This window comes from Pseudomonas sp. S12(2018), assembly GCF_024355235.1.
Lineage (GTDB): Bacteria > Pseudomonadota > Gammaproteobacteria > Pseudomonadales > Pseudomonadaceae > Aquipseudomonas > Aquipseudomonas palmensis.
This window is the reverse complement of record NZ_QLAD01000009.1, coordinates 112,239-225,383: the sequence shown is the minus strand read 5'-3', so window position 1 is coordinate 225,383 and position 113,145 is coordinate 112,239. Positions and strand designations below refer to the sequence as shown.

The 113,145-nt window shown below is 63.4% G+C and carries 111 protein-coding genes (2 of these 111 running past the window's edge); 41 read left to right on the top strand and 70 right to left on the bottom strand.

The window, feature by feature from the left end; all coding sequences use genetic code 11:
- The 6 genes from exbB to DN388_RS21475 all read left to right on the top strand — a co-directional run.
- Positions 1–615, top strand: partial view of a tonB-system energizer ExbB gene (gene exbB, locus DN388_RS21500; protein ID WP_043861564.1) — the 3' portion only. Its footprint begins 375 nt before the window's first position; the window shows 615 of its 990 coding nt (coding positions 376–990); its start codon lies off the left edge, out of view; it ends in the stop codon at positions 613–615.
- Between the two features lie 3 nt (positions 616–618).
- Entirely contained in the window at positions 619–1,044 is a 426-nt protein-coding gene (gene exbD / locus DN388_RS21495) for a TonB system transport protein ExbD (protein ID WP_043861563.1), read from the top strand.
- On the top strand, positions 1,041–1,784 hold the full coding sequence (locus DN388_RS21490) for an energy transducer TonB (RefSeq protein WP_043861562.1): 744 nt from the start codon (positions 1,041–1,043) through the stop codon (positions 1,782–1,784). Before exbD ends, DN388_RS21490 begins: the two co-directional genes overlap by 4 nt.
- A 94-nt stretch (positions 1,785–1,878) precedes the next feature.
- A complete protein-coding gene (locus DN388_RS21485) occupies positions 1,879–2,799 on the top strand; it encodes a hydrogen peroxide-inducible genes activator (protein WP_043861561.1) in 921 nt (306 codons plus the stop codon).
- A 9-nt stretch (positions 2,800–2,808) separates the two neighbouring features.
- Entirely contained in the window at positions 2,809–4,884 is a 2,076-nt protein-coding gene (recG, locus tag DN388_RS21480) for an ATP-dependent DNA helicase RecG (RefSeq protein ID WP_255002053.1), read from the top strand.
- A 77-nt stretch (positions 4,885–4,961) separates the two neighbouring features.
- A complete protein-coding gene (locus tag DN388_RS21475) occupies positions 4,962–6,362 on the top strand; it encodes an aminoacyl-tRNA deacylase and HDOD domain-containing protein (protein ID WP_255002051.1) in 1,401 nt (466 codons plus the stop codon).
- Between the two features lie 24 nt (positions 6,363–6,386).
- On the opposite strand, the gene DN388_RS21470 is transcribed toward DN388_RS21475, so the two are convergent.
- The 12 genes from DN388_RS21470 to DN388_RS21415 all read right to left on the bottom strand — a co-directional run bounded on the left by DN388_RS21470 (position 6,387) and on the right by DN388_RS21415 (position 13,339).
- Positions 6,387–6,764 carry a helicase gene (locus DN388_RS21470; RefSeq protein WP_043861558.1) on the bottom strand — a complete coding sequence of 126 codons (378 nt, stop codon included), beginning with the start codon at positions 6,762–6,764 and terminating at the stop codon, positions 6,387–6,389.
- 110 nt (positions 6,765–6,874) lie between these two features.
- The gene (locus DN388_RS21465) at positions 6,875–7,738 is read right to left on the bottom strand and encodes a hypothetical protein (RefSeq protein ID WP_196932051.1); all 864 of its coding nucleotides are present in this window, start codon (positions 7,736–7,738) and stop codon (positions 6,875–6,877) included.
- Entirely contained in the window at positions 7,735–8,436 is a 702-nt protein-coding gene (locus tag DN388_RS21460; protein WP_236066220.1) for a hypothetical protein, read from the bottom strand. Before DN388_RS21460 ends, DN388_RS21465 begins: the two co-directional genes overlap by 4 nt.
- On the bottom strand, positions 8,427–9,407 hold the full coding sequence (locus DN388_RS21455) for a sel1 repeat family protein (protein WP_255002049.1): 981 nt from the start codon (positions 9,405–9,407) through the stop codon (positions 8,427–8,429). Before DN388_RS21455 ends, DN388_RS21460 begins: the two co-directional genes overlap by 10 nt.
- Positions 9,404–9,955, bottom strand: coding sequence for a hypothetical protein (locus tag DN388_RS21450; RefSeq protein WP_052504257.1), 552 nt, complete (start codon positions 9,953–9,955; stop codon positions 9,404–9,406). Before DN388_RS21450 ends, DN388_RS21455 begins: the two co-directional genes overlap by 4 nt.
- Positions 9,952–10,308, bottom strand: coding sequence for a hypothetical protein (locus DN388_RS21445; protein ID WP_043861556.1), 357 nt, complete (start codon positions 10,306–10,308; stop codon positions 9,952–9,954). Before DN388_RS21445 ends, DN388_RS21450 begins: the two co-directional genes overlap by 4 nt.
- Positions 10,305–10,631 (bottom strand): hypothetical protein, encoded by a 327-nt coding sequence (locus DN388_RS21440; protein WP_088513975.1) that lies wholly within the window; start codon positions 10,629–10,631, stop codon positions 10,305–10,307. The genes DN388_RS21445 and DN388_RS21440 overlap by 4 nt, the downstream gene beginning before the upstream one ends.
- Positions 10,631–10,843 carry a hypothetical protein gene (locus tag DN388_RS21435; RefSeq protein WP_078481444.1) on the bottom strand — a complete coding sequence of 71 codons (213 nt, stop codon included), beginning with the start codon at positions 10,841–10,843 and terminating at the stop codon, positions 10,631–10,633. Before DN388_RS21435 ends, DN388_RS21440 begins: the two co-directional genes overlap by 1 nt.
- The gene (locus tag DN388_RS21430; RefSeq protein WP_078481443.1) at positions 10,833–11,258 is read right to left on the bottom strand and encodes a hypothetical protein; all 426 of its coding nucleotides are present in this window, start codon (positions 11,256–11,258) and stop codon (positions 10,833–10,835) included. Before DN388_RS21430 ends, DN388_RS21435 begins: the two co-directional genes overlap by 11 nt.
- A gap of 272 nt (positions 11,259–11,530) precedes the next feature.
- Positions 11,531–11,806, bottom strand: a complete 276-nt coding sequence (locus tag DN388_RS21425; protein WP_008366879.1) for an HU family DNA-binding protein — start codon at positions 11,804–11,806, stop codon at positions 11,531–11,533.
- Positions 11,807–11,992: 186 nt separating this feature from the next.
- Entirely contained in the window at positions 11,993–13,141 is a 1,149-nt protein-coding gene (locus tag DN388_RS21420) for an NAD(P)/FAD-dependent oxidoreductase (protein ID WP_054916465.1), read from the bottom strand.
- A 30-nt stretch (positions 13,142–13,171) separates the two neighbouring features.
- On the bottom strand, positions 13,172–13,339 hold the full coding sequence (locus DN388_RS21415) for a rubredoxin (RefSeq protein WP_007954349.1): 168 nt from the start codon (positions 13,337–13,339) through the stop codon (positions 13,172–13,174).
- A gap of 207 nt (positions 13,340–13,546) precedes the next feature.
- Here DN388_RS21415 and DN388_RS21410 point away from each other — a divergent pair, with 207 nt between their 5' ends.
- A complete protein-coding gene (locus DN388_RS21410; RefSeq protein ID WP_213085773.1) occupies positions 13,547–14,074 on the top strand; it encodes a chorismate lyase in 528 nt (175 codons plus the stop codon).
- A complete protein-coding gene (gene ubiA / locus DN388_RS21405; protein WP_054916464.1) occupies positions 14,074–14,964 on the top strand; it encodes a 4-hydroxybenzoate octaprenyltransferase in 891 nt (296 codons plus the stop codon). Before DN388_RS21410 ends, ubiA begins: the two co-directional genes overlap by 1 nt.
- Positions 14,965–14,995: 31 nt before the next feature.
- On the opposite strand, the gene DN388_RS21400 is transcribed toward ubiA, so the two are convergent.
- Positions 14,996–15,370, bottom strand: coding sequence for a hypothetical protein (locus DN388_RS21400; protein WP_213606578.1), 375 nt, complete (start codon positions 15,368–15,370; stop codon positions 14,996–14,998).
- Positions 15,371–15,517: 147 nt separating this feature from the next.
- Between DN388_RS21400 and phoB the strand changes: the two genes are divergently transcribed.
- The 3 genes from phoB (at position 15,518) to DN388_RS21385 (ending at position 19,079) form a co-directional block, all read left to right on the top strand.
- Entirely contained in the window at positions 15,518–16,207 is a 690-nt protein-coding gene (phoB, locus tag DN388_RS21395) for a phosphate regulon transcriptional regulator PhoB (protein ID WP_255002042.1), read from the top strand.
- A 142-nt stretch (positions 16,208–16,349) separates the two neighbouring features.
- The gene (phoR, locus tag DN388_RS21390; RefSeq protein WP_244988738.1) at positions 16,350–17,624 is read left to right on the top strand and encodes a phosphate regulon sensor histidine kinase PhoR; all 1,275 of its coding nucleotides are present in this window, start codon (positions 16,350–16,352) and stop codon (positions 17,622–17,624) included.
- Positions 17,625–17,738: 114 nt separating this feature from the next.
- On the top strand, positions 17,739–19,079 hold the full coding sequence (locus DN388_RS21385) for a hemolysin family protein (RefSeq protein ID WP_043861548.1): 1,341 nt from the start codon (positions 17,739–17,741) through the stop codon (positions 19,077–19,079).
- Positions 19,080–19,085: 6 nt separating this feature from the next.
- On the opposite strand, the gene DN388_RS21380 is transcribed toward DN388_RS21385, so the two are convergent.
- From DN388_RS21380 to DN388_RS21345, 8 genes are all read right to left on the bottom strand, one after another.
- The gene (locus DN388_RS21380; protein WP_054916463.1) at positions 19,086–19,982 is read right to left on the bottom strand and encodes a M23 family metallopeptidase; all 897 of its coding nucleotides are present in this window, start codon (positions 19,980–19,982) and stop codon (positions 19,086–19,088) included.
- Between the two features lie 185 nt (positions 19,983–20,167).
- Complete coding sequence (locus tag DN388_RS21375; protein WP_088513972.1) at positions 20,168–21,076, bottom strand: response regulator; 909 nt, start codon at positions 21,074–21,076, stop codon at positions 20,168–20,170.
- Between the two features lie 162 nt (positions 21,077–21,238).
- Positions 21,239–22,003, bottom strand: coding sequence for a phosphate signaling complex protein PhoU (gene phoU / locus DN388_RS21370; RefSeq protein WP_043861545.1), 765 nt, complete (start codon positions 22,001–22,003; stop codon positions 21,239–21,241).
- A 56-nt stretch (positions 22,004–22,059) separates the two neighbouring features.
- Positions 22,060–22,893, bottom strand: coding sequence for a phosphate ABC transporter ATP-binding protein PstB (pstB, locus tag DN388_RS21365; RefSeq protein ID WP_043861544.1), 834 nt, complete (start codon positions 22,891–22,893; stop codon positions 22,060–22,062).
- Between the two features lie 80 nt (positions 22,894–22,973).
- Complete coding sequence (gene pstA, locus DN388_RS21360; RefSeq protein WP_043861543.1) at positions 22,974–24,644, bottom strand: phosphate ABC transporter permease PstA; 1,671 nt, start codon at positions 24,642–24,644, stop codon at positions 22,974–22,976.
- A gap of 17 nt (positions 24,645–24,661) precedes the next feature.
- Positions 24,662–26,950, bottom strand: coding sequence for an ABC transporter permease subunit (locus tag DN388_RS21355; RefSeq protein WP_043861542.1), 2,289 nt, complete (start codon positions 26,948–26,950; stop codon positions 24,662–24,664).
- Positions 26,951–27,088: 138 nt separating this feature from the next.
- Positions 27,089–28,090 (bottom strand): phosphate ABC transporter substrate-binding protein PstS, encoded by a 1,002-nt coding sequence (locus DN388_RS21350; RefSeq protein WP_043861541.1) that lies wholly within the window; start codon positions 28,088–28,090, stop codon positions 27,089–27,091.
- A gap of 150 nt (positions 28,091–28,240) precedes the next feature.
- Positions 28,241–29,530 carry an MFS transporter gene (locus tag DN388_RS21345; RefSeq protein ID WP_043861540.1) on the bottom strand — a complete coding sequence of 430 codons (1,290 nt, stop codon included), beginning with the start codon at positions 29,528–29,530 and terminating at the stop codon, positions 28,241–28,243.
- Between the two features lie 360 nt (positions 29,531–29,890).
- On the opposite strand from DN388_RS21345, the gene DN388_RS21340 reads away from it, so the two are divergent.
- Positions 29,891–30,292 (top strand): acyl-CoA thioesterase, encoded by a 402-nt coding sequence (locus DN388_RS21340; protein WP_009402429.1) that lies wholly within the window; start codon positions 29,891–29,893, stop codon positions 30,290–30,292.
- Between the two features lie 72 nt (positions 30,293–30,364).
- Complete coding sequence (locus DN388_RS21335) at positions 30,365–31,261, top strand: D-hexose-6-phosphate mutarotase (RefSeq protein ID WP_100634852.1); 897 nt, start codon at positions 30,365–30,367, stop codon at positions 31,259–31,261.
- A gap of 104 nt (positions 31,262–31,365) precedes the next feature.
- On the opposite strand, the gene DN388_RS21330 is transcribed toward DN388_RS21335, so the two are convergent.
- From DN388_RS21330 to DN388_RS21310, 5 genes are all read right to left on the bottom strand, one after another.
- On the bottom strand, positions 31,366–31,899 hold the full coding sequence (locus DN388_RS21330) for a DUF3299 domain-containing protein (protein ID WP_043861581.1): 534 nt from the start codon (positions 31,897–31,899) through the stop codon (positions 31,366–31,368).
- 51 nt (positions 31,900–31,950) lie between these two features.
- Complete coding sequence (locus tag DN388_RS21325) at positions 31,951–32,196, bottom strand: GlsB/YeaQ/YmgE family stress response membrane protein (protein ID WP_043861538.1); 246 nt, start codon at positions 32,194–32,196, stop codon at positions 31,951–31,953.
- A gap of 92 nt (positions 32,197–32,288) precedes the next feature.
- Positions 32,289–33,371: a 5-(carboxyamino)imidazole ribonucleotide synthase gene (locus DN388_RS21320; RefSeq protein ID WP_043861537.1), complete on the bottom strand. Its 1,083-nt coding sequence runs from the start codon at positions 33,369–33,371 to the stop codon at positions 32,289–32,291.
- A 10-nt stretch (positions 33,372–33,381) separates the two neighbouring features.
- Positions 33,382–33,873 carry a 5-(carboxyamino)imidazole ribonucleotide mutase gene (gene purE / locus DN388_RS21315; protein WP_054916459.1) on the bottom strand — a complete coding sequence of 164 codons (492 nt, stop codon included), beginning with the start codon at positions 33,871–33,873 and terminating at the stop codon, positions 33,382–33,384.
- Between the two features lie 212 nt (positions 33,874–34,085).
- Positions 34,086–34,991, bottom strand: a complete 906-nt coding sequence (locus DN388_RS21310; RefSeq protein WP_043861535.1) for a LysR substrate-binding domain-containing protein — start codon at positions 34,989–34,991, stop codon at positions 34,086–34,088.
- A gap of 178 nt (positions 34,992–35,169) precedes the next feature.
- On the opposite strand from DN388_RS21310, the gene aspA reads away from it, so the two are divergent.
- Complete coding sequence (gene aspA, locus DN388_RS21305) at positions 35,170–36,594, top strand: aspartate ammonia-lyase (RefSeq protein WP_043861534.1); 1,425 nt, start codon at positions 35,170–35,172, stop codon at positions 36,592–36,594.
- A gap of 126 nt (positions 36,595–36,720) precedes the next feature.
- On the opposite strand, the gene DN388_RS21300 is transcribed toward aspA, so the two are convergent.
- Positions 36,721–37,149 carry a hypothetical protein gene (locus tag DN388_RS21300; protein WP_058541954.1) on the bottom strand — a complete coding sequence of 143 codons (429 nt, stop codon included), beginning with the start codon at positions 37,147–37,149 and terminating at the stop codon, positions 36,721–36,723.
- 151 nt (positions 37,150–37,300) lie between these two features.
- On the opposite strand from DN388_RS21300, the gene DN388_RS21295 reads away from it, so the two are divergent.
- The 3 genes from DN388_RS21295 to DN388_RS21285 all read left to right on the top strand — a co-directional run bounded on the left by DN388_RS21295 (position 37,301) and on the right by DN388_RS21285 (position 40,546).
- A complete protein-coding gene (locus tag DN388_RS21295; protein WP_123753560.1) occupies positions 37,301–38,287 on the top strand; it encodes an asparaginase in 987 nt (328 codons plus the stop codon).
- An 87-nt stretch (positions 38,288–38,374) separates the two neighbouring features.
- The gene (locus tag DN388_RS21290; RefSeq protein WP_123753559.1) at positions 38,375–39,367 is read left to right on the top strand and encodes an AraC family transcriptional regulator; all 993 of its coding nucleotides are present in this window, start codon (positions 38,375–38,377) and stop codon (positions 39,365–39,367) included.
- A 141-nt stretch (positions 39,368–39,508) separates the two neighbouring features.
- Positions 39,509–40,546 (top strand): histone deacetylase family protein, encoded by a 1,038-nt coding sequence (locus DN388_RS21285; protein ID WP_043861530.1) that lies wholly within the window; start codon positions 39,509–39,511, stop codon positions 40,544–40,546.
- Between the two features lie 2 nt (positions 40,547–40,548).
- Here the strand turns inward: DN388_RS21285 and DN388_RS21280 are convergent, their stop codons facing one another.
- Positions 40,549–42,078, bottom strand: a complete 1,530-nt coding sequence (locus DN388_RS21280; RefSeq protein WP_078481434.1) for a PLP-dependent aminotransferase family protein — start codon at positions 42,076–42,078, stop codon at positions 40,549–40,551.
- A 108-nt stretch (positions 42,079–42,186) separates the two neighbouring features.
- Between DN388_RS21280 and DN388_RS21275 the strand changes: the two genes are divergently transcribed.
- The gene (locus tag DN388_RS21275) at positions 42,187–42,633 is read left to right on the top strand and encodes a GNAT family N-acetyltransferase (RefSeq protein ID WP_043861529.1); all 447 of its coding nucleotides are present in this window, start codon (positions 42,187–42,189) and stop codon (positions 42,631–42,633) included.
- A 14-nt stretch (positions 42,634–42,647) separates the two neighbouring features.
- On the top strand, positions 42,648–43,322 hold the full coding sequence (locus tag DN388_RS21270; protein ID WP_054916454.1) for a GNAT family N-acetyltransferase: 675 nt from the start codon (positions 42,648–42,650) through the stop codon (positions 43,320–43,322).
- A 94-nt stretch (positions 43,323–43,416) separates the two neighbouring features.
- Here the strand turns inward: DN388_RS21270 and oadA are convergent, their stop codons facing one another.
- Together oadA and DN388_RS21260 are read right to left on the bottom strand one after the other, a co-directional pair.
- Positions 43,417–45,225, bottom strand: a complete 1,809-nt coding sequence (gene oadA, locus DN388_RS21265; protein WP_043861527.1) for a sodium-extruding oxaloacetate decarboxylase subunit alpha — start codon at positions 45,223–45,225, stop codon at positions 43,417–43,419.
- An 11-nt stretch (positions 45,226–45,236) separates the two neighbouring features.
- Positions 45,237–46,652 carry an acetyl-CoA carboxylase biotin carboxylase subunit gene (locus DN388_RS21260; protein ID WP_043861526.1) on the bottom strand — a complete coding sequence of 472 codons (1,416 nt, stop codon included), beginning with the start codon at positions 46,650–46,652 and terminating at the stop codon, positions 45,237–45,239.
- A 205-nt stretch (positions 46,653–46,857) separates the two neighbouring features.
- Here DN388_RS21260 and DN388_RS21255 point away from each other — a divergent pair, with 205 nt between their 5' ends.
- Complete coding sequence (locus DN388_RS21255) at positions 46,858–47,805, top strand: LysR family transcriptional regulator (protein WP_162484870.1); 948 nt, start codon at positions 46,858–46,860, stop codon at positions 47,803–47,805.
- Here DN388_RS21255 and DN388_RS21250 read toward each other — a convergent pair.
- Both DN388_RS21250 and hexR read right to left on the bottom strand, forming a co-directional pair.
- Positions 47,747–47,965: a PA3496 family putative envelope integrity protein gene (locus DN388_RS21250; protein WP_078481432.1), complete on the bottom strand. Its 219-nt coding sequence runs from the start codon at positions 47,963–47,965 to the stop codon at positions 47,747–47,749. The genes DN388_RS21255 and DN388_RS21250 overlap by 59 nt on opposite strands.
- 162 nt (positions 47,966–48,127) lie before the next feature.
- Positions 48,128–48,994 (bottom strand): transcriptional regulator HexR, encoded by an 867-nt coding sequence (hexR, locus tag DN388_RS21245; protein WP_043861524.1) that lies wholly within the window; start codon positions 48,992–48,994, stop codon positions 48,128–48,130.
- 104 nt (positions 48,995–49,098) lie between these two features.
- Between hexR and zwf the strand changes: the two genes are divergently transcribed.
- Together zwf and DN388_RS21235 are read left to right on the top strand one after the other, a co-directional pair.
- Positions 49,099–50,541 (top strand): glucose-6-phosphate dehydrogenase, encoded by a 1,443-nt coding sequence (gene zwf, locus DN388_RS21240; protein ID WP_043861580.1) that lies wholly within the window; start codon positions 49,099–49,101, stop codon positions 50,539–50,541.
- An 84-nt stretch (positions 50,542–50,625) separates the two neighbouring features.
- Positions 50,626–50,943, top strand: coding sequence for a hypothetical protein (locus DN388_RS21235; RefSeq protein WP_054916453.1), 318 nt, complete (start codon positions 50,626–50,628; stop codon positions 50,941–50,943).
- A gap of 61 nt (positions 50,944–51,004) precedes the next feature.
- Here the strand turns inward: DN388_RS21235 and DN388_RS21230 are convergent, their stop codons facing one another.
- Complete coding sequence (locus DN388_RS21230; RefSeq protein WP_255002036.1) at positions 51,005–53,875, bottom strand: EAL domain-containing protein; 2,871 nt, start codon at positions 53,873–53,875, stop codon at positions 51,005–51,007.
- 235 nt (positions 53,876–54,110) lie between these two features.
- Between DN388_RS21230 and uvrD the strand changes: the two genes are divergently transcribed.
- The 4 genes from uvrD to DN388_RS21210 all read left to right on the top strand — a co-directional run bounded on the left by uvrD (position 54,111) and on the right by DN388_RS21210 (position 58,827).
- On the top strand, positions 54,111–56,294 hold the full coding sequence (uvrD, locus tag DN388_RS21225; RefSeq protein WP_043861521.1) for a DNA helicase II: 2,184 nt from the start codon (positions 54,111–54,113) through the stop codon (positions 56,292–56,294).
- A gap of 192 nt (positions 56,295–56,486) precedes the next feature.
- Positions 56,487–57,338 carry a Tim44 domain-containing protein gene (locus tag DN388_RS21220; RefSeq protein WP_043861520.1) on the top strand — a complete coding sequence of 284 codons (852 nt, stop codon included), beginning with the start codon at positions 56,487–56,489 and terminating at the stop codon, positions 57,336–57,338.
- A gap of 111 nt (positions 57,339–57,449) precedes the next feature.
- Positions 57,450–57,857, top strand: coding sequence for an SMI1/KNR4 family protein (locus tag DN388_RS21215; RefSeq protein WP_014720555.1), 408 nt, complete (start codon positions 57,450–57,452; stop codon positions 57,855–57,857).
- Positions 57,858–58,014: 157 nt separating this feature from the next.
- Positions 58,015–58,827: a hypothetical protein gene (locus DN388_RS21210; RefSeq protein WP_058541958.1), complete on the top strand. Its 813-nt coding sequence runs from the start codon at positions 58,015–58,017 to the stop codon at positions 58,825–58,827.
- Here the strand turns inward: DN388_RS21210 and DN388_RS21205 are convergent.
- On the bottom strand, positions 58,824–60,584 hold the full coding sequence (locus tag DN388_RS21205; RefSeq protein WP_054916449.1) for a cation:proton antiporter: 1,761 nt from the start codon (positions 60,582–60,584) through the stop codon (positions 58,824–58,826). The genes DN388_RS21210 and DN388_RS21205 overlap by 4 nt on opposite strands.
- 323 nt (positions 60,585–60,907) lie before the next feature.
- On the opposite strand from DN388_RS21205, the gene DN388_RS21200 reads away from it, so the two are divergent.
- Positions 60,908–61,393 carry an acyl-CoA thioesterase gene (locus DN388_RS21200; protein ID WP_043861517.1) on the top strand — a complete coding sequence of 162 codons (486 nt, stop codon included), beginning with the start codon at positions 60,908–60,910 and terminating at the stop codon, positions 61,391–61,393.
- Here the strand turns inward: DN388_RS21200 and pdxY are convergent.
- A complete protein-coding gene (gene pdxY / locus DN388_RS21195; RefSeq protein ID WP_078481425.1) occupies positions 61,390–62,262 on the bottom strand; it encodes a pyridoxal kinase PdxY in 873 nt (290 codons plus the stop codon). The genes DN388_RS21200 and pdxY overlap by 4 nt on opposite strands.
- Positions 62,263–62,379: 117 nt before the next feature.
- Between pdxY and DN388_RS21190 the strand changes: the two genes are divergently transcribed.
- Positions 62,380–62,772 (top strand): DUF3301 domain-containing protein, encoded by a 393-nt coding sequence (locus tag DN388_RS21190; protein WP_253086841.1) that lies wholly within the window; start codon positions 62,380–62,382, stop codon positions 62,770–62,772.
- A gap of 54 nt (positions 62,773–62,826) precedes the next feature.
- Here DN388_RS21190 and DN388_RS21185 read toward each other — a convergent pair whose 3' ends face one another.
- From DN388_RS21185 to zigA, 3 genes are read right to left on the bottom strand one after another with little or no spacing between them, the layout of a single operon-like run.
- A complete protein-coding gene (locus tag DN388_RS21185; RefSeq protein WP_255002064.1) occupies positions 62,827–63,789 on the bottom strand; it encodes a GTP-binding protein in 963 nt (320 codons plus the stop codon).
- Positions 63,790–63,831: 42 nt separating this feature from the next.
- On the bottom strand, positions 63,832–64,431 hold the full coding sequence (locus DN388_RS21180) for a DUF1826 domain-containing protein (protein WP_043861514.1): 600 nt from the start codon (positions 64,429–64,431) through the stop codon (positions 63,832–63,834).
- A complete protein-coding gene (zigA, locus tag DN388_RS21175; protein WP_236176498.1) occupies positions 64,431–65,639 on the bottom strand; it encodes a zinc metallochaperone GTPase ZigA in 1,209 nt (402 codons plus the stop codon). The genes DN388_RS21180 and zigA overlap by 1 nt, the downstream gene beginning before the upstream one ends.
- A gap of 153 nt (positions 65,640–65,792) precedes the next feature.
- Here zigA and DN388_RS21170 point away from each other — a divergent pair, with 153 nt between their 5' ends.
- Together DN388_RS21170 and folE2 are read left to right on the top strand one after the other, a co-directional pair.
- Positions 65,793–66,110, top strand: a complete 318-nt coding sequence (locus tag DN388_RS21170; protein WP_290445893.1) for a glutamine synthetase — start codon at positions 65,793–65,795, stop codon at positions 66,108–66,110.
- Positions 66,111–66,185: 75 nt separating this feature from the next.
- Positions 66,186–67,085 (top strand): GTP cyclohydrolase FolE2, encoded by a 900-nt coding sequence (gene folE2, locus DN388_RS21165; RefSeq protein ID WP_255002025.1) that lies wholly within the window; start codon positions 66,186–66,188, stop codon positions 67,083–67,085.
- On the opposite strand, the gene DN388_RS21160 is transcribed toward folE2, so the two are convergent.
- Positions 67,086–67,613, bottom strand: coding sequence for a DUF3617 domain-containing protein (locus DN388_RS21160; RefSeq protein WP_043861510.1), 528 nt, complete (start codon positions 67,611–67,613; stop codon positions 67,086–67,088).
- Between the two features lie 128 nt (positions 67,614–67,741).
- Between DN388_RS21160 and cls the strand changes: the two genes are divergently transcribed.
- Positions 67,742–69,181: a cardiolipin synthase gene (gene cls / locus DN388_RS21155; protein ID WP_255002024.1), complete on the top strand. Its 1,440-nt coding sequence runs from the start codon at positions 67,742–67,744 to the stop codon at positions 69,179–69,181.
- A gap of 9 nt (positions 69,182–69,190) precedes the next feature.
- Here the strand turns inward: cls and cfaB are convergent, their stop codons facing one another.
- On the bottom strand, positions 69,191–70,375 hold the full coding sequence (gene cfaB, locus DN388_RS21150; protein ID WP_255002023.1) for a C17 cyclopropane fatty acid synthase CfaB: 1,185 nt from the start codon (positions 70,373–70,375) through the stop codon (positions 69,191–69,193).
- A gap of 188 nt (positions 70,376–70,563) precedes the next feature.
- Here cfaB and lpdA point away from each other — a divergent pair, with 188 nt between their 5' ends.
- The gene (gene lpdA / locus DN388_RS21145) at positions 70,564–71,964 is read left to right on the top strand and encodes a dihydrolipoyl dehydrogenase (RefSeq protein WP_255002022.1); all 1,401 of its coding nucleotides are present in this window, start codon (positions 70,564–70,566) and stop codon (positions 71,962–71,964) included.
- A 77-nt stretch (positions 71,965–72,041) separates the two neighbouring features.
- Here lpdA and hcnC read toward each other — a convergent pair whose 3' ends face one another.
- The 3 genes from hcnC to hcnA are packed head-to-tail and all read right to left on the bottom strand — an operon-like array spanning position 72,042 to position 74,997.
- Positions 72,042–73,286 carry a cyanide-forming glycine dehydrogenase subunit HcnC gene (hcnC, locus tag DN388_RS21140; RefSeq protein WP_043861506.1) on the bottom strand — a complete coding sequence of 415 codons (1,245 nt, stop codon included), beginning with the start codon at positions 73,284–73,286 and terminating at the stop codon, positions 72,042–72,044.
- Positions 73,283–74,686 carry a cyanide-forming glycine dehydrogenase subunit HcnB gene (hcnB, locus tag DN388_RS21135; RefSeq protein ID WP_255002021.1) on the bottom strand — a complete coding sequence of 468 codons (1,404 nt, stop codon included), beginning with the start codon at positions 74,684–74,686 and terminating at the stop codon, positions 73,283–73,285. Before hcnB ends, hcnC begins: the two co-directional genes overlap by 4 nt.
- On the bottom strand, positions 74,683–74,997 hold the full coding sequence (gene hcnA / locus DN388_RS21130; protein WP_255002020.1) for a cyanide-forming glycine dehydrogenase subunit HcnA: 315 nt from the start codon (positions 74,995–74,997) through the stop codon (positions 74,683–74,685). The genes hcnB and hcnA overlap by 4 nt, the downstream gene beginning before the upstream one ends.
- A 176-nt stretch (positions 74,998–75,173) precedes the next feature.
- On the opposite strand from hcnA, the gene DN388_RS21125 reads away from it, so the two are divergent.
- Complete coding sequence (locus DN388_RS21125; RefSeq protein ID WP_255002019.1) at positions 75,174–77,387, top strand: LTA synthase family protein; 2,214 nt, start codon at positions 75,174–75,176, stop codon at positions 77,385–77,387.
- Between the two features lie 140 nt (positions 77,388–77,527).
- Here DN388_RS21125 and DN388_RS21120 read toward each other — a convergent pair whose 3' ends face one another.
- From DN388_RS21120 to DN388_RS21105, 4 genes are read right to left on the bottom strand one after another with little or no spacing between them, the layout of a single operon-like run.
- Entirely contained in the window at positions 77,528–78,745 is a 1,218-nt protein-coding gene (locus DN388_RS21120; protein ID WP_100634880.1) for a pyridoxal phosphate-dependent aminotransferase, read from the bottom strand.
- Positions 78,742–79,371 (bottom strand): RraA family protein, encoded by a 630-nt coding sequence (locus tag DN388_RS21115; protein WP_255002017.1) that lies wholly within the window; start codon positions 79,369–79,371, stop codon positions 78,742–78,744. The genes DN388_RS21120 and DN388_RS21115 overlap by 4 nt, the downstream gene beginning before the upstream one ends.
- Positions 79,368–80,033, bottom strand: coding sequence for an RraA family protein (locus DN388_RS21110; RefSeq protein WP_100634884.1), 666 nt, complete (start codon positions 80,031–80,033; stop codon positions 79,368–79,370). The genes DN388_RS21115 and DN388_RS21110 overlap by 4 nt, the downstream gene beginning before the upstream one ends.
- Position 80,034: 1 nt before the next feature.
- On the bottom strand, positions 80,035–80,697 hold the full coding sequence (locus DN388_RS21105) for an RraA family protein (protein ID WP_058541967.1): 663 nt from the start codon (positions 80,695–80,697) through the stop codon (positions 80,035–80,037).
- Positions 80,698–80,805: 108 nt separating this feature from the next.
- Here DN388_RS21105 and DN388_RS21100 point away from each other — a divergent pair, with 108 nt between their 5' ends.
- Positions 80,806–81,708, top strand: coding sequence for a LysR substrate-binding domain-containing protein (locus DN388_RS21100; RefSeq protein ID WP_058541968.1), 903 nt, complete (start codon positions 80,806–80,808; stop codon positions 81,706–81,708).
- A gap of 97 nt (positions 81,709–81,805) precedes the next feature.
- Here the strand turns inward: DN388_RS21100 and glmS are convergent, their stop codons facing one another.
- The 21 genes from glmS to rpmH form a co-directional block, all read right to left on the bottom strand.
- Positions 81,806–83,641 (bottom strand): glutamine--fructose-6-phosphate transaminase (isomerizing), encoded by a 1,836-nt coding sequence (glmS, locus tag DN388_RS21095; RefSeq protein WP_043860659.1) that lies wholly within the window; start codon positions 83,639–83,641, stop codon positions 81,806–81,808.
- A gap of 11 nt (positions 83,642–83,652) precedes the next feature.
- Positions 83,653–84,420 (bottom strand): DeoR/GlpR family DNA-binding transcription regulator, encoded by a 768-nt coding sequence (locus tag DN388_RS21090; protein ID WP_043860660.1) that lies wholly within the window; start codon positions 84,418–84,420, stop codon positions 83,653–83,655.
- 191 nt (positions 84,421–84,611) lie between these two features.
- Positions 84,612–85,979: a bifunctional UDP-N-acetylglucosamine diphosphorylase/glucosamine-1-phosphate N-acetyltransferase GlmU gene (glmU, locus tag DN388_RS21085; protein ID WP_054916062.1), complete on the bottom strand. Its 1,368-nt coding sequence runs from the start codon at positions 85,977–85,979 to the stop codon at positions 84,612–84,614.
- Positions 85,980–86,106: 127 nt separating this feature from the next.
- Entirely contained in the window at positions 86,107–86,526 is a 420-nt protein-coding gene (locus DN388_RS21080) for a F0F1 ATP synthase subunit epsilon (protein WP_043860662.1), read from the bottom strand.
- A 44-nt stretch (positions 86,527–86,570) separates the two neighbouring features.
- Positions 86,571–87,947: a F0F1 ATP synthase subunit beta gene (atpD, locus tag DN388_RS21075; RefSeq protein WP_043860663.1), complete on the bottom strand. Its 1,377-nt coding sequence runs from the start codon at positions 87,945–87,947 to the stop codon at positions 86,571–86,573.
- A gap of 27 nt (positions 87,948–87,974) precedes the next feature.
- Positions 87,975–88,835: a F0F1 ATP synthase subunit gamma gene (gene atpG / locus DN388_RS21070; RefSeq protein ID WP_054916061.1), complete on the bottom strand. Its 861-nt coding sequence runs from the start codon at positions 88,833–88,835 to the stop codon at positions 87,975–87,977.
- A 50-nt stretch (positions 88,836–88,885) separates the two neighbouring features.
- Entirely contained in the window at positions 88,886–90,430 is a 1,545-nt protein-coding gene (atpA, locus tag DN388_RS21065) for a F0F1 ATP synthase subunit alpha (RefSeq protein ID WP_043860665.1), read from the bottom strand.
- 21 nt (positions 90,431–90,451) lie between these two features.
- Complete coding sequence (locus DN388_RS21060) at positions 90,452–90,988, bottom strand: F0F1 ATP synthase subunit delta (RefSeq protein WP_043860666.1); 537 nt, start codon at positions 90,986–90,988, stop codon at positions 90,452–90,454.
- 12 nt (positions 90,989–91,000) lie between these two features.
- Positions 91,001–91,471 carry a F0F1 ATP synthase subunit B gene (locus DN388_RS21055; RefSeq protein ID WP_043860667.1) on the bottom strand — a complete coding sequence of 157 codons (471 nt, stop codon included), beginning with the start codon at positions 91,469–91,471 and terminating at the stop codon, positions 91,001–91,003.
- Positions 91,472–91,528: 57 nt separating this feature from the next.
- Positions 91,529–91,786 (bottom strand): F0F1 ATP synthase subunit C, encoded by a 258-nt coding sequence (gene atpE, locus DN388_RS21050; RefSeq protein WP_003097235.1) that lies wholly within the window; start codon positions 91,784–91,786, stop codon positions 91,529–91,531.
- A 142-nt stretch (positions 91,787–91,928) separates the two neighbouring features.
- Positions 91,929–92,798: a F0F1 ATP synthase subunit A gene (gene atpB, locus DN388_RS21045; protein ID WP_043860668.1), complete on the bottom strand. Its 870-nt coding sequence runs from the start codon at positions 92,796–92,798 to the stop codon at positions 91,929–91,931.
- A gap of 16 nt (positions 92,799–92,814) precedes the next feature.
- The gene (locus DN388_RS21040) at positions 92,815–93,222 is read right to left on the bottom strand and encodes a F0F1 ATP synthase subunit I (protein ID WP_043860669.1); all 408 of its coding nucleotides are present in this window, start codon (positions 93,220–93,222) and stop codon (positions 92,815–92,817) included.
- Positions 93,223–93,371: 149 nt separating this feature from the next.
- Entirely contained in the window at positions 93,372–94,244 is an 873-nt protein-coding gene (locus DN388_RS21035; protein ID WP_043860670.1) for a ParB/RepB/Spo0J family partition protein, read from the bottom strand.
- A 9-nt stretch (positions 94,245–94,253) separates the two neighbouring features.
- The gene (locus DN388_RS21030) at positions 94,254–95,048 is read right to left on the bottom strand and encodes a ParA family protein (RefSeq protein WP_043860671.1); all 795 of its coding nucleotides are present in this window, start codon (positions 95,046–95,048) and stop codon (positions 94,254–94,256) included.
- Between the two features lie 18 nt (positions 95,049–95,066).
- Positions 95,067–95,717, bottom strand: a complete 651-nt coding sequence (gene rsmG / locus DN388_RS21025; RefSeq protein WP_058541972.1) for a 16S rRNA (guanine(527)-N(7))-methyltransferase RsmG — start codon at positions 95,715–95,717, stop codon at positions 95,067–95,069.
- Entirely contained in the window at positions 95,714–97,606 is a 1,893-nt protein-coding gene (gene mnmG, locus DN388_RS21020) for a tRNA uridine-5-carboxymethylaminomethyl(34) synthesis enzyme MnmG (protein WP_054916064.1), read from the bottom strand. Before mnmG ends, rsmG begins: the two co-directional genes overlap by 4 nt.
- Positions 97,607–98,120: 514 nt before the next feature.
- Entirely contained in the window at positions 98,121–99,491 is a 1,371-nt protein-coding gene (gene mnmE, locus DN388_RS21015) for a tRNA uridine-5-carboxymethylaminomethyl(34) synthesis GTPase MnmE (protein ID WP_043860673.1), read from the bottom strand.
- An 83-nt stretch (positions 99,492–99,574) separates the two neighbouring features.
- Positions 99,575–101,257, bottom strand: a complete 1,683-nt coding sequence (yidC, locus tag DN388_RS21010) for a membrane protein insertase YidC (protein WP_043860674.1) — start codon at positions 101,255–101,257, stop codon at positions 99,575–99,577.
- A gap of 2 nt (positions 101,258–101,259) precedes the next feature.
- Positions 101,260–101,508: a membrane protein insertion efficiency factor YidD gene (gene yidD, locus DN388_RS21005; RefSeq protein ID WP_255002015.1), complete on the bottom strand. Its 249-nt coding sequence runs from the start codon at positions 101,506–101,508 to the stop codon at positions 101,260–101,262.
- Positions 101,501–101,905 carry a ribonuclease P protein component gene (rnpA, locus tag DN388_RS21000; RefSeq protein WP_255002063.1) on the bottom strand — a complete coding sequence of 135 codons (405 nt, stop codon included), beginning with the start codon at positions 101,903–101,905 and terminating at the stop codon, positions 101,501–101,503. Before rnpA ends, yidD begins: the two co-directional genes overlap by 8 nt.
- A 13-nt stretch (positions 101,906–101,918) precedes the next feature.
- Positions 101,919–102,053: a 50S ribosomal protein L34 gene (gene rpmH / locus DN388_RS20995; protein ID WP_002551315.1), complete on the bottom strand. Its 135-nt coding sequence runs from the start codon at positions 102,051–102,053 to the stop codon at positions 101,919–101,921.
- 603 nt (positions 102,054–102,656) lie between these two features.
- Between rpmH and dnaA the strand changes: the two genes are divergently transcribed.
- From dnaA to gyrB, 4 genes are read left to right on the top strand one after another with little or no spacing between them, the layout of a single operon-like run.
- On the top strand, positions 102,657–104,174 hold the full coding sequence (gene dnaA / locus DN388_RS20990; protein ID WP_058541975.1) for a chromosomal replication initiator protein DnaA: 1,518 nt from the start codon (positions 102,657–102,659) through the stop codon (positions 104,172–104,174).
- A 42-nt stretch (positions 104,175–104,216) separates the two neighbouring features.
- On the top strand, positions 104,217–105,320 hold the full coding sequence (gene dnaN / locus DN388_RS20985) for a DNA polymerase III subunit beta (protein ID WP_043860677.1): 1,104 nt from the start codon (positions 104,217–104,219) through the stop codon (positions 105,318–105,320).
- 19 nt (positions 105,321–105,339) lie between these two features.
- Positions 105,340–106,443 carry a DNA replication/repair protein RecF gene (gene recF / locus DN388_RS20980; protein ID WP_043860678.1) on the top strand — a complete coding sequence of 368 codons (1,104 nt, stop codon included), beginning with the start codon at positions 105,340–105,342 and terminating at the stop codon, positions 106,441–106,443.
- A gap of 4 nt (positions 106,444–106,447) precedes the next feature.
- Positions 106,448–108,865 (top strand): DNA topoisomerase (ATP-hydrolyzing) subunit B, encoded by a 2,418-nt coding sequence (gene gyrB / locus DN388_RS20975; protein ID WP_054916057.1) that lies wholly within the window; start codon positions 106,448–106,450, stop codon positions 108,863–108,865.
- A gap of 93 nt (positions 108,866–108,958) precedes the next feature.
- Here the strand turns inward: gyrB and DN388_RS25430 are convergent, their stop codons facing one another.
- Positions 108,959–109,129 carry a GNAT family N-acetyltransferase gene (locus tag DN388_RS25430; protein WP_369682779.1) on the bottom strand — a complete coding sequence of 57 codons (171 nt, stop codon included), beginning with the start codon at positions 109,127–109,129 and terminating at the stop codon, positions 108,959–108,961.
- 70 nt (positions 109,130–109,199) lie between these two features.
- Entirely contained in the window at positions 109,200–110,507 is a 1,308-nt protein-coding gene (locus DN388_RS20970) for a sigma-54-dependent Fis family transcriptional regulator (protein ID WP_123753550.1), read from the bottom strand.
- 252 nt (positions 110,508–110,759) lie between these two features.
- Between DN388_RS20970 and DN388_RS20965 the strand changes: the two genes are divergently transcribed.
- The 3 genes in view from DN388_RS20965 to DN388_RS20955 are tightly spaced (at most 39 nt apart) and all read left to right on the top strand, a layout consistent with a single transcriptional unit that may run on beyond the window.
- Positions 110,760–111,644 (top strand): MBL fold metallo-hydrolase, encoded by an 885-nt coding sequence (locus tag DN388_RS20965; RefSeq protein WP_043862233.1) that lies wholly within the window; start codon positions 110,760–110,762, stop codon positions 111,642–111,644.
- A 39-nt stretch (positions 111,645–111,683) separates the two neighbouring features.
- Positions 111,684–112,961 (top strand): FAD/NAD(P)-binding oxidoreductase, encoded by a 1,278-nt coding sequence (locus tag DN388_RS20960; RefSeq protein ID WP_255002013.1) that lies wholly within the window; start codon positions 111,684–111,686, stop codon positions 112,959–112,961.
- On the top strand, positions 112,958–113,145 hold the 5' end (the start) of the coding sequence (locus tag DN388_RS20955; protein ID WP_043862235.1) for a sulfite exporter TauE/SafE family protein. 631 nt of this gene lie beyond the right edge of the window; 188 of the gene's 819 nt are visible here — the first part of the coding sequence; it begins with the start codon at positions 112,958–112,960; its stop codon lies off the right edge, out of view. Before DN388_RS20960 ends, DN388_RS20955 begins: the two co-directional genes overlap by 4 nt.

Sequence of the window (113,145 nt, the reverse complement as noted above, 5' to 3'; positions counted from 1 at the left end):
ATCACCTGGACCATCTGGATTGCCAAGGGCTTCGAACTGATGGGCGCCAAGCGCCGCCTGCGTTCTGAAATCGCCCTGCTGAAGAAGGCCACCAGCATCAAGGACGCCAGCGAAACCGCCGACAAGCCCGGCACCCTGGCACACCTGCTGGTGCACGATGCCCTCGAGGAAATGCACCTGTCGGCCAATGCCCGTGAAAAAGAAGGCATCAAGGAGCGCGTGAGCTTCCGCCTCGAGCGCCTGGTCGCGGCCAGCGGTCGCAACATGAGCAGCGGTACCGGCGTGCTTGCCACCATCGGCTCCACCGCTCCGTTCGTCGGTCTGTTCGGTACCGTGTGGGGCATCATGAACAGCTTCATCGGCATCGCCAAGACCCAGACCACCAACCTCGCGGTGGTTGCACCCGGTATCGCCGAGGCCCTGCTGGCCACCGCCCTGGGCCTGGTTGCCGCGATCCCCGCAGTGGTCATCTACAACGTCTTCGCCCGTTCCATCGCCGGTTACAAGGCACAGGTTTCCGACGCTTCGGCGCACGTGCTGCTGCTGGTCAGCCGCGACCTGGACCACCAGCCAGGCGAGCGTTCCGCTGCGCCACACATGGTGAAAGTGGGGTAAACCATGGGCCTGCATCTTAACGAGGGCGGCGACGATCTCGCCGAGAACCACGAAATCAACGTCACGCCGTTCATCGACGTGATGCTGGTACTGCTGATCATCTTCATGGTGGCGGCGCCCCTGGCCACGGTCGACATCAAGGTCGACCTGCCGGCCTCGACCGCCAAGCCCGTGCCCAGGCCGGAGAAGCCGGTGTTCCTCAGCGTCAAGGCCGACCAGAACCTGTACGTCGGCGACGATCAGGTGCAACGCGACCAGCTGGGCGCGGTACTGGACGCCAAGACCAAGGGCGACAAGGACACCACCATCTTCTTCCAGGCTGACAAGGGCGTCGATTACGGCGACCTGATGGAAGTCATGAACACCCTGCGCGCAGCCGGCTACTTGAAGGTCGGCCTGGTGGGACTTGAGACGGCAGCCAAGAAATGACCAATACGCGGCATAAACTGGCGCGCTACGGCGTCAGCCTGGCGATTGTGCTGGCCGTGCATGCCGTTGCCGTGGTGCTGATGCTCAACTGGTCGGTGCCCCAGGCAATCGAACTGCCGCCTGCGGCGATGATGATCGAGATGGCGCCGATGCCCGAGCCGGCCCCACCACCGCCGCCGAAGGTCGTGGCCCCGCCACAGCCGCCGACGCCGGTCGAGGAGCCACCACTGCCCAAGGTGGCAGAAGCGCCCAAACCGAAAATCGCGATACCCAAGCCACCGCCCAAGCCCAAGGCCAAGCCCCAGCCTCCGAAACCGGAGAAAAAACCGGAGCCGCCGCAGGACAAGCCGGTCGACCAGGAAACCGTGGATTCCCCGCCAAGCAACGCTCCGGCGCAGAAATCCGCAGCACCGGCGCCAAGCATCGCCGCCAACAGCAATGCCCTGCCTACCTGGCAGAGCGACCTGTTGCGTCACCTTGGCAAGTACAAGCGCTACCCGGAAGACGCGCGTCGGCGGGGGCTGCAGGGCATCAACCGGCTGCGCTTCGTGGTCGACGCCGAAGGCAAGATCCTATCGTACTCGCTGGCCGGTGGTTCAGGCAGCGCGGCACTGGACCGGGCAACCCTGGAAATGATCCGCAAGGCTCAACCCGTGCCCAAGCCGCCTCAGGAACTGCTCAACAACGGCAGTATCGAAGTGGTCGCGCCGTTCGTGTACTCGCTGGACAAGAAACGCTGAGTTGTTTGTTTCTGTCACACGCACGCAAGTCTGATAACGTGCGTCTATCGATTGCAGCCGCTATGCTGGGCTCGCAACTTCATGGACGCACGTTATGACCCTCACAGAATTGCGCTACATCGTCACCCTCGCTCAGGAACAGCACTTCGGCCACGCGGCCGAGCGTTGCCACGTCAGCCAGCCGACCCTGTCGGTGGGCGTGAAGAAGCTGGAGGACGAGCTGGGCGTGCTGATCTTCGAGCGCAGCAAGAGCGCGGTGCGCCTGACCCCGGTCGGCGAAGGCATCGTGGCCCAGGCGCAGAAGGTACTGGAGCAGGCCCAGGGCATCCGTGAACTGGCCCAGGCCGGCAAGAACCAGCTGACCGCGCCGCTCAAGGTCGGGGCCATCTATACCGTCGGCCCGTACCTGTTCCCGCACCTGATTCCGCAACTGCACCGGGTTGCCCCGCAGATGCCGTTGTACATCGAAGAAAACTTCACCCATATCCTGCGTGACAAGCTGCGCAACGGCGAGCTGGATGCGGTGATCATCGCCCTGCCGTTCAATGAAGCCGACGTGCTGACGCTGCCGCTGTACGACGAGCCGTTCTACGTGCTGATGCCCAGCGAGCATCCCTGGACGAAGAAAGAGACCATCGACGCCAGCCTGCTCAACGACAAGAGCCTGCTGTTGCTCGGCGAAGGCCACTGCTTCCGCGACCAGGTGCTGGAGGCCTGCCCGACCCTGACCAAGGGCAACGACGGCGCCAAGCACACCACGGTGGAGTCCAGCTCGCTGGAAACCATCCGCCACATGGTCGCCTCGGGGCTGGGCGTGTCGATCCTGCCGCTGTCGGCCGTGCACAGCCATCACTACGCGCCGGGCATCATCGAAGTCCGCCCATTGAGCCCGCCGGCACCGTTTCGCACCGTGGCGATCGCCTGGCGCGCGAGCTTCCCGCGGCCCAAGGCCATCGAGATTCTGGCCGACTCGATCCGCCTGTGTTCGGTGGCCAAGCCACCCGCCGCACCTTAGGGCCCGAGCATGACCGAGTTGTCGAAGGTGTCGGTCACGGCACTGAAGGGCGTTGGCGAAGCCTTGGCCGAGAAGCTGGCCAAGGTTGGCCTGGAGAACATCCAGGACGTGTTGTTCCACCTGCCCCTGCGCTATCAGGACCGCACCCGCGTGGTGCCGATCGGCGCCCTGCGCCCGGGCCAGGATGCAGTGATCGAAGGCGTGGTCAGTGGCACCGACGTGACCATGGGCAGGCGCCGCAGCCTGCTGGTGCGCCTGGGCGATGGCACAGGTTCGCTGAGCCTGCGCTTCTACCACTTCAGCAACGCCCAGAAAGAAGCGCTCAAGCGCGGCACCCACCTGCGCTGCTACGGTGAAGCGCGCCCCGGCGCCTCGGGCCTGGAGATCTACCACCCCGAGTACCGCGCCCTGACCGGCGACGAGCCGCCCCCGGTCGATACCACCCTGACCCCGATCTACCCGACCACCGAAGGCCTCACCCAGCAGCGCCTGCGCCAGCTGTGCCAGCAGAGCCTGGGCCTGCTCGGCCCGCGCAGCCTGCCCGACTGGCTGCCGCTGGAACTGGCACGCGACTACCAGCTGGCACCGTTGGCCGATGCTATCCGCTACCTGCACCACCCGCCGGCCGATGCCGATGTCGAAGAGCTTGCCGTGGGCCACCACTGGGCCCAGCACCGCCTGGCCTTCGAAGAGCTGCTGACCCACCAGCTGTCGCAGCAGCGCCTGCGCGAGAGCCTGCGCGCCCAGCGGGCCCCGGTGTTGCCCAGGGCGAGCAGGCTGGCGGCCCAATACCTGGCCAACCTGGGCTTCGCTCCAACCGGCGCACAGCAGCGCGTGGGCAACGAGATCGCCTACGATCTCAGCCAGCCCGAGCCGATGCTGCGCCTGGTGCAGGGCGATGTGGGTGCCGGCAAGACCGTGGTCGCCGCGCTCGCAGCCCTGCAGGCGCTGGAAGCCGGCTACCAGGTGGCGCTGATGGCCCCCACCGAGATTCTTGCCGAGCAGCACTTCGTCACCTTCAAGCGCTGGCTCGAACCGCTGGGCATCGAAGTCGCCTGGCTGGCCGGCAAGCTCAAGGGCAAGGCGCGCACCGCCGCGCTGGAGCAGATCGCCGCCGGCGCGCCAATGGTGGTGGGCACCCATGCGCTGTTCCAGGAAGAGGTGAAGTTTCACAACCTGGCGCTGGCGATCATCGACGAACAGCACCGCTTTGGCGTACAGCAGCGCCTGGCCCTGCGCCAGAAAGGCGTGGGCGGCCAGTTGTGCCCTCACCAGCTGATCATGACTGCCACGCCGATCCCGCGCACCCTGGCCATGAGCGCCTATGCCGACCTCGACACCTCGGTGCTCGACGAGCTCCCGCCGGGGCGTACCCCGGTCAACACTGTACTGGTGGCCGACAGCCGCCGCATCGAAGTGGTCGAGCGCGTGCGCGCCGCCTGTGCCGAAGGGCGCCAGGCCTATTGGGTATGCACCCTGATCGAAGAGTCCGAAGAGCTGACCTGCCAGGCCGCCGAAACCACCTTCGAAGAGCTCACCAGTGCCCTGGGCGAGTTGCGCGTGGGGCTTATCCACGGGCGCATGAAGCCGGCCGAGAAGGCTACGGTGATGGCCGAGTTCAAGCAGGGCAACCTGCAACTGCTGGTGGCCACCACCGTGATCGAGGTGGGCGTGGACGTACCCAACGCCAGCCTGATGATCATCGAGAACCCCGAACGCCTTGGTCTTGCCCAGCTGCACCAGTTGCGCGGGCGAGTCGGACGCGGCAGTGCGGCCAGCCATTGCGTACTGTTGTATCATCCGCCACTGTCGCAGATCGGGCGTGAACGCCTGGGGATCATGCGCGAAACCAATGACGGCTTTGTCATTGCGGAGAAAGACCTGCAACTGCGTGGCCCGGGCGAAATGCTCGGGACCCGCCAGACCGGCCTGTTGCAGTTCAAGGTCGCCGACCTGATGCGCGACGCCGACCTGCTGCCGGCGGTGCGCGATGCTGCACAGGCCCTGCTGGCACGCTGGCCGGACCACGTCAGCCCGTTGCTCGACCGCTGGTTACGCCACGGGCAGCAATATGGCCAGGTGTGACGTACCTCCCATGTCGACGCGGGCCGCCCCCATCGAGCCGGCTATACTGGCCGCTGAAAAAATACTGGATACAGACCATGACTGAAGTTGCCCTGGATACCGCAACCCCCCACACACCGTCTGTTATCCGGTTGCTGCTCGACAACCTCGGCATCGCCTACCGCGAGGTCATCGACCACCCGCAGCTGCCGCCCGAGGCCAAGGTCCAGGCCGTGCTGCTCGACGACGCGGTCGGTGCGCTGATGGTGCTGTTCCCGCAGAACCAGCTGCTGGACCTCAGCCACCTGACCGAGCTGACCGGCCGCAAGCTCACCGCCGTGCCGCTCGAGCGGCTCGAACTGATGCTCAAGAAGCACGGCCTGACGATCCTGCCCGCCATTCCGGCGCTGACCAGCTCACCGTGCCTGTACGAGGAGCGCCTGCTCAAGCAGCCGGCCCTGCTGATTCATTCCGGAACTCCCGGCCTGCTGCTGGAAATCCACAGCGAGCACTTCAGGAAGATGCTGGCCAAGGCCAGTGCCGGGCATTTCGGTGTACTGCTCAGCGAGATCCGCCCCAACCTCGACCGGCCGGCCGATGACAGCAAGGAGATCACCGAGGCGGTGCAGGCATTTACCGCACGACGCATCCAGCAGCGCCTGGAATCGACCATCGAGATCCCGCCGCTGGCCGAGACCGCACAGAAGATCATCAAGCTGCGGGTCGACCCCAACGCCACCATCGACGACATCACCGGTGTGGTCGAGACCGATCCGGCGCTGGCCGCGCAGGTGGTCAGCTGGGCCGCCTCGCCCTACTACGCCTCCCCCGGCAAGATCCGCTCGGTGGAAGACGCCATCGTGCGGGTGCTGGGCTTCGACCTGGTGATCAACCTGGCGCTGGGCCTGGCCCTGGGCAAGACCCTGAGCCTGCCCAAGGATCACCCGCAGCAGACCACCCCCTACTGGCAGCAATCGATCTACACCGCCGCCGTGATCGAGGGCCTGACCCGCGCCATGCCCCGCGCCGAGCGTCCGGAGTCGGGCCTGACCTACCTGGCCGGGCTGCTGCACAACTTCGGCTACCTGCTGCTGGCGCATGTGTTCCCGCCGCATTTCTCGCTGATCTGCCGCCACCTGGAGGTAAACCCGCACCTGTGCCACAGCTATGTCGAGCAGCACCTGCTGGGCATCAGCCGCGAGCAGATCGGTGCCTGGCTGATGCGCTTCTGGGACATGCCCGAAGAGCTGGCCACCGCCCTGCGCTTTCAGCACGACCCGAATTACGCGGGCGACCATGCCGCCTTCCCCAACCTGGTGTGCGTGGCGGTACGCCTGCTGCGCGCGCGCGGCATCGGCTCGGGGCCGGACGACCGCATCCCCGACGCGTTGCTGGAGCGCCTGAACATCAGCCGCGAGAAGGCCGAGGACGTGGTGCACAAGGTGCTTGAAGCCGAATCGCTGCTGCGTGAACTGGCGTCACAGTTCACCCCGCACTGACAACCTGAAGCCTGGGCGCTGCGCTCAGGCTTTCTTCTTGCGCGGCATCAGGTACTTCATCAGGCCCTGGAACCAGATCACCAGGGCCGGGTTGCCCTTGATCTGAATCGACTTGTCCTGAATCCCCTGCATGAACGCCAGCTGCTTGTTCTTGGCCTGCAGCGTGGCGAAGCCGTAGGCGGCATCCTTGAAGGCAATGGCGAACGCAGGCTCGGCATGGGTGCCACCCTTGCTGCGGATGCGCTGGTTGCTGACGATGAAGTGCCGGGCGACCTTGCCGTCGAGGGTCTGCAACTGGAACACCAGGTCCTTGTCCTTCAGTTGCTGCTGGAACGCCGGGTTGTTGCGGCTGGCCCGGGCCATCAGCAAACCCATGGCCCAGAGCAGAAAACGAAACTTCATATGCGCCCCTAGGCGAAAAGTGACTGAGGGGCGCAGTTTAGCTTTTTTGCGACCAAAGGCTACAGCCGACTTCGCTTTGTTGAAGGCGACTGTATGTCAGGGTGTGCGGCCTACCGGTTGGGGTCGGCAGCCGGTACCGCATCCAGGCGCAGTTGCACCCGTGACGGAATCTTCTGCGCCGCGCCGGCCTCCAGCATCTGCTGGCGATAGCGCGCGTAGTAAGGGCCGGCTTCGCGCGAGTTGCCGTAGCCCCAGAGAATATCGGCAATGTTCAGCTGCAGCGCCCGACGCCCCTGGGCAAAGGGCTCGATGGCGCGATAGATGCGCAGCATCAGGTTGGGGTTCCAGTCGTCGCCGATCAGGTAGCCCATGTCGTTGTAGCCGGGCACGTTGTCCTGGGGCGCATGGCAGGCCATGTAGGAATCCAGGCCCATGTACACCTCTTCGGCCAGTACGGCGTGACGCGCGGGTATCTCGCGGTTCTCGCTGCTGTGCAGCAGGCCTGCGACCTTGGCCGGCTTGATGGTTTCCAGCTTGGTAGCCCAGGGCAGCTTGTTCTCCGGCTGCCAGGCGCCGTTCTGCCAACGGCCCACGCAGTACTGGGCCAGCCGCGTGGCCATCACACAACCGGTGTCCATCGCCACCATGTCGCAGCGCAGCGTGGGGGGCGTGAACTGCCGCCCCGACTGGCGCAGGCGGTAGAGCATCACGAAGCGCCCGTCAGGCGACACTGCCGAAGCGTCGCCATCGATCGCATCCCGCGCAAACTCGTGCGGGTACAAGGTGAAGCTCTTGCCATTGGCGCCTTGCCACTGCACCGCATGCCAGCCGTTCTCCTCGGCGCTCCATTTGGAGAACGAAAGCTTCGCCCCGCCTGCGCCCTCGATGGTTTTTTCGGCAGGTACTGCGGCATGGGCAGTGCCTGCCAGTGACAGTGACAACGCCAAGGCAACGGCGTGAGGGGTACGCTTCATTTCGAACCCTTGAAGATGAGGTTGAGAAAGTGACGGTGCAGCTGCGCATTAGCGCCGATGGCCACCAGGGTCACACTGGCAGACAGCGTGCTGTAGAACAGCGCCCGCAGCGGATGCTCGGGCCACAGGTAGAAGCCGATGATCGCCACCATGAACACCGTGGCCTGTACCTTGCCCCACACTCGTGGCAGCAGGGCGATCAGCAGGTTCATGCCGACGAAGAACCAGAACACCATGTACATCGCTATGCCAACGGCTACCCCGCGCGACGTCAGCCCGCCGGCGTACTGCTTGTACCAGCTCACCAGCGTGCCGTTTAGCGCCACGTAGGCCACCACCGCAAACAGGTGCACCACTATCGGCAGCACCCAGCGCAGCAACTGGCGGTGGGTGACCGGGCTGTCGCCACGCCAGTGTTCGGGCAGTGGCGCCAGCCCGGGCGACGGAGGCTGGTTGTCGATGTGCGCCAGATACTCTGCCCAGCCACGCGGTGCGTTGTGGCGCAGCAGGTAGGCCTGCTGGCGGGCCTTGCCCAGGCGCAACCAGAACGGCCACCAGCAGTAATGCCAGTAGTGTTCGAAATCGCCCTGCAGGCTGCCCAGCCCCTGCGGGTCGAGCTCGGGAAAACTGACCCAGGGCGCGGGCGGGCTCAGCGCCGGGTCTTGCAGGCATTCGCGCCAGTTGTGGGCTACAGGCATGGCTGGTCCTTGTCGGCGCGGGCGCCGCGTTTGATCATCTCCTGGGCATTGAAGTCCGCCCAGTCTGCGCCGTGCGCCACCGCCTCGGTGTAGCAGGCCAGCGAGCGTGCCGGTTGGGCGGGCACGATTTCACCGCGCGCATACACGCTGCCCAGCTCGTTGAAGGCATTGCCCGAGCCCATCGCGGCGGACTGACGCAAGGCCTCGAGGGCCTTCTGCGGGTGTTTGCAGGTGTTGTCGTCGGGGCGGTACTGGCCCTCGTCGCAATAGAAGCTCGCCAGCATCAGTGCCCCTTCAGGGACAGTGGCCGACGACAGGCGCAGCAACTGCTCCAGGCGCTGGTTGCTCAGGCGCGGCGCCATGCCCGACAGGCTGATTGCCGCAGCGCTGTAGGCAGCGTAGGCAGAGCCTTGGTCCACGGCATCGAGGTAGCTGTTGAGCGCAGCGATGAACAGCTGCTTGTCGATGGGCTTGATTTCACCCTGGCCCAGTTGCTCGTAGGCATCGCCGCGCTGCAGCGCACGCACGCCGGGGGCGGCATCATCGGGGGTTTTCACGCTCTTGAGCGCGTCGCTCGGCGACCAGTCCTCGACCCGTGCCAGCGCCCAGCAGTCGGCCTGCTCGAAGATGAATGCCTGCAACACCTCGCCGCGCTGGTCGCGCAGGTAAACCCGGTCGGGCAGCGCGATTTCACGGATCAGCCCGTTGGCCGCCACCCGCTCCGACGACAGCTGCGAAAGATCAGGACGCAGGGCCGGCTCGAGCTTGCGTACCACCGGTTGCGGCCCCTCGGGCCCGGCCTGGAGGCGCTGCTCGACCAGGGTATGGGCGGTAAAGTCGGCCTGCAGCTGCGCATCCTCGGCAAACGCCTTGAAAAAAATCGCGAAGTCGCGGCTGGGGCAAACCGGCGCGGCCTGCGCCAGCGCACTTGCCAGCAGGCCGGCCAGCAGCATCGGGATACTCGACTTCATGGCTGATACACCGGGGGCGGGTTGATGTAGTACTCGGTTTGCGTGCAGGGGTAGTCGCTGACCCACACCAGCCACAGCCACAGGTCCCAGAAGTAGCGCACCAGGTGCTCGGGTTTGCGGCAGCGGGCCTGTTCTTCGGCCACGGTGTAGTCGGTATTGGCGATGAAGCTGTTGAGCCAGTGCGGCTCCCATTGCGGCATGGCGATGTCGAAATGGCGGTCGCGCTTGTTGAAATTGATCCAGTAGATGCCCACTTCGGCTTCATCCTCGAAGTCGCGCATGTCCAGCGACTGCAGGTCGTACAGCGGCGTGCGCCAGACCTCGCCCGGGCGCTCGCGATCGGTCACGCGCATGTAGCCCATGCCGCCGAAGGGTATCAGCCAACTGCGCGCCGGCACGTTCTGGAAACGGTAGCGCCCCGACTCGCTGACGAACGAGGTCTGGCCGGGTGCCTCGATCAGCGCGTGAATCTGATAGCCCACCCACGCCAACACGCCCAGCACCACCAGCCAGCGCCACAGTTGCTGCTTTACGGTCGGGCTGCTCATTTACGCCTCAGCCAGTGCGAGATCAGCACCGCCGACAGGCTGAGGCCGCCCGCCAGGCAACTGAAGAAGTACGCCCGCACCGGGTGCTCGGGCAACAGCCACCAGAGGATCAACACGATTTGCGCGGCCACCAGCCAGTACTTGAGCTTCCAGTTGGTCAACAGGGGCAGCACCACATTGAGCGGCACGAACACCCACATCACCAGGAACACAATGCTGCCGGAGGACACGCCACGGGCGGTAAAGCCGCCGTAGTGGCCCTTGTACCAGTCCACGGCAATATCGTTGAGCACCCCGTAGAGCACGATGGCCAGTGCATGCAGGGCGACATTGATCAGCAGTTGTCGCTTCATTTGGGCGGCGTTCCTTGCAGCGCATTGCACCAGCTGCGCACATCGTCACGGTCGAACGCCGGGCAGTGATTGTCCTTGGCGATATAGCGATAGGGGTGAGCGGGCTCATGGGTGAAGTGGTAGTAGTAACGGTCGTCCTCGCCGTACAGCCAATAGTTCGATGAGCCCTGGGACACCTGATACGGCTCGAAACTCAGCAGCGACGATTCGGCGGGGATGAAGTTGTCGCGGTCCATCAGCAGCATCAGCAGGTTGCCGAACAGCGGCGTGCCCACCCCCAGCGCCAGCACGGCCACCAATACCACCCCGATTACTGCCTTCATCACGGTACCTGGGTATTCATGCAGTAGGTGCCCACACCGTGCAGCAGCACCACCGACAACAGGCAGCCAAACGTCAGCAGCCTAACCCAGCGCGTGTTGCGCTGGCGCTCGCCGAGGTTCAGCAGCAAGGCGAACAGGCACAGGATGGCCAGGCTGCCGAACAGGTTGCTGTCGGCGAGACCTGCCAGGTAATTCTTCAGCTCAAGGTCCATTGCACAGGCGCCTTTGCGCCGCCAGCAGCAGCGCGGTCAGGGTGACGAAAAAATAGCCGGCGCCCAGCAGGTAGGGCACAAAGGCCACCCACATCAGCATCAGGCCCAACCCGGCGATACGGCCGGTGAGCAGGTAGACCAGGCCATACAGCACCCAGGGCAGTGCGTAGAAAGGGACGCACCACAACGGCGCCCACCACAGGTGCCGAGGCGCCAGGTGCAGGCGGCGGCTGGCCCACAGCGCGAACAGGGGGTAGCCAAGCAGGCCGAAGCCCAGCAGGTAGATTTGCAGGAACGGCTCGAAACCGGTCACGCGCAGGCCGTACTGGTAGACATCCAGGCACAGCAGCGAAACCAGGCATACCCAGGGTAACCAGACGTAGAAGCGATAGGGGGGCGCACAGCTCACAGGCATGAGCCGAACGATTCGATGAATGATGAGTTGCCCATGCCGCTCCCTCCCTGGAACACCGCCGCGCGGGTGTGGGCGGCGGCGTATGCTAGTCACAAGCACGGGGCACGGCAATAGCGCACTGCACGGTGGGTTCCTCGCCGGCAACGCCGGCTCCTGCAGACGGCGGTTATCTCCTGCAGGCGCCGGCATTGCCGGCGAAGAGCCGCCACACAAACAAGAACGGGCACCTTGTAGGGGTGCCCGCTCTTCAATGCAATCAGTAGCCCACGGCCTTACGGATTGACGCTGTCCTTGAGGAACTTGCCTGGCTTGAACGCCACGGTGTTGCTGGCCTTGATCTTCACCGGCTCGCCCGTCTGAGGGTTCTTGCCGGTGCGCGCGCCACGGTGGCGCTGCAGGAACGTGCCGAAGCCTACCAGGGTGACGCTGTCTTTCTTGTGCAGCGCGTTGGTGATTTCTTCCAGTACGGCATTGAGCACGCGGTTGGCCTGCTCCTTGGTAAGGTCGGCTTTCTCGGCAATGGCTGCGGCGAGTTCTGGTTTACGCATGGTGAAGCCCCTCTGACGGATTTTTTGTTGTTATGCCGTGCTGCCTTGCAGGCAGCGCCTAAGGCACCGCAGGCTCTAAACTGCGGCAGACGGGTGTGAGAATGGCACGCCGCCAGTGGCCGCGCCAGTCTCTGGGCGGCCATTGTTCAGGCAATGGCAGGGTATATCCGACAGAACGACAGCTATTTATGCCAGCAACGGCGGAAGTTGACGGTTCAGCGCCAGCTTTTCCATCACTGCCGTACCGGTCAATACATAGCCCAGCAGCTGGCCATCGGCATCCCGGCAGAGCACCTTGATGTCGCTGCCCTGCCCTTCGACCTGCCACTGGCCTTCGCGGGCGCGTGGCGGCGGCGAAACGACCAGCGGGCATACCGGGGTCTTCACCGTGATGGGCATAGGCCCGTAGCTGACCACCGTCGGATTGCCCGCCAGGGTCTGCGCCAGCGCGCGCGCGCAGGCCATCAGCGGCATCACGTACAGCAGGTTGATGCCGTCGACCTCGGCACAGTCGCCCAGGGCATGGATATTGGCGTGCGAGGTGCGCAGGTGGCGGTCGACCACCACCCCGCGATTGACCTGCAGGCCAGCGGCGGCAGCCAGGTCGATGCGGGGGCGCAGGCCGATGGCCGATACCACAAGGTCGCAGACGATCACACTGCCATCGGACAGATGCGCTTGCAGGGCATCGGCCGAACGTTCCAGGCGGGTCAGCACCGGGCCCAGGTGAAAGCGCACACCAAGCCCTTGCAGCCCAGCCTGCACCGCAGCCGCGGCGGCCGGGTGCAGCAGGGTCGGCATGACCTGCTCGCAGGGGGCGACGATGTCGATCTCGAAGCCACCCAGGTGCATGTCGTTGGCGAACTCGCAGCCGATCAGCCCGGCCCCCAGAATCAGTACCCGGCGCTTGCCGGCCGCCGCGGCGCGAAAGCGCGCGTAGTCTTCGAGGTCGTTGATCGGGAAGATCGCATCGGCTGCGTCGCCCTGCACCGGCACCTGGATGGTCTGCGCGCCCAGCGCCAGCACCAGGTCGCGGTACGGCACCTGCTCCTCGCCGATCCACAGGCGCTTGTGGCCCGGATCGATGCCGCTGATGCGCGTATGGGTACGCACCTGGGCCTTGAGCTGCTCGGCCATGGCCCCCGGCTCGGCCATGCTCAGGCCGTCGGCGTCCTTGTCCTTGGCAAAGCCGGTGGACAGCATCGGCTTGGAATACGAGCGACCATCATCGGCGCTGATCAGCAGCAACGGCGTCTCGCCGTCGAGCTTGCGAAATTCGCGGGCGAGGTTGTAGCCCGCCAGCCCCGTACCGACAATCACCACCGGATCGCTCATGCCTTCATCCCTTCCCTGTATAAAAAATGATCAGTTGATTTCGATCATCTCGAAATCCATCTTGCCCACACCGCAGTCCGGGCACAGCCAGTCTTCCGGCACGTCCTGCCACAAGGTGCCCGGCGCAATGCCGTCATCCGGCCACCCATCGGCCTCGTTGTAGATAAGCCCGCATACCACGCATTGCCACTTCTTCATGATCGCTCTCCCTCCAGTAATCCAGACGCACATCGGTTGTGATCATTACAGTCTTGGCGCTGCATGGATCGTCAGGGGGCTTTGTACTGAGGCTGGTGGCGCGATGCAAGCGCAACCGGCAAACATGCTAAGCTCGGCGCCTCACTGGCTTGTAACCGCATACCTACCGTGCCGTACGAAACCTCGCAAGTGCCCGCGCCACACTGGCTGCAGCAGCAAACGCCGCTGGCCGCAAGCGCCGACCCCCTTACCGCCGACTGGCTGTTCGACCAGGGCTCGTTGACCCGCCGCCTGACCCGATTATCCGCCGATCACTTCAGCGTGACCCCCCTGTACGAGGGCTGGCAGCCGCTGCGCGCCGACGAGTGCACCAGCCTCGGCCTGGCCCCGGGCAGCGAAGGCTGGGTGCGCGAGGTGTACCTGCGCGGGCATGGCCAGCCGTGGGTGTACGCACGCAGTGTGGCCGCGCGCAGCGCCCTGCAGCAGGGCGGCCTGGACATGGAAGCGCTGGGCAGCCGTTCGCTGGGCGAGTTGCTGTTCTGCAGCCCCGGGTTTACCCGCCAGGCCATCGAGGTGTGCCACTACCCTGCCGCCTGGTTGCCCCGCGAGCAGCGCCATGACGGCCTGTGGGCACGCCGTTCGCGGTTCGACCAGGGTGAACTGAGCATCCTGGTGGCCGAGATCTTCCTGCCTGCCCTGTGGCAGGCCACCGATACCCGCCTGGAGGACCGCTGATGTACCTGAGCCTGCTCAAGTCGCTCAATCGCCTGCACCCCCGGGCCTGGGACTTCATCCAGCTCAGCCGCATGGACAAGCCGATCGGCATCTACCTGCTGCTGTGGCCCACCCTCACGGCGGTATGGATCGCGGCCAAAGGCACGCCCACCGTGGCCAACGTGCTGATCTTCCTGTTCGGCGTGGTGCTGATGCGCGCCGCGGGCTGCGCGATCAACGATTTTGCCGACCGCAAGGTCGACGGTCACGTCAAGCGCACCGCCGAACGCCCGCTGGCGGCCGGACGCATCAGCGGGCGCGAGGCGCTGGTCCTGTTCGCGACCCTGGTGGGGCTGAGTTTCGTGCTGGTGCTGTGCACCAATGCGCAGACGGTATGGCTGTCGTTCGGCGCCGTGGCGCTGGCAGCCTGCTACCCGTTCATGAAGCGCTACACCTATTACCCGCAGGTGGTGCTGGGCGCAGCCTATTCCTGGGGCATCCCCATGGCCTTCACCGCCGCCACCGGCGAGCTGCCGGCCATCGCCTGGCTGCTGTACATCGCCAACCTGCTGTGGACCGTGGGCTACGACACCTACTACGCGATGGTCGACCGCGACGACGACCTGAAGATCGGGGTCAAGTCCACTGCGATCCTGTTCGGCGAAGCCGATCGCGCCATCATCCTGACCTTGCAGCTGCTGTCGCTGGGCTGCCTGCTGATGGCCGGCAACCGCTTCGAGCTGGGTGGCTGGTTCCACCTGGGGCTGGTAGGCGCGGCGCTGTGCTTCGCCTGGGAATACTGGTCGACCCGCAGCCTGGATCGCGACGCCTGCTTCAAGGCCTTCCTGCACAACCACTGGGCCGGGCTGCTGGTGTTCATCGGCGTGGTACTGGACTACGCCCTGCGCTAGCCGCCCCGGGGGCGGCCGCGCAAGGCCGGCCTCATGGCTTGGCGGCGTGCCAGACGTCCTTCATGCCGTCGCCGGTCATGTCACCGCCCTTCTTGTCCTTGACGAAGGTGTACAGCGGCTTGCCATCGTAGGCCCACTGCATCGAGCCGTCTTCGCGCTTGATCTGCGTCCACTTGCCCTCGGCGGCTTCGCCCGCCATGGCCTTGAGGGGCGGCCAGTTCTTGGCGCAGTCGTCATTGCACATGGATTTGCCACCTGCATCCTTGTCGAAGGTGTACAGCGTCATGCCGGCAGAATCGACCAGCACGCCGTTCTTCTCCATCCCCGGCGCGGCCGCTGCCACCCCCGGCAGGGCCAGTGCTGCAACAGCAAAGAGAGCCATCCAGTTCAGCGTATGTCGTGTCATTGGATTCACCGTTTTTGGTGATGGGTGGGAGCTAAAGCCTAGCTCAGCCAAGGAATGTTGCCGCCAGGCCACACGACCTGTCACACGACTGCAATAATTCCGTTATCTAATGCGGGCCAAGACACCTTAATGGGAAGAGGTTTGAGCATGGTTGGCAGGAACATTCTGATCGTTGACGACGAGGCGCCGATTCGCGAGATGATCGTCGTTGCATTGGAAATGGCCGGCTACGACTGCCTGGAGGCGGAAAACTCGCAGCAGGCCCATGCCATCATCGTCGACCGCAAGCCCGACCTGATCCTGCTCGACTGGATGCTGCCGGGCACTTCGGGCATCGAACTGGCGCGGCGCCTCAAGCGCGACGAGCTGACCGGCGACATCCCGATCATCATGCTCACCGCCAAGGGTGAGGAAGACAACAAGATCCAGGGCCTGGAAGTCGGCGCCGACGACTACATCACCAAGCCGTTCTCCCCGCGCGAACTGGTGGCCCGCCTCAAGGCCGTGCTGCGCCGTGCCGGCCCCAGTGATGGCGAGGCCCCGATCGAGGTCGGCGGCCTGCTGCTCGACCCGATCAGCCACCGCGTGACCATCGACGGCAAGCCTGCCGAGATGGGCCCTACCGAATACCGCCTGCTGCAGTTCTTCATGACCCACCAGGAGCGCGCCTACACCCGTGGCCAGCTGCTCGACCAGGTATGGGGCGGCAATGTGTACGTGGAGGAGCGCACCGTCGACGTGCATATCCGCCGTCTGCGCAAGGCGCTGGGTGAAGCCTACGAAAATCTGGTACAAACCGTGCGCGGCACGGGATACCGGTTCTCAACCAAGAGTTGAGAACACGGCAAGCTACAAGCCTCAAGTAAGAGCAAAAGCAAACGCAGATCCGCTTCAATCTTGCAGCTTGCCGCTTGCAGCTTGCAGCGGGTCCTAAGGACCCACCGTGAACCAAAACTGGCATGGCACCCTGATTCGCCACATGCTGCTGCTGACCACCGTCTGCCTGCTGGCAGGGCTGATCAGCGGCCATTACGGCTGGAGCCTGGCCCTGGGCCTTGGCGTGTATCTGGGCTGGACCCTCAAGCAGCTGCTGCGTCTGCACGACTGGCTGCGCCAGCACAAACCCGACGAGGCCCCGCCCGACGGCTATGGCCTGTGGGGCGAGGTGTTCGACAGCATCTACCACCTGCAACGCCGCGACCAACGCGTGCGCGGGCGCCTGCAGGCAGTGATCGACCGCGTGCAGGAGTCCACCGCCGCCCTCAAGGACGCGGTGATCATGCTCGACAGCGACGGCAACCTGGAGTGGTGGAACCGCGCCGCCGAGACCCTGCTGGGGCTCAAGACCCCACAGGACAGCGGCCAGCCGGTCACCAACCTGGTGCGCCACCCGCGCTTCAAGGAGTACTTCGAACAGGAGAACTACCTCGAACCGCTGGAAATCCCCTCGCCCATCAGCGACCGCCTGCGCATCCAGCTGCACATCACCCGCTACGGCAACAACGAACACCTGATGCTGGTGCGCGACGTGACCCGCATCCACCAGCTCGAACAGATGCGCAAGGACTTCGTCGCCAACGTCTCCCACGAGCTGCGCACGCCACTGACGGTGATTGCCGGGTACCTGGAGACCCTGCTCGACAACGTCGAGGAGGTGAACCCGCGCTGGGTGCGGGCCCTGACCCAGATGCAGCAGCAGGGCGTGCGCATGCAGACACTGCTCAACGACCTGTTGCTGCTGGCCAAGCTGGAGGCCACCGACTACCCCTCCGACAACCAGCCGGTGGCCATAGACACCCTGCTGCAGTCGATCAAGGGCGATGCCCAGGCCCTGTCCGGCCAGCGCAACCAGCGCATCACCCTGGACGCCGAGCCGGGCGTGCGCCTCAAGGGCAGCGAGGCGGAACTGCGCAGCGCGTTCTCCAACCTGGTGTTCAATGCCGTCAAGTACACCCAGGATGAGGGCCAGATCCGCATCCGCTGGTGGGCCGACGCCCAGGGCGCGCACCTGAGCGTGCAGGACTCGGGCATCGGCATCGACCCCAAGCACCTGCCACGCCTGACCGAGCGCTTCTACCGCGTCGACTCCAGCCGCAACTCCACCACCGGCGGCACCGGCCTTGGCCTGGCGATCGTCAAGCACGTACTGCTGCGCCACCGCGGCCGGCTGGAGATCAGCAGCGTACCGGGCCACGGCAGTACCTTTACCTGCCATTTCGCCCCCGTTCAGGTGGCAACCCGCACCGTTTCCTGAGCGACCGCCCTTTAAATTTGCGCAGTCAGCCGCTACATTGGCTGACTCGCGCCAGTACCTGCTGGCATTGCCACACTCCCTTATTTCAGAAGACGGACCCCGTAAAACTCCATCATGGACCCTTCCCCTGGTATCACCCTCGCTTCACTGTTCGCCGATTTCGGCATGATTCTTTTTGCTCTGCTGCTGGTTCTGCTCAACGGATTCTTCGTTGCGGCCGAGTTCGCCATGGTCAAGCTGCGCTCGACCCGGGTCGAGGCGATTGCCGGCAAGAACGGCTGGCGCGGGCATATCCTGCGTACCGTACACAGCCAGCTGGACGCCTACCTGTCGGCCTGCCAGCTGGGCATCACACTGGCCTCGCTGGGCCTGGGCTGGGTCGGCGAGCCGGCCTTCGCGCACCTGCTCGAGCCGCTGCTGGCGGCGGTGGGCGTGCAATCGCCCGAAGTCATCAAGGGCGTATCGTTCTTCAGCGCCTTCTTCGTGATCTCCTACCTGCACATCGTGGTCGGCGAGCTGGCGCCCAAGTCCTGGGCCATTCGCAAGCCCGAACTGCTGTCGCTGTGGACGGCGGTACCGCTGTACCTGTTCTACTGGATGATGTACCCGGCCATCTACCTGCTCAACGCCAGTGCCAACGCCATCCTGCGCATCGCCGGCCAGGGCGAGCCCGGCCCGCACCACGAGCACCATTACAGCCGCGAGGAGCTCAAGCTGATCCTGCACTCCAGCCGGGGCCAGGACCCCAGCGACCAGGGCATGCGCGTACTGGCCTCGGCGGTGGAGATGGGCGAACTGGAGGTGGTCGACTGGGCCAATTCCCGTGAAGACATGGTCAGCCTCGACGCCCATGCGCCGCTCAAGGAGATCCTCGCGATGTTCCGCCGGCACAAGTTCAGCCGCTACCCGGTGCTCGACGCCGAAAGCGGCGAATTCGTCGGCCTGCTGCACATCAAGGACCTGCTGCTGGAACTGGCCGCGCTGGACCACCTGCCCGAGTCGTTCAACCTGGCCGAGCTGACCCGCCCGCTGGAACGCGTATCGCGCCACATGCCGCTGTCGCAGCTGCTGGAGCAGTTCCGCAAGGGCGGCGCGCACTTTGCCCTGGTCGAAGAGGCCGATGGCAAGGTGATCGGCTACCTGACCATGGAAGACGTGCTCGAAGTGCTGGTGGGCGACATCCAGGACGAACACCGCAAGACCGAGCGCGGTATCCTCGCCTACCAGCCCGGCAAGCTGCTGGTTCGCGGCGACACCCCGCTGTTCAAGGTCGAGCGCCTGCTGGGCGTGGACCTGGACCATATCGAGGCCGAAACCCTTGCTGGCCTGGTCTACGAGACGCTCAAGCGCGTACCGGAAGAAGAAGAGGTGCTGGAGGTCGACGGCCTGCGCATCATCATCAAGAAGATGAAAGGGCCCAAGATCGTGCTGGCCAAGGTGCTCAAGCTCGATTGACGCGCCTTACGGGTTGCCGGCGGTAAAGCTCGGCAGCCCGCCGATGGGCTGGTTGAACTGGTACGGGATCGACTCCAGCGCCAGCCCCACGTTGCGCTGCACCACGAAATGCAGGTGCGGCCCGCTGCTGTTGCCGGTGTTGCCGGACCTTGCCAGCGGCGTGCCATAGGCCACCCGCTGGCCTTCGCTGACCACCACCGACCCGCGCATCAGGTGCAGGTACACGCCCATGGTGCCGTCGGCATGCAGAATCCGCACGAAATTGCCTGCCGGGTTGGTACCGCGCCCGCTCTGGGTGTTTTCCGTCTTTATCACCACCCCTGCCCGCGCCGCGATGATCGGCGTGCCTTCGGGCATGGCGATGTCCATGGCATAGCGGCCCTTGGGGCCGAAGTGGCTGTAGGTGCCATTGGGGCCCTGGGAGAGGCGGAACGGGCCGCCGCGCCAGGGGAACGGGTAGCGATAGGCCTGGGTGCGCTGGGCGGGGTTGCCCAACGTGTAGTTGAACTGCTCGCGGTAGCTGACCGGGGTACCGGGCTTGCGCGCACCGAGGGCAGTGAGCAGCAGCGTGGAACGGGCCGGTACCACCCGCCGGACGATGCGCGGCGCCAGGTTCTGCACGTTGCCCAGGCGCTCCAGGCGCAGTTCCACTTCGACCGGGGCGTGCAGCTCGTTGCGGGCACTGAAACGCACGCCGTCGGCGTACTTGCTGACCTGCAACTGCACCTGCTGGCCCAGCTGCTCGACCATGCGATCACGGAACACCAGTGCGCGAGCGCCGGGGCTGGGGCGATCGGAATAGGACACCACGCCGTCGGCGTCGGTGTTCTTGTAGATGGTCATGGCCCAGCTCGGGCCGGCAGCCAGCAACAGGGCGCAGAACAGCAGCAGGTGTGGCGGCATCGGTAGTGGCCATCTGACAGGTTAGCTGTGAGCAAGCCTAGCAGGGGAATATGGAGGGCGTGTTGCGGGGAGTGATGCGGGGTATGGCAGGCGATCAGTGGTGTGTCCTTCGCCGGCAAGGCCGGCTCCTACGGCTGTAGGAGCCGGCCTTGCCGGCGAAGAGGCTGCGAGCAGCAAAGGGCCTGTCAGGCCCCCGGCACGAAGTGCTTGAGCGCCGTACCGCGGGCAATCAGCCGCGACAGGTAGTCGAGCTTCTGCGCATCCTGATCGACAAAGCGGAAGGTCAGCTGCAGCCAGTCGCTGTCCGGCTTGGATTCCACCGCCACCACCGCATGCAGGTACCCGTTGAGCCGCGCGATCTCGGCATTGTCGCCCTGCTCCAGGTCCAGCACCGCGCCTTCCAGGATCTGCGGAAGCACTTCGCCACGGCGTACCACCAGCAAGGCTTCCTTCAGGCTCAGGGCCTTGATCACGCAGGCCTGGTTGCCGCTGGACAGGCGCAGCTGGCCCTGTCCGCGGCCCGCCGGCGCCGCCGCCTTGGCCGCGCCCGGTTGCGGCGCATTGATCAGTGGCTTGGCCGCCGCCACCGGGGCCGCAGCTGGGGCGGCCGGGCGCACGGTCTCGGCCTTGCCGCCGGTCAGGGCCGACAGCGAGTCATTGGCAAACGCGGAGGTGGCGCGGGTGGGCGCACTGGCCATCAGGGTATCGAGCTTGCCCAGCTTGGTCAGCGCCTTCTTCACCTTGGTCAGCAACTGCTCGTTGGTGAACGGCTTGCCGACAAAGTCCGACACACCGGCCTGGATCGCCTGCACCACGTTTTCCTTGTCGCCACGGCTGGTCACCATGATGAACGGCATGGCCTTGAGCGCTTCGTGCTGGCGGCACCAGGTCAGCAGCTCCAGGCCCGACATCTCGGGCATCTCCCAGTCGCACAGCACCAGGTCGAAACGCTCGCGCTCCAGCAGCACCTGGGCCTTGCGACCGTTGACCGCGTCCTCGATGACCATGCCGGGGAAGTAATTGCGCAGACACTTTTTCACCAGGTCACGGATAAACGGCGCGTCATCCACGACCAGAACACTGACTTTACTCATCGCCACTCCTTCAAGACCCGGCTAGCATAACGTTGACTGATGGCCATTTGCCAAGACTTCGCTCATGCCGGGGCTCCGTCAAATCATTCGCGGGTGCGTGCTGTTGCGCTGCCGCAAACGAAAACGCCCGGCCAAGGCCGGGCGTTCATTCTCGGGGCAGTCCTATTTATCGTCAGGTTTGCCCGGAACATTAGCTTTTTCGCCGTTGCCGTTGCCCTCGACTTCTTCCTTCATTCGCTTCAGGCCCAGGTGACGCACGTCGGTACCGCGCACCAGGTAGATCACCAGCTCGGCGATGTTGCGCGCGTGGTCGCCGATGCGCTCCAGCGAACGCAGCGCCCAGATCACGCTCAGTACCCGCGAGATCGAGCGCGGGTCTTCCATCATGTAGGTCACCAGCTCGCGCAGGGCGGTCTTGTACTCGCGGTCGATGGTCTTGTCGTACTGCGCCACCGACAGCGCCAGCTCGGCATCGAAGCGGGCAAAGGCGTCGAGCGCGTCGCGCACCATGTTGCGTACCTGGTCGCCGATGTGACGCACCTCCACGTAGCCGCGCGGCGACTCGCCTTCTTCGCACAACTGGATGGCGCGGCGGGCGATCTTGGTCGATTCGTCGCCGATGCGCTCCAGGTCGATCACCGACTTGGAGATGCTGATGATCAGGCGCAGGTCCGACGCCGCCGGCTGGCGCCGGGCCAGGATGCGCACGCACTCCTCGTCGATGTTGCGCTCCATCTGGTTGATCTGCTCATCGACTTCGCGCACCTGCTGGGCCAGGCCCGAATCGGCCTCGATCAGCGCGGTGACGGCGTCGTTGACCTGTTTCTCGACCAGGCCGCCCATTGCCAGAAGATGGCTGCGAACCTCTTCAAGTTCGGCGTTGAACTGCTGGGAGATGTGATGGGTAAGGCTGTCTTTGTCGATCATGAGAAATCCTTGGCGCGTCCGGTAAGTGCTGTCAGGCGGCGTTCAATCGTTGAATCCTAGCCATACCGACCGGTGATGTAGTCTTCGGTCTGCTTCTTCGCCGGGTTGGTGAACAGGGTGTCGGTGTCACCGTATTCCACCAGCTTGCCCATGTACATGAACGCGGTGTAGTCCGAAACCCGCGCGGCCTGCTGCATGTTGTGGGTCACGATGACGATGGTGTACTTGGACTTGAGTTCGTAGATCAGCTCTTCGACCTTGAGCGTGGAAATCGGGTCCAGCGCCGAGCACGGTTCGTCGAGCAGCAGCACCTCAGGCTCCACCGCGATGGTACGGGCGATCACCAGGCGCTGCTGCTGGCCGCCGGACAGGCCCAGGGCCGAGTCGTGCAGGCGGTCCTTGACCTCCTCCCACAGGGCGGCGCCCTTGAGTGCCCACTCCACGGCTTCATCCAGTACACGCTTCTTGTTGATGCCCTGGATGCGCAGGCCGTACACCACGTTTTCGTAGATGGTCTTGGGGAACGGGTTGGGCTTCTGGAACACCATGCCCACGCGGCGGCGCAGCTCGGCCACGTCCTCGCCCTTGCGGTAGATGTTGTTGCCGTCGAGGTTGATCGCGCCTTCCACCCGGCAGCCGTCGACCAGGTCGTTCATGCGGTTGAAGGTGCGCAGCAGGGTCGACTTGCCGCAGCCCGAGGGGCCGATGAAGGCGGTCACGCGCTGCTTGGGAATGTTCAGGCTGACATCGAACAGCGCCTGCTTCTCGCCGTAGAACAGGCTCAGGCCCGGCACTTCGATGGCCACGGTCTCGTCGGCCAGCTGCAGGCTCTGCTTGGTGCGACCCAGGGCGGACATGTCGATGCCGTGGGTGTGGGATTCATGCTGCATGGTAAGACTCCATACGCTATCAATTTCGTTTCATCGTACCGCCCGGCACAACACACGGGCGGCGCTTGCAATAAGGGGTATCAGCTGTCCAGCGCCTTGTACTTCTCGCGCAGGTGGTTGCGTATCCATACCGCCGAGAGGTTGAGCGTGGCGATCACCATCACCAGCAGCAGCGCCGTGGCGTACACCAACGGCCGCGCGGCCTCGACGTTGGGGCTCTGGAAGCCGACGTCGTAGATGTGGAAGCCCAGGTGCATGATCTTCTGGTCCAGGTGCAGGTACGGGTAGTTGCCGTCCACCGGCAGCGACGGCGCCAGTTTCACCACACCCACCAGCATCAGCGGCGCCACCTCGCCCGCGGCACGGGCCACGGCCAGGATCATGCCGGTCATCATCGCCGGGCTGGCCATCGGCAGCACGATCTTCCACAGCGTCTCGGCCTTGGTCGCACCCAGGGCCAGCGAGCCCTCGCGCACGGTCCGCGGGATCCGCGCCAGGCCTTCTTCGGTGGCCACGATCACCACCGGCACCGCCAGCAGCGCCAGGGTCAGCGAGGCCCACAGCAGGCCCGGGGTACCCAGGGTCGGCGCCGGCAGTGCTTCGGGGAAGAACAGGTGGTCGAGCGAGCCGCCCAGCACGTACACGAAGAAGCCCAGGCCGAACACGCCGTAGACGATCGCCGGCACGCCGGCCAGGTTGTTCACCGCGATGCGGATCAGCCGGGTCACCGGGCCCTGGCGGGCATATTCACGCAGGTACACCGCCGCCAGCACGCCGAACGGGGTGACGATCACGGCCATGATCAGGGTCATCATCACAGTGCCGAAGATCGCCGGGAAGATCCCGCCCTCGGTGTTGGCTTCACGCGGGTCGTCGCTGAGGAACTCCCACACCTTGGCGAAGTAGGTGCCCAGCTTGGTGAAGTTGTTCATGGCGTTGGGCTGGTAGGCGTGCACCACCTTGTCGAGGTTGATCTCGACTTCGCGGCCATTGCCGTCACGGGCCACCAGGCTGTCGCGGCTGAAGTCCTGGTGCAGCTTGCCCAGGCGGTCCTCGATGGCCTTGTAGCGGTTGTTCAGCTCGGCGCGCTCGGCATCCATGTCGGCCTGCGCTACAGGGGTCAGCTTGCCTTGCAGTTCCAGCTTGCGGGCTTGCAGGCGCAGGCGCTCAAGGCCATGGTTGATCGCACCGATGTCCTTCTTCTCGAGCTTCTGCAGCTCGCCGGCCAGGCCGGCAGCACGCTTGAGGCGTGCCTGCAGCTCGTTCCAGGCGGCCTGCCCTTCGGCAACCACCTTGCCGTTTTCCTTGACGCTGACCAGGTAGCCGTAGAAGTTGCCCCACTCGCGGCGCTCCAGGGCGATCAGGTCGACCGGCTTCTGCTGGTCCACCAGCCAGTCGCCGACCACCCAGGTGAAGTCACTGCCGTTGAGGTCGCGGTTGCCGACCTTGATCAACTCGCGGGTCATGAACTCCGGGCCGTTGTCGGGTACCGGCAGGCCGGCCCCCTTGAGGCGTGCCAGCGGCACCTCTTCCTTCTGCACCACTTCGCCGATGACGATGTGGTTGGCCTGGCCCGGCACGTTGTAGCTGGCCTGGATCAGGTCGGCCGGCCAGAAGTGCGCCAGGCCGCGCACGGCGATCACGGAGAGCAGACCGATGGTCATGATCACCGCGATGGACACCGCGCCACCGCTTATCCAGACGCCAGGGGCGCCGCTCTTGAACCAGCTCTTGAGGGAATCCTTTTTCACGGATCTCTACCTTTCTATCAAAGCGACGAGTATTTCTTGCGCAGACGCTGGCGAATCAGCTCGGCCAAGGTGTTCATCACGAAGGTGAACATCAGCAGCACCAGCGCGGCGAGGAACAGCACGCGGTAGTGGCTGCCACCGACTTCCGATTCGGGCATCTCCACCGCGACGTTGGCCGCCAGGGTGCGCATACCTTCGAACAGGTTCATTTCCATGACCGGGGTGTTGCCCGTGGCCATCAGCACGATCATGGTTTCACCCACCGCGCGGCCCATGCCGATCATCAGCGCCGAGAAGATGCCCGGGCTGGCGGTCAGGATGACCACGCGGGTCAGGGTCTGCCACGGCGTGGCGCCGAGTGCCAGCGAGCCCAGGGTCAGGCTGCGCGGCACGCTGAACACGGCGTCCTCGGCAATCGAGTAGATGTTCGGGATGACCGCAAAGCCCATGGCGATACCGACCACCAGGGCGTTGCGCTGGTCGTAGGTGATGCCCAGGTCATTGGTGATCCACAGGCGCATGTCGCCGCCGAAGAACCAGGTTTCGAGGAACGGGCTCAGGGTCAGCGCACCCCAGCCGGTGAACAGGATCACCGGGATCAGGATCGCCGCTTCCCAGCCATCCGGCACACGCAGGCGGATCGACTCCGGCAGGCGGCTCCAGATGAAGCCAGCCAGCAGGATGCCGAACGGCATCACCACGAACAGGCTGAACACACCGGGCAGATGCCCTTCCAGGTACGGCGCCAGGAACAGCCCGGCGAAGAAGCCGAGGATCACCGTGGGCATCGCCTCCATCAGCTCGATCACCGGCTTGACCTTGCGGCGCATGCCCGGGGCCATGAAGTAGGCGGTGTAGATCGCTGCGGCAATCGCCAGCGGTGCGGCCAGGATCATCGCGTAGAACGCGGCCTTGAGCGTACCGAAGGTCAGTGGCGACAGGCTCAGCTTGGGCTCGAAGTCGGTGTTCGACGCGGTGGACTGCCAGACGTACTTGGGCTCGTCGTAGTTCTCGTACCAGACCTTGCTCCACAGCGCGCTCCAGGACACTTCCGGGTGCGGGTTGCGCAGGCTGGCCGGGATCAGCTTGCCGCCCTCTTCGACGAACAGGCGGTTGGCCCGTGGCGACAGTGCCAGCACGCCGGCGCCTTCGGCCATCGGCTCCACCAGCAGGGTGCGGTGCGCGGTGCTGTGGAACACGCCGAGCTTGCCGCTGGCATCCAGTGCCACGAAGCCCTTGCGGCGCTCTTCGGCATCGATCTGCACGATCGGCGCCTTGCCCATCTGGAAGGTACGGATCTGCTTGAAGCGCTGTTCGCCGTCCGGGTCGCGGGCCATGAACCACTGGGCCAGGCCACCCTTGGAGTCACCGATGATCAGCGAGATGCCGCCCACCAGCTGGGCGCTGGCGGTGACTTCGGCATCGGCGTCGTCGAGCAGCTTGTAACGACCGTTGAGGCTCTTGTCGCGCAGGCTGAACACATCGGCCTGGGCCCGCCCGTTGATCACGTACAACCACTGCTGGCGCGGGTCGATGAAGATCGCCTTGACCGCCTCGGTCATCTGCGGCAGTTCGATGTGGTTCTGCTCGCTGGTGACTTCGCCGGTCATCATGTTTTCTTCGCGGCTCAGTTGCAGTACCTGCAACTGCGCACCGCTGGAGCCGGCCACCACCAGGGTGTCGCCATTGACGTTCAGGCTCACGTGCTCCAGCGCACGGCCCGAATCGCCGAGGGCGAACGGTTGCTGGCCATAGGGGTAGTCGATGGCCGGGGTGATGGTCTTGTGGTTGTCCGGGTAGGTGATCTTGTAGCTGTGGCTGAACACCAGTGCCTGGCCGTTGGACAGGCCCAGCACCACCAGCGGGTTGCCCGGCTGGTCGGCGCCGATCGAGGTCACCTGGGTGCCGGCCGGTACCGGCAGGTCGACACGCTTGAGCTCGGCACCGGTCTTGGTGTCGAAGAACAGCGCCTGCCCCTTGTCCGAGACGCGCATGCCGACCAGGTTCTGCTCTTCGAGCGCGATCATCAGCGGCTTGCCGGCGTCCTGGGTCAGCCAGGCCGGGGTCATGGCCTTCTTGGTGGTCAGTTCGGCGCCTTGAAACAGCGGCACCACCACGTAGGCCAGGTAGAAGAAGATCAAGGTGATCGCCGCCAGCACGGCGAGCCCGCCCACCAGTACATACCAGCGGGTCAGGCGGTCCTTGAATGCACGCAGGCGACGCTTGCGTTGCAGCTCGGGCGTATTGAAATCAATCCGCACGGGGGGAGAATTTTGGGTCATGGTGGAGTTGGCCAGATCATTCATGCGCTCACCCTAGCGGTCCCGTATGACAAAAACATGACAATGCAGTGACGCAAAAAAGCCCGCCGCTCAGGCATGCCTGGCAGCGGACTCGCAATTTGCAGCGCGGCCCGCACAAATGCAGGGCGCGCCCGTTCACACTCAGTTTGCAGCGACGCCTTTGGCGGCGTGGTTCAGGCCCAGGTCGGCCAGCGCTTTCTCGGCCACTTTGGCGGGCAGCGGGATGTAACCGTCTTTCACCACGACCTGTTGACCGGCCTGCGACAGCACCAGCTTGACGAACTCGGCTTCCAGCGGGGCCAGAGGCTTGTTCGGGGCCTTGTTGACGTAGACGTAGAGGAAACGCGACAGCGGGTAGGTACCGTTCAGGGCGTTGGCTTCGTTGTCTTCGACGAACGCGCCGCCTTCCTTCTTGGCCAGGGCCACGGTTTTCACGCTGGCGGTCTTGTAGCCGATGCCCGAGTAACCGATACCGTTCAGCGAGCTGCTGATCGACTGCACGACGGACGCCGAGCCAGGTTGTTCGTTGACGTTAGGCTTGAAGTCGCCTTTGCACAGGGCTTCTTCCTTGAAGTAGCCGTAGGTGCCGGATACCGAGTTGCGACCGAACAGCTGGACCGGCTTGTTGGCCAGGTCGCCGGTCACGCCCAGGTCGCCCCAGGTTTTCACGTCGGCCTTGGCACCGCACAGGCGGGTGGAGGAGAAGATGGCGTCGACCTGAGCCATGGTCAGGCCCTTGATCGGGTTGTCCTTGTGCACGAACACGGCCAGGGCGTCGACGGCGACCGGGATGGCGGTCGGCTTGTAGCCGTACTTCTGTTCGAACGCCTGCAGCTCGACGTCTTTCATCTTGCGGCTCATCGGGCCCAGGTTGGCGGTGCCTTCGGTCAGCGCGGGTGGCGCGGTGGAGGAGCCGGCGGCCTGGATCTGGATGTTTACGTTCGGGTATTCCTTCTTGTAGGCCTCGGCCCACAGGGTCATCAGGTTGGCCAGGGTATCGGAACCGACGCTGGAGAGGTTGCCCGATACGCCGGTGGTTTTGACGTAGGTCGGAATAGCAGGATCAACAGCGGCAACTGCGTTGGCAGTCGCAACGCCAGCGGCGGCAAAGGTCAGGGCCGCCATCAAACGCTTCAGTTTCATGCCTTACTCCTAGCAGGAATTGGGGGTAGATGGATCGGGCCCAAGTATCTGCAGGCCGTATGACTACTCTATGAACTGAATGTGACAATTAGATGAAAGGCCATCACCTCGTTCGAGGGATGGCCTTTATAGCGGACGCGGGGCGGGGTTTCAGCGCTTGGTGAGCAGCAGGTAGATGCCTACCAGCAGGCCCAGGGTGCAGATGCCGGCGACATAGTAGGCCGGGCCGAGCGGGCTGAACTTCATCAGCGAGGTGACCATGATCGGGGTCAGGCCACCGAAGATCGCGTAGGCCAGGTTGTAGGAAAACGACAGGCCGCTGAAACGCACCACCGGCGGGAAGGCGCGCACCATCACGTAAGGCACCGCACCGACGATGCCCACGCACAGCCCGGTAACGGCGTACATCGGGTACAGCCACTCAGGGTGCGCCGCCAGGTTGTGGTAGAAGCTCCAGGAGCTGGCCAGCAGCGCCAGGCTGCCGACGATGAACACGCGCCCGGCGCCGAAGCGGTCGGCCAGGCGCCCGGCCACGATGCAGCCGATGCTCAGCAGCACGATGGCCAGGCTGTTGGCCTTGAGGGCCTCGGTGGCGCTGATGCCGTAGAGAGTCTGCAGCACGGTCGGGGTCATCAGGATGACCACGATGATGCCGGCCGACAGCAGCCAGGTCAGCAGCATCGACAGTACGATGGCGCCACGGTGGTCACGCAGCACCGCGCGCAGCGGCACTTCCTCGGCCAATGCCTTGCGCTGCTGCATCTCGGCGAACACCGGGGTTTCGTGCAGCCAGCGGCGCAGGTACACCGAAAACAGGCCGAACACGCCGCCGAGCAGGAACGGGATCCGCCAGGCGTAGTCGCTCAGTTGCTCGGGGGTGTACACGGTGTTGATCAGGGTCGCGACCAGCGAGCCGAGCAGGATGCCCGAGGTGAGGCCCGCCGTCAGGGTGCCGCAGGCGTAGCCGATGTTGCGCGCCGGCACGTGTTCGGACACGAACACCCAGGCACCCGGCACTTCACCGCCAATGGCGGCACCCTGGATCACGCGCATCAGCAGCAACAGGATCGGTGCCCACATGCCGATCTGTGCGTAGGTGGGCAGCAGGCCCATGATCAGGGTCGGCACGGCCATCATGAAGATGCTCAGGGTGAACATCTTCTTGCGCCCCAGCAGGTCGCCGAAGTGGGCCATCACGATGCCGCCCAGCGGGCGCGCCAGGTAGCCGGCAGCGAAGATGCCGAAGGTCTGCATCAGGCGCAGCCACTCGGGCATGTCGACCGGGAAGAACAGCTTGCCCACCACCGCGGCGAAGAACACGAAGATGATGAAGTCGTAGAACTCCAGCGCCCCGCCCAGGGCGGAGAGCGACAGGGTCTTGTAGTCACTGCGGGTGAGCGGCCGCGAGGGCTGCTCTATGGAGGGGGGCACGGAGGTCATCGAAGCGTCTCTTATTGGCAAATCAGGCCGCGGCAGCGCTGGCCCCGGCCTGTCAGGAGGTCGAACGATAGCAAATTGTTCGAAAAAGCACATGGATCGACATAATCGGGGCAGATAATCATGACCGCATGGTCGTCGCCCCACGCGCGGCTCTATATACTGGCCGCTCGTATCAAACGGTTACGCCTTGTGTGGGATGTTGTGCGAAAACGCCGCTAGGTATGCTTAGTCGGTTTCGCAGAGTTTCCCTTCGCCGCACGGCAGAGCGAAGCAGCGTAGTATGTTCGTGCTGAATCGTTTTTCGCGGCGTCCGCACCAGCGCAAACCAACGAAGCGTTACGGGTCAGAGGCACCCCCGGCATGATTGAACTCGAACAAGAAGATCCTATTCCGCAAGGCGACCTGGCCTTGCAGATCACCGCATTGCCCCGTGAAACCAACGGTTTCGGCGATATCTTCGGCGGCTGGCTGGTCGCCCAGATGGACCTGGCCGGCACGGCCATGGCCAGCCGAGTCGCAGGCGGGCGCGTCGCCACCGTGGCGATCGACCGCATGGCCTTTCTGGTGCCGGTGGCGGTGGGCGCGCAATTGTCCTTCTATACCCAGACCCTGGAAATCGGCCGCAGCTCGATCCAGATGATGGTCGAGGTGTGGAGCGACGACCCGCTGAGCAGTGAATGGCGCAAGGTCACCGAGGCGGTGTTCGTGTTCGTCGCCATCGACGGCAGCGGCCGCACCCGCTCGGTGCCGCCTCGTCGCTGAGCCTGGGGCGCGCTAAACTCGAGGGTCTGCGCGAGGTCCAAGACCTCGTAGGCCACCCTTCGAGAGCAACGCATGTCCACATCCAAGGTAGAAGTCGAACAGCATGGCGAGCTTGCCTGCTGGCGTATCACCACGCCTCGCGCCGAGCTGCTGATTGCCCAGCAGGGCGCACAGGTGCTCAGTTACCAGCGCGTGGGCGAGCCGCCGCTGCTGTGGCTCAGCGATCAGGCGATCTTCAGGCAGGGCAAATCGGTGCGCGCCGGTGCCCCGGTGTGCTGGCCCTGGTTCGGCAACCTGCAACGCAACCCAGCGGCCGTACAGGCCATGTTCCACGGCGCCGAGGCCCCGGCCCACGGGCTGGTGCGCGGGCGTGACTGGCAGTTGCTGGGTATCGACAGCAGTGCGGATTCGGTACGCGTGGACTTCACGCTGCCCCAAGCGTTGGGGGAGCTTCCCGGCTGGCCGCACACGGTGGAACTGAAACTGAGCATCGTGCTCGGCGAAGAACTGGCGCTGACCCTCGACAGCCACAACCTGGGCAGTGGCAGCGTCACCCTCAGCCAGGCGCTGCACAGCTACTTTGCAGTCAGCGACGTGCGTGGCGCGCGAGTTGAAGGCGTGGACGGGCTGGCCTACATCGAGACGCTGGCAGACTGGGAGCAACGCACCCAGCAGGGCGACCTGGGGTTTGCCGGGGAAACCGACCGCATCTACCTGCAGACACCTGAGCGTCTGAGCATCGTCGACCCGGGCTGGAACCGGCGTATCACCCTGCGTACCCAGGGTTCGCGTTCGGCGGTGATCTGGAACCCATGGGTGGACCGCGCCGCGCAGCTCACGGACATGGCCGATGACGGCTGGCAGCGGATGCTGTGCATCGAGACGGCGAACGTGTGGGATGACGTGGTGGAACTTGCGCCCGGGGCGACCCATTCGCTGAGTGTCAGTATCGGCAGCGAACCGCTCTAGACCGCTATCGCGGGTCAAGCCCGCTCCCACCGGGCATTGCACTGATCATGAGGGCAGCACTGTACCTGTGGGAGCGGGCTTGACCCGCGATGCAGACGACGCGGTTACAGGTCGGAGTCCTCCACAACCCTCACCTTCCCCGCATCCAGCGCATACGCCGCATCGGCCAGGTCATTGCTGACCTTCTCCACCTTCAGCGTGCCGCTGACCCACAGCGGCGTGTAGATATCGTCCAGCTTCAGGCCATGGGGATAACGCACCAGCACCAGCTGGTTGGGCGGCGGTGGCGGTACATGGATGCAGGCGCCCGGATAGGGCACGAGGAAGAACAGCGTGCTGTTGCCCTTGGCGTCGGTCTCCAACGGCACCGGGTACCCGCCCAGACGGATCTGCCTGCCGTTCATAGCAGCCACCGTCTTGCTCGAATACATCACCGCCGGCAGGCCCTTGCTCTGCTTCAGGCCACCCTTCTCGGTAAAGGTACCCATCGCCTCGGGGGAGTTGTGGTCGATCTCGGGCATCTGCTCCAGCGCCTTCTGGTCCGACTTGGGCATCAGCTCCAGCCAGTCGGTCTCGGGCAGCTCGGCGCGGGCCAGGCCACTACACAGCAACAGGGTAAGCAGTACGACTCGGCGCATGAAAAAAAGCTCGGCAACTGACGGAAAGTTGCCGAGCATTCTAGCGCCCTGTCAGCGCTTTTTGATCATGCCGTAGATCACCAGCAGGATGATTGCACCCACCAGTGCACCGAGGAAGCCAGCACCCTCGCCCGCATGGTAGATCCCCAGCGCCTGGCCACCGTAGGTCGCCGCCAGAGAGCCGGCGATACCCAGCAGAATGGTCATGATCCAGCCCATGCTGTCGTCGCCCGGCTTCAGAAAACGTGCCAGCAAGCCGACGATCAGGCCGATGAAGATGGTTCCGATGATACCCATGGCATTCCCTCTGAATTGAGTGCACGAGCCAAAGCCTAGTCAGCGCTTTGGCATCCTGCCATCAGAGGGATGCGCGGCGGGAATGGTTCCGCTCAGCCTGCGATGAGCGCTTCGACCTGCTGGATCTTCTGCTCCAGCGTGGCCATGTCGGCGCAGCGCAGGGTGGCGTGACCGACCTTGCGCCCGGCCTTGAAGGCCTTGCCATAGTGATGCAGGTGACAGTCGTCGATAGCCACGACCGCGGCCACCGCCGGCACTTCGCCGATGAAGTTGAGCATGGCGCTTTCGCCGACCTTGGCGGTCGAGCCCAGCGGCAGGCCGGCCACGGCGCGCAGGTGGTTCTCGAACTGGCTGCACTCGGCGCCTTCGATGGTCCAGTGCCCGGAGTTGTGCACACGCGGCGCGATCTCGTTGGCCTTCAGGCCACCGTCGACCTCGAAGAACTCGAACGCCAGCACGCCGACATAGTCGAGCTGCTCGAGCACGCGGCTCGCGTAGTCTTCGGCCAGGCTCTGCAGCAGGTGGTCTTCGCTGGCCACCGACAGGCGCAGGATGCCGCTGTCGTGGGTGTTGTGCACCAGCGGGTAGAAGCGCGTCTCGCCATCGCGGCCGCGAACGGCAATCAGCGACACCTCGCCGGTGAACGGCACGAAGCCCTCCAGCAGGCAGGGCACGCTACCAAGTTCGGCGAACGTGTCGACAACATCGGCTTCGGTGCGGAGCACCTTCTGGCCCTTGCCGTCATAACCCAGGGTGCGGGTCTTGAGCACGGCCGGCAGGCCGATGCTGGCGACGGCGGCCTCCAGGTCGGCTTGCGACTGGATGTCGGCGAAGGCCGGGGTCGGGATGCCCAGGTCACGGAACATGCTCTTCTCGAACAGCCGGTCGCGGGCGATGCGCAGCGCTTCGGCGCTCGGATACACCGGCACGAACTGCGACAGGAAGGCCACCGTCTCAGCTGGCACGCTTTCGAATTCGAAGGTCACCAGGTCGACTTCGTCGGCCAGCTGGCGCAGGTGATCCTGGTCGCCATAGTCGGCACGCAGGTGCTCGCCCAGGGCGGCCGCACAGGCGTCAGGGGCCGGGTCGAGGAAAGCGAAGTTCATGCCCAGCGGGGTACCCGCCAGGGCCAGCATGCGGCCCAGTTGGCCGCCACCGATTACACCGATTTTCATGCGTGTGACCTCAGGCCTGGCGCGGGTCTGGATTGTCCAGAACGTTGTCTGTCTGCTCAGCGCGGAACTGTTTCAGAACGGTATGGAACTGCGGGTGCTTGGCGCCCAGGATGCTCGCCGAGAGCAGCGCGGCGTTGATCGCGCCGGCCTTGCCGATGGCCAGGGTGGCAACCGGGATGCCGGCCGGCATCTGCACGATCGACAGCAGCGAGTCGACGCCCGAGAGCATGGCCGACTGCACCGGCACACCCAGCACCGGCAGGTGGGTCTTGGCGGCGCACATGCCTGGCAGGTGGGCAGCGCCACCGGCACCGGCGATGATCACCTCGATGCCACGGCCTTCGGCCTCTTCGGCGTACTGGAACAGCAGGTCCGGCGTGCGGTGGGCGGAAACCACCTTCACTTCGTAGGGAATGCCGAGTTTTTCCAGCATATCGGCGGTGTGGCTAAGGGTGGACCAATCGGACTTGGAGCCCATGATCACGCCAACCAGTGCACTCATCGTCGAGCCTCTTCTCTTGGGCGCCTTCAGGCGCGTCAAAAAACAACAAGCCACGCAGGGACGACCGGCGTGGCTTGTTATGCGAATTAGGGCCGGGTGTACCGACCGAAGGCCGCGCAGTATATCGTAAAGCCGTGTGTTTGATGCACCCCGGCGACCAACTGTAAGCCTTATTTTTCGGGCTTTTTCAGGGCTTCGGGCTGACTCTGGAGTCAAGCCGTCGCCGGCCCGCCTTCGAGCTTGCGCCACAGCAGGCGCACGTTGGCCTTGCGCACCAGCGCGCAGCGGTACAGGCGGATCTCCAGCGGCACGTGCCATTGCGCACCGCCACAGATCACCAGCTCGCCACGTTCAAGCTCGGCGCGGGCCGACAGGCGCGGCACCCAGGCAATACCCAGGCCTTCCAGGGCCATGCTCTTGAGGCTGTCGGCCATGGCGGTTTCGTAGATGGTGGTAAAGCGCAGGTTGCGCTGGCGCAGCAGCAGATTCACCGAACGCCCCAGAAACGCTCCGGCGCTGTAGGCCAGCAAGGGCACGCTGGCGTCGTTTTCCAGGTCGAACAGCGGCTTGCCGTCGGCATCCGCTGCACACACCGGCAGCATCTCGGTGTGCCCCAGGTGCAGCGAGGGGAAGATCTCGGCGTCCATCTGCAGGGCCGCATCCGGGTCGTAGAACGCCAGCATCAGGTCGCAGCCACCTTCGCGCAGGGCGTGCACCGCATCGCCGACGTTGGTCGCCACCAGCCGCGTGGCGATGTTCAGACCGTCGTTGCGCAACTGCGCGATCCAGCGCGGAAAGAAGCCCAGCGCCAGCGAGTGCGCCGCCGCCACCTGGATCACCTCGCCCTGCCCGCCTTCCAGGTGATGCAAGTGGCGCAGCACCTCGCCCAGCTGGTCGACCACCGTGCGCGCCGTCACCAGGAACAGTTGGCCGGCAGCGGTCAACTCGATCGGCGTGCGCGAGCGGTTGACCAGGGTCAGCCCCAACGCAGCCTCCAGGCTGCGAATGCGCCGGCTGAACGCCGGCTGGGTCACGAAGCGACGCTCCGCCGCCTGGGAAAAGCTGCGGGTGGCGGCCAGGGCGCTGAAATCTTCCAGCCATTTGCTTTCGAGGTTCATCGGGCTCTCCAGGCATGCACCAAAATGGTACACGCTCGAATGTCAATTGGCGTCACATGGAACGTTATGCCGTTTGTGCATAGGTTAGCGTGCAACAGCATTGGCCGCAAAATCCGTGCAGGCCTAGGATTGGCGCCATTCCGGCATGTGCCGGGCCTAACTCGAGATGATCTCTATCATGTCCGCTGCTGCATCGTTCCGTGTCGAAAAAGACCTGCTTGGCACCCTCGAAGTCCCTGCTGATGCCTACTACGGTATCCAGACCCTGCGTGCTGCCAACAACTTCCACCTCTCTGGCGTGCCGCTGTCGCACTACCCGAAAATGGTTGTCGGCCTGGCCATGGTCAAACAGGCAGCTGCCGACGCCAACCGCGAGCTGGGTCACCTGAGCGATGCCAAGCACGCCGCCATCAGCGAGGCCTGTGCCCGCCTGATCCGCGGTGACTTCCACGAGCAGTTCGTGGTCGACATGATTCAAGGCGGTGCCGGTACCTCCACCAACATGAACGCCAACGAAGTGATCGCCAACATCGCGCTGGAAGCGATGGGTCACCAGAAGGGCGAGTACCAGTACCTGCACCCGAACAACGACGTGAACATGGCGCAGTCGACCAACGACGCCTACCCGACCGCCATCCGTCTGGGCCTGCTGCTGGGTCACGATGCGCTGCTGGCCAGCCTCGACAGCCTGATCCAGGCCTTCGCTGCCAAGGGTGAAGAGTTCAGCCACGTACTGAAGATGGGCCGTACCCAGCTGCAGGACGCCGTGCCGATGACCCTGGGCCAGGAATTCCGTGCCTTCGCCACCACCCTGACCGAAGACCTCAACCGCCTGCGCACCCTGGCGCCGGAAGTGCTGACCGAAGTCAACCTGGGCGGTACCGCGATCGGTACCGGCATCAACGCCGACCCGGGCTACCAGGCCCTGGCCGTACAGCGTCTGGCGCTGATCAGCGGCCAGCCGCTGGTACCGGCTGCCGACCTGATCGAAGCCACCTCCGACATGGGCGCCTTCGTGCTGTTCTCCGGCATGCTCAAGCGCACTGCAGTCAAGCTGTCGAAGATCTGCAACGACCTGCGCCTGCTGTCCAGCGGCCCGCGCACCGGCATCAACGAGATCAACCTGCCGGCGCGTCAGCCAGGCAGCTCGATCATGCCCGGCAAGGTCAACCCGGTTATCCCGGAAGCGGTCAACCAGGTGGCCTTCGCCATCATCGGCAACGACATCGCGCTGACCATCGCGGCCGAAGGCGGCCAGCTGCAGCTGAACGTGATGGAGCCGCTGATCGCCTACAAGATCTTCGACTCGATCCGTCTGCTGCAACGCGCCATGGACATGCTGCGCGAGCACTGCATCGTCGGCATCACCGCCAACGAACAGCGCTGCCGTGAACTGGTCGAACACTCGATCGGCCTGGTCACCGCCCTGAACCCGTACATCGGCTACGAAAACGCCACCCGTATTGCCCGTATCGCGCTGGAAAGCGGCCGCGGCGTACTGGAACTGGTGCGTGAGGAAGGCCTGCTGGACGAAGCGATGCTCAACGACATCCTGCGTCCGGAAAACATGATTGCACCGCGTCTGGTTCCGCTCAAAGCGTAACCGACGCCGTACTACCGCTCACCAGGTTGAGGGACTAGACACCTCTCACCTTTTGAGGGCCCAGGGACTTTGTCTCCGGGCCCTTTTTTTTGCCTGCGGTGCGACCTTCGCCAGCAATGCCGGCGCCTAAAGGGAACGGGTAGTGTCGGCTGCTTCTGCCGACGAGGGCAGCAGCAGCACATTCAGGAAGGTCGAATCGCTGACGATCTCCTTCATGAACCACCACACGAACGCCAGGCAGAGCGCCACCATGAAGGCGGTCAGATCGCCCGTGTAATGGCGCACCGTGAGCACCCCGATAAAGCACAGCACCACGCCCAGCCCGCTGATCAGGTCTGCCCAGTTGGAACGGCTGAGGTGGCGCTTCATGGCCCGGTGATCCGCCTCGGGCAACACCAGTGCCTGCGCACACTTTGCACAGGTGAGCGGCTGCCCGCCCATGAGCGTTTCCAGCTCGCCCTCGCTCGGCAACCAGACGTGGCCGCATGCCGGGCAATTGAGGTCCACCGCGGCGCACAGGCGCTCTTGCGCGGATTTGTACTTGTTCGTCGACACGTCCTTGGCACCTTCGTCCTGAAGCAGGCGCGATGGTAACCGCTGGCCGTCACGCTGCCCATCGCGAACTCGGGCGGCCCGGCCGCTGACAGCGCGCCGGGGGATGGCGTAAGGTGGTCGGCTTTCCTTCAGTCGAGCACGGAGACAGGCCATGACCCCGGCCCCTGCCCACAACATCATGGTGCTGTACACCGGTGGCACCATCGGCATGCAGGCCAGCGCCGGCGGCCTGGCCCCGGCGTCGGGCTTCGAGCAGCGCATGCGTGAGCAACTGGCCGGGCAACCGGGCCTGGCAGCCTGGCAGTTCCGCGAACTGCTGCCGCTGATCGACAGCGCCAACATGACGCCCTGCTACTGGCAGCGCCTGCGCTCCGCGATCATCGAGGCGGTGGATGGCCAGGGCTGCGATGGGGTGCTGGTGCTGCATGGCACCGACACCCTGGCCTACAGCGCCGCCGCCTTGAGCTTCCAGTTGCTCGGGCTGACGGTGCCGGTGCTGTTCACCGGCTCGATGCTGCCGGCCGGTACGCCGGACAGCGATGCGTGGGAGAACCTCACGGGGGCGCTGCAGGTGCTGAGCCAGGGTACGTCGCCGGGTGTTCAGCTGTATTTCCACGGTCAGCTGCTGGCACCAAACCGCACCGCCAAGGTGCGCAGCTTCGGCCGGAACCCGTTCGCGACCTTGCAGCGCTCGGACGGTGCGGCGCAGGCGCCTGTACCGGCAGCACTGGCTTATCGCGCGCCGCTGCATGTGGCCAAGGTTGCAGTGTTGCCGCTGGTGCCAGGCCTCGACGCCGCGCTGTTACAGGCCACACTCGACAGCGGGGTCCAGGGGCTGGTGCTGGAATGCTACGGCAGCGGCACCGGGCCGTGTGATGACGATGCGTTCGTGGCCGTGCTGGAACAGGCCCGCGCGCGTGACATCGTGGTGGTGGCGATCACCCAGTGCCATGAAGGCGGGGTCGAACTGGAGGTGTACGCAGCCGGCAGCCGCCTGCGCGAGGCCGGTGTGCTGTCGGGTGGCGGAATGACCCGGGAGGCGGCGTTCGGCAAATTGCAGGCATTGCTCGGTAGCCAGTTGCCGGTTGACGAGGTGCGACGGCTGGTTGGGCTGGACCTGGCTGGCGAATTACGTTGAGCCCTTCGCTGGCTTGCCAGCGAACAGGCCCTGAAGGGCATACAAATTGCTCACTCAACCCCAAGCCCCCTCAGCCGGATGCCGAGCATGCTCCACTCCCACCTCACCACCCTGAACGCGGTTTCCCTGATGCTGCAGGCCTTCAAGGACGAAGACCGTGCCGCCCAGCGGCTGCTCGAAGGCACCGGCATCACCACGGCCGACCTGGGCCGCGCCGACTGGCGCATCACCACGCACCAGGAACTGCGGGTGTGCGCCAACGCCGTGGCCATGCGCCGGGAAGTCGGGCTGGAACTGGGCCAGCGCATGCACGTTTCATCCTACGGCATGCTCGGTTACGCCCTGCTTTCCGGTGCCACCCTGGGTGACGCCCTGCACCTGGCCCTGCAGTACCCCGCGCTGCTGGGAACACTTTTCCAGCTGCGCCTGATCGAGGACGGCGAGCGGGTCTGGTTCAGCGCCAGCGACTACGGCCAGGCCCCGGAGCTTGCGGCGTTCAATGCCGAGTTCTGCCTGACGTCGCTCAAGGTCATCTGCAACGACCTGCTCGGCCAGCCGCTGCCCTTGCTGCGCGCGCGTTTCGCTCACCCTGCCCCGGATTACCAGGCGCTCTACAGCGCGCCTTTCGACTGCCCGCTGCAGTTCGGCGCCAGCGACAATGCCTTTGCCTTCGAACGCCACTGGCTGGCCCGGGCCCTGCCCCTGGCCGACCCGATCACCCACCGTGCGATGAGCGAACGCTGCCGCCGGCAGAACCTGGAATTCACCGGGCGCCAGGCCTGGCTCGGGCGCATTCGCCAGCTGCTGCAGCAGCAGTTGGAGGCACCACCAGGCCTCGAGGGCCTGGCGCGGCAGATGAGCTGTTCATCACGCACCCTGCGTCGCCACCTGCACGAGCTGGGCAGCAGTTATCAACAGCTGCTCGATGAGCTGCGCTTCGAACGGGCCAAGCAGTTGCTGGCCGAGGACGAGCTGCCGATCTACCGCATCGCCGAGGTGCTGGGCTTCAGCGAGCCGGCCAGCTTCCGACACGCCTTCCTGCGTTGGAGCGGCGTGGCACCGAGCCATTTTCGCGCCTGAAACACGCGCATGCACCGCGAGGGGGCGAAATGCGGACAACCGTGTTGGCCATATCGATCCCCTTTTGGCCGTTTGCGCCGTTCTGCCCGTGGGCGTACCTCTCGACAATGGGGCCACGCCAGTAAACCCGGAGAACAAAAAATGCTGACGATCTATTCCGATGACCATCGCCTGCACCACGGCCGCTGCGAGCTGATCGACGGGCAGTTGATGCCCTGCTTCGAAATGCCCTCGCGTGCCGACCATGTGCTCGAGCGGGTCAAGGCCCAGGGCCTGGGGCCCGTCGAAGGCCCTACCGATTTTGGCCGCGCACCGCTGCTGCGCGTGCACAGCGCCGACTACCTGGATTTCTTTCAGGGCGCCTGGCAGCGCTGGAGCGCACTGGGCCATGACGGCGACCTGCTGCCGTTCACCTGGCCGGCGCGCAGCCTGCGCCAGGTCAAACCCAGCGGCCTGCATGGCGAGCTGGGCTATTACAGCTTCGACGCCGGTGCACCGATCACCGCCGGCACCTGGCAGGCCGCCTACAGCTCGGCGCAGGTTGCCCTGACCGCACAGGCGGCGGTGCAGGCCGGTGCCCACAGCGCCTTCGCCCTGTGCCGGCCACCGGGGCATCATGCCGCCAGCGACGTGATGGGGGGCTACTGCTATCTGAACAACGCCGCGATCGCCGCCCAGGCCTTCATCGACCACGGTCGCCAGCGCGTGGCGATCCTGGATGTGGACTACCACCACGGCAACGGTACCCAGCAGATCTTCTACGCGCGCAACGACGTGCTGTTCGCCTCGATCCATGGCGACCCGCAGGCCGAATTCCCGTTCTTCCTCGGCTATGCCGACGAGCACGGCGAAGGCGACGGGCTGGGCTGCAACTTCAACTATCCGCTGCCGGCAGGCAGCGACTGGGCCACCTGGCGCGGCGCGCTGGACGAAGCCTGCGAACGCATCGGCGCGTATGACCCCGAAGTGCTGGTGATCTCGCTGGGCGTGGACACCTTCAAGGACGACCCGATCTCGCAATTCAAGCTCGACAGCCCGGACTACCTGGCCATGGGCGAGCGCATCGCACAGCTGGGCAAGCCGACCCTGTTCATCATGGAAGGTGGCTATGCCGTGGCCGAAATCGGCGTCAACGCGGTCAACGTGCTCGAGGGTTTCGAGCGCGCCCGTCAAGGCTAGGCTCAGTCGACCCAGGCACGTGCAAGGCGTGCCAGGGCCTGGGCAATCGCGGCCTCGTTCACGGCCGCGAACCCCAGCACCAGTCCGGCACGCTTATCCACAGGCAGCGGCGTGTCGGGCAACCAGTAATCACTCAGCGCATTGAGTTCGACACCCACCGCTGCGGCACGGGCGATCAGTTCCCGTTCGCGCGCCTGGCTGTCCACGTCGATCTTCAGGTGCAGGCCCGCCGCCACCTCCGGCAAGGCTCCCAGCCCCGCCACAGCCTTCGGCCAGCCGGCCAGAAGCGCATTGCGCCGGCTCAACGCCGCGCGGCGCATGCGCCGGATATGACGCTGGAAGTGCCCTTTAGCCATGAACTGCGCCATCACCGCCTGTGTGCCGACCTCGGAATGGCGCACCGCCAACGCCCGAAAGCGCGAGAATGCCTCCACCAGCCGGGCCGGCAGCACAAGGTAGCCCAGACGCAGCGCCGGAAAGGCCACCTTGCCGAAGGTGCCGACATACAGCACCCGTCCGCTGCGGTCTAGGGCTGCCAGCGGGGCCAGCGGCGCGCCGCTGTAGCGGTACTCGCCGTCGTAGTCGTCCTCGATGATCCAGCTGTCGTTGCGCTCGGCCCAGGCCAGCAGTTCCAGGCGCCGCGCCAGGCTCAGGGTGACGCCGGTGGGGTACTGATGCGCGGGGGTAACGTAGCTCAGGCGACAGTTGGGCAACTGGGCCAGGGCAGCGCACTGCAACCCGTCGTGATCCACCCCCACGCCATGCACCTTCGCGCCCGCCATGGCGAAGGCTTTACCCGCCGCACGATAGCCGGGGTTTTCCACAGCCACACCGTCACCGGGCGCCAGCAGCAGCTGTGCACAAAGGCTGATTGCCTGCTGCGCACCACTGGTGATCACAATTTGTTCAGCCACGCAGGACAACCCACGGGAGCGACGCAGGTAGGTGGCAATCAGCTCGCGCAGCAGCGGTTCTCCGGCCGGGTCGCCGTAACCGAGTGACGCCGGGTCGGGATTTCGCCAGAAACCCGCCTGCAGCTTGGCCCACACCTCGAAGGGGAACAGGTCGAAGGCCGGTATGCCAACCTGAAAAGCCCGCGGCGCACGAGGCTCATGCACGGATAAATGATTGTTTTCCAGGCGCTCCAGCACGTCCGTGTGGATAACTTTACTGGATAAATCCTCAGTGCAATCACCCGTTTTTGTGGATAACCCTGTGGAAAAACCCAGGGATAACCCTGTGGACAGTTTTGTGGATAGTTTTGGCAGCTGACTGACGTAGGTACCATCGCCCACCCGGCTTTCGATATAGCCTTCGGCATACAGCTGGTCGTAGGCACGAACTACGCTGTTACGTGAGACGGCCAGCGCTGCGGCCATGTCGCGGGTGGCGGGAAGACGCGTGCCGCTACCCAGGCGCCCGTCCAGCACGCGCTGGCGCAGCGCCTGGTACAACTGGCGACTGAGCCCCTGACGACGGTCCAGCACGATGCCGGTGGGGTCGAAGGGCAAGGCAACGCTACGTTCGCTCATGAAATTGGACCTACCAAATAAGCCGGAAATGGCTCTTACCATAAGCCAATAGCCTGCCTAGGATGGGGCCATTCGCCAACCCCCTGTATTGCACACAAGGATCCTTCGATGTCTACCGTGACCCTGCGCCCCGTGACCGCCGATGACCACGCCGCCTGGCTGCCGCTGTGGCAGGCCTACCAGCGTTTCTATGAGACCCGCATCGATGAGGCGGTCAGTGCCGTGACCTGGCAGCGCATGCTCGACACCAGCGAGCCGACCAACGCTGCGCTGGCCTGGGTCGATGGCAAGGCGGTGGGCATGGTGCACTGGATCTACCACCGCTCCAACTGGACGGTGGAAAACGCCTGCTACCTGCAGGATCTGTATGTCGACGCCAACCAGCGCGGCAAGGGCGTGGGCCGCCAGCTGATCGAGCTGGTGTACGACACGGCGCGCCAGGCCGGCTGCACCAAGGTGCACTGGCTGACCCATGAAACCAACGCCACCGGTATTTCGCTGTATGAACAGGTGGCCGAACGGCCGGGTTTCATCCAGTTCCGCAAAGCCCTGTAATCGGAGAAGCCACCATGAGCACACCGTTGAACTGGCGGCCGGCCAAGGCCCCGCAGCCTGTCCCGCTGGTCGGGCGCTTCATCCGCCTGGAAAAACTCGACCCGCGCCGCGACCGCGAGCACCTGTGGGCGGTGTTCCAGGGCCCCGAGGCCGACCAGACACTGTGGAAGTACCTGGCCTACGGACCATTCACCGAGCGCGAAGACTTCGACCACTGGCTAGACAGCAACGCCGCCAGCAGCGACCCGCTGTTCTACAGCGTGATCGACCTGGCCAGCGGGCAGACCCAGGGTATCCTCAGCCTGATGTCGATCGTGCCCGAGCAGGGCCGTATCGAGATCGGCCACATTGCCTTCGGCGCGGCCATGCAGCGCACGCCCAAGGGCACCGAGGCCATCTACCTGCTGGGCAAGCAGGCCTTCGCCCTGGGCAACCGGCGCCTGGAATGGAAGTGCAACAACGACAATGCCCGCTCCAAGCGCGCGGCCGAGCGTTTCGGGTTCACCTTCGAAGGGGTGTTTCGCAAGCACATGGTGACCAAGGACCACAACCGCGACACGGCCTGGTACTCCATCACCGATGACGAATGGCCGGCCATTGCCGCTGGTTTCGAACGCTGGCTGAGCGAGGACAACCAGCGCCCAGAGGGTCAGCTCAAGACGCTGGAAGCGTGCCGTACGGGTGCGTGAGGCGGGTACCCGAAGCGGGCGTATCCAACAGAAGATAAAAAAAGGGGAGCAATTCGCTCCCCAGAGGTTAACCGCTTGCAGATGAAGGCCTGAATCAGCCTTCGATCTCGATCAGGATCTCGCCCGGGTTGACCCGGTCGCCCTTGGCCACGTGTATGGCTGCAACCTTGCCGGCGATGGCCGATTGCACCTCGGTTTCCATCTTCATCGCTTCGGTGATCAGCACCGCCTGGCCGGCCTTGACCGTGTCGCCCTGCTTGACCAGCACATCGACGATGTTGCCCGGCATGGTGGTGCTCACATGGCCCGGCTCGCTGGCCTGCTTGCGCTTGCTGCTGCCACCGCCGACGAATTCGTTGAGCGGCTCGAACACCACCTCTTCCGGCATGCCGTCGATGGACAGGTAGAAGTGGCGCTTGCCTTCGGCCTTGACGCCCACACCGGTGATATCCACGCGGTAGGTCTCGCCGTGCACGTCGATCACGAACTCGGTTGGTACGCCTTCGCCACCGGCCGAGGCCACCGCGCCGGCTTCCGGAATCGGCAGCAGCACTTCAGGGGTCAGGCTGCCGGCTTCACGCTCTTCAAGGAACTTGCGCCCGATGTCCGGGAACATGGCGAAGGTCAGCACGTCTTCTTCGGACTTGGCCAGGCTGCCGATGTCGGCACGCAGCTTGGTCATCTCGGGCTTGAGCAGGTCGGCGGGGCGCACGTCGATGACGTCTTCGCTGCCGATGGCCTGGCGACGCAGCTTCTCGTCGACTACCCCCGGTGCCTTGCCGTAGCCGCCCTGCAGGTACAGCTTCACCTCGTTGGTGATGGTCTTGTAGCGCTCGCCGGCCAGCACGTTGAAGAACGCCTGGGTACCGACGATCTGCGAGGTGGGCGTGACCAGCGGCGGGAAGCCGAGGTCTTCACGCACCCGCGGGATCTCGGCCAGCACTTCGTTCATGCGGTTGAGCGCACCCTGCTCCTTGAGCTGGTTGGCCAGGTTGGAAATCATCCCGCCCGGTACCTGGTTGACCTGCACGCGGGTATCCACGGCGGTGAACTCGCTTTCGAACTGGTGGTACTTCTTGCGCACGGCATAGAAGTACAGGCCGATCTCCTGCAGCAGTTGCAGGTCCAGGCCGGTATCGAACTCGCTGCCCTTGAGCGCTGCAACCATCGATTCGGTGCCCGGGTGGCTGGTGCCCCAGGCGAAGCTGGAGATGGCGGTGTCGATATGGTCGGCACCGTTCTCGATGGCCTTGAGCTGGCACATCGCGGCCAGGCCGGCCGTGTCGTGGCTGTGGATGAACACCGGCAGCGACTGCTCGGCCTTGAGTGCCTTGACCAGCTCGCCGGTGGCGTAGGGGGTCAGCAGGCCGGCCATGTCCTTGATCGCGATGGAGTCGCAGCCCATGGCTTCCATCTGCTTGGCCTGGGCCACGAACGCCTCGATGGTGTGCACCGGGCTGGTGGTGTAGGCGATGGTGCCCTGGGCATGCTTGCCGGCCGCCTTCACGGCCTCGATGGCCACGCGCAGGTTGCGCACGTCGTTCATGGCATCGAAGATGCGGAACACATCGATGCCGTTGACTGCTGCCTTGGCCACGAAGGCCTTGACCACGTCATCGCTGTAGTGCCGGTAGCCAAGCAGGTTCTGGCCGCGCAGCAGCATCTGCAGACGGGTGTTGGGCAGTGCTGCGCGCAGCTTGCGCAGGCGCTCCCACGGGTCTTCCTTGAGGAAGCGCACGCAGGCGTCGAAGGTCGCGCCGCCCCACACTTCCAGCGACCAGTAGCCCACCTTGTCGAGCTTGTCGCAGATCGGCAGCATGTCGTCGGTGCGCATGCGGGTGGCCAGCAGCGATTGGTGGGCGTCGCGCAGGATCGTGTCGGTTACGAAAATTTTCTTGGACATTGTAGGGTTCCTCACAGGCCTGCGTGGGCGGCGATGGCGGCGGCGATGGCCAGGGCCAGCTCTTCGGGTTTGCGCTTGATCGAGTAGTTGGTCAGTTCGGGGTGGCTTTCAACGAAGCTGGTGTTGAACTGGCCGCTACGGAATTCCGGGTTGCGCAGGATTTCCTGGTAGTACGCGGCGGTGGTCTTGACCCCCTGCAGGCGCATGTCGTCCAGGGCCCGCAGGCCGCGGTCCATGGCTTCTTCCCAGGTCAGCGCCCAGACCACCAGCTTCAGGCACATCGAGTCGTAGAACGGCGGGATGGTGTAGCCGGTGTAGATCGCCGTGTCGGTGCGTACGCCCGGGCCGCCGGGGGCGTAGTAGCGGGTGATCTTGCCGAAGCTGGGCAGAAAGTTGTTTTTCGGGTCTTCTGCATTGATCCGGAACTGCAGCGCGAAGCCGCGGTGCTGGATGTCTTCCTGCTTGACCGACAGCGGCAGGCCCGAGGCGATGCGGATCTGTTCGCGAACGATGTCGATACCGGTGATTTCCTCGGTGATGGTGTGCTCCACCTGCACCCGGGTGTTCATTTCCATGAAGTACACCTCGCCATCGGCAAGCAGGAACTCCACGGTACCGGCATTCTCGTAGCCCACGGCCTTGGCCGCGCGCACCGACAGGTCGCCGATGTAGGCGCGCTGTTCGGGGGTCAGCTGCGGGCTGGGGGCGATCTCGATGAGCTTCTGGTTGCGGCGCTGGATAGAGCAGTCGCGCTCGAACAGGTGCACCACGTTGCCGAAGCTGTCACCCAGGATCTGCGCCTCGATGTGCTTGGGGTTGACGATGCATTTTTCCAGGAACACCTCGGCCGAACCGAATGCCTTGGTGGCTTCGGAAATCACCCGCGGAAAGGCCTGCTCGAGTTCTTCGCGGCTGTTGCAGCGACGAATGCCGCGCCCGCCGCCGCCGGAAGTGGCCTTGAGCATTACCGGGTAACCGATGCGGTCGCCCTCTTCCAGGGCTTCGTGGATGTCGGCCACGTTGCCTTCGGTGCCCGGGGTGACCGGTACGCCGGCCTTGATCATGCTGCGCCGCGCCTCGGTCTTGTCGCCCATGCGGCGAATGACTTCGGCGGCCGGGCCGATGAACTTGATCCCGCGTTCGGCGCAGATGTCCGCCAGCTCCGCGTTCTCCGACAGAAAACCATAGCCCGGGTGCAACGCATCGCAGCCGGTTTCCACTGCCAGGTTCACCAGCTTGCGCGGGTTGAGATAACCGGCCAGGGGTTCGGCACCGATGCTATGGGCCTCGTCCGCACGCTTTACGTGCAGGGCGTGACGGTCGGCGTCGGAATAGATCGCCACCGAGCGAATGCCCATCTCGGCGCAGGCACGCACGATGCGTACTGCGATTTCACCCCGGTTGGCGATCAGGATTTTTTTTATCACTGGAGTCTTCCCAAAGCCGTTGGTAACAAACGAACCGGCAGTACCGGTCGGCGCGTGACCAGACGTCGCTGGCCAGTCGTATAATCACCCTAGCGCCGAACGTGAATAAACAAAAATCAATATTTGTTAGGGTCAGCATTAGCAATTGCTTATAGTGCCGTAACAGGGTTTTGCCGAGGCGACGGGAAATATGCGTAAGTCATTGATGCGTATGACATTGCGTCAATTGCAGATCTTCAATGAAGTGTGTGATTTGCGTTCGTACAGCCGGGCCGCCGAGGAGATGTCGCTGACGCAACCCGCCGTTAGTCTACAGATCCGCCAGCTCGAGGAACTGGTGGGCCAGCCGCTGTTCGAGTACGTCGGCAAGAAGCTCTACCTCACCGAGGCCGCCGAGGCGCTGCAGCGCGCCAGCCGGGACATCTTCGGACGCCTGGAGAGCCTCGACATGCAGCTGTCGGACATGCAGGGCTCGCTGCAGGGCCAGCTCAAGCTGGCGGTGGAATCGAGCGCCAAGTACTTCGTGCCGCACCTGTTCGCCGCCTTCAAGCGCCTGCACCCGGAGGTCAACCTGACCCTCACCGTGGTCAACCGCGCCCAGGCCATCCGGCGCCTGTCGGACAACCGCGACGACCTGATCATCATGTCGATGGTGCCGCAGGACATGGGCCTGGAGTTTTTGCCCTTCCTGAACAACCCGATCGTGGCCGTGGCCCCGCCCGATCACCCGCTGTGCACGCTCGACAGCCTGCGCCTGCAGGACCTGGAGCCGCATACGCTGCTGGTGCGCGAACAGGGTTCGGGCACGCGCAAGGCGTGCGAGGAGTACTTCAAGGAAAAGCGCGTGCACTTCACCCAGACCCTGGAAGTGGCATCGGCCGACGCCCAGCGCGAATGCGTGATCGCAGGCCTTGGCATCGCCCTTTTGACCCGGCATGCACTGAACATGGAACTGGCCACCGGGGTGCTGCGCGAGCTGCCGGTAGAGGAGCTGCCGCTGTATCGCAGCTGGTGCGTGGTGCAGGCCAAGGCCAAGCGGCAGTCGCCGGTGGCCCTGGCCTTTGTTGCGTTCATCCGCAGCGAACGTGCGCAGATCAGCGCGCTTGTTGAGCGTTTCTCGGGGACGTTGCCGCTGACACCTGCCATACGCTGACAGCGTGCAGTTCGGGGTAGTCGGCGATGTCCTGCAGCAATTGGCGCTGCTCGGAATAGCTTTCGATCGCGCGGCGAAACTCCATGCGGCGCTGATCCTTTTCCTGCTGCTTGCGGGACTTGGCGGTAGGTTGGTGCGAGCCATCGAATTCACGAGCCATTGCGTGTCTCCCTGGTCGATTGCGGGGAGTTTCAGCGTGCCCGGGCGGGGTTACGGTTTGGCGGCGGGAGGGTTACAAAAGCATGAACAATCAGGCGTGGTATGCGGTGCTGCCCTTCGCTGGCAAGCCAGCGAAGGTGTCAGCTCGGGCGGTGCAAGACGATCAGTCGTCCATCGCCTTGATCGACTTGGGCGACAGGCGCAGGCTGCGCAAGCTGCGCTTGACGCTCTTGAGGTGGTTGACCAGGCTCGGCCCGCGCGCCATGGCAACGCCCATGGCCAGCACGTCGATCACCACCAGGTGGGCGATACGTGAGGTCAGCGGGGTGTAGATTTCGGTGTCTTCATGCACGTCGATGGCCAGGTTGACCGTGGACAGTTCGGCCAGCGGGGTCTGGCTCGGGCACAGGGTGATCAGCGTCGCACCGCTTTCACGCACCAGGTTGGCAGTGATCAGCAGGTCCTTGGAACGCCCTGACTGGGAAATGCAGATCGCTACGTCACCCGGCTTGAGGGTGACCGCCGACATCGCCTGCATGTGCGGGTCGGAATACGCCGCTGCCGTCAGCAACAGGCGGAAGAACTTGTGCTGGGCATCGGCAGCCACCGCACCCGATGCACCAAACCCGTAGAACTCCACGCGCTGCGCCTGGGCCATGGCCGTCACGGCGCGCTGCAATGCCTGGGCATCGAGGTGCTCGCGCACTTCCATCAGGGTGTGCAGGGTGGTGTCGAAGATCTTCAGGCTGTAGTCGGCTACCGAATCGTCTTCATGAATCGCGAACTGACCGAAGCTCGCACCCGCCGCCAGGCTTTGCGCCAGCTTGAGCTTGAGGTCCTGGAAACCGGTGCAACCGATCGCCCGGCAGAAACGCACGATGGTCGGCTCGCTGATCCCGACGCTGTGCGCCAGATCAGCCATGGAGCTATGCATGACAGCCGCTGGATCGAGCAATACGTGATCGGCAACCTTCAGTTCCGATTTGCGTAGCAGATGGCGCGACTGGGCGATGTGTTGCAACAGATTCAAGGGCAGGACTCGGTTATGATCGGCTGACCGGGTTGTAGCTTTCTTGTAGTTATACTACATGACCGGCGACCCGCCCAGCTAAACGATCTTGGAGAGTGGTGGCATTGACTATCCCGTGCGACATTCTGGTGTTCGGCGGCACCGGCGATCTGGCCCTGAACAAACTGCTTCCAGCGCTCTACCACCTGTTTCGCGAAGGCCGTCTGCACAACGCCGTGCGGATCATCGCCCTGGCCCGCCGGCCCTTGCCACGGATTGAATTTCTCAAGCTGGTCGAACGCCGCTGCCGCGCCCAGATCGCGCCCCAGGACTTCAGCGACGAGGTGTGGCACCGCTTTTCCACGCGCCTGGACTACTTCTCCATGGACGCCATGCAGAGCGCCGATTTCGGCCGCCTCGCCCGCTTTCTGGGCGAGCCCGGCGGGCTGACGCGGGTCTACTACCTAGCCACCGCACCCAACCTGTTCGTGCCCATCGCCACCCACCTGCAGGTGGCCGGGCTGGTCGACAGCGAAGCGCGTATCGTGCTGGAAAAACCCATCGGCCACTCGCTGGAGTCCGCCACCACGATCAACAGCGCCATCGGCGCGGTATTCGCCGAATCCCAGGTGTTTCGCATCGACCACTACCTGGGCAAGGAGACGGTGCAGAACCTCATGGCATTGCGCTTCGCCAACGCGCTGCTGGAACCGGTGTGGCGCACCAACCAGGTGGACCACGTGCAGATCAGCGTGTGCGAAACCCTCGGCGTGGAAAACCGCGGCGGCTACTACGACCGTGCCGGCGCCACCCGCGACATGCTGCAGAACCACCTGCTGCAACTGCTCTGCCTGGTAGCCATGGAGCCACCTGCGCAGTTCGAGGCCGAGGCGGTGCGCGATGAAAAGGTCAAGATCCTCAAGGCCCTCAAACCCATCACCGGGCAGGACGTGCAGGACAAGACCGTGCGCGGCCAGTACAGCGCCGGCAAGATCGGCGGGCAGGAGGTTCCGGCCTACTACTTCGAGAAGGACGTGGACAACGACAGCGACACCGAAACCTTTGTCGCCGTCGAAGCCCACATCAACAACTGGCGCTGGGCCGGCGTACCCTTCTACCTGCGTACCGGCAAGCGCATGGCCAAGCGCTCCTCGCAGATCGTCATACAGTTCAAGCCGGTGCCCCATCGCCTGTTCGACGGCGACCAGGCCAACCAGTTGCTGATCCAGCTGCAGCCCGACGAGCGCATCAGCCTGCAGATGATGACCAAGGCACCGGGCAAGGGCATGCGCCTGGAGCCGGTGGAACTGAACCTGAACCTGGCCCAGGTGTTCGGCCAGGCACGACGCTGGGACGCCTACGAACGCCTGCTGCTGGATGTTCTGGACGGCGACTCGACCCTGTTCATGCGCCGCGACGAAGTGGAGGCCGCATGGGCCTGGATCGACCCGATCCTGACTGGCTGGCAGGAGCACTTCCAGGCCCCGCGCCCTTACCCGGCCGGCTCCAATGGCCCGGACCAGGCCCACAGCCTGCTGGCTCACCAGGGACGCGCCTGGCACGGTTGAAAGCTTTCCGGCTGCCGGGTGCAGCCGCGCTGTTCGATAGTGGGCACGCAACATCCCACCCACCATCGAATGGAGTACAAAGGAATGTCCCTGAAAGCAAAAGGCTGGATCGCGCAGAACGACAAGATGCCGGGCAACGCCAGGTTTCGAGTGTATGGCACCGTGGAAGTCGCCACCTCGGCCATCGTGCCGGTGCTGGTGAAACGCGCCATCCAGGACAAATCGCACGCCCTGGCGCTGGAACTGAAGCTGGAGAACGTGGACGCCCTGGCTGCCCAGGTGATCACCGAACGTGCGGTCTGTTTCGAAATGGACGGCGACCACAGCAACATCCCGAAAGTGGATATTTTCCACGACGGCAAACTGCTGGTGAGCCTGGAGGAGATCCTGGTCACTCACTGACCGGCAGGCTGCGACTTGTTACAACGCCAGGGCCCCGTTGATCGGGGCCCTGGCCGTGGGGCTACCAGCGCCGATCCTCACGCAGCAAGGCGGCCAGGCTGTCGGCCTCCACCGGCCGGCTGATCAGGTAGCCCTGCACCTCATCGCAGCCCTGCTCGCGCAGAAACGCCAGCTGCTCATGGGTTTCCACCCCTTCGGCCACCACCTGCAGGCCCAGGCTGTGGGCCATGACAATGATCGCACGGGTGATTGCGGCGTCCTCGCTGCCTTCGTGCAGGCCACGGATGAAGGTCTGGTCGATCTTCACGTAATTCACCGGAAAACGCTTGAGGTAGCTGAGCGACGAATAGCCGGTGCCGAAATCGTCGATGGCCAGCTTGACCCCCAGTTCATGCAGCTGATGAAAGGTCGCGATGATGTGCTCCACGCTGTCGAGCAACTGGCTTTCGGTCAGCTCCAGCTCCAGCAGGTGCGGTGCCAGGCCGCTGTCTTCCAGCACCTGACGCACCAGGCTGACCAGCTTGCCCTGGCGCAACTGATACACCGACAGGTTCACCGACACGCGAATCGGCGCCAGCCCCTGCCGTTGCCATTCACAGGCCTGCCAGCACGCCTGGCGCAACACGAACTCGCCCATCGGCGCGATCAGCCCGGTCTCTTCGGCCAGGCCGATGAAGTCGCCCGGTGGCACCATGCCCACCTGCGGGTGATGCCAGCGCACCAGGGCCTCGGCAGCCTGCAGGCGGCCGCTGGTCAGGCACAGTTTGGGCTGGTAATAGACCTCCAGCTGGCGCTCTTCGATGGCCTTGCGCAGCTGGTTCTCCAGTTGCAGGCGCTCCAGGGTGCTGGCCTGCAGGCTCTCGGTGTAGAACTGGAACCCGTCGCCGCCGAGGTGCTTGGCGTGCTGCATGGCCATGTTGGCCTGGCTCACCAGGGTGCTGACATCCAGGCTGGCATCGGGCAGCAGACTGACCCCCACTGAAGCGCTGATCACCAGCTCGTGCCCGTCGACACGCAGCGGCACGCGCAGCTTGTCCAGCAGGCGCGTCGCCACCCGCACCAGGCTGGACAGGTGTGAATAGCCGTCGAACAGCACCACGAACTCGTCACCGGACAGACGCGCCACGGTATCGGCCTCGGGCACTGCGTTGCCGATGCGCTGGGCCATGGTCTTGAGCAGCCGGTCGGCCAGTTCGTGGCCCAGGCTGTCGTTGAGCAGCTTGAAGCGGTCCAGGTCGATGTGCAGCAGCGCCAGGCTGCGACCGCTGCCACGCAGGCGCTGGCCGGCTTCATGCAGACGCAGTCGGAACAACGCGCGGTTGGCCAGGCCGGTCAGTTCGTCGTAGTGCGCCAGGTACCGCAGGCGCTCTTCGGACTCGCGGCGTGCCGACAGGTCGGTGAAGAAACCCACGATGGTGCCGACCTGGCCACGCGCATCCGTCACGCCGGTCAGTTGCAGCCACTGCGGGTAGAGTTCCCCGCTCTTGCGCGCCTCAACCAGCTCGCCTTCCCAGCGCCCCTGCTGCGCCAGGGCCTGGTCGATGGCACCGTAGTGCCGGCGCGCGTCGCGGCTGCATGGCAGCTCCAGCGCATTGCGCCCCAGCAGTTCTTCGCGCACGTAGCCGGTCATGTGGCAGAACGCCTGGTTGGCGGCCAGTACGGCATAGTCCGGCCCCATGATCGCGATGCCTTCGCTGGCCGCCTCGAATACGGTTGCGGCCAGGCGTTGCTGTTCCTGCTGGGCCTTGCGCGCGCTCACGTCGCGCCGGGTGCCGAGCATGCGCACCACCCGCCCGGCGGCATCGCGCTCCACCGCGCGGCCGCGGTCCTCGATCCAGCACCAGTGGCCCTGGGCGTGGCGGAAGCGGTACTCGATACGGTAATCGTCGGTGCGCCCCTTGAGGTGGTCGACCAGGGCGCGCTTGAGCGCCGGCACGTCATCCGGGTGCAGGCGCGGCTTGAGGTGCGCCTGCACCGCCCGCACCTGCTCCGGGTTCAGGCCGAACAGCTCGTGCAATTGGGTGTGATGCACCTCGTCGGTTTCCAGATTCCAGTCCCACAGCCCCAGCTCACTGGCTTCCAGCGCCAGGGCCAGGCGCTGCTCGCTCTTGCTCAGGGCCTGGTTGGCGCGGTCCAGCTCCTGGCTGCGCTGCGCCACCCTCGATTCCAGCCCGGCCTGGGCCTGACGCAGTTGCTCCTCGATCAGCCGACGCTGCTCGACCTCGGTCGCCAGGGCCTTGTTGAGCCGCTCGCTGCGCGCCTGCGCGGCCTGCAGGTGCTCGATCAGCGCCTGGTTCTGAAAGCGGCGCAACAGGCCCCCCTCGATCAGCCGATTGACCTGCCAGGCCACCACCATCAACGCGCCGAGCAGGATCAGCCCCAGCCAACCCCAGCCCTGCTGCTGCTCGTCACCGCGCCAGAACAGGAACGCGATCGGCGGCAGCAGGCACGGCAAGGTGAAACTCAGGAACGCCGGCAGGCTGACCGCGTAGGCCACACTCGCCGACAGGGTCGCGGCCCCCAGCAAGCCGAAGACCCAGGCCTGTTGCACGAAGTTATCCACAGGCACCAGGGCAATCGCCGCGCTGGCCAGGGTCAGGCCGCTGAAGGCCGAACCGAGCAGGAACATGCGCCACCAGGTCGGTTGCACCTGTCGATCGGGCATCGCCGCGTCGAAGGCCGCCACCTGAATGACCCGCAGCGCTACCAGCGCCATCAACCAGACGATCCACACACTGACCAGCAGGTAGCGCTGCGGGCTCCACAGCAGCCAGGCACACACCAGGCCGTTGAGCAGCATGAACAGGGTGGGCAGCAACGAGCCCTGGTACAACAGACGGGTACGCTCGACGGCCAGTTGCGTGGCGAACTGTTTGCGAATACCGCGGCGCGCTTCCAGCGGCACGCTGACGGAGGCAGATGCGAAGGTCATAGGCAATGTTCTTGTAATGGTGAGCCTCGAACGAGCACGGAGCATACACAAGCAGGCGCCTGGGCCAAACTGCTCTGGGTCATAAATTGTGCGTGGCAATTATGGAACCTGGTTTCAGTGCCGAGCCCTCAAGCACGCGGGCCAAGGGGCGCGCCCGATGAGCGGGCGGCGCCTTGGGCGATCTTTTTCCACCATGGGTTTGCCCCCGGCTCGCTTGCGCCCCTAAAATGGCGGGATGCGCGATGACCTCTCCCTCCTGTTGAACTCCCTCAACGACGCCCAACGCCAGGCCGTAGCGGCCCCGCTTGGTCGCCAGTTGGTTCTGGCCGGTGCCGGCTCCGGTAAGACCCGAGTGCTGGTGCACCGTATCGCCTGGTTGATCCAGGTCGAGCAGGCCTCACCCCATTCGGTGCTGTCGGTGACCTTCACCAACAAGGCCGCCGCCGAGATGCGCCAGCGCATCGAGCAGTTGATGGGCATCAACCCGGCCGGCATGTGGGTGGGTACCTTCCACGGCCTGGCGCACCGCCTGTTGCGTGCCCACTGGCAGGAAGCGGGGCTGAACCAGAACTTCCAGATCCTCGACAGCGACGACCAGCAACGCCTGGTCAAGCGGGTGATCCGCGAGCTGGGCCTGGACGAACAGCGCTGGCCGGTACGCCAGGCGCAGTGGTTCATCAACGGGCAGAAGGACGAAGGGCTGCGCCCGCAGCACATCCAGGCCAGCGGCGACCTGTTCCTGGGCACCATGCGCAGCATCTACGAGGCCTACGAGGCAGCCTGCCAGCGCGCCGGCGTGATCGACTTCTCCGAACTGCTGCTGCGCGCGCTGGACCTGTGGCGCGACAACCCGGGCCTGCTGCAGCACTACCAGCGGCGCTTCCGCCACCTGCTGGTGGACGAGTTCCAGGACACCAACGCCGTGCAGTACGCCTGGTTGCGCCTGCTGGCCCAGGGCGGTGACAGCCTGATGGTGGTGGGCGACGACGACCAGTCCATCTATGGCTGGCGCGGCGCCAAGATCGAGAACATCCACCAGTACAGTGCCGACTTCCCCGACACCCAGATGATCCGCCTGGAGCAGAACTACCGCTCCACCGCCGGCATCCTCAAGGCGGCCAACGCCCTAATCGCCAACAACAGTGATCGCCTGGGCAAGGAGCTGTGGACCGACGGCGGCGACGGCGAACCGCTGAGCCTGTACGCCGCCTTCAACGAACACGACGAAGCGCGCTATGTGGTCGAGACCATCGAGAGCGCGCTCAAGACCGGCATGGCGCGCAGCGACATCGCCATCCTGTACCGCTCCAACGCCCAGTCGCGGGTGCTCGAGGAAGCCCTGCTGCGCGAGCGCATCCCGTACCGCATCTATGGTGGTCAGCGCTTCTTCGAACGCGCCGAGATCAAGAACGCCATGGCCTATCTGCGCCTGCTTGAAGGGCGTGGCAATGACGCGGCGCTAGAGCGGGTGATCAACGTGCCGCCGCGCGGCATCGGCGAGAAGACCGTGGAGGCGATTCGCGAACACGCCCGTCACGCCCAGGTATCGATGTGGGAGTCGATGAGCCTGCTGATCGCCAACAAGGGCCTCAAGGGCCGTGCCGCCAGCGCCCTGGCCGCGTTCATCGAGCTGATCGAGAACCTCTCGGCCAAGGTCATGGACATGCCGTTGCACCTGATGACCCAGACCGTGATCGAGCAGTCCGGGCTGATCGTCTATCACCAGGAAGAAAAGGGTGAAAAGGGCCAGGCACGGGTAGAAAACCTTGAAGAACTGGTCAGCGCCGCGCGCAACTTCGAAAGCGCCGAGGAAGACGCCGAGCTGTCGCCGCTGGCTGCGTTCCTGGGCCACGCCTCCCTCGAGGCCGGCGATGCCCAGGCCGAGGAACACGAAGACAGCATCCAGCTGATGACCCTGCACAGCGCCAAGGGCCTGGAGTTCCCCCACGTGTTCCTGGTGGGCATGGAAGAGGGCCTGTTCCCGCACAAGATGAGCCTGGAAGAGCCCGGCCGCCTGGAAGAGGAACGCCGCCTGGCCTATGTGGGCATTACCCGCGCCATGCAGCAGCTGGTGATGACCTACGCCGAAACCCGGCGCCTGTACGGCAGCGAAACCTACAACAAGGTGTCGCGATTCGTGCGTGAGATCCCTGCGGGGCTGGTGCAGGAAGTGCGCTTGTCCAACAGCGTCAGCCGGCCGTTCGGCTCGGGTCAGAAACAGAATTCGAGCAGCCTGTTCGGTGCGGCGAACATCCCCGAAACCGCGTTCAACCTCGGCCAGCGCGTGCAGCACGCGGTGTTTGGCGAGGGCGTGATCCTCAATTTCGAGGGCGCCGGTGCCCAGGCGCGGGTGCAGGTGAACTTCGCCGAAGGCAGCAAGTGGCTGATGCTTGGCTACGCCAAGCTGGAGCCGCTGTAACACCCTCCGCCGGCAAGGCCGTCCCCTGTGGGAGCCGGCCTTGCCGGCGAAGAGGTCGGCCAGTTCCTACACGCACTTGATAAACATCCCACAGCGCCAAGCAAAAGATAGAAACATTATGGCGCTAGTCATGTGTCCTACAACCTGTGCACCATGGCGCGCGTGCACTCCACAAAACGGGAATACCCTTCTATGCAACGTTTTCTTAGCATCGCCTTGGCGCTGTGCATCGGCCTTACGCTGAGCCTCGACGCCAACGCCAAGCGCTTCGGCGGCGGCAAGAGCTCGGGCGCCGCGCCGACCCACCAGACGCGCCAGGCCGCTCCGGCCACGCCGGCCGCCACGCCCAATGCGGCAGGCCGTCCACCGGCAGCCGCCAGCGGTGCTTCGCGCTGGCTCGGCCCTCTGGCCGGCCTCGCCGCCGGTGGCCTGCTGGCCTCCATGTTCATGGGCGACGGCTTCCAGGGCATGCAGATCTTCGACATCCTGATCATGGCGGTCATCGCCTTCCTGATCTTCCGTTTCATTGCCGCCCGTCGCCGCAAGCAACAGCCGCAGATGGCCGCTGCCGGTCACGCGCCGTTCCAGCGTGAAGTTCACGAGCAACCGGCTCAGCCGTCGATCTTCGGTGGTTCCGCTGCACCTGCCGCGGCCCGCCCGGTGATCAACGCACCAGCCTGGTTCAATGAAGAGAGCTTCCTGGCCGCTGCACGCAACCACTTCCAGACCCTGCAGCAGCACTGGGACGCCAACGAGATCGACAAGATCGCCGAGTTCGTTACCCCGCAGATGCTGCAGTTCCTGAAAAAGGAACGTGCCGAGCTGGGTGAAGGCTTCCAGTCCACCTACATCGACGACCTGAACGTGCAGCTGGAAGGCGTGGATGACCGTGCCGACCGCACCATCGCCACCCTGACCTTCAGCGGTGTGTCGAAAACCTCGCGTTTCGACCAGGGCGAAGTGTTCAGCGAAAGCTGGAACATGGAACGTGCCCAGGGCGAAAACCAGCCTTGGCTGGTCGCAGGGATCCGCCAGAACGGCTGATCTTGAGGCATTGCACAAAAAACCCCGGGCTTGCCCGGGGTTTTGCTTTTAGCGTAGCGTCCTACTAGGGTATAACGCGCAGCGTGTCGTCAAGGTAAGAGGATTGAACCCGTGGAAGAAATCATCGAGCAACTGCGTGAAGCCAACGAACCGGTACCCGTACCGCTTGAGTTGCCCGACGAAGACCTGCTGGTCGAGATTGAAGAACAGCTGTTCATCGATATCCCGTTCGTCTTCAGGGAGTTCCTGCTGACCGTCAGCGATGTGGTGTACGGCAGCCTGGAGCCGGTGACCGTTACCGACCCGCAATCGCATACCTACCTGCCTGACGTGGCGGCCAATGCCTGGGATGCCGGCGTGGACCGTTCGCTGATTCCGATCTGCCAGGATGGTGACGATTACTACTGCGTCGAGGAAGACGGCACCGTGGTGCTGTGGTCGGCCGAAGAAGAGCTGGTGACCGAAGAAACCTGGGAATCGGTATGGCACTGGGCGCGCGACGTGTGGCTGGAAAGCTGATCCGTCAGTTTGTCGGACAAAAATGATGGCTCTGAGCTATCAATCTTCGTAGAATCGCCGCGCCTTCCTGTGCGCGGCGGTGTTGCTACCGCTCCATCCCCTCGGACATACGACCCGCGCGCACAGGAATGCACCTTCACATGCCGGGGCCCTGTCGATGTACTCCAGACTGTTCACACTGCTCGCCCTGCTGCTGGCGAGCGGCTGCCAGGCGCCGCTGACACAGTTGCAGACCCTCAGCCAGGCCCATGGCCATCGTGTCGAGATCCAGCCTACCCAGCCCTTCCCGCTGGCGCTGAGCGTTCCGCTCAAGGCGCCAGGCGCCCTGCGCCTGCGTGTCTATCTGGAAGGTGACGGGCGCGCCTGGGCCACCTCCAGCCAACCCAGCCTGGACCCCAGCCCGCGCAACCTGTTGCTGGCGCGACTGGCCCTGGAAGACCCACAGCCCAGCCTGTACCTGGCGCGCCCTTGCCAGTTCGTCAGTGCGCCTGGCTGCCGCGCAGCGATGTGGACCGACCAGCGCTTTGGCAAGGCAGTGCTCGATAGCCTGGACCAAGCCTTGAGCGGCATCAAGCAGCGCTATGGCAACCAGGAGTTCGAGCTGATCGGCTATTCCGGCGGGGGTGCGCTGGCCTTGCTGCTGGCCGCCCGGCGAAGCGACGTTACCCAGGTACAGACCCTGGCCGGCAACCTCAGCCCGCGGTACTGGGCACAGACCCTGCAACTGACGCCACTGGCGGGCTCACTGGAGCCGCTGGACTATCGCCAGCGCCTGCGCGACCTGCCGCAGCGCCATCTTCTCGGGCTGCAGGACCGCAGCGTGCCGGCCTCGCTGTTCGAGCACTACCGCGTGGAACTAGGCAGTGCCCGCTGCATGCAGCAGGTTGCGCTGCCCGGTGTGAGCCACGCCGAAGGCTGGACACAGGCCTGGGCCCAATGGCGGGACCAGCCGCTGCGCTGCAAACCCTAGGGGTGATGTTCCTTCTGATTGTCGAGGGTTTCGAGCAGTGCGATCTGCATGCGCGTGTGCACCCGGATGAACCAGCGCCACAGCAACGCCACCACACCGGCCGCCACCACCGCGATCAGCAACAGCAGCTCGCTGGTGGGCAGGATGCTCGCCGACAGCGCCGACAGAAGCAGAAAGATCACCAGCAGCGACAGCAGCGGGATCACCTCGGCGATCACCCGGCGCACGCGCTGGGTATGGCGCCCGGCCATTTCCGGCTTGACCCCCATTTCGGCCAGCAGCATCGACAGCGCCTTGAGCTTGCGATACGCGGCAATCAGGAACGGCAATGACAGCAGCAACGCCGCGCCCCAGATCAGCGCTTTCTGCTGGGCCAGGTCGGGCAACCATTCGCTCAGGTACTCGCCGATGCGTGCCGCGAAGTAACCTCCACTGAAGAAGATCGCCACCACCAGCGCCAGGTTGACCCCCACCTGCAGCAGGATGCGCCGGATCATCGCCGCCACCATCGCGCCCTCGCCTTGCGGCTGGATGCTGCGCAGCCATTCGCCGTACAGCGACAGCACCCGCGACAGGCGCTTGGGCACCACACTGGCAAGCTTGAGCGACAGCGGGTCGGCGGCGCGAATCAGGTAGGGCGTGAGCAAGGTGGTAATGGCCGACACCGCCACCGCCACCGGGTAAAGGAAATCGCTGGTGACCTGCAGGGTCATGCCCAGCGCAGCGATGATGAAGGAGAATTCGCCGATCTGCGAAAGCCCCATGCCCACCCGCAACGAGGTGCGACCGTCGTTGCCGGCGATGAAGGCGCCCATGCCGCACGAGAGCATCTTGCCCAGGACCACCGCTACAGTGATGACCACGATCGGCCAGATGTACTCGATGAGCACGCTCAGGTCGATCATCAGGCCGATGGCGACGAAGAAGATGGCACTGAACAGGTCGCGAACCGGCTCGATCAACTGCTCGATCTTCAGCAACTGGCGCGATTCGGCCATGATCGCCCCGATCAGGAACGCGCCCAGCACCATGCTGTACTCGAGCTTGACCACCAGCAGGCAGAAGCCGAAGCACAGGCCCAACACGGTAATCAGCAGCATCTCGTTGCTTTCGAACCTGGCCACGTAGGCCAGTACCCGCGGTACCAGCAGTATGCCGATGACCAGCGCCACGATCATGAACAGCGAGAGCTTGCCGACGGTGGAGAACACCTCGCCGGAACTGACCGCGCCGCTGACCGCAATGCCCGACAGCAGGGCAATGATGCCGATACCGAGGATGTCCTCGACGATCAGCACACCGAAGATCAGCTGGGCGAAGCGCTCGTTCTTCATCTTCAGGTCGTTGAGCGCCTTGACGATGATGGTGGTGGAAGAAATTGCCAGGATTGCGCCCAGGAACAGCGAGTCCATGGTGTTCCAGCCGAACCAGCGGCCGATCTCGAAGCCGATCCAGATCATCAGCACGATTTCGAGGAAGGCCGCAATGAACGCCGTGGCCCCCACCTTGAACAGCTTGCGCAGGCTGAACTCCAGCCCCAGGCAGAACATCAGGAAGATCACCCCGAGTTCGGCCAGCGTCTTGATCGTGTCTTCGTCGTGGATGAGGCCGAATGGCGGGGTGTGCGGGCCGATGATGAAGCCGGCGACGATATAGCCGAGTACCACCGGCTGCTTGAAACGGTGAAACAGGATGGTGACCACACCGGCAACCAGCATGATCACCGCCAGATCCTGAATAAAGCTGATGGCATGCACGGCGTGGAGCTCCTTACTTCGAACCGAAGAACAAGCCCGCCGCTCGATGACATGCCTGTCGTGGAGCGGCGGGGGAATTAGTCTGTCAAATGACGCCAGGCACCACATTGCATGGGCTTGGTCAGGTTAACACCGGCGCCTGCAACGAAAAGGCGGTGTAATATCAAGAAACAGATAGACCGGTAACACGCCAAAGATGGCACGAACGGCGTGACGGCAACGGCGCTGTCAGCGTCCCGTTTTCATGGGATTCGAAATTGGGGAAAAGAAGCGTGATGACCACTCGCCACCCCGCCTCAGCGCAACCTTACCGTGAGCACACTATGGAACCTGGAAACGCCCAGCTGTCGATGACCGTCCTGATGACCCCGGACATGGCCAACTTTTCTGGCAACGTACACGGCGGCACCCTGCTCAAGTACCTCGATGAAGTCGCCTATGCCTGCGCCAGCCGCTACGCGGGCCGTTATGTGGTGACGTTGTCGGTGGATCAGGTGGTCTTTCGCGAGCCGGTACACGTGGGCGAACTGGTGACCTTCCTGGCGTCGGTGAACTACACCGGCAACACCTCGATGGAGGTCGGGATCAAGGTCGTCACCGAAAATATCCGCGAGCGTTCGGTGCGCCACAGCAACAGCTGCTTCTTCACCATGGTCGCGGTGGACGACGATCGCAAGCCGGTCGCCGTGCCGCCACGCCAGCCAGAGACCAGCGAGGAAAAGCGCCGCTTCGTGCAAGGCAAGCAGCGCCGCCTGATTCGCCAGGAACTCGAAAAGCGCTACCAGGAACTCAAGGGCGACGCCTTCTAGAGCGACAGTCGCCGCGCCTCGAAGCGCACCCGCGGGTGCATGATGCGGTCCTGAGCACGCACCAGCTCCAGCTCGTAGCTGGTGCAAGCCTGGGTTTCCAGCAGCACCTCGTGCACGGCCGCGGCAGTGAATTCGAAAGCCGCCACCCAGCTGTCACCCAGCAGCACCCGCGCCAGGAACAGGCCGGAGGTCAGGTCGCCGACCCCCACCGGCTGCCGCGCAAACGCCAGCAGCGGTCGCTGCAGGTGCCAACTGCCTTCGGCAGTCACCAGCAGCATCTCGAAGTCTTCGGCCTTGCGTCCCGGGTATGCCAGGTGCTTGACCAGCACAGCCTTGGGCCCGCGGGCGAGCAGGCTGCGCGCCATGGCCACGCAGTCCTCCAGCGACTCGGCCCGACGCCCGCAGAAGCTGTCGAGCTCCAACTGATTGGGGCACAGCACATCCGCCACCGCCACCGCTTCATCGAGCAGGAAGTCACTGACCTCGGCGGGTACGATGCAGCCTTTTTCCGGATGCCCCATGACAGGGTCGCACAGGTACAGGGCGTTCGGGTTGACCGCCTTGATCCGCGCCACCCCAGTAAGAATCGCACGGCCCTGGGCGGCGCTGCCGAGGTAGCCGGAAAGCACCGCATCACAGTTGCCCAGCTCGCCGATCGTCGCAATCCCGTCCACCAGCGCCGGAATTTGCTCTGGCGCAAGCACTTCGCCGGTCCACTGGCCATACTGAGTATGGTTGGAGAACTGAACGGTGTTCAGCGGCCAGACATTGACCCCCACCCGTTGCATCGGAAACACCGCGGCGCTGTTGCCGGCGTGGCCGAATACCACGTGTGACTGGATGGCGAGCAGATGCGGTGTACGTTTCATGCAGGGCTTCCAAACGATCGAATGAAAAACAAGGCGCGCAGTATGGCGCCAAATGCCACCTGTACGACAGACCGGGGTGGCAGTTAAGCTGAGCCTATCTGGTTGGAGCGAACGTAGATGTTAACCCTCGAAAACCTTCTGGTGCTGATGCTGCTGGCCACCGCAGGCACCTGGCTGTGGCATAACCACGGCCTGCGCGAAAAGGCACTGGAACGGGTCAAGCAGCATTGCGCCAAGCTCGACCTGGAACTGCTGGATGGCAACGTGGCGCTCAAGCGCATCGGTTTTGTGCGCGATGCCAACGGGCGCAAGCGCCTGGCCCGTGTGTACAACTTCGAATTCACAGTGACAGGCGAACATCGTCACCCCGGTACGGTGACGCAGTTTGGCGCGCATACGATGCAGATCGAACTGGCACCCTACCCGTTCGAGATCAAGCCGCCGGTGCAGGGCGGCAACGTGATCGAGATGAACCAGTGGCGCCAGGAGCACAATCGCTGGCGCCAGTGACGTTCCCTCCGTCTACCGGGGCCAGCCTTGCCTGCAAAAAGGCCGGCCCTGTCTTCAGGGAATCCGGCATTCCTGCATCCCCTGCTCCAAGGCCGCCACTGCCTGCGGCTGTGCAAAAATCAGCTCGATACGCGAGTCGCGCCGCCACTCGCTGGCCTGCCAGTGCAGCGCCTGCCCCTCCAGCGCATTGGCCGACTGCCAACCCTCCGGGCTGTGGATAACCAGTTTGGCCCTGCGCCACCCAAGGCCTGCAAGCCATTGCTGCAAACGCTGCGGGTGCAACTGCTGGCTCGGGTGCCAGCGCCAGCCAATGCTCCAGCCCTGCTCCAGCTGTTGATAAAGACAGATCGGCGTCAGCGGGTTTATCCACAGCGCCGCCGGCAACGGCTTGGCCTCCGGCAACTTGAAGTTATCCACCGGCAACGGATGCACACCAACGCCCGGCAGGCTGTTCAGCGCAATCTGCCCATGGTCCGTCCAAAGCTGGGGTACATCAGGCAAGCCCTGGCTTATCCACAGGCGCGTGGCGGCCGCCAAGCCTTCAGATTTGTTGAGCACCAGCAGCCCCGCACCGTGCAGTGCCTGCGCCTGCGGCTGGGGTAATACCTGGCCTGCCGCCAATGCCTGGGCGTCCAGTACCAGCACCGACGGCTGAACCGCCAGCACGCCTTGCCAGGGAGTCTCGCCCAGCTGTTCCAGCAACTGGGCAGGATGACCCAGCCCCGAAGGCTCGATGAACAGTCGATGAGAGCGCGCCTTGCGCAACAAGCGCCCCAGGCCCACTTGGAACGGTGCGCCATTCACGCAGCACAGGCATCCGCCCGCCACTTCGCCCATCGCCACGCCATCATCGTCGGTGGCGAGCAAGGCGGCATCCAGGCCGATCTGGCCGAACTCGTTGATCAGCACCGCCCACCGCTCGTGGGCCGGGCGCTGGGCCAGCAGGTGCCGAATCAGGCTGGTCTTGCCGGCGCCCAGGGGGCCGCCGATCAGGTGGGTGGGTATGTTCTGCAGCATGCGCATCGATTCGTCAGGAAGGATACGCACTATGCTGCGCGCTCAGGCCATCCAGTCAAGCGTCAGCATAAGGCGGCGCTGCCCCGCAGGTACCGCCGGCGAACGGTGCACCAGCCCCTGCCCCTCATTGCCCAGCCACCTCTCGCCCTTGAGCACGGCCACATCACCGGTCGACAACTGCTCCACCTGCACCGCATCGGGCGCCGTCAGCCATTCACTGCCGGGGCCCGCATAGGTACAGATCAGCCGCGCCGGCACGTGGTCGACGTGAAAACGCGGGCACATTGCGCCCTCCAGTGCGCGCAGGCGCAGGCCCACCCGACGCGCGTCGAGCAAGCAGGCGTAGGCGCCCACCAGCCAGCGCACATCGCAGATGAACCCCTCATACCCCTGCAGATCGGCATACGCTGCCGCCAACCCGCGCAGGGCGGGTGCGTCGTCATCTGGCTGCAACTCCAGGGTCAGGGACTCGGCCAGCGGCTGCCCAAGGGACAACAGCACCTGGGCAAAATCGGCCACATGCACCGGCAACTGGCGCTGCCACACGGCCAGATTGACGCCATCCTGCAGCACCTCGGTCAGCACCTGGGGCGATTCGCCGACTGTTTGCCGGGCGCTGCCACGGCGTTTCAGGGCCAGCATCAGGCCGCCTCTTCGTCGTGCCAGTCGCCAAACGGGTCGGGCAGGCGTTGCCAGCCCTCGGCGCCCAATGCCATTTCTTCATCGTTCAGCAGGCAGGCGCCCAGCTCGGCATCCAGTTGCGCAAAGTCGAGGTGCTGCCCGATGAACACCAGCTCCTGTCGGCAATCGCCGCATTCGGCCGTCCAGTGCTTGAGGATCGCCGCCGTGTCCTGCGGGTCCTGGGGCCATTGCCCGCGTGGTACGAAACGCCACCAGCGGCCGGCAAAGCCGTGGCGCACCATGCCGCCCGCCTGGGACCAGCTGCCGGCTTCCTGGTGCTTGCTGGCCAGCCAGAAAAAGCCCTTGGAACGCAACAGGCGGCCGTTGCTCCAGGGCCTGTGGATAAAGTCGAAAAAACGCTGTGGGTGCAAGGGGCGGCGGGCCTGCCAGGTAGTGGCGGCAATGCCGTACTCCTGGGTTTCCGGCACATGCGTACCGCGCAGTTCCTGCAGCCAGCCCGGCGCCTGGGCAGCACGCTCGAAGTCGAACAGGCCGGTATCGAGAATCTGCGCCAATGGCACCTGCCCCATCACCATCGGCACGATCTGGGCGTGGGCATTGAGCGAGCGCAGAATGGCGCAGAGTTCTTCGCGCTCATCGCTGCCGATCAGGTCGATCTTGCTCAACAGGATCACATCGGCGAACTCGACCTGCTCGATCAGCAGGTCGCTGATGGAACGTTCATCGCCCTCGCCCAGGGTCTCGCCGCGCGAAGCCAGGCTGTCGGCGGCCTGGTAGTCACCCAGGAAATTCAGCCCGTCGACCACCGTGACCATGGTGTCCAGCCGCGCCTGGTCGGCCAGGCTGCGGCCTTGTTCATCACGGAAGGTAAAGGTTTCGGCTACCGGTAGCGGCTCGGATATGCCGGTGGACTCGATCAACAGGTAATCGAAACGCCCCTCGCGGGCAAGCCGCGCGACCTCTTCGAGCAGATCTTCGCGCAGGGTGCAGCAGATGCAGCCATTGCTCATCTCGACCAGTTTTTCTTCTGCACGATTGAGGCTGACGTTGCGCTGCACTTCGCTGGCGTCGATATTGATTTCACTCATGTCGTTGACGATCACCGCCACCCGCAGGTTGTCGCGGTTACGCAGCACATGGTTGAGCAGGGTGCTCTTGCCGGCACCTAGAAAGCCGGACAGCACAGTAACGGGGAGACGGTCGGTCATGGCGCAAATACCTCATCAGGGCGTCGGGGCATTCGAAGGATGCCTTTTTCAATGTTATATTATAACAATGCAATTTAGCCAATCGGAGATTGGATGAAAACCTTCGTACTGCTTTCGCTCCTGCTAATTCCTGTCGCGACGGTTCACGCCGCGATGCCGCGCAGTGAGCCTGCCCAATGCACGCGCAGCGCCAACCTGCTGGCCTGCCAAGATCGCGACGGCAATGTGTACAGCGTGCACAGCCAGGGCAACACCCAGTACGTGCGCGGCGTTGAGGTGTTGGGGCAGCGACGCTGGGTGCAAACCAACAGCCTCTATGGGCCGCTGACCTTCTACACGGGCCTGGCCAGCGACGGCGAAGCCTGGGTCGGCTATAGCCGCCGGGTGGGTTGGACCACGCAGAACCGGGTGTCCAGCTCCAGCGGCCAACGCTTCAGCCTGCGTTGCAATCGCCTTGGGGGCTGCGAGTGAGGACTCGGAAAAAGCTATGATGAATGAATCGTTATAATGTAACGTATCGGTTTTTAATTCAGCGATGGTTTCAGCATGAACGCCCTGACCCTTCCCGATATCGCCGCTCAGGCCAGCCAGCAATCCATGCCTCTGGAATGGGTTGGCATGTGCGGCATCGCACTGCCGATCACACTCGACGGCGTGCAGGTACGCGCCAGCGCCGATGCCGGCGTCAGCCTGGATGATGGAGCCTCGCGGGGCATTCACATGTCGCGCCTGTACCTCGCGTTGGAGGCATTCGAGCACGCGGCGTTTTCAGTAGGGTTGGTGCGCCAGGTCCTGGAACGGTTTATCGACAGCCATCAGGGCCTCTCTACCACCGCTTACCTGCGTCTAGGCTTTGAATTGTTGCTCAAGCGGCCTGCGCTGGTCAGCCCGCTGGCAGGCTGGAAGGCTTACCCGGTGAGTGTGGACGCACGTTTGGAAAACGGAGTGTTCCACGTGGAACTAAACGCACAAGTCGAGTATTCCTCGACCTGCCCATGCTCCGCCGCGCTCGCCCGCCAATTGATTCAGCAGCAGTTCGTCGATGATTTCGCCAACCGCAGTATCCTCGATCATGCTGCCATCCTTCATTGGCTCGGCACCGCCCAAGGCATCGTCGCAACACCACACAGCCAACGCAGCACGGCCCATCTGCACCTGCGCCTGGCCCCAGGCGAGGAGCAAATGCCCTTTCGACAGCTGATAGGCCTGGCCGAGGCAGCTCTCGGCACTGCTGTGCAGACAGCCGTGAAACGAGCCGACGAACAGGCGTTTGCGCTGGCCAACGGGCAGAACCTGATGTTCTGCGAAGACGCCGCGAGGCGCCTGCATCTGGCCCTGCAACCGCTGCCGTGGATCGACGGCTTCAAGCTGCGTGTGGAACATGCCGAAAGCCTGCATGCCCACGACGCTGTCGCGCAAAGCCAATGGCAGTGGCACCTGCGCTGATCAGGTGCGCGGCTTGACCGTGCCGCAATCGTTGCCCAGCCACACCGCACGGGTGTTCATGCTGCCCTTTTGCTCAACACCGGACGCATTGAACGTGCCGCTGACCTTGGTCAGAAATTCCCGATCGCTGAGAAACTGCGCTTCACCGTTGCCTTGAGCCTTGGGGCAACTGAAGGTGAACTTCCACACATTGCCGTTGCGCTCGGTGATCTTCTGCGTGCACCCCGACTGCGGGTCCTGCAGCGGAATGTCGTTGGTCTGAACCTGCTCCTGGGTCAGGCACGAACGCACCCCTTTGCCCCCGACGCTGATGCCTTGCTTGGCCAGGCCACCCTCGATCATCGCGCGCTGCTCGGGCGGCAGGTTCTTCAACTGGCCGAGCATGAATTCCATGTCGGGCAGTGGCTTGCCATCGACCTGCATGTTGCTGCTGGTCAACTCCCACAGGCCCGGTTGCAACATCTGCGCATGCACCAACGGGCTCGCCAGGCCCAGTACCAGTGCCAGCATCGGCAGACGACTTTTCATGTAGTGACTCCTTCAGAATCCGGCCCCAAGCCGGAACACAGGTTAGACGCGTTTTCGTGCTTTCAGTTGCAAGTGCAGGCGCGAACGTGCTCTGTTAGCGGGTAGTGCCTTCGGATAGCAGAATGTGTATGGATTACCACAGCCCTTACTTCTTCGGTTACCTCATCGGTTTGATTCACCTGCTGGGCGTGATTGCCGCCCTGCATGCCGTGTTCACCGTGCGCACCGCCCAAGGTGCAATTGCCTGGGCCATGTCGCTGCTGTTTATCCCCTACTTCACGCTGATTCCGTACCTGGTGTTCGGCAGTCGCACCTTCGACGCCTACATCCAGGCCCGCCGCCAGGCCAACCGCGAAATGCACGTGGCCATGGCCGACCTCAACTGGCGCCCCTGGGTGGAAGAGGCGCTGACCGCGCGCAACTCCGAATCCTATGCGGCGCTGCGGGCCATGCCCAAGCTTGGGCGCATGCCGTGCCTGGCCAACAACCAGGTCAGCCTGCTGATCGACGGGCAGGCCACCTTCGACGCGATCTTCAAGGCGATAGAAGCGGCCCACGACACGGTACTGATCCAGTTCTTCATCATCCACGACGACGGCATCGGCCGTGAGCTCAAGGCGCTGCTGCTGAGAAAGGCCGCTGAAGGGGTGAAGATCTACGTGCTGTTCGACAGCGTTGGCAGTCACGCCCTGCCCTCCGCCTATATACAGAGCTTGCGCGAAGGCGGCGTGAACATCCGCGCCTTCGCCACCCGCCGCGGTTGGTTCAACCGCTTCCAGGTCAACTTCCGCAACCATCGCAAGATCGTGGTGGTAGACGGCATGCTGGGGTTCATGGGGGGCCATAACGTGGGCGACGAATACCTGGGCGGCAACCTCAGGCTATCGCCCTGGCGCGACACCCATGTGCAGGTCAGCGGCCCGGTGCTGGCCTGCCTGCAGGAATCCTTTGCCGAAGACTGGTACTGGGCGGCGCGCCAGTTGCCGCCACTGATCCTGCCCGACACCTACCCCGACAACGGCGTACTTTGCCAGGTACTGGCCAGCGGGCCGGCCGATCCGCAGGAGACCTGTTCGCTGTTTTTTGTCGACGCCATCCACGCGGCGCGCGAGCGGCTCTGGATCACCAGCCCGTACTTCATTCCCGACGAGGCCGTGTCGGCCGCGCTGCGCCTGGCGGTGTTGCGTGGCGTCGACGTGCGTATCCTGATTCCCTCGCGCCCTGACCACCGTATCGTGTACGCCGCCTCCAGCCTGTTCGCCTTCGAGGCGGTGCAGGCCGGGGTGCGCATGTTCCGCTACGGGCCGGGGTTTCTGCACCAGAAGGTGGTGCTGGTCGACAACGAAGTCAGCGCCATCGGCAGTGCCAACCTGGACAACCGCTCGTTCCGCCTGAACTTCGAAATCATGCTGCTGACCGTAGACCTTGCCTTTGCCGCGCAGGTCGAAGCCATGCTCCAGCACGACTTCGACCAAGCGCGGGAAATCACCCCCGAGGACAGCCAGCAGACGCGCCGCCTGCAACAACTGGGGATGCGCATCGCCCGACTGATCTCGCCGATCCTCTGAGCGCGACTGTCAGCGGTACAGGTCCTCGCGGGTCAACGGCAGGTCGTGGCCACCATCGGCGAACGGCTTGACTGCCAGAATCTGGTGCAGGTTGATCCAGCCCTTGGCAAAGGCATAGGAGCAACCGGCCAGGTACAGCCGCCAGATGCGCAGGGCCTTTTCCGGCACCAGGTTCGCGGCCTTGTCCAGCTGGCTTTCCAGGCGATCGCTCCACTGCGCCAGCGTCCGTGCGTAATGCAGGCGCAGGCTCTCGACGTCGACCACTTCCAGCCCCGCTTCGCTGATACGCGCACTGATCATCGACAGGTGCGGCAGCTCGCCATGGGGGAATACATAGCGCTCGATGAAATTGCCCGCGCCGCGCCCCACCGGGCGCCCGTCCACATGCTTGGCGGTGATGCCGTGGTTCATCACCAGGCCGCCTTCGCGCACCGCGCCGAACAAGCGCTGGCAGTACAATGCCAGGTTGGCATGCCCCACGTGTTCGAACATGCCGACACTCACCACCTTGTCGAAACGACCGTCCTGCGGCAGATCGCGGTAGTCGAGAATCTGCAGTTCCACCTGATCTTCAAGCCCTTCTGCCTTGACCCGTTCACGCCCCAATTTGAGCTGCTCCTTGCTCAGGGTGATGCCGAACACCTTGGCGCCGAACTCGCGTGCGGCATAACGTGACAACCCGCCCCAGCCACAGCCCACGTCCAGCAGGTAGTCGCCCTGCTTGAGCCGCAGCTTGCGGCACAGGTGCTCGAACTTGTTCTGCTGGGCCTGCTCAAGGGTATCGCCGGGGGTCTTGAAGTAGGCGCAGGAATACGCCATGTCGCGGTCCAGCCACAGCTGGTAGAAATCGTTGGACAGGTCGTAATGGTAGGAAATGGCCGCCGCGTCGGTGGCCTTGTCATGCTCGCTGCGCACCGGCTGGTCTTCTTCCTCGTCCGTGAGCAACGCCTGACTGAGCTCGTCGCACACGCGGATGACTTCGCCGATGGTGCCCTCCAGTTCCAGCTTGCCCTCGACGAACGCCGCGCCCAGCTCATCCAGGCTGGGGTGGGTCAACTGGCCGATCAGCTGGGGATCCTTGACCACGATGGTGACCTGCGGCTGGGGGCCGAGATCGAATTCGTGACCATCCCAAAGCTTGAGTCGCAAGGGCAACCGCAGGCTTTGCAGAACAGGTGGAAGTTGCGCAAGCATGAAATGAGCCTCCCGTAATCTTCGGACGTCTGCACAAAAGGGTAGCCCATCCTCAAGAACAGGGAGGCATGCCGGACTATCGTCGTAGACCGGCCGATGCAAAAAGGTAGTGGCATAAATTGTATACAACCTCCAGATCGGCCCCTAACCTTGGCTGCATTGTCGATTCTTCATCCGGGAGTACAACAATGAAAACCTATGATGTCGTGATCATCGGCGGCGGCCCTGGCGGCTACAACGCTGCCATTCGCGCAGGCCAGCTGGGCCTGAGCGTGGCCTGTGTCGAAGGTCGCCCGACCCTCGGTGGCACCTGCCTGAACGTTGGCTGCATGCCGTCCAAGGCCCTGCTGCATGCCTCCGAACTCTACGAAGCGGCTGCCGGCAGCGAGTTCGCCAACCTCGGTATCGAGGTCAAGCCAAGCCTGAACCTGGCGCAGATGATGAAACAGAAGGACGAGAGCGTCGCGGGCCTGACCAAGGGCATCGAGTTCCTGTTTCGCAAGAACAAGGTCGACTGGATCAAGGGCTGGGGCCAGCTCGATGGCGTGGGCAAGGTCAAGGTCACCGATGACCAGGGCGCCGTGACCGAACTGCAGGCCAAGGACATCGTCATCGCCACCGGGTCCGAGCCGACTCCGCTGCCCGGCGTGACCATCGACAACCAGCGCATCATCGACTCCACCGGCGCCCTCGCCCTGCCCCAGGTGCCCAAACACCTGGTGGTGATCGGCGCGGGCGTGATCGGGCTGGAGCTGGGCTCGGTGTGGCGCCGCCTCGGTAGCCAGGTCACCGTGGTGGAATACCTCGATCGCATCTGCCCCGGCACCGACGAAGAAACCGCCAAGACCCTGCAGCGCGCATTGGCCAAGCAAGGCATGAGCTTCAAGCTGGGCAGCAAGGTGACCCAGGCCACGCCGTCGGCCAACGGTGTCAGCCTGACCCTCGAACCGGCCGCCGGCGGCACCGCCGAAACCCTGCAGGCCGACTACGTGCTGGTCGCCATCGGCCGTCGCCCCTACACCCAGGGCCTGGGCCTGGAAACGGTAGGCCTGCAGACCGACAAGCGCGGCATGCTCGAGAACCAGGGCCATCGCACCAGCGTGCCGGGCGTGTGGGTGATCGGCGACGTCACCAGCGGCCCGATGCTCGCCCACAAGGCCGAAGACGAAGCCATCGCCTGCATCGAGCGCATCCACGGCAAGGCCCACGAAGTGAACTACGGGCTGATCCCGGGGGTGATCTACACCCGCCCCGAACTGGCCAGCGTGGGCAAGACCGAAGAGCAGCTCAAGGCCGAAGGCCGCGCCTACAAGGTCGGCAAGTTCCCGTTCATGGCCAACAGCCGGGCCAAGATCAACCACGAGACCGAAGGCTTCGCCAAGGTGCTGGCCGATGCCGAAACCGACGAGGTACTCGGCGTGCACCTGGTTGGCCCGTGCGTCAGCGAAATGATCGGTGAGTACTGCGTGGCCATGGAGTTCTCGGCCTCGGCCGAAGACATCGCCCTCACCTGCCACCCGCACCCGACTCGCTCCGAGGCCTTGCGCCAGGCGGCGATGAACGTCGAAGGCATGGCCATGCAGATCTGACCCCGGTCAGCCTGCACGCTTGATCCGTGCGCCTGAACCGACGGCGACCATCACCGCAGGTTCAGGCACGCACCGGGTCAGGCCTGGGCGGCTTTGGGCTGAGTACCGAAGCGGTCCGCGAGGAACGGCGTCAGGTCCAGCGGCAGTGCCTCCTCATGCAGCACCTTGTCGATCAGCACGCCAGTGATCGCCGAGGTCAGGATGCCGGTGCGAAAGTGCCCACAGGCATTGAGATAGCCACTCACGCTCTGCACCGGGCCGAGAATCGGCAGCTCGTCCGGCGAACCGGGACGCAGGCCTGCCCAGCTGCGTTTGAGGTTGATCTGCGCCAGCTCCGGAATGCAGCGCACCGCGCCCTGCACCAGACCATTGATTTCCGGATAGGTGGTGGTGACGTCGAAGCCCTTGTCTTCGGTGGTGCTGCCGATCAGGATCTCACCGTTGTCCTTCTGCGCCATGTAGCAATCGGCGGTGGTCAGGCAGCCCTGCAGCAGCTTGGGCATGCGCTCGGTGAGCAGGATCTGGCCCTTTACCGGCTTGACCGGAATGCTCAGGCCGGTGGCCATCTCGCTCAGTTCTGCCGCCCAGGCGCCGCCGGCGTTGATCAGGGTCTGGCAGTGAAACTCGCCTTCCACGTCGGTCTTGACCCCCACCACCCGGTCGCCTTGGTGCAGCACGCCGGTGACGTTGGTGTTGAGGAACAGGTCGACGCCGTTCTGCCGCGCACCTTCGGTGTAGGCATCGGCCAGACGGAACGGGCTGACCTGGTGATCGCACAGGAACTCCAGCGCGCCGTGGGCATGGTGGCTGACGGCAGGCTCGGCCTTGCGCAGGGCATCGCGGTCGAGCCAGCGAACCTCGTGGGCCAGGTGCGGGATCTGCGCGACGATATGCTCGGCGTACAGGCGGTCCTCGTCGTCGTAGATCACGTACTTGAGGCCGGTGCGCTCGAACTTGAAGTCCATGCCGTGGCGCTCCATCAGCTCCTGGTGCAGGCCGGGGTACAAGGCATTGGATTGCAGCGCGAAGTCGAAGAACGACTGCGGCAGGATGTGCGGGGTGCTGGAATCGACCGCCACGGCGGCGCCGTTGGCTTCGCGCTTGTGCTTTTGCGACATCATGCGAAAGAAGATCACCCCGCAGCCCAGGCCGACCGATTCGCCGATCGCCCACAACCCGCCCGCCGAGGCACGGGTAGCGTTGCCGGGGCGCTTGGCGTCGATCAGCGCGATCCTGAGGTTGCCACGCTTGGACAACTGGTAGGCGCAGGAAGCGCCGATCACACCGCCGCCGGCGATGACCACATCATAGGTTCTGTTCATGCTTCAGCTTCCGTGCCGAGGTTCTTGAATGCGGAGAAAGGGATCGGGTCGATGGGGAACCGCGGGCGCAGCCAGCCCACATCGGCACGCCCGGTGGCCTGGCGCAGGCGATCGTTGCAGTAGCCCACGCACATGCGGCCCTGGCAATCGCCCATGCTCACGCGGGTGCGCATCTTCAGCCCAGCCATGTCCTGTACACCCTGCTCCAGGGCGCGGTCGATGTCGCTGCGGGTGACGTGCTCGCAGCGGCAGATGACGGTGTCGGGTGCGGGCAGCGTGATCTGCTCAGTGCCGCGCAGTGTGTAGCGGTCTACCCCGGCACGAAAGCGCTTGATCGCGGCCAGCTTGCCCAGGTAGCGCTCGCGCAGGTCCAGCGCCTGTTCGGGGGTGATGACCTGAGCCTGGTGCAGGATCGACACGGCGGCGATACGCCCGGTGAGCATCGCGGCTTCGCCACCGCGAATCCCGCCCATGTCACCGGCCAGGTGAATGTGCGGCTCGCTGCTCTGTTGCCACACGTTGCTTTCGGCGCGCAGGTAGCCGTCTTCGTTGAAGCCGTGGGCCAGGCCCATCTGCTGGCTGAGCTGTGTGCGCGGAATGAAGCCGTAGCCCACGGCCAGGGTCTGCGCCGAGACGCGCTGCACACGGCTGATGTCCGGCTGCCAGTTGTCACTGTAGGGGGCCAGGCGCACTTCGGTGAGTTCGCCCTCGCCGTTGGCACCTACCACGCCCCAGCCGTAGTTCATGGGGATACCGTTGAGCTTCAGATAACCCAGCATGCTCAGGCCATCGAGAAACAGCTGCGGCTTGTTCAGCAGCGCCAGGCTTTCCTTGGCGATCTTGCCGAAGGCACATGCCTCGTACACCCCTTCCACCTTGACCCCGGCCGCGTGCAGCTGGCATGCCACCAGGGGCAGCAGCGGGCCGGTGCCGGCGATGACGGTGGTGCCCAGCGGCTTGACCACGCCGCTCTTGATCTGCAACTGCAGACCGCCCAGCAGCATCACGCCGGGCAGGGTCCAGCCGGGGAACGGCACGTTGCGCTCATGGCAGCCGGCGGACAGTACCAGGTGGCTGTGTTCCACTTCGTGCAGCTGCTCGTCGCTGTCCAGCACCATCAGGCGGTTGCCGCCTTCGCCCCCGACCACACGGGTTTCCAGGCGCACGTCGATGCGCTCGGCACAGTTGGCGAATTCTTCGTGCAGGGTGTTCAGCGCGCTGGCATAGCGCTTGCCCAGGTAGCCCAGGTCGACGCCGCTGCGCAACGGGCCGCGATAGACCACCCCACCCAGACGCGAAGCTTCGTCGAACAGCACGCTGGAGACGCCATGCCGGGCCAGTTCGATGGCAGCCGCCATGCCTGCCGAACCGCCGCCGACTATTACCGGACGCAGGCTCATTCGACACCCTCCACGTCGAAGCGGTTGACCCCGGTTTCGACCTGCATGCCCGGCTTGACGATGGTCTGGCAGGCGCGGCGCTTGGGGCGGCCGTTGATCGACACCAGGCAGCAGTGGCACACGCCCATGCCGCAGAAGGCACCCGAGACCTGGCCATGGTCGTTGCGCGCCACCTGGCGCAGGCCCACCGCGTGCAGCACGTTGAGCACGCTTTCGCCTGCCGCGGCCGGTACCGGCCGCCCGTTGAGCTCGATGGTCATGTCTGCCCGCGACAGGGGCTGAATATCATGATTGCGGTCCATTGACTGCATTGCGTTTCATCCTTGAAAAGAGTGGCAGGAACCCACCACGGTAAGCCATGAAGGCGCATTCGACATTGATCCAGGCCAGAAAACTGGGTTTCGACTTGTTGCCGGAATGCTGTGGAGATGTACTGCACTTGGTACCATCACCACATTTACATGACGACATGATGACGAACGCCCCCGTGAAACGTATCTATCGCTGGTTGCAGCACCCTCGCGCTTCGCTCGCCGCCCTGTTCGGGCTGCTGGTGGTGGTTCCTGTATGCCTGCGCGTGGCGAACGGCTGGGCCGATCCGCTGGGGTACCTGTCCGACGTGGGCCTCGGTGGTGCACTGGTCGTTCTGCTGAACCGTCGTCCGGTATGGCTGGCAGTGCCCGTGGTGCTGGCGTGGGGAGTGCTGAGCCTGGCCAGTGCCGAGCTGGTGGCCGCAGTAGGCCGATTGCCGACCCCGGCCGACCTGCACTACCTCACCGATGTGCAGTTCATGGAAAACTCCGCCGGTGGCAGCCTGGCCAACCCTGGCTTCGCCATTGCCCTGGGGCTTGGGCTGCTGTTGTGGCTTGCGACCCGCTGGGCGGCCCGGGCCAGACCCGTCGCGCCATTGCCGCGGCACCTGTGGGCGGTGCCCGTGACCTGCCTGCTGGTGCATGCCGGTACCCAGGCCTGGGAACCTGCCGAAGCGGACGAGTGGCAGGTGTTCAACCTGCCACATCAATTGCTGGCGGTAGGCGTGGGTGAAAGCCAGGCGCGTATCGAAGACTGGCTGGAGGCCGATGTGGTCGACCCACCCGTGGCCATGGCCGGCCTGACCCGCCTGGACCTGAGCGGCAAGCCGCTGCTCGACGCGCCCGGCAGCGCGCGCAACGTGCTGGTGGTCGCGCTGGAAGGCATCCCGGGGGCTTACCTGGACATCAACCGACGCACCCTCAACCCCGCCTACCAGGAACACCTGATGCCCAAGCTGAGCGCTTGGGCCGAACGCGGCATGAACACCCCCGACTACGTGCTGCATACCCACCAGACCATCCGTGGCCTCTACGCCATGCTGTGTGGCGACTACGACAAGCTCGACAACGGTACCCCCAAGGGGGTCGAGATGCTGACGCAGAACCAGCGCAACCAGGAATGCCTGCCGGCGCAATTGCGCGAGCACGGCTTCAGCACGCACTACCTGCAGGGTGCCGGGCTGCGCTTCATGGCCAAGGACAAGATCATGCCGCACATCGGCTTCGATACCACCCTGGGCCTGGACTGGTTCAAGAACCCCAACTACCTGGACTTCCCGTGGGGCAAGGACGACAAGGCGTTTTTCGAAGGCGCGCTGGACTATGTCGGCCAACTGCAGAAGCAGCCTGAACCGTGGATGCTCACCCTGCTGACCGTGGGCACCCACCAGCCCTACTCCGCGCCGGCGGAATACCTCGAACGCTACGCCACGCCCAAGCAAGCGGCAGTGGCCTATCTCGACGACGCTGTGGATAACTTTCTTGCCGGGCTGGAACGTCAGGGGGTACTCAAGGACACCCTGGTGGTGATCACCTCGGACGAATCCCATGGCATCGACGGTGTACGCCTGGCGTCTTCGTGGGGCTTCAACCTGATGCTGGCGCCCGAGCAGGCACAACTGCCACAGGTGAAATCCGGCGTGTACGGTCACGTCGACCTGACCGCATCGGTGCTCGACTACTTCGGCTTCCCGGTGCCCAACGCCCTCAGTGGGCGTTCGCTGCTGCGCGACTATGACAACGGGCGTGAAATCATGTCGTTCACCAACGGCAAGCTGCGCTATCACGATGGCAATGCCACCTTCACCGAATGCGATTTCCAGCAGCGCTGCCGGTCGTATGCCAGTACCGGCTTCATTGCCGAACGCGCCAACCTGACAGATCGCTTCCGTGGCCAGCGGGCACGCCAGGTGCAGGCGCGCGCCAGCGCACTGGATCAATCAGTGATGGGGTCACCGCTGAACCAGCACTACCAGTTCGGCAGTGCGACGGTGATCCCGCTGCAGCCGCAGATCAAGGATGACTGGGCCGACAACCTGATCGGCGCGCAGTACCTGGAGATGCCCAAGGGCTCGCACACCCGGGTGCGCCTGACGGTACGCTCGGCCGACCCGCAGCAGAACGCCTATATCGTGCTCAAGACCAAGGAGTTCGAGCAGGAGGTGCTGGTGGGGCTACCTACCGAGGAGATGCTGGTCACGCCGGATCAGCCCCTGGAAATGGAGTTCACGTTCGACAACAACGAGTCGCGCAAGGCGTTCTCGTTCCACCTGCTGGGGCATGGGTTGGGGGCGGTCGAAGTGAGCGACTTCAGTGTGGTGACCGAAGCGCCGGGGCAGATTGATGAGCTGGATGAAACGCTGGCGCGGTTGAACGGCAAACCCAGTTGATTCCCTGATTGTCGGTGGACAGTTCACCGGCCTTCAGCGCACAACGCGGCTGTTCAACCAGCAGAAGCGGCTGCCCGCTTTTTCCGGTGGAAGCGTGGCGCTGGAGCTGGTCGACACTGTGATAGCTTGAGGCACGCGCCTCAAGGGAGCTGACGTACGCTGTGGCAAAAACGACCGATGGCCTCGCAGGCCGCTCGCAGCGACAGGTCATCCAGCGCGTAGGCAATGCGCAGATAGCCCGGCAGGCCAAATGCGCTGCCCTGTACGACGGCAACATCGGCCTCATCCAGCAGCGCCAGCGCTACCGCCTCATCGTCGACCAGCGTGCGCCCGCCCGGGGAGCACTTGCCAATCAACCCCGTACAGTCGGCAAAGGCATAGAATGCACCCGCCGGAAGTTCGCAACGGATGCCTGGCGCCTGATTCAGCAGCGCTACCATGAAATCACGACGACGCTGGAACACTTCGCGGCTGTGGGCGATGAATGCCCTGGGGCCGTCCAGCGCGGCTATCGCCGCATGCTGGGAGATCGAACATGCCCCCGACGTCTGCTGACCTTGCAGCTTCTGCATCGCGTCGAGCAACCAGCGCGGCCCCGTGGCGAAGCCGATGCGCCAGCCGGTCATGGCGTAGGCCTTGGATACGCCGTTCATGGTCAGCGTGCGCGGCGCCAGCTGCGGTTCTACCTGGGCCAGGGTAAGAAAGTCGCGGCCATCGAAGATCAGATGCTCATAGATATCGTCCGCCAGGATCAACACCTGAGGGTGGGCCAGCAGGACCTTTGCCAGCGCTTCGAGCTCTGCACGGCTGTATACCGCACCGGTCGGGTTGGCGGGCGAGTTGAGAATGAGCCAGCGGGTCTTGGGGCCGATAGCACCTGACAATGCCTGCGGCGTCAGCTTGAAGCCTGACCCCGCACCACAAGCGACAATGCGCGGCTCGCCACCACACAGCTGAACCATTTCGGGATAGCTCACCCAGTACGGCGCGGGGACCACCACCTCGTCGCCCTCGTTCAGCGTCGCAGCCAGGGCATTGAAGATCACCTGCTTGCCGCCACTGCCTACCAGGGTGTCCTGCCAACCGACATCCAGACCATTTTCGCGCTGGAACTTGCGCGCGATCGCTTCGCGCAGAGCGCGAAGGCCCGCCACCTGGGTGTAGCGGGTGTGGCCACTATTGATGGCCTGTATGGCTGCGGCGCGGATATGTTCCGGGGTGTCGAAATCAGGTTCGCCGGCACACAGCGAGATGATGCTGCGCCCCTCGGCGCGCAGCACGGCTACACGGTCGATGATGGCGTAAGTCGCCGAAGGCCTGGCGGCCTCCAGGCGATGATTCAGGGCTTCAAGGCTCATGGCTGCTCCTGCGGCCGGGTCAGCCCAAGCAGATCGAGCGTGGTGTGACCTTCGCGCAGCCTGGCCATCAACAGCGCCTCCTTGTCCGCACGTTGCCGGCCTTTGCGCAGGGTGCGCTCCACAGCGGCGACCGGAATGATGATCACGCCATCCTCGTCGGCAACCACCAGGTCGCCGGCGCAGACCGGGGCGCCGCTGAAGACGAACGGCTTGCCCACCGAAGGCGCGGTGGCCTTCACCGTCCCCTTGACCGAGATACCTCGCGCAAACACCGCGAAACCTCGCGCCTGGAGCGCTGCAACATCCCGCACGCCGCCGTTGATCACCAGGCCGACGATGCCGGCGGTTTCTGCAGCCACGGTCAGTACCTCACCCCAGTAGCCGGCGACGAAATCGGCGGTATCACACACCAGCACGCTGCCGCGTGGCGCCTTGGCCACGGCCAGGTGCAGGCCAAGGTTGTCCCCCGGCGCGCACTGCAGCGGGTAGGCCGGCGCGGCAATGAATGCACCGGGCCAGACGGCCCTGATCTGCCGGTCAACCGCGCACGGCAGGCCCGAGGCCTCGTAAAGGGTGGAACTGCCAAGGGCCTTGGCGATGGGTTGATAATCGTGTGGAAGGCTCATGGCTGCTTGCTCTGCAGGGTGTGATAACCGAGGGCGGCCCGGGCTTGCCTGAGGCCTTTGCCACCGGCCAGTTGCTGACGAATCTGCGCCTCGACCTGCTCGATACGGTGTGCTGTGTCGGCGACTTCCCGGGCGCGGCTGCGCGGTACGATGACCACACCGTTGGCGTCGGCCACGACGATATCGCGGGCACAGGCCCGGGCAGTGCCAACCGACACCGGCTGGTTGACGGTAGCCACTTCCACGCGGTCCTTGCCGGTGCGCATGAAGCGGCCTTTGCTGAACATCGGGTAACCGTCACCCAGTGCCTTGTTCACATCACGGCAAACGCCGTCGATGACCGTTGCGGCGACACCACGGGCCAGTGCGTACTGGGTCATGATGTCGCCCCACACCGTGCAATCGGTGCGTCCTTGATTGGCGATCACCACGACATCACCCGGGGCCACGTCATCCATGAAGTCGCCAACCGTGCCTGGCGGAGTGCCTGCGCTGACGTACTGCACGGTGAAGGCCGGACCTACCAGCACCTGGTCGTAGTTGGCCAGCGGCGCAATGCCGAAGGCCTGGCCAGCAAGGCCCAATCTGTCCAGGGCATCGGAGACGCCAGGGGTATCCAGGCCATCGAACAACGCGACGAGGTCTTTATCGGACAGGCTCATTTCAGTGCTCCGCCTTGATGGCTTCGAATTGGGCGTCATGCATCACGTGTTCGACCGAGCGGCCCGCCCGCACGGCATCGAGCATGCCGGCCTGGCGCCGGTCTATCCGCTCGGCCAGGGCCAGAACCTGCTCAATGACAGCGGCTTGAATGAAAACGGTGCCGCATTCGTCGGCGATCACGTAGTCATCTTCTTCGACCGCCACGCCGGCCATGTGCACCTTGACCGCAGCGTCGACTTGAATGAGCCGATTGCGTGCGCTGATCATGGTTATGCCGCGGCCAAACACCGGGTAGCCGATGTCTGCATTGGCGCGGATATCGCGGCTGAAGCCATCGGTGACCGTGCCACGGATGCCCTTGCATCGCGCCGCATTGGCGAGGATGTCGCCCCAGCTGGAAACGCCGTGGAGGCCACCGGCAATGACCAGAACGCGATCATCGGTGGTGATTCGCTCCACCACCGGTGTAATCAGGTGAACGTCTGGCGCCGTTCCCTGCTTGGGGCCGAGCTGCACGGTGCTGGCACGGCCGACGATTTGCGGGCAGTTCCAGAGCGGCATCAGCCCGTTGGTGGCGCCAGGAAGTTCGAGGAAGTCCAGCGCGTCCGACACGGTGTTGGTGTCGAGCGCTGCCAGGCGTTCAAGCGTGGCTTTCAGGCTCATCGGTTGCAGACCTCTTGGGAGATGAGGCCTGAGTATCGACAAGGTGTTTTGATACGTATATTCCTAAGAAACTAAGCTTGTCATAGCCCTGACATATGGAAGCACACTGTGATCAATTTCCGCCTGATACGTCATCTCTGGTTGTTCCTGGCCGTTGCCGAGGACCAGAACTTCAGCCGCGCCGCCAGGCGCCTGGGCATGTCGCAGCCGCCGTTGACCGAACAGATCCAGGCCCTTGAACAGTCCTTGCGCGTGCAACTGTTCACCCGCTCGCGCCGCGGCGCGCAGCTCACCGCAGTTGGGGCGGCGATTCTGCCGGCGGTGCGCAAGTTTGCCGACCAGCTCGAGCGGCTCGAGCTGGCGGTGCATGAAGCCGTGGCCGGTCATGCTGGCGTGCTGACGATCGGGGCGATCACCTCGGCCATGATCGATGTGCTGCCGCCATTGATCGAGCGGTTCAAGCAGGACCACCCACTGATTACGGTATCGGTGCGGGAAATCGACAGTGCAGAAGCCATCCCTGCGCTGGAGGCTGGGGATATCGACATTGCCTTTGCGCGTCTGGAGGGGAACCTGGGCCGCCACCTGCAATCCATGCCGCTGTCCGAGGATCGTCTGGCGGTGGCGCTACCCAACGACCATCATCTGGCGAAGTGTGCGGCGATCAGCCTAGGGGCGCTTGCCGATGAAACCCTGGTGATGGCTTCACGGGATGTGAGCCCGGTGTACTTCGACTGCCTGGTGGGGTTATGCAAAGCCAGCGGTTTCGCGCCACGCATCGTGCACCAGGTGCGCTCGGTATCTTCCCAGGTGGCGTTCGTCAGCTGCGGCCAGGGCATCGCATTGGTGCCCGCCTCGATGGACAAGCTGGCCCCTGAAAACGTACTGGTCCGGCCGTTGCAGCCAGAAGTGAAGGTGGTCACCACCGCCGTGGCCTGGCACGACGGGCACAACAACCCGCTGGTCGAGGCGATGATCGATCAGGCCAGGCAAGGCTTGTTGATGGATTGAGCAGCGACCGCACGGGTGTGCGGGGCAAGCAGGATCCGGGAAGGCGAACCTTCCCGGATCTTTTGGCGGTGTGGAGTGCCTGGGCCTGACCGGCCCCTTACTCCACCGTCACCGACTTGGCCAGGTTGCGGGGCTGGTCGACGTCGGTGCCCTTGAGCACGGCCACGTAGTACGACAGCAATTGCAGCGGGATGGTGTACAGGATCGGTGCCAGCGCATCGATGATGTGCGGCATGGCAATCACATGGGTACCCTCGCCATTGCTCATGCCTGCCTTCTCGTCGGCGAACACGATCAGCTCGCCGCCACGGGCGCGCACTTCCTGCAGGTTAGACTTGAGCTTCTCCAGCAGCTCGTTGTTCGGTGCCACGGTAACGACCGGCATGTCGGCATCCACCAGCGCCAGCGGGCCGTGCTTGAGCTCGCCAGCCGGGTAGGCTTCGGCGTGGATGTAGGAGATTTCCTTGAGCTTGAGCGCCCCTTCCATCGCCACCGGGAACTGCGCGCCACGGCCCAGGAACAGGGTGTGATGCTTGTCGGCGAACAGCTCGGACGTCTTCTCGATGGTGGCGTCCATCGCCAGCGCTTCGCCCAGGCGTACCGGCAGACGACGCAGTTGCTCCACCAGTTCGGCCTCGACGCCAGCCGGCAAGGTGCCACGCACGCGCCCCAGCGACAGGGTCAGCAACATCAGCGACACCAGCTGGGTGGTGAACGCCTTGGTCGAGGCCACGCCGATTTCCGGGCCGGCACGGGTCAGCAGGGTCAGGTCCGATTCACGCACCAGCGAGCTGATGCCGACGTTGCAGATGGCCAGGCTGGCAAGGAAGCCCAGCTCCTTGGCATTGCGCAGCGCCGCCAGGGTGTCTGCAGTTTCGCCCGACTGGGAAATCGACACGAACAGGGTGTCGGGCTGCACCACCACCTTGCGGTAGCGGAATTCACTGGCCACTTCGACCTGGCACGGAATACCGGCCAGCTCTTCGAGCCAGTAACGCGCAACCATGCCCGCATGGTAGCTGGTGCCGCAGGCCACGATCTGTACATTGCGCACCTTGGGGAACAGCTCGGCCGCCTTGGGGCCGAAAGCCTGCACCAATACGTGATCCGAACCCAGGCGGTCTTCCAGGGTGCGCTGCACCACGGTGGGCTGCTCGTGGATTTCCTTGAGCATGAAGTGGCGGTAATGGCCCTTGTCGGCCGCCTCTGCACCTTCGTGGTACTGCACGGCCTCGCGTTGCACCGGCTGGCCATCGACGGCCCAGATGGTGATCTGGTCGCGGCGAATCTCGGCGATGTCGCCCTCCTCCAGGTACATGAAGCGGTCGGTGACCTGGCGCAGGGCCAACTGGTCGGAGGCCAGGAAGTTCTCGCCGTGGCCCAGGCCGATCACCAGCGGGCTGCCGCTGCGGGCGGCCAGCAGGCGGTCTGGCTGGCTGGCGCTGATCACCGCCAGGCCATACGCGCCATGCAGTTGCTTGACGGTCGCCTTGAGGGCGTCGGCCAGGTCCGGCAGGCTTTTGAGGGTGTGGTGCAGCAGGTGCACGATCACTTCGGTGTCGGTCTGCGAGGTGAATACGTAGCCCAGGCCCTTGAGCTGTTCACGCAGCACATCGTGGTTCTCGATGATGCCGTTGTGCACCACCGCCAGGTCGTGGCCGGAGAAATGCGGGTGTGCATTGCCTTCGGTTGGCGCGCCATGGGTCGCCCAGCGGGTGTGGGCGATACCCAGGTTGCCGACCAGCGGCTCGGCGGCAACGGCCGCTTCCAGCTCGCTGACCTTGCCGATGCGACGACGGCGTTCAAGGTGGCCCTGCTGGGTGAAGACAGCCAGGCCAGCACTGTCATAACCGCGGTATTCCAGGCGCTTGAGGCCTTCGATCAGGATGGTGGTGATGTTGCGTTCGGCGACGGCGCCCACGATTCCACACATAGATGTTGCTCCTAGCTGATAGCGGCACAGATGAGGTTGATGCCGCGGGCTTGAATTTGATCGCGTGCCTCCTGGGGCAGGCGTTCGTCGGTAATCAGGGTATTCACGCTGGCCCAGGGCAGCTCCAGGTTGGGAATCTTGCGCCCGACCTTGTCCGACTCGACCATCACGATCACTTCGCGGGCCACCTCGGCCATCACCCGGCTCAACCCCAGCAATTCGTTGAAGGTGGTGGTGCCGCGCACCAGGTCGATACCATCGGCACCAATGAACAGCTGGTCGAAATCGTAGGAGCGTAGTACCTGCTCGGCAACCTGGCCCTGGAACGATTCGGAATGCGGGTCCCAGGTGCCGCCGGTCATCAGCAGTACCGGTTCGTGTTCCAGTTCGCTCAAGGCACGGGCCACGTTCAGCGAGTTGGTCATCACCACCAGCCCCGGTTGCTGACCCAGTTCGGGGATCATCGAAGCCGTGGTGCTGCCGCTGTCGATGATGATGCGCGCATGCTCGCGAATCCGCGCCACGGCGGCACGAGCGATGGCCTGTTTGTAGAGAGAGACGCGCTGGCCCTGGTCGGCGAACAGTTCCTGAGGCAGGGTCACCGCGCCACCGTAGCGGCGCAGCAGCAGGCCGTTGGCCTCCAACGCGGCGAGGTCCTTGCGAATGGTGACTTCGGAGGTTTCGAAACGCTTGGCCAGTGCATCCACACTCACCTCGCCCTGCTCATGCAGCAAGGCCAGGATGTTGTGGCGGCGTTGAGGTGTGTTTCGTTTCGACATGGGAAGTTAAGTTTCGATTCGAAAGATAATGACGCCAATCAAAACCTAAAGCTTTCATTTGGTCAAGCAGGCAATGAAACTATTTCTGTGGATAAGGCGCTGCTGGGGTCAGGTTATCCACACTCGAATGCCAGGCAAAAAAAAGCCGACTTATGCACAATGCGGTCGGCTTTTTCAGAGCTGTGGACAACTCAGCTCTTCTTGATCTTCTCTGGCCGTTTCCAGCCATCGATGTTGCGCTGACGACCGCGGGCCACGCCCAACTGGCCAGCCTCGACCGTCTGGGTGATGGTGGACCCCGCAGCAGTGGTGGCCCCATCGAGGATATCCACAGGCGCCACCAGCGAGTTGTTGGAACCGATGAAGACATCCTCGCCCAGTACGGTACGGAACTTGTTGGCACCGTCGTAGTTGCAGGTGATGGTGCCAGCACCGATATTGGTGCGCGCCCCCACCTCGGCATCACCCAGGTAGGTCAGGTGGCCTGCTTTGGCACCTTCACCCAGGTGGGCATTCTTCAGTTCGACAAAGTTACCCACATGCGCACGGGCATCCAGCACGCTGCCCGGGCGCAGCCGCGCGAACGGACCGGCATCGCTGCCCTCGCCCAGCACGGCACCTTCGAGGTGGCTGTTGGCCTTGACCACTGCGCCCTTGCGCAGGGTACTGTTCTTGATCACGCAGTTCGGGCCGATGACCACGTCATCCTCGATCACCACGCGGCCTTCGAGGATAACGTTGACGTCGATGAGCACGTCACGCCCCACGATGACTTCGCCGCGCACGTCGAAACGCGCCGGGTCACGCAGGGTCACGCCCTGGGCCATCAGGCGACGACCTTCGCGCAATTGATAATGACGCTCCAGTTCGGCCAACTGACGACGGTCGTTGGCGCCCTGCACTTCCATCGGGTCCAGCGGCTGCTCGGTGGCCACCACCAGGCCGTCGGCCACTGCCATGGCGATCACGTCGGTCAGGTAGTACTCACCCTGTGCGTTGTGGTTCGACAGGCGGCCCAGCCACTCGGCCAACCGAGCCCCCGGTACGGCAAGGATGCCGGTGTTGCCTTCATTGATCGCCTTCTGTGCGTCGCTGGCATCCTTGTGCTCGACAATGGCAGCCACCTGGCCCTGGTCGTCGCGCACGATACGGCCGTAGCCGGTCGGGTCGGCCAGGGTCACAGTGAGCAGGCCCAGTTGCTGCGGGTTTACCCTGGCCAGCAAACGCTGCAGGGTGTCCACCTCGATCAGCGGTACATCGCCGTAGAGGATCAGCACGGTGTCGGCACTGAGCGCCGGCAAGGCCTGGGCCACGGCGTGGCCTGTGCCCAGCTGTTTGTCCTGCAACACGAAATTCAGGTCATCGGCAGCCAGTCGCTCGCGAACCAGCTCGGCACCATGTCCGATCACCACGTGAATACCCTGGGGCTCGAGCTGGCGGGCGCTGTGGATAACATGGCCAAGCATCGAGTTGCCGGCGACCGGGTGCAGTACCTTGGGCACGGCCGAGCGCATGCGTGTGCCCTGGCCTGCCGCGAGAATAACGATATCGAGAGACATTGACTGGCTACCAAATCCGGGGAGAGGTCGATGAATGACCGAAATGAGATATGCAGAAAAAGAAAAAGGGTAGCCGAGGCTACCCTTTAACTCAATCGCGGCGAAAGCAATCAGCCTGTAGGCCGAATTACCTTCCCTTGCGCAACTGCTGGACGGTGCGCAGCTGAGCTGCGGCTTCGGCCAGACGTGCGGCAGCGGCGCCGTAGTCGAACTCCGCGCCTTTGGCGTTCAGGGCGTTCTCGGCAGCCTTGAGGGCTTCCTGGGCCTGAGCTTCGTCCAGGTCGGCAGCACGTTGCACGGTATCGGCAAGCACCTTGACCATGTTCGGCTGGACCTCGAGGAAACCACCAGAGATGTAGAACACCTCTTGGGCGCCACCCTGCTTGGTCAGCGTGATCGGACCAGGCTTCAGATTAGTGATCAGCGGGGCGTGGCCTGGAGCGATACCAAGATCACCCAGGTTGCCGTGCGCAATCACCATCTCGACCAGGCCGGAGAAGATCTCTCCTTCCGCGCTGACGATATCGCAATGGACTGTCATAGCCATCTGCTTGCCTCAACCTGATTAGCGCCCCTCGCGGGGCGCCGGGATTACAGTTTCTTGGCTTTCTCGACTGCTTCTTCGATGCCGCCGACCATGTAGAACGCTTGTTCTGGCAGGTGGTCGTAGTCACCGTTGAGGATGCCTTTGAAGCCAGCAATGGTGTCTTTCAGGGAAACGTATTTGCCTGGAGAACCGGTGAAGACTTCAGCCACGAAGAACGGCTGGGACAGGAAGCGCTGGATCTTACGAGCACGGGAAACCAGTTGCTTGTCGGTCTCGGACAGTTCGTCCATGCCCAGGATCGCAATGATGTCCTTCAGCTCTTTGTAGCGCTGCAGCACGTACTGAACGCCGCGAGCGGTTTCGTAGTGCTCGTTGCCGATCACGTTCGGGTCCAGCTGGCGCGAAGTCGAGTCCAGTGGATCGACCGCTGGGTAGATACCCAGGGAGGCGATGTCACGGGACAGTACGACGGTGGCGTCCAAGTGGGCGAAGGTGGTGGCTGGCGACGGGTCGGTCAGGTCGTCCGCAGGTACGTATACGGCCTGGATCGAGGTGATCGAACCTTCCTTGGTCGAAGTGATACGTTCTTGCAGAACGCCCATCTCTTCAGCCAGGGTCGGCTGGTAACCTACCGCCGAAGGCATACGGCCCAGCAGTGCGGATACTTCGGTACCGGCCAGGGTGTAACGATAGATGTTGTCGACGAACAGCAGAACGTCGTTACCTTCGTCACGGAACTTCTCGGCCATGGTCAGGCCGGTCAGCGCTACGCGCAGACGGTTTCCTGGTGGCTCGTTCATCTGACCGTAGACCAGCGCTACCTTGTCGAGAACGTTGGAGTCCTTCATCTCGTGGTAGAAGTCGTTACCCTCACGAGTACGCTCACCCACACCGGCGAACACGGAATAACCGCTGTGCTCGATGGCGATGTTACGGATCAGTTCCATCATGTTTACGGTCTTGCCTACACCGGCACCACCGAACAGACCAACTTTACCGCCTTTGGCAAACGGGCAGACCAGGTCGATAACCTTGATGCCGGTTTCCAGCAGGTCGTTGCCGCCTGCCTGGTCAGCGAACGAAGGCGCTTCGCGGTGAATGCCCCAGCGCTCTTCTTCACCGATCGGACCAGCTTCGTCGATCGGGTTGCCCAGCACGTCCATGATCCGGCCCAGGGTCGCTTTACCGACCGGTACGGAGATGGCTGCGCCGCTGTCGACGACGTCCAGACCGCGCTTCAAGCCTTCGGTCGAGCCCATCGCAATGGTACGGACCACGCCGTCGCCCAGCTGCTGCTGAACTTCCAGGGTGGTTTCCGCGCCTTGTACTTTCAGTGCGTTGTACACGCTCGGCACGCTGTCACGTGGGAATTCCACGTCGATGACGGCGCCGATGATTTGAACGATACGTCCGCTACTCATAGCTGGATCCTCTGAATATTTGAACCGTTAAACCGCGGCAGCGCCGCCGACGATTTCCGAGATCTCTTGGGTGATCGCAGCCTGACGCGCCTTGTTGTAGATCAGCTGCAATTCGCTGATCAGGTCGCCGGCGTTGTCGGTGGCGTTCTTCATTGCGATCATCCGCGCAGCTTGTTCGGCCGCGTTGTTCTCGACCACCGCCTGGTAGACCTGCGACTCCACGTAACGCACCATCAGGCCGTCCAGCAGCTCCTTGGCGTCAGGTTCGTAGAGGTAGTCCCAGTGGTGCTTGAGTTCTTGATCCGGGGTTGCAACCAACGGAATCAACTGCTCGACCGTTGGGGCTTGCGTCATGGTATTGATGAACTTGTTCGATACCACGGACAGACGATCGATACGACCATCCAGGTAAGCGTCCAGCATGACCTTGACGCTGCCGATCAGATCATTGATCGACGGCTCTTCGCCCAGGTGGCTGATCGCTGCAACGACGTTACCGCCGTAGCTGCGGAAAAACGCCGCACCTTTGCTGCCCACCACGCACAGGTCGATTTCGACCCCTTGCTCGCGGTTGGCTGCCATGTCCTTGACCAGGGCCTTGAACAGGTTGGTGTTCAAGCCGCCGCACAGACCACGGTCACTGCTCACAACCACATAACCGGCGCGCTTGACAGGGCGTTCGATCATGAAGGGGTGGCGGTATTCCGGGTTGGCGTTGGCCAGATGACCAATCACCTGGCGGATACGCTCCGCATAGGGACGGCTAGCAGCCATGCGCATTTGAGCCTTGCGCATCTTGCTGACCGCCACTTTTTCCATGGCGCTGGTAATTTTTTGCGTGCTTTTGATGCTCGCAATCTTACTGCGAATCTCTTTTGCGCCTGCCATGTAACACCTATCAGGTTAGCAAGCGGGGACTGCAAAGCCCCCGCTGCGGCTTACCAGGTTTGGGTGGCCTTGAACTTCTCGATACCGGCTTTGATGCCAGCGTCGATTTCGTCGTTGAAGTCACCCTTCACGTTGATCTTCGCCATCAGTTCGGCGTGATCACGGTTGAAGAAAGCGATCAGCGCTTGTTCGAAGCTGCCGATCTTGGTGATTTCGACGTCGGTCAGGAACCCACGCTCAGCGGCATACAGCGACAGCGCCATGTCCGCGATGGACATTGGAGCGTATTGCTTCTGCTTCATCAGCTCGGTAACACGTTGACCGTGCTCGAGTTGCTTGCGGGTGGCTTCGTCCAGGTCAGAAGCGAACTGGGCGAATGCCGCCAGTTCACGGTACTGAGCCAGAGCGGTACGGATACCACCGGAGAGCTTCTTGATGATCTTGGTCTGAGCGGCACCACCTACACGGGATACCGAAACACCGGCGTTCACTGCAGGGCGGATGCCCGAGTTGAACATGGCCGATTCCAGGAAGATCTGACCGTCGGTGATCGAGATCACGTTGGTCGGAACGAACGCGGAAACGTCGCCAGCCTGGGTTTCGATGATCGGCAGTGCGGTCAGCGAACCGGTCTTGCCAGTTACGGCACCGTTGGTGAACTTCTCTACGTACTCTTCGGAAACGCGCGATGCACGCTCCAGCAGACGGGAGTGGAGATAGAACACGTCACCTGGGTATGCTTCGCGTCCTGGTGGACGACGCAGCAGCAGGGAGATCTGACGGTAGGCAACAGCCTGCTTGGACAGGTCATCGTAGACGATCAGTGCGTCTTCGCCGCGGTCACGGAAGAACTCGCCCATGGTGCAACCGGCGTATGGCGCCAGGAATTGCAGTGCGGCGGATTCCGAAGCACTGGCAACCACCACGATGGTGTTGGCCAGGGCGCCGTTTTCTTCCAGCTTGCGAACGATGTTGGCAACGGTCGAACGCTTCTGGCCGACAGCAACATACACACAGAAAATACCGGAGTCTTTCTGGTTGATGATGGCGTCGATGGCCATGGCGGTCTTGCCGATCTGACGGTCACCGATGATCAGCTCACGCTGGCCACGGCCGACAGGGATCATGGCGTCAACCGATTTGTAGCCAGTCTGTACAGGCTGGTCTACCGATTTACGCCAGATAACGCCCGGTGCAACCTTTTCAACAGCGTCGGTCTCGGTGTTGTTCAGCGGACCTTTGCCATCGATTGGGTTACCCAGTGCGTCGACGACGCGACCCAGCAGTTCCTTACCAACCGGAACTTCGAGGATGCGGCCGGTGCACTTGGCGCTCATGCCTTCAGCGAGGGTGTCGTACGCGCCCAGTACTACCGCACCAACGGAGTCTTGCTCCAGGTTGAGGGCCATACCGAACACGCCGCCCGGAAACTCGATCATTTCGCCGTACATAGCGTCGGCCAGACCGTGAATCCGCACGATACCGTCAGAAACGCTGACGACAGTACCTTCGTTGCGGGCTTGGGAGGCTACATCGAGTTTCTCGATGCGGCCCTTGATGATTTCACTAATTTCGGAAGGATTGAGTTGCTGCATTGCTCTGCTGCCCCTTCAAACTCAAGATTTCAATGCTTCGGCCAGTTTCGCGATTTTGCCGCGTACTGAACCATCGATAACCAGGTCGCCGGCGCGGATTACGACACCACCGATCAGGCTGGCATCCTCCGTCGCGTGCAGGCGCACTTCCCGGCTGAGTCGTGCACTGAGAACCTTGGCGAGTTTGTCTTGCTGTTCTTGGTTCAACGCAAAAGCACTGGTGACTTCCACGTCCACGGATTTCTCTTGTTCGGCCTTGTACAGATCGAACAGAGCCGAAATCTCCGGCAACAGCAGGAGACGTTCGTTTTCCGCGGCAACATGAATGAAATTCTGTGCCTGTGCATCGAACTTGTCACCGCACACGTCAATAAACGCGGCGGCCTTTTCTGCGCTCGTCAGTCGCGGGGCCTTGAGCAGGCGCTGCATTGTGTCGTCTTGAGACACTGCAGCAGCCAGGCCGAGCATGGCTGACCAATTGGCCAGTTGCTGATGGGCCTGGGCGTGCTCAAAGGCCGCCTTAGCGTAAGGTCGGGCCAACGTGGTCAGTTCTGCCATGATCGCCCTCGCTTAAATTTCAGCGGCCAGTTTATTAACCAGCTCCGCATGCGCGTTTTGATCGATTGTGGCGCCAAGGATCTTTTCAGCACCGTTGACGGCCAGGCTACCCACTTGGGCGCGCAGCGCGTCTTTGACACCGTTCAGTTCCTGTTCGATCTCGGCTTGAGCCTGGGCCTTCACACGGTCAGCTTCGACGCGAGCCTGGTCACGGGCTTCCTCGACGATCTGGTTACCGCGTTTCTTGGCTTGCTCAATGATTTCGGCTGCCTGAGCTTTAGCTTCGCGCAGTTGCTGACCCGCTTTATCTTGGGCCAGCTCCAGGTCGCGAGCTGCTCGGTTGGCAGCGTCCAGTCCTTCCGCGATCTTCTTCTGACGTTCTTGCAAAGCCGCGATGACCGGAGGCCACACGAACTTCATGCAAAACAGTACAAAAATGAAGAACGCAACGGACTGGCCAATCAGGGTTGCATTAATGTTCACGCCAACACCTCGCTCGTTCTAAGTCCATCACACCAATCCACTCGAAAATTCGAGTGATTAGCCAGCGATTTGACCAACGAAGGGATTAGCGAAGGTGAAGAACAGAGCGATACCAACACCGATCATGGTCACGGCGTCGAGCAGACCGGCGACGATGAACATTTTGACTTGCAGCATCGGAACCATTTCTGGCTGGCGAGCAGCGCCTTCCAGGAACTTGCCGCCCAGCAGGCCGAAACCAATGGCGGTACCCAGGGCACCCAGGCCGATCAGCAGAGCAACAGCGATAGCGGTAAGACCAACTACAGTTTCCATCTTTCCTCCCGACTTTTACGTCGTATTGGTTAGGTTTTTTAGTTTGAAGCGGTAAAACAAAATCGTTTGGTACAGCTGCCCTTGCGGACTTTTTCGGCCTCCCCCCACCCCGGCGGAGAGGCCTCAGACACGCCAGGCGGTCTTAATGGTTATCTTCGTGAGCCATCGACAGGTAGACGATGGTAAGCATCATGAAGATGAACGCTTGCAGGGTGATGATCAGGATGTGGAACACAGCCCACGCCCATTGCAGCACCACGCCCAGGCCGCTCAGCCACAGCAGACCGGCACCGAACATCACGGCGATCAGGATGAACACCAGCTCGCCGGCATACATGTTGCCGAACAGACGCAGGGCCAGCGAGATCGGCTTGGCGATCAGGGTCACGAATTCCAGCAGGAAGTTGACCGGGATCAGCAGGATCTGGACGAAGATGTTCTTGCTGCCGAACGGGTGCAGGGTCAGCTCGCCGATGAAGCCGCCGATGCCCTTGACCTTGATGCTGTAGAAGATGATCAGCGCGAACACGCAGAAGGCCATCGCGATGGTGGCGTTCGGGTCGGTGGTGGATACGGCACGGAACGGGATGTGCGGATCACCGGAGATCAGCATCGCCAGTTGCGGGATCCAGTCGACCGGGATCAGGTCGACGGCGTTCATCAGGAACACCCACACGAAGATGGTCAGTGCCAGCGGTGCGATGACCGGGCTGCGGCCGTGGAACGAGTCCTTGACGCTGCCGTTGACGAATTCGACCATCACCTCGACGAAGTTCTGCAGGCCGCCGGGTTGACCGGAAGTCGCTTTTTTCGCCGCCATGCGGAAAAGGAGGATGAAGATCAGACCCAGCGCAACGGACCAACCCAGGGTGTCCACGTGGAACGCCCAGAAGCCCATTGCCTTGGCTTCTGCTGCGGAATGGGCAAAGCCCCAACCGCCGTCTGGTAATTGCCCGAAGGTCAAGTTCTGCAAGTGGTGCTGGATATAGCCCGAAGCGGTTTCTGCTGCCATGTTTGCCTCAAACGCCCTAAGGTCTCGAAAGTCTCGTTTTTATCAGCAGGGGCGCGAACCAGCTGACCAACTGGGTCAGCAAGAAGACGCCGAATACTGCTAATGGCGCCAATGGCTTCACTCCTGCGAACGTCAATGCGAACAGCACTGCCGTCAAAATCAATTTGCCTGCCTCGCCAGCGTAGAACGACTTGACGATGGCCTGCGCTGCCCTGGCGCCGGTGTAACGGAACGCCTTGTAGGCAAAGTACAGATTCGGCAGCCAGGCGATCAGTCCTCCGCAGAGTGCCGAATAGCCGCTGACCACCCCATGCCACTGCCACACCCCCAACGATGCCAGCAGCAACACGACAAATTGAGCGAACAGTACCGGAAAAACCGCCCAGCGATGGAAAGGCAAGCGGTTTGGCGTGCGGGTCTCCATCACAACTGCTCCTCGAAAGTCGACCAACCAGTCAGTAATGACTTGGCATAATTTGTGCCGACAAAATGCGCGCAGAGTATAGGGGCGCTTGGACCCCTATTCAACTGCTGGGTAGTGATTTCCGACTGCGCGCTACAAAGCGAATTGTTTCAGCGGATGTGAGCAAGCACGCCCTGCAACTCGTCCAGGGAGTTGTAACGGATCACCAACTGGCCTTTGCCCTTGTTGCCGTGACGGATCTGTACCGCCGAGCCCAGCCGCTCTGCCAGACGCTGTTCAAGGCGGGTGATGTCCGGATCGGGCTTGGCCGGCTCCACCGGCTCGGGCTTGCCGCTGAGCCACTGGCGAACCAGGGCTTCGGTCTGGCGTACGGTCAGGCCTCGTGCGACAACGTGTCGCGCCCCGTCGACCTGCTGTTCTTCAGGCAAACCGAGCAGCGCACGGGCATGACCCATCTCCAGGTCGCCGTGGGACAGCATGGTCTTGATGACTTCCGGCAGCGAGATCAGGCGCAGCAGGTTGGCCACGGTCACCCGCGACTTGCCCACAGCATCCGCGACCTGTTGCTGGGTCAGCTGGAACTCCTGCTGCAGGCGCTGCAGCGCGATGGCCTCTTCCACCGGGTTGAGGTCTTCGCGCTGGATGTTCTCGATCAGCGCCATGGCGATGGCGGTTTCATCCGGCACATCGCGCACCATCGCCGGGATGGTCTCCATGCCGGCCTGTTGGCTGGCGCGCCAGCGGCGTTCGCCGGCGATGATCTCGAAGCGGTCGTCGCCGATCGGGCGGACCACGATCGGCTGCATCACGCCCTGGCTCTTGATCGAGTGCGCCAGTTCTTCAAGGGCCTGCGGGTCCATGTCCCGACGGGGCTGGTATTTGCCGCGCTGGATCAGGTCCAGCGGCAGGTGTTGCAGTTCTTTCTGGTCGACCTTGACAGCCTGCTCTTCGAGCGCGCTGACGGTAGGACCACTGAGCAGTGCATCCAACCCACGTCCGAGACCTCGTTTCTTAACGGCCATGCGGATTCCTTAAGTTGCCTGTGCGGCAGTGCGGGTTTGACGGCGTTGACGGCGTACCAGTTCACCGGCCAGGGCCAGATAGGCCAGGGCGCCACGGGACTGCTTGTCGTAGGCCAGGGCCGGCATACCGAAGCTCGGGGCCTCGGCCAGGCGGATGTTGCGCGGGATCACCGTATCGTAGAGCTGCTCGCCGAAGTGTTCCTTGAGCTGCGCGGACACGTCGTTGATCAGGCTCAGGCGCGGGTCGTACATGGTGCGCAACAGGCCTTCGATCTTGAGCTGCGGATTGAGCTTGGCAGCGATGCGCTTGATGTTATCCACAAGGTCGCTCAAGCCTTCCAAGGCAAAGTATTCACATTGCATCGGAATGATCACGCCATCGGCGGCCACCAGGGCATTGAGCGTCAGCATCGACAGCGACGGCGGGCAGTCGATCAGGATGTAGTCGTAACTCTCGCGGATCGGCGCCAGCGCTGTGCGCAGCCGGCTCTCCTTCATCTGCATTTCGAGCAGAACCACTTCGGCCGCAGTGAGGTCGCGGTTGGCCGGCAGCAGTTGATAACCACCGTGTTCGGACACGTGCATGGCCTGAGCCAGGTCGCACTCGCCGATCAGCAGGTCATAGACCGAATGTTCAAGGACGTGTTTATCCACACCGCTACCCATGGTGGCGTTGCCCTGTGGATCGAGGTCAATCAGCAGCACGCGGCGCTTGGTAGCCACCAGCGATGCAGCGAGATTGATGCAGGTGGTGGTCTTGCCCACACCACCTTTCTGGTTCGCGATCGCGAATACCTTAGCCATTCTTGCTTGTGTTCCCAGTCATGCCGTGCGGCGCAGTATCAGCAGATGGCGCTGGCCTTGGCAACCCGGAACGGTCAAGGCCTGCTCGCTATCCACTTTGAAATCTGCCGGCAATGCTACCAGCTCATCAGCCGGATGCAGCCCTTTCATTGCCAGCCACTGCGTCTGGGCGTCGCCAAGGTGGCGCGTCCAATTGGTGAAGTTCTCCATGCTGCTGAAAGCACGAGAAACAATTCCGGAGAAAGGCTGTTCCGGCTGGAACGCCTCGACCCGGCTGTGGATAACTTGCAGGTTATCCAGCTTCAGCTCCAGTTTCACCTGGGTGAGGAAGCGGGTTTTCTTGCCGTTGCTGTCCAGCACCGTGACCTGCTTGTGCGGATGCAGGATAGCCAGGGGAATGCCCGGCATGCCGCCGCCGCTACCGACGTCGAGCCAGCGCTCGGTGTCGCTGTGGATAAACGGCATGACGCTCAGGCTGTCCAGCAGGTGGCGGGACACCATTTCGTCGGGATTGCGCACTGCAGTCAGGTTGTAAGCCTTGTTCCACTTGATCAGCAGCGCCAGATAAGCCAGCAGTTGCGCGTGCTGGGCCTCGCTCAGCTCGACACCAAGCTGGCGGGCACCTGTGGACAACTCCTGGGCGTGTTGAGGGGTGACCATAGAACTCAAGCGCTTTGCTCCAACTCGCGGCCTGCGCCGCGTTTTTTCAGGTGAATCAGCAACAGGGAAATAGCCGCCGGGGTCACGCCGGGAACGCGCGAGGCCTGGCCGAGTGTCTCTGGGCGGGCCTGGCTGAGCTTACCCTGAATCTCCTTGGACAACCCGGAAATACCAGCGTAGTCGATATCCTCGGGCAGGCGGGTGTCTTCGCTTGCCCGCAGGCGAGCGATTTCTTCCTGTTGCCGGTCGATGTAACCAGCGTATTTGGTCTTGATCTCGACCTGCTCGGCCACCTGAGGGTCGATTTCTCCACCGCCGGTCACTTCCACCAACCCGGCATAGTCGATTTCCGGGCGGGTCAGCAGGTTGAGCAGGTTGTATTCATGGCTGAGCGGCGTGCCGAACTTATCCACAATCGCCTGGCCCATCGCGGTATTGGGCTGAACCCAGGTGGACTTCAGGCGTTGCTCCTCGCGCTCGATGCTTTCGCGCTTGGCGCTGAACGCGGCCCAGCGTGCATCGTCGACCAGGCCCAGTTCACGGCCTTTTTCGGTCAGACGCAGGTCGGCGTTGTCTTCACGCAGAATCAGGCGGTACTCGGCCCGCGAGGTGAACATGCGGTACGGCTCCTGGGTACCCAGGGTGATCAGGTCGTCGACCAGCACCCCGATGTACGCCTCGTCGCGGCGCGGGCACCAGCTTTCGCGGCCCTGTGCACGCAGCGCGGCGTTGGCACCAGCCAGCAGCCCCTGCGCGCCGGCCTCTTCGTAACCGGTGGTGCCGTTGATCTGGCCGGCAAAGAACAACCCGCCGATGGCCTTGGTTTCCAGGCTGTACTTCAGGTCACGCGGGTCGAAGTAGTCGTATTCGATGGCATAGCCCGGGCGCACGATGTGCGCGTTTTCCATGCCGCGGATCGAACGCACCAACTGCAGCTGCACGTCGAACGGCAGGGATGTGGATATCCCGTTCGGGTACAGCTCGTGGGTATTGAGCCCTTCTGGCTCGATGAATACCTGGTGGCTCTGCTTGTCGGCAAACCGGTGGATCTTGTCTTCGATCGACGGGCAGTAACGCGGGCCGATGCCCTCGATCACGCCGGAGTACATCGGCGAACGATCGAGGTTGGAAGCAATGATCTCGTGAGTGCGTTCGTTGGTGTGGGTAATCCAGCAACTGACCTGACGCGGGTGCATGGCCTTGTCGCCCATGAACGACATCACCGGTATCGGGGTGTCACCGGCCTGTTCGGTCATCACCGAGAAATCTACCGAACGCCCGTCGATACGCGGCGGCGTGCCGGTTTTCAGGCGACCCATGCGCAGCGACAGCTCACGCATGCGGTGCGCCAGAGCGATGGCCGGCGGATCGCCGGCACGCCCACCGGAATAATTCTGCAGACCTATGTGGATAAGTCCGCTGAGGAAGGTACCCGTGGTCAGCACCACAGAATCGGCATGGAAACGCAGACCCATCTGCGTGACGACGCCGCGTACCTGGTCCTGCTCGACGATCAGGTCGTCACAGGCCTGCTGGAATATCCACAGGTTGGGCTGGTTTTCGAGAATCTCGCGTACCACGGCCTTGTAGATGGCGCGGTCGGCCTGGGCGCGGGTTGCACGCACCGCCGGGCCTTTGCGGTTGTTCAAAACGCGGAATTGGATACCGCTCTTGTCGGTAGCCAGGGCCATGACACCGCCCAGCGCATCGATCTCCTTGACCAGATGGCTCTTGCCAATACCGCCAATGGCCGGGTTGCAGCTCATGTGCCCGAGGGTTTCCACGTTGTGGGTCAGCAGCAGGGTTTTCACACCCATGCGTGCAGACGCAAGCGCAGCCTCGGTTCCGGCATGGCCGCCGCCGATGACGATCACTTCAAAACGGGAAGGGAAATCCACCACGCACCTCGTGCCTGTTTCGGGAATAGATAGGAATAACGCACAAGTATAGGGACTTACCCCCCTTCTAGGAACCGCTTGAACAAAATTTAACCAGCCTGTGGATGAGTGGCTGACAATAGAAATAAAGAGAGAGAAATTTATTAAAGCTTTGTTTTTATGTTTATTCTTAGTGAGGCACATTTCTGTGGATAAACCTCTACAGCCCTTATTCCACCTTATGTACAGAGGTTCAAAAGGCTGTGGTCTAGTGGCCATGAGGGGTCTGGATAAGCGCCTTAAGCCTGTGGATGAAACACCCACTTATCAACAGGGGGAGTTATCTCCAGCCTTGAGGCCGGGTTATCAACCGAGCTGAGGCGGGGTTTTCCACAGGGCTTATTCTGCGGTTTGTGAGTAAGACAGGCACGCGAAAGCCCCGGAGCGTTCCGGAATTCTCGACAGGGGATAAAAAATTGAGGGGGATGACAGCCGACAACGAGGCCCTGGATCGGCCCCGTTGTGGATAAACGGACTACTTGCCGATGCAGAAGCTGGAGAAGATGCGCCCCAGCAGGTCATCGGAGCTGAAGGCGCCGGTAATTTCGCCCAGGGACTGCTGGGCCTGGCGCAGGTCTTCGGCCAGCAGCTCTCCAGCGCCCGCCAGGGTCAATTGCGCATGACCGTGGTCCAGGTGCGAACTGGCCTGGCGCAGGGCGTCCAGGTGGCGCCGGCGGGCACTGAAGCCGCTTTCGGCAGTCTGTTCGTAGCCCATGCAGGCCTTGAGGTGATCGCGCAGCAGTTCCAGGCCCTGGTCGGCGCCCTTGGCACTGAGGGTGATGGTGACGTGACCATCGTCGGACAACTGCAGGCCCACGGGGTCGCCACTGAGGTCGGCCTTGTTGCGAATCAGCGTGACCTTGGCCGGGTCGGGGCGCTGTTCAAGGAATTCAGGCCACAATGCGAACGGATCATCGGCTTCAGGTGCCGTGGCATCCACCACCAATAGCACCCGATCGGCCTCGCCAATGGCTTTGAGGGCGCGTTCCACCCCAATCTTTTCCACATGGTCTTCGGTATCGCGCAGGCCGGCGGTGTCCACCACGTGCAACGGCATGCCGTCGATGTGGATATGTTCGCGCAGCACATCCCGGGTAGTACCGGCGATGTCCGTCACGATGGCCGCCTCGCGCCCGGCCAGTGCGTTGAGCAGGCTGGACTTGCCGGCATTCGGCCGCCCGGCGATCACCACCGTCATGCCGTCGCGCAACAGCGCACCCTGCCCCGCCTCGCGCTGCACTGTGGATAAACTCTCGCGCACCTCCTCGAGCATGCGCAGGACGTGGCCATCGGCAAGAAAATCGATTTCCTCTTCGGGAAAGTCGATTGCCGCCTCGACGTAGATACGCAGGCTGATCAGTTTTTCGGTGAGGTTATCCACACGGCGGGAGAATTCGCCCTGCAACGAGCGCAGCGCATTACGCGCCGCCTGTGCAGAACTGGCCTCGATCAGGTCGGCGATGGCTTCGGCCTGCGCGAGGTCGAGCTTGTCGTTGAGAAAGGCGCGCTCGCTGAATTCGCCCGGACGCGCCAGGCGACAACCCAGTTCCACGCAGCGCTGCAGCAGCATGTCGAGCACAACCGGGCCGCCGTGGCCCTGCAGCTCCAGTACATCTTCACCGGTAAAGGAGTTGGGCCCGGGAAAATACAGGGCAATGCCTTCATCCAGTACCAGGCCATCGTCGCCCTTGAACGGGCCGTAATGGGCATACCGCGGGGTGAGCTCACGGCCGGTGATGGCCAACCCGGCCTTGCTGGCCAGCGGTCCGGAAATACGCACGATTCCTACACCGCCACGACCCTGGGCAGTGGCAATTGCAGTGATGGTTTCACGACGAGCATTCATCAGCGAAGGCCTCAGACAAAAACGACAGATAGCAAAACGCCCCACGAGGGGGCGTTTTATCCACAGGTTAGCTGGCTAACCCGTCAAGCGGTGGCTTTGTTGCTCGCCGCTTCGATCTTGCGGGTGATGTACCACTGCTGTGCGATCGACAGGCAGTTGTTCACAACCCAGTACAGCACCAGACCTGCCGGGAACCACAGGAAGAAGAAGGTGAAGATGATCGGCATCAGCTTCATCACCTTGGCCTGCATCGGATCCGGCGGCGTCGGGTTCAGGCGCTGCTGGATGAACATGGTCGCGCCCATGATGATCGGCAGGATGAAGAACGGATCCTTGATCGACAGGTCGGTAATCCAGAACATCCACGGGGCCTGGCGCATTTCAACGCTTTCCAGCAATACCCAGTAGAGCGAAAGGAAGACTGGCATTTGCACCAGGATCGGCAGGCAGCCGCCCAGCGGGTTGATCTTCTCTTTCTTGTACAGCTCCATCATGGCCTGCGACATCTTCTGCCGGTCATCGCCATGTTGCTCTTTCAGCGCGGCCAGTTTAGGTGCCACGGCACGCATGCGCGCCATCGACTTGTAGCTGGCAGCGGACAGCGGGAAGAACAGCAGCTTGATCAGCATGGTCAGGACGATGATCGACCAGCCCCAGTTGCCGAGCAGCTCATGGATATGTTGCAGCAGCCAGAAGATCGGCTGGGCAATGAACCACAGGATGCCGTAGTCGACGGTCAGCTCCAGGCCCGGGGACAGCGCCTTGAGTTTTTCCTGGCTCTTGGGACCGGCGTACAGCAGCGTGCTGGTTTCGCCCTGGGCGCCGGCAGCCACGTTCAGCTCCGGACCGGTGAACCCGATGATGTAGTTGCCCTGGCTGTCCTTGCGTGTCTGAACAACGTTGTTGTCCGACTTGTTGGGAATCCAGGCGGTCACGAAGTAGTGCTGCAACCAGGCAACCCAGCCGCCGGTAACATTTTCTTTCAAACTACCTTTGTCGATGTCCTTCATCGACACTTTCTTGTACGGCTCGGCACTTGTCCACAGGGCGGCGCCCAGATAGGTGGCGGTACCGGTGGCGGTGCTCGACGACGGATCGGAGCTGGCATCGCGCTTGAGCTGTGCAAACAGGTTGCCTGTCCACGGCTTGCCGCTCTGGTTGTCGATCAGGTGAGTGACTTTCAGGTCATATTCACCACGGTTCAGGGTGAAACGCTTGATGTAGTTCACACCCGCGTCGCTGAACTTGAGGTCGACGACCAGTTGGTTCTGGCCATCGGCCAGTTGATAACTTTTCTGCTCGGCGGAATACAGCGGGCGACCAGCGGCACGTGCATCGGGGCCGTTGGCACCGGTCAGGCCGCTCTGGGCCAGGTAAACGCGCTCGCCGCCGTTATCGAACAGCTGGAACGGAATTTCCGGATGGTCCTGGCGACGTGGATATTTCGGCAGGGTCAGCTGCGCGATATCACCGCCGTTGGGGTTGATAGCCAGGTCGAGGACATCGGTCTTGACCCTAATCAGGTCTGTGCTGACGGCAACCGGTGCAATTTCTGCAGGGGTGGTTTCAGCAGTGGCGCTCGGAACATCGGCGCTGGCGCCGGATGTGCCAACGGTCGGGGTATCGGGCAAGCCCGGCGCGACGGTGCTGGCAGCAGTATTCTGAGTCGGCAGGGCAGCCTGGCCGTAGTCCTGGTTCCACTTGAGGACCATGACATAGGACACGATTGCCAGGGCGGCGATCAGGATCGTGCGTTTAATATCCATGATTACTCGGCTATCGAAGAAGAAGTACGGGAAGTGTGAGCAGGCGGAACCGGGTCATAACCGCCGGCATTCCACGGATGACAACGCCCGAGACGACGAGCGGTCAACCATCCACCGCGCAATGCGCCATGTGTTTCGATGGCTTCAATCGCATAGGTGGAACAGGTCGGATAGAAACGACAGTGGCTGGCCATCAGAGGGCTAATGGCGTAACGGTAAAACTGGATCGGAACGAGTACCAGTTTACGCATCTGGACGGTCTACCCCTGCAGATTCGCTGTTAACCACTGGAGCGGGCCGACTGCGTGCAAGGCGCTTCCAGAGCCTGCCAAAATGTTGGTGCAATTCTGGGTTTTCTACGTCGCCCAGGCCTTTGCGCGCGACGATCACGATGTCCCAACCGGCCAGCAAATGCTGGTGGAGACGAAACGAATCGCGCATCAAACGCTTCAAGCGGTTGCGTTGAACGGAGAGCTTGACGCTCTTTTTCCCGATCACGAGCCCCAGGCGGGGATGATCCAGGCCGTTCTCGCGGGCAAGGAGCAAGAGACTCTTGCCTGGCACCTTGCCGGATGGAGAGTCAAAGACCGCTTTGAAGTGTCGGGGTGTCAGAAGACGTTTTTCCCGACTGAAGTCCTGACTCACCACCTGTGCCGAAAAATCAAACTGCCAGACGCTTACGGCCTTTGGCACGACGGCGGGACAGTACGGCACGGCCGTTCTTGGTAGCCATACGGGCACGGAAACCGTGAGTGCGGGCGCGCTTGATGGTGCTTGGTTGGAAAGTACGTTTCATGGCGTGTTACCTGGTTCGTCGACAACGGGCCGGAATGGCCCCCGTTTTAAGAGACCGGCGATTCTAGAGAAAGCAGCGCCATAGGTCAATTTCCAACCAGCTTTTCCTTATGGATAAAAAACCGGGCGCCTTCGCGTGCTCGTCCACAGGCCTGTGCCCCGGATGACAGGGACACAGCCTTGCCGGACGCTTAAACATAGAAAAAAGAAGAGAAGGTATTTAAAGCTTTTTTGTAAATCTTATAGAACTTAGGCAGCTGTTTTCTGTGGATAGAACGCTACAGGCCTTGTTCTACGTAATGTACAGAGAAAAGAAACCCTGTCGGGAAGCGGTGCTCTGGCTGTGCTGTGCAGGCGCAAAAGCTGTGGATTAAAAGGCCTGTTATCCACAGCGCAGTTATCCACCGATTTCGACCCCCACTTGTGCAAAGTGCTCAGGCATGGTTATCCACAGGGCTTATTCACAGCGGTAAAGTGACGTTTTTGCCACTAACCTGCTGATTTATCGCCACCCTCGACACACCTGCATGTGGATAACTGCGCTGGTGGTCGGTACAATGGCCGCTTGTTTTTGCCTCACCGGCGTTCAACTCAGGGGATATCCGTGTCAGTGGAACTTTGGCAGCAGTGCGTGGACCTTCTGCGCGACGAACTGCCTGCCCAGCAATTCAACACCTGGATCCGTCCGCTACAGGTCGAAGCCGAAGGCGACGAGTTGCGCGTCTATGCGCCTAACCGGTTCGTACTCGATTGGGTCAATGAAAAGTACCTGGGTCGCTTGCTCGAACTGCTGGGCGAACACGGCAACGGCATCGCCCCTGCGCTTTCCTTATTAATAGGCAGCCGACGCAGTTCGGCACCCCGTGCTGCGCCCAACGCACCGCTCGCCGCCTCGGTCGCCGCTTCCCAGGCCCAGCAGGCTGCCCAGGTCGCCGCCGTGGCAGCCCCTGCAGCGCCAGCACCTGTGCCGGCAGCGCCCCAGGTCGAAGATGCACCTTCGCGCGACAGCTTCGACTCGATGGGCGAGAACACTGCCGTGGTGGCTCCACCCAGCAGCCGTACCGAACAACGTACTGTGCAGGTAGAGGGTGCGCTCAAACACACCAGCTACCTGAACCGCACCTTCACCTTCGAGAATTTCGTCGAGGGCAAGTCCAACCAGCTGGCCCGCGCGGCAGCCTGGCAGGTCGCCGACAACCCCAAGCATGGCTACAACCCGTTGTTCCTCTATGGCGGGGTGGGCCTGGGTAAGACGCACTTGATGCACGCTGTGGGTAACCACCTGCTCAAGAAGAATCCGAATGCCAAGGTGGTGTACCTGCACTCGGAGCGCTTCGTCGCCGACATGGTCAAGGCGTTGCAGCTCAATGCCATCAACGAGTTCAAGCGCTTCTACCGCTCGGTCGATGCGCTTCTGATCGACGACATTCAATTCTTTGCCCGCAAGGAGCGTTCGCAGGAGGAGTTTTTCCACACCTTCAACGCCCTGCTCGAAGGTGGCCAGCAGGTGATTCTCACCAGCGACCGCTACCCCAAGGAAATCGAAGGCCTCGAGGAGCGCCTCAAGTCCCGCTTTGGCTGGGGCCTGACCGTTGCCGTAGAGCCGCCGGAGCTCGAGACCCGCGTTGCGATCCTGATGAAGAAGGCCGACCAGGCCAAGGTCGACCTGCCACATGACGCTGCGTTCTTCATTGCCCAGCGCATCCGCTCCAACGTGCGGGAACTGGAAGGCGCGCTGAAGCGGGTCATTGCCCACTCGCACTTCATGGGCCGCGATATCACCATCGAGTTGATTCGCGAGTCGCTCAAGGATCTGCTGGCACTGCAGGACAAGCTGGTGAGTGTGGATAACATTCAGCGCACAGTGGCCGAGTACTACAAGATCAAGATTTCCGATCTGCTGTCCAAGCGGCGTTCGCGTTCGGTGGCCAGGCCGCGTCAGGTGGCCATGGCCCTGTCCAAGGAACTGACCAACCACAGCCTGCCGGAAATCGGCGACGTCTTCGGCGGCCGCGATCACACCACGGTGTTGCACGCGTGCCGCAAGATCAACGAACTCAAGGAATCCGACGCGGATATCCGCGAGGACTATAAGAACCTGCTGCGGACCCTGACGACGTGATGAACGTCAGCGCGGCTTTTTTTTAAGGCAAGGGACTAGACCATGCATTTCACCATTCAACGCGAAGCCCTGTTGAAACCCCTGCAACTGGTCGCAGGCGTCGTCGAGCGCCGCCAGACCTTGCCGGTATTGTCCAACGTGCTGCTGGTGGTCCAAGGCCAGCAACTGTCGCTTACAGGTACTGACCTGGAAGTGGAGCTGGTTGGCCGTGTGCAACTGGAACACCCTGCCGAGCCTGGCGAGATCACCGTACCTGCACGCAAGCTGATGGATATCTGCAAGAGCCTGCCGAGCGAAGCGGAGATCAGCATCAAGGTCGACGAGCAGAAGGTCATCATCAAGGCCGGCCGCAGCCGTTTCACCTTGTCGACCCTGCCAGCCAACGATTTCCCCACCGTCGAGGAAGGCCCGGGTTCGCTGACCTGCACCCTGGAGCAGAGCCGTCTGCGCCGCCTGATCGAGCGCACCAGCTTCGCAATGGCCGTCCAGGACGTGCGCTACTACCTGAACGGCATGCTGCTGGAAGTCTCCACCGGCACTCTGCGCGCGGTCGCCACCGATGGTCACCGTCTGGCCATGTGCTCGATGCAGGCCGATATCGGTCAGGCTGATCGCCACCAGGTGATCGTACCTCGCAAGGGTATCCTTGAGCTGGCGCGCCTGCTCACTGATCCGGAAGGCACCGTTGCCATCGTGCTGGGCCAGCAACACATTCGCGCCACTACTGGCGAATTCACCTTCACCTCCAAGCTGGTGGATGGCAAGTTCCCGGACTACGAGCGCGTATTGCCAAAGGGCGGCGACAAACTGGTACTGGGTGATCGCCAGGCACTTCGCGAAGCGTTCAGCCGTACCGCGATTCTGTCCAACGAAAAGTACCGCGGCATTCGTCTGCAACTGGCGGCTGGCCAACTGAAGATTCAGGCCAACAACCCTGAGCAGGAAGAAGCCGAAGAAGAGATCGGCGTCGACTACAACGGCGGTTCGCTGGAAATCGGTTTCAACGTGAGCTACCTGCTCGACGTGCTGGGCGTCATGACCACCGAACAGGTTCGTCTGATCCTGTCCGATTCCAACAGCAGCGCCCTGCTGCAAGAGGCGGACAATGACGATTCTGCGTACGTCGTCATGCCGATGCGCCTGTAATTTGTCCAGCACTCGCTAGATGTCCCTCAGTCGCGTTTCAGTCACCGCGGTGCGCAACCTGCACCCGGTGACCTTCTCCCCCTCCCCCCGCATCAACATCCTGTATGGCGCCAACGGCAGCGGCAAAACCAGCGTGCTGGAAGCCATCCATTTGCTCGGCCTGGCCCGTTCATTTCGCAGCACTCGCCTTACACCGGTCATCCAGTATGAAGAACTGGCGTGTACGGTATTCGGTCAGGTCGAACTGAATGAAGGTGGTTCCAGCAACCTGGGCATATCGCGGGAACGGCAAGGGGATTTCACCATTCGCATCGACGGGCAGAACGCTCGCAGTGCCGCCCAACTGGCAGAGATACTGCCGCTGCAACTGATCAACCCGGACAGTTTTCGCCTGCTCGAAGGTGCGCCCAAGATTCGCCGGCAATTCCTGGATTGGGGTGTGTTCCACGTGGAACCTCGCTTCATGTCCACCTGGCAGCGCCTGCAGAAGGCCCTGCGGCAGCGGAACTCATGGTTGCGGCATGGTACACTTGACGCTGTTTCGCAAGCAGCCTGGGACCGGGAGTTATGCCTGGCCAGTGCGGAAATCGACGAGTACCGCCGTAATTACATCAAAGCGCTGAAACCCGTCTTCGAACAAACCTTGAGCGAATTGCTGGAGCTCGAGGGGCTGACCCTGAGTTACTACCGAGGGTGGGACAAGGACAGAGACCTCAGTGAGGTCCTGGCTGGCTCGCTCCATCGGGATCAGCAGATGGGCCACACACAGGCAGGTCCGCAACGTGCGGATCTGCGGCTCAGGTTAGGCGCCAACAACGCGGCCGATATCCTGTCTCGCGGCCAGCAGAAACTGGTGGTGTGCGCACTGCGTATCGCCCAGGGGCATCTGGTCAGCCAGGCACGCCGCGGCCAATGTATTTATCTGGTGGATGACCTGCCGTCCGAATTGGACGAGCAGCACCGTCGTGCACTTTGCCGCTTGCTGGAAGACTTACGCTGCCAGGTGTTTATCACCTGTGTAGACCACGAATTATTGAGGGAAGGCTGGCAGACGGATACGCCAGTTGCCTTGTTCCACGTGGAACAAGGCCGTATCACCCAGACCCACGACCATCGGGAGTGAAGGCATGAGCGAAAATCAAACGTACGACTCCTCCAGCATTAAAGTGCTCAAAGGGTTGGATGCCGTACGCAAGCGTCCCGGTATGTACATTGGCGACACCGATGATGGTAGCGGCCTGCACCACATGGTGTTCGAGGTGGTCGATAACTCGATCGACGAAGCCCTCGCCGGCCACTGTGACGACATTACCGTAATCATCCACCCGGATGAGTCCATCACCGTTCGCGACAACGGCCGCGGCATCCCGGTCGATGTACACAAGGAAGAAGGGGTTTCCGCCGCAGAGGTCATCATGACCGTACTGCACGCCGGCGGTAAGTTCGACGACAACTCCTACAAGGTATCCGGCGGCCTGCACGGTGTGGGCGTCTCGGTGGTGAACGCGCTTTCCGAAGAGTTGATCCTCACCGTTCGCCGCAGCGGCAAGATCTGGGAGCAGACCTACGTTCACGGTGTACCGCAGGCTCCGATGAAGATTGTCGGCGACAGCGAAACCACCGGCACCCAGATCCACTTCAAGCCATCGTCCGAAACCTTCAAGAACATCCACTTCAGCTGGGACATCCTGGCCAAGCGGATTCGTGAACTGTCGTTCCTCAACTCTGGCGTAGGCATCCTGTTGAAGGACGAACGCTCGGGTAAGGAAGAGGAATTCAAGTACGAAGGTGGCCTGCGCGCATTCGTCGAATACCTGAACACCAACAAGACTCCGGTGAACGAAGTGTTCCACTTCAGCGTTCAGCGCGAGGATGGTGTGGGTGTGGAAATCGCCCTGCAGTGGAACGACAGCTTCAACGAGAACCTTTTGTGCTTCACCAACAACATTCCGCAGCGCGACGGCGGTACTCACCTGGTGGGTTTCCGTTCGGCGCTGACGCGTAACCTGAACAACTACATCGAGCAGGAAGGTCTGGCCAAGAAGAACAAGGTCGCGACCACCGGTGATGATGCCCGTGAAGGCCTGACCGCAATCATTTCGGTGAAGGTGCCTGATCCCAAGTTCAGCTCGCAGACCAAGGACAAGCTGGTTTCGTCCGAAGTCAAAACTGCGGTGGAACAGGAGATGGGCAAGTACTTCTCCGACTTCCTGCTGGAAAACCCGAACGAAGCCAAGGCTGTGGTCGGCAAGATGATCGACGCTGCGCGCGCCCGTGAAGCGGCCCGTAAAGCGCGTGAAATGACCCGTCGCAAGGGCGCGCTGGACATTGCCGGGCTGCCGGGCAAGCTTGCCGACTGCCAGGAAAAAGACCCTGCCCTCTCCGAACTGTACCTGGTGGAGGGTGACTCCGCAGGCGGCTCGGCCAAGCAAGGTCGCAACCGCAAGACCCAGGCTATCCTGCCGCTCAAGGGCAAGATCCTCAACGTCGAGAAAGCACGTTTCGACAAGATGATCTCGTCCCAGGAAGTGGGCACGCTGATCACCGCACTGGGCTGTGGCATCGGCCGCGAAGAGTACAACATCGAGAAGCTGCGCTATCACAACATCATCATCATGACCGATGCTGACGTCGACGGTTCGCACATCCGTACCCTGCTGCTGACCTTCTTCTTCCGTCAGTTGCCAGAGCTGGTCGAGCGCGGCTACATCTACATCGCGCAGCCGCCGCTGTACAAGGTCAAGAAGGGCAAGCAGGAGCAGTACATCAAGGACGACGAGGCCATGGAAGAGTACATGACCCAGTCGGCCCTCGAAGATGCCAGCCTGCACCTGGACGAGTCCGCGCCACCGGTTTCCGGTGTCGAGCTGGAGCGTCTGGTCAACGAATTCCGTACCGTGATGAAGACTCTCAAGCGTCTGTCGCGCCTGTACCCGCAAGAGCTCACCGAGCACTTCGTGTACCTGCCGGCCATCTCGGTGGAGCAGCTGTCCGACCACGCGCACATGCAGAACTGGCTCGCCAGGTTCGATGAGCGCCTGCGCAATACCGAGAAGTCGGGCTTGCTGTACAAGGCCAGCCTGCGTGAAGACCGCGAGCGCAACGTGTGGCTGCCAGAAGTGGAAATCACTTCCCACGGCCTTGCCAGCTACGTGACCTTCAACCGCGACTTCTTCGGCAGCAACGACTACCGCACCGTGACCGCGCTGGGCGCCCAGCTTGCCACCCTGCTGGGTGAAGGTGCCTACGTGCAGCGTGGCGAACGCAAGAAAGCCATCACCGAGTTCAAGGAAGCCCTGGACTGGCTGATGGCCGAAAGCACCAAGCGTCACACCATCCAGCGCTACAAAGGGCTGGGCGAGATGAACCCGGACCAGCTGTGGGAAACCACCATGGACCCGACTGTGCGCCGCATGCTCAAGGTGACCATCGAAGACGCGATCGCTGCCGATCAGATCTTCAACACCCTGATGGGCGACGCCGTGGAACCGCGCCGCGAGTTCATCGAAAGCAACGCCCTGGCGGTATCCAACCTGGACTTCTGACCGGTTTCAGTACCTCTGAAAGCGGGCAGTTATCCACAGTGACAACGCCCTCGAAAGGCCAACCCTCAGGGGTTGGCCTTTTTGTTTTCCTGCCTAGGTGCTGCTGCGCCCTAGGCGTGAGCACTCAAGAAGCATGTTCACATAGCCCACACCATGCCGTTCGAAGCGTTCCCCTCTGGCCCTGAAGCCGAACTTCTCATAGAAGCCTGTTGCCGTTTCTCTGGCTGAAAGGGTGATCGCTGTTGCGCCGATCCTTTGCGTCACGTCTATGGCACATGTCAGCAATGGACAATTTCAAAGGTCATCGTCGTCATATCCCTGTTTGCCTGGACGCCTACACACCCAGCTCGCGCAGGCGCCGATACAGGGTGCGCTCGCTCAGCCCCAAGTGGCGGGCAAGCTCGCTGCGCGATCCTTCGAAGCTGTCCAGCGCCTGGGCGATGTCGCGCAATCGGGTATTCGAGCGGCGTGGGGCACTGGCGGGCGAGTCGGCTCTCAGCTCCGTGGGCAGGTGCTCGGCGCGGATGATGCCGTCGTCGCTGAACAACCTCGCCCGCTCCAGAATGTTGCGCAGCTCGCGGATGTTGCCGGGGTAGCGGTACAGCCCCAGCAAGGTCATGGCCTCCTCGTCGACCCGCGGCGCAGCGGACCCGGCCAGGCGCTGCAGCAGGGTCTCGATCAGCAGGGGCAGGTCTTCGAAGCGCTCGCGCAGTGAAGGCAGGCGGATCGGGAAGCCGCTGATACGGTAGTAGAGGTCTTCGCGAAAGCTGCCGGCGGTGGCCATTTCCTTGAGGGGCTTGTGGGTGGCCGAGATCAGGCGGAAATCCGAATGCACCGTGCGCAGGCTGCCCACCGGGCGAAAGCTGCCCGACTCGATCAGACGCAGCAGCTTGACCTGCATCGCCAGCGGCACCTCACCGATCTCGTCGAGAAACAGGGTGCCGCCATGGGCGGCTTCGGCCAGGCCGATCTTGCGCTGGTTGGCACCGGTGAATGCGCCCTTCTCGTAGCCGAACAGCTCGCTCTCCAGCAACGTCTCGGTCAGCCCCGTGCAGTCCACCACCACCAACGGACCGCTGGCACGCGGGCTGCTGGCATGCAGGGCGCGGGCGAACAGCTCCTTGCCGGTGCCGGACTCCCCTTGCAGCAGCACCGGTATCTGCGCCGGCGCGGCCCGCTGGACACCGGCAAGGGCCTCCTGGAAGGCCGCCGAACGCCCTACCAGGCCGAACTGCTGCGGCTGTGCCGACGCCACGGCGATGCTGGTCAGGCGCTCCACGAACGCAATCACCTCGCCCTGCTCGTCCAGGATCGGGCGCAGTTCCACGTCCACATGCTCCGGCCCGCGCGGGGTGTGATGCACATGCAGCACCCGCTCGGGGGTGCGGCTATGCCTGGCCTTGCGCATCGGGCAGTGCTCGCCCGCCTGGTCGCACGGCACCGCGTAGTGGTGCGAGACGTGGTGGCACTTCTGGCCGATCGGCGCGGCGCCCACCACCCCGAATTGATGCAGGTACGCGGTGTTGGCGGCAAGAATGTTGTACTGCAGGTCGAGCACGATGCTCGGCTGAGGTTCGTGTTCGAGGTAGGACACCAGCGCCTGCAGGGCGGGGCTGGCGGGTGTGTCGGGGTTCATGGGCATGACGGCACCAGGGGCAAGGCAGGCCCGCAGCTTAACCGAACGCCACGCCCACTGCCAAAAACTGCCAGCCTCTGCCAACCAGCTGCCAGAACCGTGGCAGGCAGTTTCGGCCAGAGGGTCCAGACTCAGGTAAACCGGGCGTGCTGGCCGGGGGCAGGCGTGAATCTGCGCTGGCACATATCTTGATGACTGTTGGTCGAATGCCTGCACGGCTGGCCGGCAGGCATCAGCGGATTTCTCTGGAGAGCGGTAATGATCATCGGCGGTAACCTGTATGTAGAAGCGCTGTTCGACAGCGCGACCTCGACCATCAGCTACCTGGTCATGGACCAGGCCAGCGCGCACTGCGCCCTGATCGACAGCGTGCTGGACTATGACCCCAAGGCCGGGCGTACCGATACCGCCTCGGCCGACAAGCTGATCGCACGGGTACGCGAGCTGGGTGGTCAGGTGCAGTGGATACTCGAGACCCATGTGCACGCCGACCACCTCTCTGCTGCCGCCTATCTCAAGCAGGCGCTGGGAGGCCAGGTGGCCATCGGCAGCCGCATCACCCAGGTGCAGAAGGTGTTCGGCACGCTGTTCAATGCCGAACCCGGCTTTGCCCGTGATGGCAGCCAGTTCGATGTGCTGCTGGACGACAACGGCGAGCTCGCCCTTGGCACGCTCAAGCTGCGCGCCTTGCACACCCCGGGGCATACCCCGGCCTGCATGACCTACCTGGTACAGGCCGGTGACGAGTGCGTCGCGTTCGTCGGCGACACCTTGTTCATGCCGGATTACGGCACGGCCCGCTGCGACTTCCCCGGGGCCGATGCGCGCACCCTGTACCGCTCGATCCAGCGCATCCTGGCCCTGCCGGATGCCACCCGCCTGTTCATGTGCCACGACTACCTGCCCGGAGGCCGTGCGTTGCGCTACATGACCACGGTGGGCGAACAGCGCGCCAGCAACATTCACATTCGCGACGGCATCAGCGAGGACTGCTTCGTGGCCATGCGCGAAGCCCGTGATGCCACCCTCGACATGCCGCAACTGATCCTGCCCTCGGTGCAGGTGAACATGCGCAGCGGCCAGTTGCCCGAGCCGGAAGACAACGGTGTGCGCTACCTGAAGATCCCGCTCAACAAGCTCTGAACCTGCTGCACCAGAATTATTATTAAAGGACGTACTGCCATGCCTGCCCCCTCCTCTGCCGCTGCCCGCGAGGTCAGCCACCACAAGGTGCTGATCGTCGGCGCCGGTGCCGCCGGAATCGCCACCGCCTCCAGCCTGCTGGCGCGTGATGCCTCCCTGGATATCGCGATCATCGACCCCGCCGACGTTCACTACTATCAACCTGGCTGGACCATGGTCGGCGCGGGCGTGTTCCGTGCAGCGTCCACCGCCCGCACCCTGGCCTCGACCGTGCCGGCGGCGGTCAGGTGGATCAAGGCCGCCGTGCAACAGTTCGACCCGCAGGCGCAGACCGTCAGCCTGGATGACGGGCGCCTGGTGAGTTACGAACAGCTGGTGGTATGCCCCGGGCTGCGGTTGGCCTGGGACGCCATCGACGGGCTACTCGAGACCCTCGGCCAGAACGGCGTGACCTCCAATTACCGCTACGACCTGGCACCCTACACCTGGCAGCTGGTGCAGGGCCTGAAGGAAGGCCGCGCCGTGTTCACCCAGCCACCGATGCCGATCAAGTGCGCCGGTGCCCCACAAAAAGCCCTGTACCTGTCGTGCGACCACTGGCTGCGCAGCGGGCGCCTGGGGGCGATCCAGGCGCAGTTCTTCAACGCCGGCAACGTGCTGTTCGGTGTCGCCGACTATGTGCCGGCGCTGATGGAATACATCGACCGTTACGGTGTGGACCTCAACTATTCACACCGGCTGGTGGCGGTGGACGGGCCGGGCAAGCGCGCGACCTTTCTGCGCACCCTGCCCGACGGCAGCAGCGAAACCGTGGTGCAGGCATTCGACATGCTGCATGTGGTACCGCCGCAGGTTTCGCCGGATTTCATCCGCAACAGCCCGCTGGCCGATGCGGCCGGTTGGCTCGAGGTCGACCCGGCCACCCTGCGCCATCCGCGCTACGGCAACATCCATGGCCTGGGCGATGTGATCAACACCAGCAATGCCAAGACGGCCGCCGCTGCCCGCAAGCAGGCGCCGGTGGTGGCCAACAACGTGCTGGTGGCACTGGGGCGCCTGTCGCGTCTGGCCGAATACGACGGCTACGGGTCGTGCCCGCTGACGGTGGAACGCGGCAAGATCGTGCTGGCCGAGTTCACCTACGGCGGCAAGCTGGCACCGAGCTTTCCGCGCTGGTTGCTCGACGGGCGCAGGCCCACGCGTCTGGCCTGGCTGCTCAAGGCGCGGATACTGCCGCCGCTGTACTGGCGCTGCATGCTCAAGGGGCGCGAATGGCTGGCCAAGCCAGTAGCGCGACTGCATGAGGCGCGCCAGTGACAGAGCATGAACTGGTCGGCGCCGGTCTGGGCGCCCTCATTGGCATCATCCTGGCCCTGACGGGCGCCGGTGGCGGCATACTTGCGGTGCCGCTGCTGGTGTTCGGCCTGGGCCTGAGCATGGTCGAGGCGGCCCCGGTCGGCCTGCTGGCGGTGGGCCTGGCGGCAGGTGTGGGTGCGGTGCT

Bases quoted from the DNA above. Each gene is read 5' to 3' on its own strand.
- DN388_RS21030 (WP_043860671.1), bottom strand. From the start codon at position 95,048: ATGGCTAAGGTATTCGCGATCGCGAACCAGAAAGGTGGTGTGGGCAAG.
- DN388_RS21425 (WP_008366879.1), bottom strand. From the start codon at position 11,806: ATGCGTAAACCAGAACTCGCCGCAGCCATTGCCGAGAAAGCCGACCTT.
- ubiA (WP_054916464.1), top strand. From the start codon at position 14,074: ATGTACCTGAGCCTGCTCAAGTCGCTCAATCGCCTGCACCCCCGGGCC.
- pstB (WP_043861544.1), bottom strand. From the start codon at position 22,893: ATGCAGCATGAATCCCACACCCACGGCATCGACATGTCCGCCCTGGGT.
- mnmE (WP_043860673.1), bottom strand. From the start codon at position 99,491: ATGAATGCTCGTCGTGAAACCATCACTGCAATTGCCACTGCCCAGGGT.
- purE (WP_054916459.1), bottom strand. From the start codon at position 33,873: ATGAGTGCACTGGTTGGCGTGATCATGGGCTCCAAGTCCGATTGGTCC.
- DN388_RS21105 (WP_058541967.1), bottom strand. From the start codon at position 80,697: ATGAGCCTGAAAGCCACGCTTGAACGCCTGGCAGCGCTCGACACCAAC.
- DN388_RS21255 (WP_162484870.1), top strand. From the start codon at position 46,858: ATGCGTATGACATTGCGTCAATTGCAGATCTTCAATGAAGTGTGTGAT.
- DN388_RS21335 (WP_100634852.1), top strand. From the start codon at position 30,365: ATGTCCACATCCAAGGTAGAAGTCGAACAGCATGGCGAGCTTGCCTGC.
- DN388_RS21435 (WP_078481444.1), bottom strand. From the start codon at position 10,843: ATGGACCTTGAGCTGAAGAATTACCTGGCAGGTCTCGCCGACAGCAAC.
- zigA (WP_236176498.1), bottom strand. From the start codon at position 65,639: ATGACCGACCGTCTCCCCGTTACTGTGCTGTCCGGCTTTCTAGGTGCC.
- glmU (WP_054916062.1), bottom strand. From the start codon at position 85,979: ATGTCTCTCGATATCGTTATTCTCGCGGCAGGCCAGGGCACACGCATG.
- atpA (WP_043860665.1), bottom strand. From the start codon at position 90,430: ATGCAGCAACTCAATCCTTCCGAAATTAGTGAAATCATCAAGGGCCGC.
- cfaB (WP_255002023.1), bottom strand. From the start codon at position 70,375: ATGCTTGCGCAACTTCCACCTGTTCTGCAAAGCCTGCGGTTGCCCTTG.
- DN388_RS21455 (WP_255002049.1), bottom strand. From the start codon at position 9,407: ATGAAGTCGAGTATCCCGATGCTGCTGGCCGGCCTGCTGGCAAGTGCG.
- dnaN (WP_043860677.1), top strand. From the start codon at position 104,217: ATGCATTTCACCATTCAACGCGAAGCCCTGTTGAAACCCCTGCAACTG.
- DN388_RS21325 (WP_043861538.1), bottom strand. From the start codon at position 32,196: ATGGGTATCATCGGAACCATCTTCATCGGCCTGATCGTCGGCTTGCTG.
- DN388_RS21490 (WP_043861562.1), top strand. From the start codon at position 1,041: ATGACCAATACGCGGCATAAACTGGCGCGCTACGGCGTCAGCCTGGCG.
- gyrB (WP_054916057.1), top strand. From the start codon at position 106,448: ATGAGCGAAAATCAAACGTACGACTCCTCCAGCATTAAAGTGCTCAAA.
- DN388_RS21475 (WP_255002051.1), top strand. From the start codon at position 4,962: ATGACTGAAGTTGCCCTGGATACCGCAACCCCCCACACACCGTCTGTT.
- DN388_RS21375 (WP_088513972.1), bottom strand. From the start codon at position 21,076: ATGAGTAAAGTCAGTGTTCTGGTCGTGGATGACGCGCCGTTTATCCGT.
- DN388_RS21440 (WP_088513975.1), bottom strand. From the start codon at position 10,631: ATGAAGGCAGTAATCGGGGTGGTATTGGTGGCCGTGCTGGCGCTGGGG.
- phoB (WP_255002042.1), top strand. From the start codon at position 15,518: ATGGTTGGCAGGAACATTCTGATCGTTGACGACGAGGCGCCGATTCGC.
- DN388_RS21200 (WP_043861517.1), top strand. From the start codon at position 60,908: ATGGAACCTGGAAACGCCCAGCTGTCGATGACCGTCCTGATGACCCCG.
- glmS (WP_043860659.1), bottom strand. From the start codon at position 83,641: ATGTGTGGAATCGTGGGCGCCGTCGCCGAACGCAACATCACCACCATC.
- pdxY (WP_078481425.1), bottom strand. From the start codon at position 62,262: ATGAAACGTACACCGCATCTGCTCGCCATCCAGTCACACGTGGTATTC.
- DN388_RS21190 (WP_253086841.1), top strand. From the start codon at position 62,380: ATGTTAACCCTCGAAAACCTTCTGGTGCTGATGCTGCTGGCCACCGCA.
- DN388_RS20970 (WP_123753550.1), bottom strand. From the start codon at position 110,507: ATGCCCATGAACCCCGACACACCCGCCAGCCCCGCCCTGCAGGCGCTG.
- DN388_RS21230 (WP_255002036.1), bottom strand. From the start codon at position 53,875: ATGACCTTCGCATCTGCCTCCGTCAGCGTGCCGCTGGAAGCGCGCCGC.
- DN388_RS21110 (WP_100634884.1), bottom strand. From the start codon at position 80,033: ATGAGCCTGTCCGATAAAGACCTCGTCGCGTTGTTCGATGGCCTGGAT.
- phoU (WP_043861545.1), bottom strand. From the start codon at position 22,003: ATGATCGACAAAGACAGCCTTACCCATCACATCTCCCAGCAGTTCAAC.
- hcnB (WP_255002021.1), bottom strand. From the start codon at position 74,686: ATGAGCCTGCGTCCGGTAATAGTCGGCGGCGGTTCGGCAGGCATGGCG.
- DN388_RS21470 (WP_043861558.1), bottom strand. From the start codon at position 6,764: ATGAAGTTTCGTTTTCTGCTCTGGGCCATGGGTTTGCTGATGGCCCGG.
- hcnA (WP_255002020.1), bottom strand. From the start codon at position 74,997: ATGCAGTCAATGGACCGCAATCATGATATTCAGCCCCTGTCGCGGGCA.
- DN388_RS21415 (WP_007954349.1), bottom strand. From the start codon at position 13,339: ATGAAGAAGTGGCAATGCGTGGTATGCGGGCTTATCTACAACGAGGCC.
- DN388_RS21400 (WP_213606578.1), bottom strand. From the start codon at position 15,370: ATGACACGACATACGCTGAACTGGATGGCTCTCTTTGCTGTTGCAGCA.
- yidD (WP_255002015.1), bottom strand. From the start codon at position 101,508: ATGCGTAAACTGGTACTCGTTCCGATCCAGTTTTACCGTTACGCCATT.
- aspA (WP_043861534.1), top strand. From the start codon at position 35,170: ATGTCCGCTGCTGCATCGTTCCGTGTCGAAAAAGACCTGCTTGGCACC.
- DN388_RS21210 (WP_058541958.1), top strand. From the start codon at position 58,015: ATGTACTCCAGACTGTTCACACTGCTCGCCCTGCTGCTGGCGAGCGGC.
- exbD (WP_043861563.1), top strand. From the start codon at position 619: ATGGGCCTGCATCTTAACGAGGGCGGCGACGATCTCGCCGAGAACCAC.
- oadA (WP_043861527.1), bottom strand. From the start codon at position 45,225: ATGTCCAAGAAAATTTTCGTAACCGACACGATCCTGCGCGACGCCCAC.
- DN388_RS21380 (WP_054916463.1), bottom strand. From the start codon at position 19,982: ATGCCGCCACACCTGCTGCTGTTCTGCGCCCTGTTGCTGGCTGCCGGC.
- atpG (WP_054916061.1), bottom strand. From the start codon at position 88,835: ATGGCAGGCGCAAAAGAGATTCGCAGTAAGATTGCGAGCATCAAAAGC.
- DN388_RS21235 (WP_054916453.1), top strand. From the start codon at position 50,626: ATGTCCCTGAAAGCAAAAGGCTGGATCGCGCAGAACGACAAGATGCCG.
- DN388_RS21290 (WP_123753559.1), top strand. From the start codon at position 38,375: ATGCTCCACTCCCACCTCACCACCCTGAACGCGGTTTCCCTGATGCTG.
- recG (WP_255002053.1), top strand. From the start codon at position 2,809: ATGACCGAGTTGTCGAAGGTGTCGGTCACGGCACTGAAGGGCGTTGGC.
- DN388_RS21115 (WP_255002017.1), bottom strand. From the start codon at position 79,371: ATGAGCCTTCCACACGATTATCAACCCATCGCCAAGGCCCTTGGCAGT.
- DN388_RS21385 (WP_043861548.1), top strand. From the start codon at position 17,739: ATGGACCCTTCCCCTGGTATCACCCTCGCTTCACTGTTCGCCGATTTC.
- DN388_RS21330 (WP_043861581.1), bottom strand. From the start codon at position 31,899: ATGCGCCGAGTCGTACTGCTTACCCTGTTGCTGTGTAGTGGCCTGGCC.
- DN388_RS21430 (WP_078481443.1), bottom strand. From the start codon at position 11,258: ATGCCTGTGAGCTGTGCGCCCCCCTATCGCTTCTACGTCTGGTTACCC.
- DN388_RS20965 (WP_043862233.1), top strand. From the start codon at position 110,760: ATGATCATCGGCGGTAACCTGTATGTAGAAGCGCTGTTCGACAGCGCG.
- DN388_RS21220 (WP_043861520.1), top strand. From the start codon at position 56,487: ATGCAACGTTTTCTTAGCATCGCCTTGGCGCTGTGCATCGGCCTTACG.
- DN388_RS21185 (WP_255002064.1), bottom strand. From the start codon at position 63,789: ATGCTGCAGAACATACCCACCCACCTGATCGGCGGCCCCCTGGGCGCC.
- DN388_RS20960 (WP_255002013.1), top strand. From the start codon at position 111,684: ATGCCTGCCCCCTCCTCTGCCGCTGCCCGCGAGGTCAGCCACCACAAG.
- hcnC (WP_043861506.1), bottom strand. From the start codon at position 73,286: ATGAACAGAACCTATGATGTGGTCATCGCCGGCGGCGGTGTGATCGGC.
- DN388_RS21275 (WP_043861529.1), top strand. From the start codon at position 42,187: ATGTCTACCGTGACCCTGCGCCCCGTGACCGCCGATGACCACGCCGCC.
- DN388_RS21060 (WP_043860666.1), bottom strand. From the start codon at position 90,988: ATGGCAGAACTGACCACGTTGGCCCGACCTTACGCTAAGGCGGCCTTT.
- phoR (WP_244988738.1), top strand. From the start codon at position 16,350: ATGCTGCTGCTGACCACCGTCTGCCTGCTGGCAGGGCTGATCAGCGGC.
- DN388_RS21285 (WP_043861530.1), top strand. From the start codon at position 39,509: ATGCTGACGATCTATTCCGATGACCATCGCCTGCACCACGGCCGCTGC.
- DN388_RS21160 (WP_043861510.1), bottom strand. From the start codon at position 67,613: ATGAAAAGTCGTCTGCCGATGCTGGCACTGGTACTGGGCCTGGCGAGC.
- DN388_RS21270 (WP_054916454.1), top strand. From the start codon at position 42,648: ATGAGCACACCGTTGAACTGGCGGCCGGCCAAGGCCCCGCAGCCTGTC.
- DN388_RS21040 (WP_043860669.1), bottom strand. From the start codon at position 93,222: ATGGAGACCCGCACGCCAAACCGCTTGCCTTTCCATCGCTGGGCGGTT.
- DN388_RS21295 (WP_123753560.1), top strand. From the start codon at position 37,301: ATGACCCCGGCCCCTGCCCACAACATCATGGTGCTGTACACCGGTGGC.
- rpmH (WP_002551315.1), bottom strand. From the start codon at position 102,053: ATGAAACGTACTTTCCAACCAAGCACCATCAAGCGCGCCCGCACTCAC.
- yidC (WP_043860674.1), bottom strand. From the start codon at position 101,257: ATGGATATTAAACGCACGATCCTGATCGCCGCCCTGGCAATCGTGTCC.
- DN388_RS21450 (WP_052504257.1), bottom strand. From the start codon at position 9,955: ATGAGCAGCCCGACCGTAAAGCAGCAACTGTGGCGCTGGCTGGTGGTG.
- atpE (WP_003097235.1), bottom strand. From the start codon at position 91,786: ATGGAAACTGTAGTTGGTCTTACCGCTATCGCTGTTGCTCTGCTGATC.
- uvrD (WP_043861521.1), top strand. From the start codon at position 54,111: ATGCGCGATGACCTCTCCCTCCTGTTGAACTCCCTCAACGACGCCCAA.
- DN388_RS21420 (WP_054916465.1), bottom strand. From the start codon at position 13,141: ATGAGCGATCCGGTGGTGATTGTCGGTACGGGGCTGGCGGGCTACAAC.
- DN388_RS21310 (WP_043861535.1), bottom strand. From the start codon at position 34,991: ATGAACCTCGAAAGCAAATGGCTGGAAGATTTCAGCGCCCTGGCCGCC.
- DN388_RS21445 (WP_043861556.1), bottom strand. From the start codon at position 10,308: ATGAAGCGACAACTGCTGATCAATGTCGCCCTGCATGCACTGGCCATC.
- DN388_RS21170 (WP_290445893.1), top strand. From the start codon at position 65,793: ATGCCGCGCAGTGAGCCTGCCCAATGCACGCGCAGCGCCAACCTGCTG.
- DN388_RS21345 (WP_043861540.1), bottom strand. From the start codon at position 29,530: ATGACCTCCGTGCCCCCCTCCATAGAGCAGCCCTCGCGGCCGCTCACC.
- DN388_RS21280 (WP_078481434.1), bottom strand. From the start codon at position 42,078: ATGAGCGAACGTAGCGTTGCCTTGCCCTTCGACCCCACCGGCATCGTG.
- folE2 (WP_255002025.1), top strand. From the start codon at position 66,186: ATGAACGCCCTGACCCTTCCCGATATCGCCGCTCAGGCCAGCCAGCAA.
- DN388_RS21180 (WP_043861514.1), bottom strand. From the start codon at position 64,431: ATGCTGGCCCTGAAACGCCGTGGCAGCGCCCGGCAAACAGTCGGCGAA.
- DN388_RS21250 (WP_078481432.1), bottom strand. From the start codon at position 47,965: ATGGCTCGTGAATTCGATGGCTCGCACCAACCTACCGCCAAGTCCCGC.
- recF (WP_043860678.1), top strand. From the start codon at position 105,340: ATGTCCCTCAGTCGCGTTTCAGTCACCGCGGTGCGCAACCTGCACCCG.
- DN388_RS21340 (WP_009402429.1), top strand. From the start codon at position 29,891: ATGATTGAACTCGAACAAGAAGATCCTATTCCGCAAGGCGACCTGGCC.
- DN388_RS21350 (WP_043861541.1), bottom strand. From the start codon at position 28,090: ATGAAACTGAAGCGTTTGATGGCGGCCCTGACCTTTGCCGCCGCTGGC.
- DN388_RS21080 (WP_043860662.1), bottom strand. From the start codon at position 86,526: ATGGCTATGACAGTCCATTGCGATATCGTCAGCGCGGAAGGAGAGATC.
- atpB (WP_043860668.1), bottom strand. From the start codon at position 92,798: ATGGCAGCAGAAACCGCTTCGGGCTATATCCAGCACCACTTGCAGAAC.
- DN388_RS21035 (WP_043860670.1), bottom strand. From the start codon at position 94,244: ATGGCCGTTAAGAAACGAGGTCTCGGACGTGGGTTGGATGCACTGCTC.
- DN388_RS21090 (WP_043860660.1), bottom strand. From the start codon at position 84,420: ATGTCGAAACGAAACACACCTCAACGCCGCCACAACATCCTGGCCTTG.
- DN388_RS21120 (WP_100634880.1), bottom strand. From the start codon at position 78,745: ATGAGCCTTGAAGCCCTGAATCATCGCCTGGAGGCCGCCAGGCCTTCG.
- DN388_RS21320 (WP_043861537.1), bottom strand. From the start codon at position 33,371: ATGAAAATCGGTGTAATCGGTGGCGGCCAACTGGGCCGCATGCTGGCC.
- DN388_RS21355 (WP_043861542.1), bottom strand. From the start codon at position 26,950: ATGAATGATCTGGCCAACTCCACCATGACCCAAAATTCTCCCCCCGTG.
- DN388_RS21485 (WP_043861561.1), top strand. From the start codon at position 1,879: ATGACCCTCACAGAATTGCGCTACATCGTCACCCTCGCTCAGGAACAG.
- DN388_RS21460 (WP_236066220.1), bottom strand. From the start codon at position 8,436: ATGCCTGTAGCCCACAACTGGCGCGAATGCCTGCAAGACCCGGCGCTG.
- cls (WP_255002024.1), top strand. From the start codon at position 67,742: ATGGATTACCACAGCCCTTACTTCTTCGGTTACCTCATCGGTTTGATT.
- atpD (WP_043860663.1), bottom strand. From the start codon at position 87,947: ATGAGTAGCGGACGTATCGTTCAAATCATCGGCGCCGTCATCGACGTG.
- DN388_RS21465 (WP_196932051.1), bottom strand. From the start codon at position 7,738: ATGAAGCGTACCCCTCACGCCGTTGCCTTGGCGTTGTCACTGTCACTG.
- lpdA (WP_255002022.1), top strand. From the start codon at position 70,564: ATGAAAACCTATGATGTCGTGATCATCGGCGGCGGCCCTGGCGGCTAC.